The 115,343-nt window shown below is 57.3% G+C and carries 101 protein-coding genes, 2 tRNA genes and 1 pseudogene (1 of these 104 running past the window's edge); 54 read left to right on the plus strand and 50 right to left on the minus strand.

Annotated elements, in window-relative coordinates:
* Positions 1–309 precede the first annotated feature (309 nt).
* On the plus strand, positions 310–1,725 hold the full coding sequence (locus ACODR9_RS14100) for an exonuclease domain-containing protein (RefSeq protein WP_488810033.1): 1,416 nt from the start codon (positions 310–312) through the stop codon (positions 1,723–1,725).
* A gap of 3 nt (positions 1,726–1,728) precedes the next feature.
* Here the strand turns inward: ACODR9_RS14100 and ACODR9_RS14105 are convergent, their stop codons facing one another.
* Genes ACODR9_RS14105 through flhB form a run of 6 tightly spaced genes read right to left on the minus strand, consistent with a single transcriptional unit; the run spans position 1,729 to position 8,908 of the window.
* Complete coding sequence (locus tag ACODR9_RS14105) at positions 1,729–2,478, minus strand: flagellar motor protein (protein WP_159879118.1); 750 nt, start codon at positions 2,476–2,478, stop codon at positions 1,729–1,731.
* Positions 2,479–2,517: 39 nt separating this feature from the next.
* Positions 2,518–3,264, minus strand: coding sequence for an RNA polymerase sigma factor FliA (locus tag ACODR9_RS14110; protein WP_488810034.1), 747 nt, complete (start codon positions 3,262–3,264; stop codon positions 2,518–2,520).
* Positions 3,261–4,142 carry a MinD/ParA family ATP-binding protein gene (locus ACODR9_RS14115; protein ID WP_488810035.1) on the minus strand — a complete coding sequence of 294 codons (882 nt, stop codon included), beginning with the start codon at positions 4,140–4,142 and terminating at the stop codon, positions 3,261–3,263. The genes ACODR9_RS14110 and ACODR9_RS14115 overlap by 4 nt, the downstream gene beginning before the upstream one ends.
* Positions 4,139–5,644, minus strand: coding sequence for a flagellar biosynthesis GTPase FlhF (flhF, locus tag ACODR9_RS14120; RefSeq protein ID WP_488810037.1), 1,506 nt, complete (start codon positions 5,642–5,644; stop codon positions 4,139–4,141). The genes ACODR9_RS14115 and flhF overlap by 4 nt, the downstream gene beginning before the upstream one ends.
* 6 nt (positions 5,645–5,650) lie before the next feature.
* Positions 5,651–7,735 (minus strand): flagellar biosynthesis protein FlhA, encoded by a 2,085-nt coding sequence (gene flhA, locus ACODR9_RS14125; protein ID WP_488810038.1) that lies wholly within the window; start codon positions 7,733–7,735, stop codon positions 5,651–5,653.
* A gap of 6 nt (positions 7,736–7,741) precedes the next feature.
* Entirely contained in the window at positions 7,742–8,908 is a 1,167-nt protein-coding gene (gene flhB / locus ACODR9_RS14130; protein WP_488810040.1) for a flagellar biosynthesis protein FlhB, read from the minus strand.
* Between the two features lie 166 nt (positions 8,909–9,074).
* On the opposite strand from flhB, the gene ACODR9_RS14135 reads away from it, so the two are divergent.
* Positions 9,075–9,869, plus strand: coding sequence for a thymidylate synthase (locus ACODR9_RS14135; protein WP_488810041.1), 795 nt, complete (start codon positions 9,075–9,077; stop codon positions 9,867–9,869).
* A complete protein-coding gene (locus tag ACODR9_RS14140; protein ID WP_488810043.1) occupies positions 9,866–10,360 on the plus strand; it encodes a dihydrofolate reductase in 495 nt (164 codons plus the stop codon). Before ACODR9_RS14135 ends, ACODR9_RS14140 begins: the two co-directional genes overlap by 4 nt.
* A 74-nt stretch (positions 10,361–10,434) precedes the next feature.
* Here ACODR9_RS14140 and ACODR9_RS14145 read toward each other — a convergent pair whose 3' ends face one another.
* The 3 genes from ACODR9_RS14145 to ACODR9_RS14155 all read right to left on the minus strand — a co-directional run bounded on the left by ACODR9_RS14145 (position 10,435) and on the right by ACODR9_RS14155 (position 13,572).
* Entirely contained in the window at positions 10,435–11,106 is a 672-nt protein-coding gene (locus ACODR9_RS14145) for a GntR family transcriptional regulator (protein ID WP_488810044.1), read from the minus strand.
* Between the two features lie 441 nt (positions 11,107–11,547).
* The gene (gene ubiG / locus ACODR9_RS14150; protein ID WP_488810045.1) at positions 11,548–12,249 is read right to left on the minus strand and encodes a bifunctional 2-polyprenyl-6-hydroxyphenol methylase/3-demethylubiquinol 3-O-methyltransferase UbiG; all 702 of its coding nucleotides are present in this window, start codon (positions 12,247–12,249) and stop codon (positions 11,548–11,550) included.
* Positions 12,250–12,252: 3 nt separating this feature from the next.
* Positions 12,253–13,572, minus strand: coding sequence for a TRZ/ATZ family hydrolase (locus ACODR9_RS14155; protein WP_488810046.1), 1,320 nt, complete (start codon positions 13,570–13,572; stop codon positions 12,253–12,255).
* A 275-nt stretch (positions 13,573–13,847) separates the two neighbouring features.
* Here ACODR9_RS14155 and ACODR9_RS14160 point away from each other — a divergent pair, with 275 nt between their 5' ends.
* Positions 13,848–16,634, plus strand: a complete 2,787-nt coding sequence (locus ACODR9_RS14160) for an EAL domain-containing protein (RefSeq protein WP_488810048.1) — start codon at positions 13,848–13,850, stop codon at positions 16,632–16,634.
* Positions 16,635–16,703: 69 nt separating this feature from the next.
* Here ACODR9_RS14160 and ACODR9_RS14165 read toward each other — a convergent pair whose 3' ends face one another.
* The 4 genes from ACODR9_RS14165 to ACODR9_RS14180 form a co-directional block, all read right to left on the minus strand.
* Positions 16,704–17,540, minus strand: a complete 837-nt coding sequence (locus ACODR9_RS14165; RefSeq protein ID WP_488810049.1) for a hypothetical protein — start codon at positions 17,538–17,540, stop codon at positions 16,704–16,706.
* Positions 17,541–17,792: 252 nt separating this feature from the next.
* Positions 17,793–19,301 carry a lysine--tRNA ligase gene (gene lysS / locus ACODR9_RS14170; protein ID WP_488810050.1) on the minus strand — a complete coding sequence of 503 codons (1,509 nt, stop codon included), beginning with the start codon at positions 19,299–19,301 and terminating at the stop codon, positions 17,793–17,795.
* A gap of 122 nt (positions 19,302–19,423) precedes the next feature.
* Positions 19,424–20,531 (minus strand): peptide chain release factor 2 gene (prfB, locus tag ACODR9_RS14175; RefSeq protein WP_488810051.1). Its coding sequence is split into 2 segments (ribosomal slippage): positions 19,424–20,446 and positions 20,448–20,531, totalling 1,107 coding nucleotides; the frame shifts between segments, so codons are not numbered across the junction.
* Positions 20,532–20,642: 111 nt separating this feature from the next.
* Positions 20,643–21,623 carry a malate dehydrogenase gene (locus ACODR9_RS14180; RefSeq protein WP_488810052.1) on the minus strand — a complete coding sequence of 327 codons (981 nt, stop codon included), beginning with the start codon at positions 21,621–21,623 and terminating at the stop codon, positions 20,643–20,645.
* Between the two features lie 205 nt (positions 21,624–21,828).
* On the opposite strand from ACODR9_RS14180, the gene ACODR9_RS14185 reads away from it, so the two are divergent.
* From ACODR9_RS14185 to ACODR9_RS14250, 14 genes are all read left to right on the plus strand, one after another.
* Positions 21,829–22,563 carry a GntR family transcriptional regulator gene (locus ACODR9_RS14185; RefSeq protein WP_488810053.1) on the plus strand — a complete coding sequence of 245 codons (735 nt, stop codon included), beginning with the start codon at positions 21,829–21,831 and terminating at the stop codon, positions 22,561–22,563.
* Between the two features lie 224 nt (positions 22,564–22,787).
* Positions 22,788–23,162, plus strand: a complete 375-nt coding sequence (sdhC, locus tag ACODR9_RS14190; protein ID WP_045845607.1) for a succinate dehydrogenase, cytochrome b556 subunit — start codon at positions 22,788–22,790, stop codon at positions 23,160–23,162.
* On the plus strand, positions 23,156–23,500 hold the full coding sequence (gene sdhD, locus ACODR9_RS14195; protein WP_089085070.1) for a succinate dehydrogenase, hydrophobic membrane anchor protein: 345 nt from the start codon (positions 23,156–23,158) through the stop codon (positions 23,498–23,500). The genes sdhC and sdhD overlap by 7 nt, the downstream gene beginning before the upstream one ends.
* Positions 23,500–25,272, plus strand: a complete 1,773-nt coding sequence (sdhA, locus tag ACODR9_RS14200) for a succinate dehydrogenase flavoprotein subunit (protein ID WP_488810054.1) — start codon at positions 23,500–23,502, stop codon at positions 25,270–25,272. The genes sdhD and sdhA overlap by 1 nt, the downstream gene beginning before the upstream one ends.
* A gap of 13 nt (positions 25,273–25,285) precedes the next feature.
* Positions 25,286–25,996 carry a succinate dehydrogenase iron-sulfur subunit gene (locus ACODR9_RS14205; protein WP_045845610.1) on the plus strand — a complete coding sequence of 237 codons (711 nt, stop codon included), beginning with the start codon at positions 25,286–25,288 and terminating at the stop codon, positions 25,994–25,996.
* Positions 25,993–26,241 (plus strand): FAD assembly factor SdhE, encoded by a 249-nt coding sequence (locus ACODR9_RS14210; protein WP_045845611.1) that lies wholly within the window; start codon positions 25,993–25,995, stop codon positions 26,239–26,241. The genes ACODR9_RS14205 and ACODR9_RS14210 overlap by 4 nt, the downstream gene beginning before the upstream one ends.
* A gap of 60 nt (positions 26,242–26,301) precedes the next feature.
* The gene (gene gltA / locus ACODR9_RS14215) at positions 26,302–27,591 is read left to right on the plus strand and encodes a citrate synthase (protein WP_488810055.1); all 1,290 of its coding nucleotides are present in this window, start codon (positions 26,302–26,304) and stop codon (positions 27,589–27,591) included.
* A 218-nt stretch (positions 27,592–27,809) separates the two neighbouring features.
* A complete protein-coding gene (locus ACODR9_RS14220; RefSeq protein ID WP_488810056.1) occupies positions 27,810–30,638 on the plus strand; it encodes a 2-oxoglutarate dehydrogenase E1 component in 2,829 nt (942 codons plus the stop codon).
* A 67-nt stretch (positions 30,639–30,705) separates the two neighbouring features.
* Complete coding sequence (odhB, locus tag ACODR9_RS14225; protein ID WP_488810057.1) at positions 30,706–31,956, plus strand: 2-oxoglutarate dehydrogenase complex dihydrolipoyllysine-residue succinyltransferase; 1,251 nt, start codon at positions 30,706–30,708, stop codon at positions 31,954–31,956.
* 71 nt (positions 31,957–32,027) lie between these two features.
* Positions 32,028–32,213, plus strand: a complete 186-nt coding sequence (locus ACODR9_RS14230) for a hypothetical protein (protein ID WP_488810058.1) — start codon at positions 32,028–32,030, stop codon at positions 32,211–32,213.
* Between the two features lie 13 nt (positions 32,214–32,226).
* On the plus strand, positions 32,227–33,660 hold the full coding sequence (gene lpdA, locus ACODR9_RS14235) for a dihydrolipoyl dehydrogenase (protein WP_488810059.1): 1,434 nt from the start codon (positions 32,227–32,229) through the stop codon (positions 33,658–33,660).
* Positions 33,661–33,827: 167 nt separating this feature from the next.
* Complete coding sequence (sucC, locus tag ACODR9_RS14240; protein WP_488810060.1) at positions 33,828–34,997, plus strand: ADP-forming succinate--CoA ligase subunit beta; 1,170 nt, start codon at positions 33,828–33,830, stop codon at positions 34,995–34,997.
* 27 nt (positions 34,998–35,024) lie between these two features.
* A complete protein-coding gene (sucD, locus tag ACODR9_RS14245) occupies positions 35,025–35,909 on the plus strand; it encodes a succinate--CoA ligase subunit alpha (protein WP_103524282.1) in 885 nt (294 codons plus the stop codon).
* Positions 35,910–36,079: 170 nt separating this feature from the next.
* Entirely contained in the window at positions 36,080–36,514 is a 435-nt protein-coding gene (locus ACODR9_RS14250) for a hypothetical protein (protein WP_488810061.1), read from the plus strand.
* Here ACODR9_RS14250 and ACODR9_RS14255 read toward each other — a convergent pair.
* Positions 36,508–36,972 (minus strand): LEA/WHy family protein, encoded by a 465-nt coding sequence (locus ACODR9_RS14255; RefSeq protein WP_488810063.1) that lies wholly within the window; start codon positions 36,970–36,972, stop codon positions 36,508–36,510. The two genes, ACODR9_RS14250 and ACODR9_RS14255, sit on opposite strands and share 7 nt — an antisense overlap.
* Positions 36,969–37,859, minus strand: coding sequence for a LysR family transcriptional regulator (locus ACODR9_RS14260; protein WP_488810064.1), 891 nt, complete (start codon positions 37,857–37,859; stop codon positions 36,969–36,971). Before ACODR9_RS14260 ends, ACODR9_RS14255 begins: the two co-directional genes overlap by 4 nt.
* A 105-nt stretch (positions 37,860–37,964) precedes the next feature.
* On the opposite strand from ACODR9_RS14260, the gene ACODR9_RS14265 reads away from it, so the two are divergent.
* Together ACODR9_RS14265 and ACODR9_RS14270 are read left to right on the plus strand one after the other, a co-directional pair.
* On the plus strand, positions 37,965–38,384 hold the full coding sequence (locus tag ACODR9_RS14265) for a CidA/LrgA family protein (RefSeq protein ID WP_488810065.1): 420 nt from the start codon (positions 37,965–37,967) through the stop codon (positions 38,382–38,384).
* Between the two features lies 1 nt (position 38,385).
* A complete protein-coding gene (locus tag ACODR9_RS14270; protein ID WP_488810067.1) occupies positions 38,386–39,069 on the plus strand; it encodes an LrgB family protein in 684 nt (227 codons plus the stop codon).
* A gap of 144 nt (positions 39,070–39,213) precedes the next feature.
* Here ACODR9_RS14270 and ACODR9_RS14275 read toward each other — a convergent pair whose 3' ends face one another.
* Positions 39,214–39,843 (minus strand): putative metalloprotease CJM1_0395 family protein, encoded by a 630-nt coding sequence (locus ACODR9_RS14275; RefSeq protein WP_488810068.1) that lies wholly within the window; start codon positions 39,841–39,843, stop codon positions 39,214–39,216.
* 242 nt (positions 39,844–40,085) lie between these two features.
* Between ACODR9_RS14275 and ACODR9_RS14280 the strand changes: the two genes are divergently transcribed.
* Together ACODR9_RS14280 and ACODR9_RS14285 are read left to right on the plus strand one after the other, a co-directional pair.
* Complete coding sequence (locus ACODR9_RS14280; RefSeq protein WP_488810069.1) at positions 40,086–40,571, plus strand: acyl-CoA thioesterase; 486 nt, start codon at positions 40,086–40,088, stop codon at positions 40,569–40,571.
* Between the two features lie 43 nt (positions 40,572–40,614).
* Positions 40,615–41,292, plus strand: coding sequence for a TIGR01621 family pseudouridine synthase (locus tag ACODR9_RS14285; RefSeq protein ID WP_488810070.1), 678 nt, complete (start codon positions 40,615–40,617; stop codon positions 41,290–41,292).
* Here ACODR9_RS14285 and ACODR9_RS14290 read toward each other — a convergent pair.
* The 5 genes from ACODR9_RS14290 to ACODR9_RS14310 all read right to left on the minus strand — a co-directional run bounded on the left by ACODR9_RS14290 (position 41,289) and on the right by ACODR9_RS14310 (position 46,507).
* Positions 41,289–42,095, minus strand: coding sequence for a ChbG/HpnK family deacetylase (locus ACODR9_RS14290; RefSeq protein WP_488810071.1), 807 nt, complete (start codon positions 42,093–42,095; stop codon positions 41,289–41,291). The genes ACODR9_RS14285 and ACODR9_RS14290 overlap by 4 nt on opposite strands.
* Positions 42,092–42,481: a GtrA family protein gene (locus tag ACODR9_RS14295; RefSeq protein ID WP_488810072.1), complete on the minus strand. Its 390-nt coding sequence runs from the start codon at positions 42,479–42,481 to the stop codon at positions 42,092–42,094. Before ACODR9_RS14295 ends, ACODR9_RS14290 begins: the two co-directional genes overlap by 4 nt.
* The gene (locus tag ACODR9_RS14300; RefSeq protein WP_488810073.1) at positions 42,478–43,488 is read right to left on the minus strand and encodes a glycosyltransferase family 2 protein; all 1,011 of its coding nucleotides are present in this window, start codon (positions 43,486–43,488) and stop codon (positions 42,478–42,480) included. The genes ACODR9_RS14295 and ACODR9_RS14300 overlap by 4 nt, the downstream gene beginning before the upstream one ends.
* A 16-nt stretch (positions 43,489–43,504) precedes the next feature.
* On the minus strand, positions 43,505–44,977 hold the full coding sequence (locus tag ACODR9_RS14305) for an ArnT family glycosyltransferase (protein WP_488810074.1): 1,473 nt from the start codon (positions 44,975–44,977) through the stop codon (positions 43,505–43,507).
* A gap of 153 nt (positions 44,978–45,130) precedes the next feature.
* A complete protein-coding gene (locus tag ACODR9_RS14310) occupies positions 45,131–46,507 on the minus strand; it encodes a peptide MFS transporter (RefSeq protein WP_488810075.1) in 1,377 nt (458 codons plus the stop codon).
* A 790-nt stretch (positions 46,508–47,297) separates the two neighbouring features.
* Between ACODR9_RS14310 and ACODR9_RS14315 the strand changes: the two genes are divergently transcribed.
* Positions 47,298–48,689, plus strand: coding sequence for a tryptophanase (locus ACODR9_RS14315; protein ID WP_488810076.1), 1,392 nt, complete (start codon positions 47,298–47,300; stop codon positions 48,687–48,689).
* A gap of 70 nt (positions 48,690–48,759) precedes the next feature.
* On the opposite strand, the gene ACODR9_RS14320 is transcribed toward ACODR9_RS14315, so the two are convergent.
* The 7 genes from ACODR9_RS14320 to ccoN all read right to left on the minus strand — a co-directional run bounded on the left by ACODR9_RS14320 (position 48,760) and on the right by ccoN (position 54,457).
* Positions 48,760–49,161 (minus strand): YbaY family lipoprotein, encoded by a 402-nt coding sequence (locus ACODR9_RS14320; protein ID WP_488810077.1) that lies wholly within the window; start codon positions 49,159–49,161, stop codon positions 48,760–48,762.
* Positions 49,161–49,688: a FixH family protein gene (locus ACODR9_RS14325; RefSeq protein WP_488810078.1), complete on the minus strand. Its 528-nt coding sequence runs from the start codon at positions 49,686–49,688 to the stop codon at positions 49,161–49,163. Before ACODR9_RS14325 ends, ACODR9_RS14320 begins: the two co-directional genes overlap by 1 nt.
* Positions 49,689–49,691: 3 nt before the next feature.
* Positions 49,692–51,137 carry a cytochrome c oxidase accessory protein CcoG gene (gene ccoG / locus ACODR9_RS14330; protein WP_488810079.1) on the minus strand — a complete coding sequence of 482 codons (1,446 nt, stop codon included), beginning with the start codon at positions 51,135–51,137 and terminating at the stop codon, positions 49,692–49,694.
* A gap of 148 nt (positions 51,138–51,285) precedes the next feature.
* Positions 51,286–52,200 carry a cytochrome-c oxidase, cbb3-type subunit III gene (gene ccoP, locus ACODR9_RS14335; protein WP_488810080.1) on the minus strand — a complete coding sequence of 305 codons (915 nt, stop codon included), beginning with the start codon at positions 52,198–52,200 and terminating at the stop codon, positions 51,286–51,288.
* Entirely contained in the window at positions 52,197–52,391 is a 195-nt protein-coding gene (locus ACODR9_RS14340) for a cbb3-type cytochrome oxidase subunit 3 (protein ID WP_045845631.1), read from the minus strand. Before ACODR9_RS14340 ends, ccoP begins: the two co-directional genes overlap by 4 nt.
* Before the next feature lie 3 nt (positions 52,392–52,394).
* The gene (gene ccoO / locus ACODR9_RS14345) at positions 52,395–53,009 is read right to left on the minus strand and encodes a cytochrome-c oxidase, cbb3-type subunit II (RefSeq protein WP_059285217.1); all 615 of its coding nucleotides are present in this window, start codon (positions 53,007–53,009) and stop codon (positions 52,395–52,397) included.
* A 20-nt stretch (positions 53,010–53,029) separates the two neighbouring features.
* Positions 53,030–54,457, minus strand: a complete 1,428-nt coding sequence (gene ccoN / locus ACODR9_RS14350) for a cytochrome-c oxidase, cbb3-type subunit I (RefSeq protein ID WP_488810082.1) — start codon at positions 54,455–54,457, stop codon at positions 53,030–53,032.
* Positions 54,458–54,914: 457 nt separating this feature from the next.
* Between ccoN and ACODR9_RS14355 the strand changes: the two genes are divergently transcribed.
* The 8 genes from ACODR9_RS14355 to ACODR9_RS14390 all read left to right on the plus strand — a co-directional run bounded on the left by ACODR9_RS14355 (position 54,915) and on the right by ACODR9_RS14390 (position 65,600).
* Positions 54,915–56,705, plus strand: coding sequence for a M61 family metallopeptidase (locus tag ACODR9_RS14355; RefSeq protein WP_488810083.1), 1,791 nt, complete (start codon positions 54,915–54,917; stop codon positions 56,703–56,705).
* A gap of 119 nt (positions 56,706–56,824) precedes the next feature.
* A complete protein-coding gene (gene pepN, locus ACODR9_RS14360) occupies positions 56,825–59,449 on the plus strand; it encodes an aminopeptidase N (RefSeq protein ID WP_488810084.1) in 2,625 nt (874 codons plus the stop codon).
* A gap of 142 nt (positions 59,450–59,591) precedes the next feature.
* Positions 59,592–60,515, plus strand: a complete 924-nt coding sequence (locus tag ACODR9_RS14365) for an alpha/beta hydrolase family protein (RefSeq protein WP_488810085.1) — start codon at positions 59,592–59,594, stop codon at positions 60,513–60,515.
* Positions 60,516–60,579: 64 nt separating this feature from the next.
* A complete protein-coding gene (locus ACODR9_RS14370; RefSeq protein ID WP_488810086.1) occupies positions 60,580–61,227 on the plus strand; it encodes a 2OG-Fe(II) oxygenase in 648 nt (215 codons plus the stop codon).
* 60 nt (positions 61,228–61,287) lie between these two features.
* A complete protein-coding gene (gene aroC / locus ACODR9_RS14375; RefSeq protein WP_488810087.1) occupies positions 61,288–62,388 on the plus strand; it encodes a chorismate synthase in 1,101 nt (366 codons plus the stop codon).
* A gap of 47 nt (positions 62,389–62,435) precedes the next feature.
* The gene (locus ACODR9_RS14380; protein WP_488810088.1) at positions 62,436–63,860 is read left to right on the plus strand and encodes an EAL and HDOD domain-containing protein; all 1,425 of its coding nucleotides are present in this window, start codon (positions 62,436–62,438) and stop codon (positions 63,858–63,860) included.
* Positions 63,861–64,068: 208 nt separating this feature from the next.
* Complete coding sequence (locus tag ACODR9_RS14385; RefSeq protein WP_488810089.1) at positions 64,069–64,374, plus strand: acyl carrier protein; 306 nt, start codon at positions 64,069–64,071, stop codon at positions 64,372–64,374.
* Positions 64,371–65,600 carry a beta-ketoacyl-[acyl-carrier-protein] synthase family protein gene (locus ACODR9_RS14390; RefSeq protein WP_488810090.1) on the plus strand — a complete coding sequence of 410 codons (1,230 nt, stop codon included), beginning with the start codon at positions 64,371–64,373 and terminating at the stop codon, positions 65,598–65,600. The genes ACODR9_RS14385 and ACODR9_RS14390 overlap by 4 nt, the downstream gene beginning before the upstream one ends.
* Positions 65,601–65,655: 55 nt before the next feature.
* Here the strand turns inward: ACODR9_RS14390 and alkB are convergent, their stop codons facing one another.
* The 6 genes and pseudogenes from alkB to ACODR9_RS14420 all read right to left on the minus strand — a co-directional run.
* Positions 65,656–66,300 (minus strand): DNA oxidative demethylase AlkB, encoded by a 645-nt coding sequence (alkB, locus tag ACODR9_RS14395; RefSeq protein WP_488810091.1) that lies wholly within the window; start codon positions 66,298–66,300, stop codon positions 65,656–65,658.
* Between the two features lie 18 nt (positions 66,301–66,318).
* A complete protein-coding gene (gene ada / locus ACODR9_RS14400; RefSeq protein WP_488810092.1) occupies positions 66,319–67,395 on the minus strand; it encodes a bifunctional DNA-binding transcriptional regulator/O6-methylguanine-DNA methyltransferase Ada in 1,077 nt (358 codons plus the stop codon).
* Between the two features lie 169 nt (positions 67,396–67,564).
* The gene (locus tag ACODR9_RS14405) at positions 67,565–68,584 is read right to left on the minus strand and encodes a porin (RefSeq protein ID WP_488810093.1); all 1,020 of its coding nucleotides are present in this window, start codon (positions 68,582–68,584) and stop codon (positions 67,565–67,567) included.
* 1,439 nt (positions 68,585–70,023) lie between these two features.
* Positions 70,024–73,914 (minus strand): nSTAND3 domain-containing NTPase, encoded by a 3,891-nt coding sequence (locus tag ACODR9_RS14410; protein WP_488810094.1) that lies wholly within the window; start codon positions 73,912–73,914, stop codon positions 70,024–70,026.
* Positions 73,915–74,001: 87 nt separating this feature from the next.
* Positions 74,002–74,328 carry a transposase gene (locus ACODR9_RS14415; protein ID WP_488810095.1) on the minus strand — a complete coding sequence of 109 codons (327 nt, stop codon included), beginning with the start codon at positions 74,326–74,328 and terminating at the stop codon, positions 74,002–74,004.
* Between the two features lie 462 nt (positions 74,329–74,790).
* A pseudogene (locus ACODR9_RS14420) lies at positions 74,791–74,931 on the minus strand (IS5/IS1182 family transposase); the annotation flags it as partial.
* 255 nt (positions 74,932–75,186) lie between these two features.
* On the opposite strand from ACODR9_RS14420, the gene ACODR9_RS14425 reads away from it, so the two are divergent.
* The 3 genes from ACODR9_RS14425 (at position 75,187) to ACODR9_RS14435 (ending at position 80,766) form a co-directional block, all read left to right on the plus strand.
* On the plus strand, positions 75,187–75,936 hold the full coding sequence (locus tag ACODR9_RS14425; protein WP_488810096.1) for a phospholipase D-like domain-containing protein: 750 nt from the start codon (positions 75,187–75,189) through the stop codon (positions 75,934–75,936).
* Positions 75,937–77,335: 1,399 nt separating this feature from the next.
* Entirely contained in the window at positions 77,336–77,965 is a 630-nt protein-coding gene (locus tag ACODR9_RS14430) for a hypothetical protein (protein WP_488810097.1), read from the plus strand.
* Between the two features lie 323 nt (positions 77,966–78,288).
* A complete protein-coding gene (locus ACODR9_RS14435) occupies positions 78,289–80,766 on the plus strand; it encodes a type I restriction enzyme HsdR N-terminal domain-containing protein (protein ID WP_137009357.1) in 2,478 nt (825 codons plus the stop codon).
* A gap of 235 nt (positions 80,767–81,001) precedes the next feature.
* On the opposite strand, the gene ACODR9_RS14440 is transcribed toward ACODR9_RS14435, so the two are convergent.
* Complete coding sequence (locus ACODR9_RS14440; protein WP_488810098.1) at positions 81,002–82,753, minus strand: DUF6538 domain-containing protein; 1,752 nt, start codon at positions 82,751–82,753, stop codon at positions 81,002–81,004.
* A gap of 149 nt (positions 82,754–82,902) precedes the next feature.
* Positions 82,903–82,992, minus strand: a tRNA-Ser gene (locus ACODR9_RS14445).
* Between the two features lie 203 nt (positions 82,993–83,195).
* Here ACODR9_RS14445 and ACODR9_RS14450 point away from each other — a divergent pair.
* Positions 83,196–84,347 (plus strand): pyridoxal phosphate-dependent aminotransferase, encoded by a 1,152-nt coding sequence (locus ACODR9_RS14450; RefSeq protein WP_488810099.1) that lies wholly within the window; start codon positions 83,196–83,198, stop codon positions 84,345–84,347.
* 72 nt (positions 84,348–84,419) lie between these two features.
* Here the strand turns inward: ACODR9_RS14450 and ACODR9_RS14455 are convergent, their stop codons facing one another.
* Genes ACODR9_RS14455 through apbC form a run of 4 tightly spaced genes read right to left on the minus strand, consistent with a single transcriptional unit; the run spans position 84,420 to position 87,089 of the window.
* A complete protein-coding gene (locus ACODR9_RS14455) occupies positions 84,420–84,698 on the minus strand; it encodes a barstar family protein (RefSeq protein WP_488810100.1) in 279 nt (92 codons plus the stop codon).
* Positions 84,689–85,141 (minus strand): ribonuclease domain-containing protein, encoded by a 453-nt coding sequence (locus ACODR9_RS14460; RefSeq protein ID WP_488810101.1) that lies wholly within the window; start codon positions 85,139–85,141, stop codon positions 84,689–84,691. The genes ACODR9_RS14455 and ACODR9_RS14460 overlap by 10 nt, the downstream gene beginning before the upstream one ends.
* A 3-nt stretch (positions 85,142–85,144) precedes the next feature.
* The gene (murI, locus tag ACODR9_RS14465) at positions 85,145–85,924 is read right to left on the minus strand and encodes a glutamate racemase (RefSeq protein ID WP_488810102.1); all 780 of its coding nucleotides are present in this window, start codon (positions 85,922–85,924) and stop codon (positions 85,145–85,147) included.
* Between the two features lie 10 nt (positions 85,925–85,934).
* The gene (apbC, locus tag ACODR9_RS14470; protein WP_488810103.1) at positions 85,935–87,089 is read right to left on the minus strand and encodes an iron-sulfur cluster carrier protein ApbC; all 1,155 of its coding nucleotides are present in this window, start codon (positions 87,087–87,089) and stop codon (positions 85,935–85,937) included.
* Positions 87,090–87,386: 297 nt separating this feature from the next.
* On the opposite strand from apbC, the gene ACODR9_RS14475 reads away from it, so the two are divergent.
* The 6 genes from ACODR9_RS14475 (at position 87,387) to ACODR9_RS14500 (ending at position 93,709) form a co-directional block, all read left to right on the plus strand.
* Positions 87,387–88,646 (plus strand): MFS transporter, encoded by a 1,260-nt coding sequence (locus ACODR9_RS14475; RefSeq protein ID WP_488810104.1) that lies wholly within the window; start codon positions 87,387–87,389, stop codon positions 88,644–88,646.
* A gap of 144 nt (positions 88,647–88,790) precedes the next feature.
* Positions 88,791–90,851 (plus strand): methionine--tRNA ligase, encoded by a 2,061-nt coding sequence (metG, locus tag ACODR9_RS14480; RefSeq protein WP_488810106.1) that lies wholly within the window; start codon positions 88,791–88,793, stop codon positions 90,849–90,851.
* Between the two features lie 232 nt (positions 90,852–91,083).
* On the plus strand, positions 91,084–91,269 hold the full coding sequence (locus tag ACODR9_RS14485) for a hypothetical protein (RefSeq protein ID WP_045845657.1): 186 nt from the start codon (positions 91,084–91,086) through the stop codon (positions 91,267–91,269).
* Positions 91,270–91,422: 153 nt separating this feature from the next.
* Positions 91,423–92,043: a VC0807 family protein gene (locus ACODR9_RS14490; RefSeq protein WP_488810108.1), complete on the plus strand. Its 621-nt coding sequence runs from the start codon at positions 91,423–91,425 to the stop codon at positions 92,041–92,043.
* Between the two features lie 399 nt (positions 92,044–92,442).
* Positions 92,443–92,519 (plus strand) — tRNA-Met (locus ACODR9_RS14495).
* A gap of 200 nt (positions 92,520–92,719) precedes the next feature.
* Positions 92,720–93,709, plus strand: coding sequence for a 2-hydroxyacid dehydrogenase (locus tag ACODR9_RS14500; RefSeq protein WP_488810109.1), 990 nt, complete (start codon positions 92,720–92,722; stop codon positions 93,707–93,709).
* A 12-nt stretch (positions 93,710–93,721) separates the two neighbouring features.
* Here ACODR9_RS14500 and yaaA read toward each other — a convergent pair whose 3' ends face one another.
* Positions 93,722–94,495, minus strand: coding sequence for a peroxide stress protein YaaA (gene yaaA, locus ACODR9_RS14505; protein ID WP_488810111.1), 774 nt, complete (start codon positions 94,493–94,495; stop codon positions 93,722–93,724).
* Between the two features lie 51 nt (positions 94,496–94,546).
* Complete coding sequence (locus ACODR9_RS14510; protein ID WP_488810112.1) at positions 94,547–95,386, minus strand: PhzF family phenazine biosynthesis protein; 840 nt, start codon at positions 95,384–95,386, stop codon at positions 94,547–94,549.
* 51 nt (positions 95,387–95,437) lie between these two features.
* On the opposite strand from ACODR9_RS14510, the gene dtd reads away from it, so the two are divergent.
* Positions 95,438–95,890, plus strand: a complete 453-nt coding sequence (gene dtd, locus ACODR9_RS14515) for a D-aminoacyl-tRNA deacylase (RefSeq protein ID WP_488810113.1) — start codon at positions 95,438–95,440, stop codon at positions 95,888–95,890.
* 81 nt (positions 95,891–95,971) lie between these two features.
* On the opposite strand, the gene ACODR9_RS14520 is transcribed toward dtd, so the two are convergent.
* Both ACODR9_RS14520 and gloB read right to left on the minus strand, forming a co-directional pair.
* Positions 95,972–97,972, minus strand: a complete 2,001-nt coding sequence (locus tag ACODR9_RS14520) for a lytic transglycosylase (RefSeq protein WP_488810114.1) — start codon at positions 97,970–97,972, stop codon at positions 95,972–95,974.
* 164 nt (positions 97,973–98,136) lie between these two features.
* Positions 98,137–98,895, minus strand: a complete 759-nt coding sequence (gene gloB, locus ACODR9_RS14525; RefSeq protein ID WP_488810115.1) for a hydroxyacylglutathione hydrolase — start codon at positions 98,893–98,895, stop codon at positions 98,137–98,139.
* A 20-nt stretch (positions 98,896–98,915) separates the two neighbouring features.
* On the opposite strand from gloB, the gene ACODR9_RS14530 reads away from it, so the two are divergent.
* The 12 genes from ACODR9_RS14530 to ACODR9_RS14585 all read left to right on the plus strand — a co-directional run bounded on the left by ACODR9_RS14530 (position 98,916) and on the right by ACODR9_RS14585 (position 109,984).
* Positions 98,916–99,677, plus strand: a complete 762-nt coding sequence (locus ACODR9_RS14530) for a class I SAM-dependent methyltransferase (RefSeq protein WP_488810117.1) — start codon at positions 98,916–98,918, stop codon at positions 99,675–99,677.
* 45 nt (positions 99,678–99,722) lie between these two features.
* Positions 99,723–100,166: a ribonuclease HI gene (gene rnhA / locus ACODR9_RS14535; RefSeq protein ID WP_159878939.1), complete on the plus strand. Its 444-nt coding sequence runs from the start codon at positions 99,723–99,725 to the stop codon at positions 100,164–100,166.
* A 59-nt stretch (positions 100,167–100,225) separates the two neighbouring features.
* Positions 100,226–100,948, plus strand: coding sequence for a DNA polymerase III subunit epsilon (gene dnaQ, locus ACODR9_RS14540; RefSeq protein WP_488810118.1), 723 nt, complete (start codon positions 100,226–100,228; stop codon positions 100,946–100,948).
* Positions 100,945–101,628 carry a 2-C-methyl-D-erythritol 4-phosphate cytidylyltransferase gene (gene ispD / locus ACODR9_RS14545; RefSeq protein WP_488810120.1) on the plus strand — a complete coding sequence of 228 codons (684 nt, stop codon included), beginning with the start codon at positions 100,945–100,947 and terminating at the stop codon, positions 101,626–101,628. The genes dnaQ and ispD overlap by 4 nt, the downstream gene beginning before the upstream one ends.
* 5 nt (positions 101,629–101,633) lie before the next feature.
* Complete coding sequence (gene ispF, locus ACODR9_RS14550; protein WP_488810121.1) at positions 101,634–102,113, plus strand: 2-C-methyl-D-erythritol 2,4-cyclodiphosphate synthase; 480 nt, start codon at positions 101,634–101,636, stop codon at positions 102,111–102,113.
* Between the two features lie 84 nt (positions 102,114–102,197).
* Complete coding sequence (gene rpiA / locus ACODR9_RS14555) at positions 102,198–102,857, plus strand: ribose-5-phosphate isomerase RpiA (protein ID WP_488810123.1); 660 nt, start codon at positions 102,198–102,200, stop codon at positions 102,855–102,857.
* Positions 102,858–102,982: 125 nt separating this feature from the next.
* Positions 102,983–103,687 carry a phosphate signaling complex protein PhoU gene (gene phoU / locus ACODR9_RS14560; RefSeq protein ID WP_488810125.1) on the plus strand — a complete coding sequence of 235 codons (705 nt, stop codon included), beginning with the start codon at positions 102,983–102,985 and terminating at the stop codon, positions 103,685–103,687.
* A 140-nt stretch (positions 103,688–103,827) separates the two neighbouring features.
* Entirely contained in the window at positions 103,828–105,327 is a 1,500-nt protein-coding gene (ppx, locus tag ACODR9_RS14565; protein ID WP_488810126.1) for an exopolyphosphatase, read from the plus strand.
* A 2-nt stretch (positions 105,328–105,329) separates the two neighbouring features.
* Positions 105,330–106,397 (plus strand): magnesium/cobalt transporter CorA, encoded by a 1,068-nt coding sequence (corA, locus tag ACODR9_RS14570; protein WP_488810128.1) that lies wholly within the window; start codon positions 105,330–105,332, stop codon positions 106,395–106,397.
* A 126-nt stretch (positions 106,398–106,523) separates the two neighbouring features.
* The gene (locus ACODR9_RS14575) at positions 106,524–108,872 is read left to right on the plus strand and encodes a heavy metal translocating P-type ATPase (RefSeq protein WP_488810129.1); all 2,349 of its coding nucleotides are present in this window, start codon (positions 106,524–106,526) and stop codon (positions 108,870–108,872) included.
* A 16-nt stretch (positions 108,873–108,888) separates the two neighbouring features.
* A complete protein-coding gene (locus tag ACODR9_RS14580) occupies positions 108,889–109,104 on the plus strand; it encodes a heavy-metal-associated domain-containing protein (RefSeq protein WP_488810130.1) in 216 nt (71 codons plus the stop codon).
* Between the two features lie 118 nt (positions 109,105–109,222).
* A complete protein-coding gene (locus tag ACODR9_RS14585) occupies positions 109,223–109,984 on the plus strand; it encodes a substrate-binding periplasmic protein (protein WP_488810131.1) in 762 nt (253 codons plus the stop codon).
* 11 nt (positions 109,985–109,995) lie between these two features.
* Here ACODR9_RS14585 and ACODR9_RS14590 read toward each other — a convergent pair whose 3' ends face one another.
* The 6 genes from ACODR9_RS14590 to ACODR9_RS14615 form a co-directional block, all read right to left on the minus strand.
* Positions 109,996–110,763: a 3',5'-cyclic-nucleotide phosphodiesterase gene (locus ACODR9_RS14590; protein WP_488810132.1), complete on the minus strand. Its 768-nt coding sequence runs from the start codon at positions 110,761–110,763 to the stop codon at positions 109,996–109,998.
* 205 nt (positions 110,764–110,968) lie between these two features.
* A complete protein-coding gene (locus ACODR9_RS14595) occupies positions 110,969–111,637 on the minus strand; it encodes an amino acid ABC transporter permease (protein ID WP_488810133.1) in 669 nt (222 codons plus the stop codon).
* Positions 111,634–112,371 carry an amino acid ABC transporter permease gene (locus ACODR9_RS14600; RefSeq protein ID WP_488810134.1) on the minus strand — a complete coding sequence of 246 codons (738 nt, stop codon included), beginning with the start codon at positions 112,369–112,371 and terminating at the stop codon, positions 111,634–111,636. The genes ACODR9_RS14595 and ACODR9_RS14600 overlap by 4 nt, the downstream gene beginning before the upstream one ends.
* An 88-nt stretch (positions 112,372–112,459) precedes the next feature.
* The gene (locus tag ACODR9_RS14605) at positions 112,460–113,266 is read right to left on the minus strand and encodes an ABC transporter substrate-binding protein (protein WP_488810135.1); all 807 of its coding nucleotides are present in this window, start codon (positions 113,264–113,266) and stop codon (positions 112,460–112,462) included.
* A 190-nt stretch (positions 113,267–113,456) separates the two neighbouring features.
* Entirely contained in the window at positions 113,457–115,025 is a 1,569-nt protein-coding gene (locus tag ACODR9_RS14610) for a PhnE/PtxC family ABC transporter permease (RefSeq protein ID WP_488810136.1), read from the minus strand.
* Positions 115,019–115,343, minus strand: the 3' end of a protein-coding gene (locus tag ACODR9_RS14615) for a phosphonate ABC transporter ATP-binding protein (protein WP_488810137.1). The gene runs 473 nt beyond the window's last position; only the last 325 of its 798 coding nucleotides appear in the window; its start codon lies beyond the right edge, outside the window; it ends in the stop codon at positions 115,019–115,021. Before ACODR9_RS14615 ends, ACODR9_RS14610 begins: the two co-directional genes overlap by 7 nt.

The raw sequence follows: 115,343 nt of genomic DNA on the forward strand, positions 1-115,343 counted from the left end.
CGCCCGACCCTTTGGTTCGTAGCCAAATACTCTATCCAACTGAGCTACGGGTGCACTGTCTCAAAAAACGTTTCGTCTTTCGAGAGGGCGAACTATACCGATACGTATTTTTGGTGTCAACACTTTTGCACTATTTTTTTCGGTAGTCTGGCTTGTCGGCTGGGGGCTACTGTTGCAGGCGGCACAGTATTAACGGAATGGCTGCATCGGCAAAGCGGGTGGCACGGTGTTAAGATGCAGGCTTACCTGCCAGGCCGCCGCTTGTCTTCTGGGCTGGCCAACCTTTGATGAATTTTCCGACGAGATTGCATGCTGTTTGATATTCCCTGGGCCATAGTCGATCTGGAAACCACCGGCGGCCATATCGGCCGCGATCGCATTACCGAAATCGGCCTGATTCTGTTGGATGGCGAGCAGCAGCAACGTTACCAGACCCTGGTCAACCCTTTGCAGCCTATTCCGCCCTTTATCGAGAACATGACCGGCATCAGCAATGCCATGGTGCAGGATGCCGCACCTTTCAGTGCCATTGCACAAGACTTGCTGCCCATGTTGCAAGGTCGTTTGCTGCTAGCGCATAACGTGCGTTTTGATTATGGCTTTTTGCGCAACGAGTTCCGCCGTGTCGGCCTGCGCCTGCAGAGTGCCACGCTGTGCACGGTAAAGTTGTCGCGTCGTTTGTACCCGCAGCATTTCAAGCACAATCTGGACAGCATCATCCAGCGCCATGGTTTGCAGCTGACTGACCGGCACCGGGCGATGGCGGATGCCGAAGCCCTGCTGCTGTTCTTGCAGTCGGCATGTGCTGAACTGGGGGAGGATGCGGTGAAGGAGGCTATCCGGCAGGTGATGGCGCAGCCCGAACTGCCGCCGGGGGTGGATGCCGTGCTGGTGGATGACCTGCCCGATCTTCCCGGGGTATACACCATCTGGGGCGAGGATGAGCAGGCCCTGTATGTGGGCCGGGCCAGCAATGTGCGTGGCAAAGTGGTTTCGCAACTGGCGCAGGACGGGAAGTATGGCAAAGAGCCGGCCATTCAGCGCCCGGTTGGACGCATCAGCTGCCAGGAAACCATTGGCGAACTGGGCGCTGCGCTGCTTGAGCAGCAACTGCTACGTCAACTGAAGCCTTTTTACAATCATCGCAGCCGCCTGGTGAGTGAAGTTTGTTCCATTCAGCTGGATCACAGCCAGGGCGAGTTTGTGCGCCCGGTCATCGTGCATGCCGATCAGCTGGATTTCAGCCGTACTGCAGACTTGTACGGCTTGTTCCGCAGCCCGAAGGAAGCGCGCAAGGTGCTGGCCGAGATTGCCACTGGCAATGGTTTGTGTCAGTCCGTGCTGGGTGTGGAAGCAGTAACCAGCCGCAAGGGGGCAGCATGCGTGGCGCTAAAGGGTGGACGCTGCCGTGGTGCTTGCGTGGGACGCGAGCCGGCTCCTTCGCACAATATGCGGCTGATGCAGGCGCTGGCCCGTATTCGGGTGAAAGCGTGGGAGTATCCCGGTCCGCTGGCGGTGGTGGAAAGCGATGAGGTGACGGGCGCCGCTGTCGAGCATGTGTTTGACCGCTGGTGCTATCTGGGCTCGCGCAAGGTGGGCGAAGCAGGCTTGCAAGGCAGGCCCAGCTTTGATATCGATACCTACAAATTGCTGGACGCCTACCTGAAGAAGCCGGTAGCAGGCAGCAGCCTGCGTTTGTTGCCGCCTGAAGATCTGTCGAGTTGACGCTTACTCGTGCATGGCCTGGAAGCTGCGCAAGCGGCTTTCGATGATGCGCGGGTTTTCGCCGTTGGCAATCGCCACCAGGCCTTCCACCACCATTTCCTTGAGCGCGATTTCAACCGCCACCAGATGCTTGAGCTTGTTGGCCACCGGCAGAAAAAACAGGTTGGCCGAGCCAACGCCATACACGGTGGCGACAAAGGCCACGGCAATGCCAGCCCCTAGCTTGGAGGGGTCGGACAGGTTTTCCATCACGTGGATCAGGCCCAGCACCGCGCCCAGAATACCCATGGTGGGGGCGTAGCCGCCGGCGGATTCCCATACCCGTGCAGCCTGTTTGCGTGCATGTTCGAACATGCCGATTTCCACTTCCATCACCCCGCGCAGCACATCGGGCTCGGCACCATCCACCACCATTTGCAGGGCTTTTTTGGTGAATGGGTCTTTTTGTTGGGTGACATAGCCTTCCAGTGACAACAGGCCACCACGACGGGCGGTCTGGCTCCAGTTGACGACCTCGCGGATCAGTCTTTCGTTATCCTGTGGCGGCGGCTGGAAAATCCACTTGATCATGCGCATGCCGGCAACAAACTGCTTGGGTGTGCTTTGCAGCATGACAGCGCTCATGGTGCCGCCAATGACAATCATGAAGGCAGTCAGTTGCAGCAGGGAGCCGATATTGCCCCCTTCGATGGCCTGGCCTGCAATGATGGCTGTCAGGCCCATGACAATGGCGATGATGCTGATCTTGTCCACGCTTGATTCCGTTATCGTTATCCGGGCAGGCCGGTGGCTTTACAGCCATTCCTTCATCTTGGCCCTGATACGGGCAATGGCCTGGGTGTGCAGCTGGCAGACGCGGGATTCAGACACCTCCAGCACCGCACCGATTTCCTTCAGGTTCAGTTCCTGCTCGTAGTACAGCGCCATGACTAGCTGGTCACGTTCTGGCAGGGTCTTGATGGCATCCACCAATGCCTGGCGGAAGTCGCCGTCGGCTAGCACCTGCAACGGGTTGGGTGCATTACTGTCCTCGATATTGGCAATGGCATCGTTAAGGGTTTCGCCTTCACCATCCGAGAAGTCTTCAAAATGCACCAGGCTCAGCCCTTTGCAGTCGCCCAGCATGCCCTGGTAATCGTCCAGCTCCACGCCCAGTGCGGCAGCAATTTCCGACTCTAGCGGCGCGCGGCCCAGCAGTTGCTCCAGCTTGTTGATGCTGTCTTCTATCTGGCGGGCCTGCCGCCGTGCCTGGCGTGGCAGCCAGTCTTCACGGCGCAGTTCGTCCAGCATGGCGCCACGGATGCGCTGGCTGGCAAAGGTTTCAAATTGCACACCTTGCAGCGGGTCGAACTGACGGGCGGCATCGATCAGACCGATGATGCCTACCTGTACCAGATCGTCCATTTCCACGGATGCGGGCAGGCGAGCCATCAGCATGCCGGCCAGTTTTTTCACCAGCGGCAGATGCTTCTGTACGTCAATTTCCGGTTGCGAGACTGCACCGGCATAGCCTTTGCGGCGTAGGGACGGCAATGTCATCGTCGTTTTGCTCCATCAGCCTCGGCCCAGTCACGCGAGGTGGCGATCAGCATGTCCATGAAGCCAGTATCGTTGCGTTCGGTTTCCGGGCTGTCCCATTGGGGGAGTACTGCAGCCAGTTGGGCAAAGGCTGCCGCAGCTTCGCTATCGGGAAAGGCATCCATCAGCGGGCGGCGCAGGGCCTGGCTGCGGCGCACGGCATTGTCAGCCGGGACAAAACCGACCCAGCGCAGCGAGACACTGAGAAACTCGCTGGTGACAGCCGCCAGCCGGTTGAACAGATCGCGCGCTTCTTCCAGATGGCGTACCCGGTTAACCAGCACATTGAAGCGCTGACGGCCAAAGCCGCTGGACAGGCGCTTGATGTTGGCATAGGCGGTGGTCATGGAGTCGGCAGCGGGGCTGATCACCAGCACCAGATTGTCTGCCACGCTGGCGGGGACAGGGTCGGTAGAGGTGACCGGGACATCGATCATCAGTACGGTGCTGTCCCGCTCCAGTGCGGCAAATTCGCTGCCCAGGCGCAACCAGAGCTGGGCAGAAAACAGGGCGCGTTCTTCTGGCCGGGCATACAGGTTGATCAACTGAATGCCCTGGCGCGAGATAGTCATCATTTCATCCAGCCCGCCCACACTGACCATCTGGCTTTCCAGCGTGGCGGTGGTGGGGGTGCCTAGCCTGCGTGCCTGTACTTGGCCCAGGCTGCAATCCACCACCAGCGGGCGGTGACCTGCATAGGCCAGGCCCAGCGACAGCTCGGTAACCAGGGTGCTGGCTCCGGCCTTGTCCGAGCCGATGAAGGCAAAGCTGGGTGCCCGGCCTGCTTTGGCTGTCAGCCGGCGCAAACTGGCGGCCTGATCCTGTAGGGCGCTGTTCATTGCCAACTGGCCTGTGCGGAATTCATGATGGACAGCTCGTCTCCCTGCAGGCTGAACGGCGAACCTGGTTGCGGCGCGCGCAGGGCGCGGTCTACCAGGAAGGCGGCATTGGCAGAGTGCAGGTCTTCCGGTACGCGCTGGCCATTGGTGATGTAAAACAGCTTGAGGCGGTTACGGATGATGACATCCATGCTTGGCCCCATGCTGACGGCTTCGTCGATTTTGGACAGGATGCAACCGGCCAGGCCGTTGCCACGGTAATGGCGCACCACGTCTTCCAGCGTGTGGCCGTCGGCATTGGCAGCCAGCAGCAGCAGGCGTTCCACCTGGCGGCCCGCGCCACGGAACATTTCGATCTGGCCGGTGACACGTGCGTCGCGCTGGCTCATGCCAACGGTGTCGATGAATACCAGGTGGCGATTGGACAGGTCGGCCAGCGTCAGTTGCAAATCACCTTCGTTCTGGATAGAGAACACCGGGATGCCCAGAATCTTGCCGTAAATGCGCAATTGGTCCTGTGCGCCAATCCGGTAGCTGTCGGTGGTAATCAGCGCCACATGCTGCGCGCCAAAGCGCATGGTGGCATGCGCGGCCAGCTTGGCCACCGTGGTGGTCTTCCCGACGCCGGTAGGGCCGACCAGCGCATACACGCCGCCCTTGTCCATGATGTCGTGATTGGCATCGGCGCACTTGAGGTTATGCATCAACGCCGAGCGTGCCCATTTGATGGCGATATCGCCTTCATACTGGGCAGGCATTTTTTCAATCAGCTGGCGGATCAGGTTGGCAGAGAAGCCCATGGCCAGCAGGTGCTTGAACAGCTCGATGCGGTTGGGTGTCTTGCCTTCCATGTCCGACCAGGCAAAGCTGGCCAGTTGGCTTTGCAGCAGGCTGCGCAGCAGCTTGATTTCATCACCAATCTGCTTCAGTTCCTGCGCCATGACTTCCGGCTCTTCTTCAGTTGGTGCCGGCTTGCTGCGTGGCGGTGTTGCATGGCCGTTGCTGGCCGGGCCTGCGGCCACGGTCTGCATCTTGACCAGCGACTCCGGCACCATGCTGGCCGGCGCTGGGGCCGGACGTGATGGCGGTGTCTGCGGGCTGACGTTGAAGCTGACCGGCGTAGCATCGGCCAGCGAGGGTTCGATGCGCTGCTGCGGGCGTGCTGGCGGGCTATCTATGCGTTGTGGCGACGGGCTTTCCAGTGGCTCCACCGGCATGGCATAGGTACGGGCAATGGCACGGTTGGTGGCTGCTGCGGGGTTGGCCGGGGCAGGGGGAACCGGACGGCTGACCGCAGGCGCATTGCGGGCCGGGTGCTTGCTGCCGGGTGTGGACAGATTGGTGGCCAGGTTGGCGACATCTGCATCCGCCACGGCCATGATCTCTACACCGCCCCCCATTGTCGGGCGATTGGACAAGATGAGGGCGTCGGCACCCAGTTCCTCGCGGACCTGTCTGAGTGCATCACGTGTGGTTTTTCCGAAGAATTTTTTTACCACCATTTGCTATCAGCCCTTGCTTCCCCCAATTACCGCAATTATACGAATGGATTTATTGTCAGGTACTTCATTATGCGAGATCACACGCAGTTGTGGGAGTGCTCTTCTCAAGAATCGTGCCAGAAGGGGCCTTAAACCCGGCGGCGTCAGCAATACCGGATTGTAACCTTGAATTTCCACCTGCTCGGCCTGTTGTGCTGCACTCGATAGCAGGTTTTCCGCCAGACCGGGTTCCAGGCCGCCGCCAGTTTTGGAATTAACCGCCTGCGACAGTACGTTTTCCAGTGCCGGGTCCAGCGTCATCAGCGGCAGTTCGGTTTCGCCGGGGAACAACTGCTGCACGATGACCCGCGCCAGCGCGGTGCGGACTGCCGAGGTCAGATCGTCCACATCCTGGGTACTGCCGATATGGTCGGCCAGGGTTTCCAGAATGGTGCGGAAGTCGCGGATGTGGATGCCATCGGTCAGCAGCTGCTGCAATACCTTCTGCAAAATGCCGATCGGAACAATCTTGGGTACCAGGTCTTCCACCAGTTTGGGCGATTCCTTGGCCTGATGGTCGATCAGCGCCTGCACTTCCTCGCGGCCCAGTAGTTCTGCCGCGTGGGTTTGCAGCAGGTTGGAAATATGGGTGGCGACCACGGTGCTGGAGTCCACCACGGTATAGCCCATCTGCTGGGCTTCTTCGCGCCGGGCAGCGTCTATCCATACCGCAGGCAGGCCAAAGGCCGGGTCGGTGGTGGGCGTACCCGGCATGGTGCCATTTACCCGTCCGGGGTTGATGGCCAGATATTGGCCGATATACGCCTCGCCCTGACCGATTTCCACACCCTTGAGCAGGATACGGTAGGCATTGGGCTTGATTTCCAGATTGTCGCGAATGTGGACGGCAGGCACCAGAAAGCCCAGCTCCTGAGCAATCTTTTTGCGGATGCCGCGAATACGGCGCAAGAGTTCGCCATCCTGGGTGCGGTCCACCAGCGGAATCAGTCGGTAGCCCACTTCCAGCCCCAGCGCATCCACGTGCTGTACGTCGTTCCAGCTGACTTCGGCCATGGGCTGGTCGGGCGGGGCGGCTGCCTGTGCCTGTTGCTGGCTGGCTTGCACTGCCGCCGCTTTTTCCTTCTTGTCCATGGTCCTGCCCAGAAATCCCAGCAGGCTGGCAATCAGCAGGAAAGAGAGGTGCGGCATGTTGGGAATCAGGCCGATCATGCCGATGACGGCTGAGGTGATGTACAGCACTTGCGGCTTGGCAAACAACTGGCCGAAGAACTGCTCCGACATGTCTTTGTCGGTACCCACGCGCGATACCACGATACCGGCGGCGGTGGAGATGATGAGGGCGGGGATCTGTGCCACCAGGCCATCACCGATGGTAAGCAGGGTATAGGTCTTGGCGGCAGTACCGGCATCCAGGTCGTGCTGCACCACGCCGACGATCAGGCCGCCGACAATGTTGATCACGATGATCATGATGCCGGCCATGGCATCGCCGCGCACGAATTTGGAGGCACCGTCCATGGAGCCGAAGAAGTTGGCTTCCTCGGCAATGGTGGCGCGGCGCTTGCGGGCGTCATCTTCGCCGATCAGGCCGGCGTTGAGGTCGGCGTCGATCGCCATCTGCTTGCCGGGCATGGCATCCAGGGTGAAGCGGGCCGACACTTCGGCAATCCGGCCAGCACCCTTGGTAATCACCACGAAGTTGATGATGGTGATGATGACAAACACCACGATACCGATGGCAACGTTGTCGCCGATCAGGAAGTGGGCAAAGGATTCAATCACTTTGCCGGCGGCATCCGGGCCGCTGTGGCCTTCCAGCAGGATGACCCGGCTGGATGCCACGTTCAGCGACAGCCGCAACAGGGTGGTTACCAGCAGCACAGACGGAAAGGAGGAAAAATCCAGCGGCTTGCGCACATTAATGCCCACCAGCAGCACAATCACCGACACCGCAATATTGAAGGTAAAGAACATGTCCAGCAGCACCGGCGGCAACGGCAATACCATCATCGACAGAATGAGGATGATGAGAATCGGGCCGGCCAGCTTGGTGACGTTGAACTGCTTCAACTGGGTGAGGAAATTATCCATCCGGAATTATGGTCTCGCTTTCGGGGCCGCATCTTGCTGGCGTTTGCTTTCCGGGTCAAGGTCGGCGGGGACTTCCAGCTGGTCCGGGTAGACCGGAGCCAACCCGCCATTGTACTCGTAGGCGCGCAACTGGTAGACATAAGCCAGGATCTGCGCTGCGGCAGTATACAGCCTGGCGGGGATTTCCCGGCCCAATTCGCCATGGAAATACAGCGCACGGGCAAAACTGGGCGAACGCATCACGGTGACCTTGTGTTCCTTGCCGGTGGCAATAATCTTTTCCGCCAGCTTCAGCGTGCCCATGGCCACGATTTCCGGGGCCTGCATGCCTTCTTCGTACTTCAGTGCCACCGCATAGTGGGTCGGGTTGGTGACAATGACATTGGCTTTGGGGATTTCCTGCATCATGCGCTTGCGGGCTGCCTCGCGCTGCAACTGACGGATACGGCCCTTAACCTCGGGCGAGCCTTCCATTTCCTTGTATTCCTGCTTGATCTCTTCCTTGGTCATACGCAACTGCTTGTGGTAGTTCCACAGCTGGAAGGGCACGTCGATCACCACCAGCATCAGCATGCCAGCGGTGACGATGAAAAAGGTGCTGATCAGCATGTCGGTCATTTTGAGGATGCCGGCTTCCAGCGGCATGGACAGCAGGCCGAGGATGTCGGTGCGCTCACTCCAGATGATCCACACGGCCACGCCGCCTATCAGCATGCTTTTGAGAATGGCCTTCAGGCCTTCGGTGGCGGCGTTGAGCGAGAAGATGCGCTTGATGCCGCTGGCCGGGTTCAGCTTGGTCAGCTTGGGTTCCAGCGGGGCCAGGGTGAAGTTCCAGCCGCCAATCAGGATGGGCGTGGCCACGGCCACGATGGCCAGGCCCCCGAAAATGGGCAGCAACTGCCATAGCATGCCGAACATGGCTTCCTTGAAGCGGATGATGGCTGGCTCGGCTTGCTGCACGGTGTGCTGATCGAATATCAGCAACTGTTTCATCATCACCATCAGTGACGTGCCCAGCTTGCCCCCCAGTGCCATCAGCAGGGCAACTCCGGTCATGGTGACGGCGAAGGTGGACAATTCCCGTGAGCGCGGAATATTGCCATCATCCCGCGCGGTTTGCAGCCGTTTGGCTGACGCGGGTTCGGTCCGTTCGAGATCGGAATCTTCTGCCATTGAGCCCCTGTTTTCTGACGTTATATTTTAAAGCGGATGGTAGCGTATGCCGGGGGCGGCAGGCCAGCCTCTTTTGGCTTGTGGTTATTGGCGTTGCCGGTAGGAAGGGCTGTGCTGGGGGACAGGCTAAGGTACAATCTGGCGATTAATCTTGATGGATGGCAGCATGCAACAGTACCTCGATCTGATGCGCCATGTGCTGGAACATGGCCATGACAAGTCCGACCGCACCGGCACCGGCACCCGTTCGGTGTTTGGCTATCAGATGCGCTTTGATCTGCAGCAGGGTTTTCCGCTGATCACCACCAAGAAGTGTCACCTGCGTTCCATCATTCACGAACTGCTGTGGTTTCTGACCGGCGATACCAACATCCGTTATCTGAAGGAGAACGGGGTGTCGATCTGGGATGAATGGGCCGATGAAAACGGTGACCTCGGCCCGGTGTATGGCTATCAGTGGCGTAGCTGGCCGGCCCCCGATGGCCGCCATATCGACCAGATCAGCAATGTGGTGGAGATGATCAAGCGCAATCCCGATTCGCGCCGTTTGATTGTGTCGGCCTGGAACCCGGCGCTGGTGGATGAAATGGCGCTGCCGCCTTGCCACAGCCTGTTCCAGTTTTATGTGGCGGACGGCAAGCTGTCCTGCCAGCTGTATCAGCGCTCGGCGGATATTTTCCTGGGGGTGCCCTTCAATATCGCCTCCTATGCCTTGCTCACCATAATGGTGGCGCAGGTGTGCGGGCTCAAGGCGGGTGATTTCGTGCATACCCTGGGTGATGCGCATTTGTACAGCAACCATCTGGAGCAGACTCGTCTGCAACTAAGCCGAGAACCGCGTCCGCTGCCGCAAATGAAGATCAACCCGGCAGTGACCGACCTGTTTGCCTTCACCTTTGATGACTTCACGCTGGAGGGCTACGACCCGCACCCGCACATCAAGGGAGCGGTAGCCGTATGAGCAAGCCTGTACTAACACTGGTGGCGGCCAAGGCCCGCAACGGGGTGATCGGCATCAACAACACCTTGCCCTGGCATTTGCCGGAAGACCTCAAGCATTTCAAGGCCGTGACCTTGGGCAAGCCGGTGCTGATGGGCCGTAAAACCTATGATTCGATCGGGCGTCCCTTACCCGGACGGCGCAATATCGTTATCACTCGCCAGGCGGATTGGCAGGCTGACGGGGTCGATGTGGCTCACTCGCTGGAGCAGGCGCTGATAATGGCTGCCGGTGTTGACGAGGTCTGTCTGATAGGTGGTGCCGATTTATACCGGCAAGCCATGGCGCTGGCGGACTGCCTGCGCTTGACCGAGATTGACGCTGCTTTTGACGGCGATGCCTATTTTCCTGAGGTGAGTGCTGCTGACTGGCAGGAAGTGACGCGCAGCAGTTTCACCAGCGACAAGGGCCTGGAATATGCTTTTGTCGATTACCAGCGCAAGCCGGGCTGAACAGTTGCCATGCCAAGCAAAAGGCCGCTCGATGAGCGGCCTTTTTTGCATTGTGAGCAGCTTGTGAGCAGGGTTCAGCCAGGGCTACCGGCCAGCGCTTCTGCCGATTGCTGCGCCAGCTTGCTGTAGTCCTGGCCAAATTCCGCCACCATGATGCGCAGGCGGGTGGTGTCGCGCGCGATGATGGTCTTGAGCAGGTCATCCAGGAACTGCTGGGTGCGATCCATCTGCGAACGACCGGCACGCAGGATGGCATACAGGCAGCGCTGGGTGAGTGGCAGCAGGTCTTGCAGGGCGGCACTCATATAGCGGTTGCTGGAAAAGTCGTACAGTGCGCGCAAAAATTCCACGCCGCAGTCAAAGTAGGCTGGCATGTCATCCTTGCGATGGCATTCGTCCAGTGTTGTCATCAGTTCGAAGAACCGGGCCAGATCGTCGTTTTTCCAGTTGCTGGCAAGATTGCTGACCACACGGTCCAGCAACATGAACCACAGCTCAAAGAAGTCACGAACATCCGTGCTGGAAATACTGGATACCATCGCCCCACGGCGCGGATAGATTTCCACCAGATGGCGGCGTTGCAAAATCAGCAGCGCTTCCCGTACCGAGCCACGGCTGACTTCCAGTTCGGCGGCAATGCGCAACTCCTGAATCCGTTCACCCGGTGCCATTTCACCCTGGATGATTTTTTTACCGAGGTATTGGGCGATTTGCTCGGTGAGCGAATCGTTGGCCTTGAACGTCATCAGTGTCTCCATTATCGAATATTATTATTTTCATATATATTGGCGGGTTCGGCAATTGGAATGTGGAATTGTCTGGCAGTCAGTTTGTTGCGCATGATGGGAGTGTAAGGAATTTACTGTTGCATTTTTTGGATGGATCCGGCTTTCTGCAGGGAAATCCCTTGTAATAATTTCTGATTTGGTTTTATCATTCGAACGCTTGTTTGAAAATCACTGACACGAGGAATGGGGCTTTCAAACTCGCACTGAGGCCAGCAGTGCTACGTGTGCGTGGCAGTGTGTGTTCTCACAATCTAGCGGGTTGTTTACCGGTCCTGGACCGGGGGATGATTGGGGGCCTTCGCGGTGGCGAAGGCCTTTTTTTATGTGTGCTGCTGCCGGAAAAAGAAAGCCCCTGGCCGGCATCAAGCGGGGCAGGGGCTGGTTGCAGCGCGCTGTGACTTACAGTACGGCGCGACGTGTGGCCATCAGGTAATTGACCTGGGTGTCATCCCCCAGCGCATAAATGCGGGTGAGCGGGTGATAGCTCATGCCGCTGACGTTGGTGATCTCCAGCCCGGCATTGCGCGCCATGCGTGACAGTTCGGATGGTTTGAGGAAGCGGGCATATTCGTGGGTACCGCGCGGCAGCATGTTCAGCACGTACTCGGCACCGACCACCGCCAGCAGATAGGCCTTGGCATTGCGGTTGAGGGTGGAAAAGAACACCCAGCCGCCCGGCTTTACCAGGCGGGCGCAGCTGCGTACCACGCTTTCCGGGTCCGGCACGTGTTCCAGCATTTCCATGCAGGTCACCACATCAAAACTGCCTGCTGATTCGTCGGCCAGGTCTTCCACCGCTATGCAGCGGTATTCCACGGCCACTCCCGACTCCAGGCTGTGCAGCTGAGCCACTTTCAAGGACTTCTTGGCCAGATCGATGCCAGTTACTTGCGCGCCGCGCAGGGCCATGCTCTCGGCCAGAATCCCGCCTCCACAGCCCACGTCCAGGACTTTGAGATCCTTGATGCCAGCAAAGTCATCGATATAGTCCAGTCGCAGCGGGTTGATTTCATGCAGCGGCTTGAATTCGCTGTCCTTGTCCCACCACTTGTGGGCCAGTTGGCTGAATTTGTCGATTTCCAGATCGTCTACATTGCTCATTGCTTACCTCGCCAGAATACGGTTGCGCCAGTCTTCACCACGCGCCTTGAGAGCTGTTTCGTCCAGGGTGGTCAGTTGACGCTGGGCGAGCAGGGCACGGCCCTTGACCCAGACGTGGCTGACTTGCTCGCGACCGGCCGCATACACCACGTGCGATACCGGATCAAAAGCCGGTGCGGTTTCCAGGGCCGACAGGTCGATGGCGATCAGGTCGGCCTGCTTGCCTACCTTGACCGAGCCCACCTTGTCGGCGATGCCCAATGCCTTGGCACCATTGAGGGTGGCCATGCGGATGGCGGTGGCGGCAGGCACTGCGGTTGGGTCCAGCGTGCCCACCTTGGCCAGCAGGGCGGCCAGACGGGTTTCGGCCAGCATGTCCAGCTTGTTGTTGGAGGCGGCACCATCGGTACCAATCCCCACGTTGACGCCAGCAGCCAGCAAGGCCGGTACCGGGGCAATGCCGGAGGCCAGCTTCATATTGGACGCCGGGTTGTGGGCAATGGAAATGCCATGACGGGCTGCGGCTTCAATTTCTGCGCTGTCCAGATGCACCATATGTGCGGCAATCAGTCGCGGGGTGAGCAAGCCCAGTTTGGCCAAACGGGCCAGCGGGCGTTGCTGGTGTTCGGTCACGCTACCGGCCACTTCGTCCGCCGTTTCGTGGATGTGGCAGTGAATCAGCATGTCCTCGCGTTCGGCCAGTTCCACCACCTTGCGGAAGGTGGTGTCGGATACGGTATAAGGTGCATGCGGAGCCAGGGTGAAGGTAATCAGCTCCTCGCCCAGGAATTCCTTGCGCTCGCTCAGGCCCTTGCTGATGTATTCATCCGCGTTGCCGCCGTAGTTGGTGGGGAACTCCAGAATGGAACAGCCAACAAAGGTACGCATGCCTGATGCCAGGCCGGCACGGGCCATGGCGGCATGGTAGAAGTACATGTCGTTGATGGTGGTGGTGCCGCCGCGAATCATTTCGGCCATGGCTAGGCTGGCACCATCGAACACGAAGTCATCACGCACATGCTTCGCTTCAGCAGGCCAGATGTGGTTGTTCAGCCAGTCCATCAGCGCCTTGTCGTCAGCCAGTCCGCGCAGCAGGGTCATGGCGGAGTGGCCATGCAGGTTGATCAGACCGGGCATCAGTACGTGGTTGCCAAGGTCGATTCTTTCTGCAGCGACCAGGCTAGCGCACTGTGCGCTCGGCAGGATCTGGGCTATCCTGCCATCCTTGATGGCAATGGCATGGTTTTCCAGTACTTCGCCATCCTGCTCCACAGTAATGATCCAGCGGGCTGAAATAAGGGTGTCATATTGCATGTGTGACATCAGGGGCAATTCCGGGTAATTCTGAATGGGGAGGATTGTAGGCTGCTGTTATGGGCATGGCAAATTGGCTTGCCGGCAGTCTCTTTCGTTGTAGAAACTGTCATTTGCATAAAAAAATCGCTTATAACGGAGTAATGTCTGCCTTATCATGCGGACAGTTCTGGCAGCCTGTCTTGCACAATAATCGAAGCACCGAATTTTGATAGCGGATATTCCGCGCCATTAACGCTTTTTGACCACCAATACCGATGGCATCCCAAGAAGAAAAGAACCCAGTGACCTCAAGCCTTTCGCTCCGCGCAGTCTTCCTGATTGCGGTGGTACTCGGCTTGCTCATTCCCGCCTCCATTATCAGTTATCTGAGTATTAATATTCAGCGGGACAATCTGACGGCCCAACTGGAGACCGACGAGAAGCGCCTGCTGGATATCGTGGCGCTGGGCATGCAGGAACCGTTGTGGAACCTGAGTCGCCAAGCAGGCAGCCCGCTGATTTCTTCGGTAATGGAAGATGCGCGCGTGGTTTCCATCCGGGTGACCGATACCCAGTCCAACCAGGTTTTTCTGTCGGCTCTGCGCAGTGAACGTCGCGTGGGCGGCGTATCTTTCGTGCAGAAGCCGGTGATTTACCGGGGTGAAGAAATCGGCCAGGTGACGCTGGAGTTCGACACCGAGCATCTGGCCAATGCCCTGCACAATCAGGTGAAGAACATCCTGCTGATATTGGTAGCCCAGCTGGTGCTCTCCATTTTGCTGATCATGAGCATTCTGCATTCGCGGTTTCTGCGCCCCATGCACAGCCTTACCGAACAGGCTACCCAGCTGGCAGAACTCAAGCTGGAGTCGCCTTTCTACTGGGCAAGGCGCGATGAGATAGGCAAGCTGGGCAAGCATCTGGAGTGGACGCGCTCCGAACTCAAGCGGCTGATTGACGAATTGCGTGCCAAGACCCTGGCGCTGGAGGCAGACATTGCCCGCCGCCGCGAGGTGGAAGATGCGCTGCGCCGTTCGGAAAACAAATACCGTGAATTGTTCTGGTCCAATCTGGACGGCATCGTCATCAGTTCGCTGGACGGCCAGGTAATGGATGCCAACCCGGCCTTCCTCAACCTGATGTGCTACAACCTGGACCAGCTCAAGCAGCAGAATTTCTGGTCACTGGTGGGGCAGGAGAGCGAGGCGCTGGAGCGTTTCAATCTGGACAACAAGGTACTGCGGTTCGGGTATTGCGATGAATTTGAAGCGGTGTACATGAACCGCTTTGGCAATCATGTGCCGGTCAGCGTGAAAACCGTGGCCATGCGTGACGCTTTTGGCCGCATCAACGCGGTATGGCGCATGGTGCGCGACATTTCGGAAAAGCGTGCAGCAGAAGAGCGGGTGCAACTGGCGGCCAAGGTGTTCGAGAACACCGTGGAAGGCATCATGATTACCGACAGCGAGAAGCGCATTCGCAGTGTGAACAAGGCCTTTACCGAAATTACCGGTTACGCCCAGCAAGAAGTGCTGGGACAGAAAACCAGCATTTTGTCATCCGGGCGGCATGATGAGGTGTTCTATGCCGGTATGTGGCAGGCGATCGACAATCAAGGCTCGTGGCAGGGTGAGATCTGGAACCGCCGCAAAAACGGTGAAATTTATCCGGAATGGCTGGCCATCAATGCCGTGCGTAATCCCTTGTCTGAAATCACGCACTATGTAGCCATTTTCAGCGATCTGACCGAACGCAAGGCCGCGGATGAGCGCATCCAGTTCCTGGCGCACTTCGACGTGCTCACCAGCCTGCCCAACCGTGCCCACATGCACGACCGGGTGGAACTGGCCATCCACAATGCCTGCCGCGATAACGAGCAGATGGCCTTGCTGCTGCTGGATCTGGACCGCTTCAAGACCGTTAACGAGTCGCTGGGGCACTCTGCTGGCGATATCCTGCTGCAAGTGGCTGCGGATCGTATCAAGTCCTCACTGGCGGCGGGCGAGACGGTGGCACGTCAGGGTGGAGACGAATTCATCATCCTGCTGCCAGCCATTTCCGACCCGAGTGAAGCCGCGCTGGCTGCCGAGCGTATCCGTGAGTCATTCAATGCGTCGATTGAGCTGCACAATCACACCATTACCATTACCATTACGCCATCCATCGGGATCAGTGTGTACCCGGATGATGGCCGTGACTTTGAAACACTGGTGCGTAATGCCGATGCGGCGATGTACCACGCCAAGTCGTCAGGCCGTAACAGCTACAAGTTCTACACTGCTGATCTGAACGCCCGCGCCCGTGAGATTCTGGCCATCGAAAGCCAGCTGCGCTTTGCGCTGGAACGCAATGAATTCATCCTGCATTACCAGCCGCAGGTCGCCATGGCCGATGGCCGCATTACCGGTGCCGAGGCGCTGATCCGCTGGAATCACCCGTCATTGGGCATTCTGGGGCCGGCGCGCTTTATCGAAGTCGCCGAGGAGCGTGGTTTCATCGTACAGATCGGTAACTGGGTAATCCGTGAAGCTTGCCGTCAGCTGGCTTTGTGGCATAGCCAAGGCCTACCCAAGATGTCATTGGCCATCAACCTGTCGGCCTTGCAGTTCCGCCAGCAGGATCTGGCTGAGGTGTTGGAAAGAGCCCTCAGCAGCCATGGTCTGTCGGCTGACATGCTGGATGTGGAAGTAACCGAAAGCGTGATTATGGAGGACGTTACCAGTACGCTGCAGGCCATCGATACCATCAAGGGCATGGGGCTGCAGCTGTCCATTGATGACTTTGGTACTGGTTATTCCAGTCTGTCCTACCTCAAGCGCTTTAAGGCGGACAAGCTGAAAATCGACCGTTCATTTGTGCGCGACATCCCGAATGATCTGGATGATTCGGCCATTGCCCGTGCCATCATTAATATGGCGAAGAACCTGAACATGCAGGTGGTGGCTGAAGGGGTGGAAACCATTGATCAGTGGCGCTTCCTCAAACAGGAAGGTTGTGACCTGATCCAGGGTTATCTGCTGGCCAAGCCGATGCCGCCTGAGGATTTTGCTGTTTTGCTGGCGAAGGGAACGCTGTTGCCGGGGGAATAGTGCGGGTGTGATCGTGCAGGGGTAACAAGAAAAACCGCAAGGAGAGCGTCCTTGCGGTTTTTTTACAGCTTAGAATGCGTAGCCGATGCCTACGCGATAGATGGAGTTCTTGGTGGTGCTATTGGGCTCGTAATAGCCATAGCCGCTCAGATCACTGATGCCGTAAGAATAACTTTCATGGCTGTAGCTGATCTTGCCATGGAAGCGCTGGCTGAAAGCATAGTCGGCACCAAGGCCATAGCGCTTGAAGGTGGAGTTGCCCAGCGAGGCCTCTGGCAGCGTGTAGTGATTGGTGGAGATTTTTGACTGGAAGGTGCGGCCATAGAACAGATCCGCGTTCAGAACCAGCTTGCTGGCCGGTGCAGCCTGCAATAGCAGACCCAAACCACCATAGTTATGGCTGTAGGTTTCATCCTGGGTGGCAGACAGCCCACGTTCCCAGCGGTGGTGACCCAGTTCAATATATGGGGTCAGCATGGTCTGCTTGGACATGCTGAAGCCCTTGCCATAGCGGGCACTGTAGTTATAGATATGCGCAGTGCTGCTTGATTTGAGCGAACCGTAGCCGGCATTACTGTTGATGTACGAACCCACGTAATCGGTATTGCCGTTGCTGTAATTGAAGTCGAACTGCAGGTAGTCATTACCCAGCGCCCAGTCGGACATGGATGTGGCACTCAGGCCAAAACCGGGGATATTGCCGTTTTCCGTATCCAGTAATCCCGGAGCTGATCCATGGCTGCCACCGGTTTCCGCATAGTCCATTTTGGTGTTTTGCAGATAGAGCGCGTACTGATTATTGGCAGCGAGAATGTCGGCAGAGCCCGCTGAACTTTTGGCGGCAAAGGCCGGGGTGACAAGACAGGCAGCAGAACAAACAGCAAGGGTAGTGTGCAGAATACGCATACGGATCATTCACTTTCGGAGTTGACTTGTTTTTGGGATCGGCATTGTAAAAACCAATGGCATGCACAAGAAAGCAGTGTCTTCCTTAGCCTTATTGTGAATTGACATGCATAACATTGGTTTTTAAACCAATGGCATTTTATGTTGATTGCCATGGTCTATTCAATTGTTGCGATCAGAATATGGGTAAATAAAAAAATGGCCTTGTCGGATAACAAGGCCATTTGCTTTTTCTGCTGGAGATAAGGCTATTTATTCTGGGCGCATCTGCGGGAACAGGATGACGTCGCGGATGGACGGCGCGTCGGTCAGCAGCATCACCAGCCGGTCGATGCCGATACCGCAACCGCCAGTCGGCGGCAGGCCGTATTCCATGGCGCGGATGTAGTCGGCGTCATAGTGCATGGCTTCGTCGTCGCCAGCATCCTTCTGGGCTACCTGGGACATGAAGCGGGCGGCCTGGTCTTCCGGGTCGTTCAACTCGGAGTAACCGTTGGCGTGTTCACGGCCCACGATGAACAGCTCAAAGCGTTCGGTGATGGACGGATCAGCATCGGAACCACGGGCCAGCGGGGACACTTCCACCGGGTAGTCGATGATGAAGGTCGGGTTCCACAGCAGGCCTTCGGCACATTCTTCAAACAGGGCCAGTTGCAGGCTGCCCAGGCCGGGTGCCGGCGGCAGCTTACCACCCAGACGCTTGATCTCGGCGGCTACCCAGGCTGCATCGGCCAGTTGTTCGTCGGTGTACTGCGGGTTGTAGTGCTTGATGGCGCCCACGATGGTGAAGCGGTCGAACGGTTTGCCCAGTTCCACTTCCTTGCCGTTGTAGCTGATGGTGGTGCTGCCACAGACGGTTTCGGCGCAGCGACGGATGATGTTTTCGGTCATCTCCATCATGCGCTGGTAGTCGCTGTAGGCTTCGTAAAACTCGATCATGGTGAACTCGGGGTTGTGGCGTGTGCTCATCCCCTCGTTACGGAAGTTGCGGTTGATTTCGAACACGCGTTCCAGACCACCGACTACCAGACGTTTCAGATACAGTTCCGGCGCAATGCGCAGGTACAGCGGCATGTCCAGCGCGTTGTGATGGGTAACAAACGGCTTGGCGGTGGCACCACCCGGGATGGGGTGCATCATCGGGGTTTCCACTTCCAGATAGCCTTCACCCACCATGACGTCGCGGATCTTCTGCACGATTTGCGAGCGCTTGATGAAGGTGGTGCGGCTTTCTTCGCTCATGATCAGGTCGGCGTAGCGCTGACGGTATTTTTGTTCCTGATCGGTCATGCCGTGGAATTTTTCCGGCAGCGGGCGGATGTTCTTGGACAGCAGGCGTACTTCGCTGGCCTGTACCGTCAGCTCGCCGGTTTTGGTCTTGAACAGCACGCCACGGATGGCGATGATGTCGCCCAGGTCGAAGTGCTTGAACTCGGCGTGTTCGGCTTCGCCGACACCATCATTGGCGATGTAAGCCTGGATGCGACCGCTGCCATCCTGCAGGGTGGCAAAGCTGGCCTTGCCCATGACGCGCTTGAGCATCATGCGGCCGGCAACGGCAACCTCGATCTTCTCGGCTTCCAGCGCTTCCTTGTCTTTACCCGCGTGTTTTTCCTGAAGATCCTTGGCAAAGTGGCTGCGTTTGAAATCGTTGGGGAAAGCGACGCGTTTTTCGCGGATGCTCTTCAGCTTCTGGCGGCGTTCCGCCATGATCTGGTTTTCGTCCTGACTCAGGGATGATGCTTGTTCACGTTCAGACATGATGACTCCGTTGACTACTGCGGTAAGGGCAGGGGGCCATTCCCCCGCCAGGCCTCATCGGCCAACAATTAAGGTTTTACGCTGCTGTAATACAGGCCGGCAGCGCATGCCGGCCCGGACGTTTACACGCCCTGTTTCAGACTGGCTTCAATAAAGCCGTCCAGGTCGCCATCCATGACGCCCTTGATGTTTCCCACTTCGTAGCTGGTGCGCAGGTCCTTGATGCGGGACTGGTCGAACACGTAGGAGCGGATCTGGTGACCCCAACCCACATCGGTCTTGGTGTCTTCCAGCGCCTGCTTGGCTTCGTTGCGCTTTTTCAGTTCCAGCTCGTACAGTTTGGCGCGCAGCATTTGCATGGCTTCGTCGCGGTTACGGTGCTGCGAGCGGTCGTTCTGGCACTGCACCACGGTATTGGTGGGCAAGTGGGTGATACGTACGGCCGAGTCGGTCTTGTTGATGTGCTGACCACCGGCACCGGAGGCGCGGTAGGTATCGATACGCAAATCAGCCGGGTTGATGTCGATCTCGAAGCTGTCGTCCACTTCCGGGTACACGAATACCGAGGAAAACGAGGTGTGGCGACGGGCATTGGAGTCGAACGGCGACACACGCACCAGGCGGTGTATGCCCACTTCGGTACGCAGCAGGCCGTAGGCGTATTCGCCTTCGATCTTCAGCGTGGCGCTGCTGATGCCGGCCACTTCGCCTTCGGATACTTCCAGCACGTCTACCTTGAAGCCCTTGCGCTCGGCATAGCGGGTGTACATGCGCAACAACATGCCGGCCCAGTCCTGCGCCTCGGTGCCACCGGCACCGGCCTGGATGTCCAGGAAGCAGTTGTTCGGGTCCATCGGGTCGTGGAACATGCGGCGGAATTCCATCTTGGCCACTTTGGCCTCGACTTCTTCCATGTCGGACTGCACGGCGAGAATGGTTTCGTCATCCTCTTCGCTCTTGCCCATTTCCAGCAGTTCACGGCCATCGGCAATGCTGGCATTGATGCTGTCCAGCACCAGGACCACGTCTTCCAGTTGCTTGCGTTCGCGGCCCAGTTCCTGGGCGCGCTTGGGGTCGTTCCAGATATCCGGGTCTTCGGTGAGGCGGCTTACTTCTTCCAGACGGTCTTTTTTACCGTCGTAGTCAAAGATACCCCCGAATATCGGCGGCGCGTTCGGCCAGGTTTTCAATCGTGGCCGCGATCTGGTTCAGGACTTCAACTTCAATCATGCTCTTGCTCCAGTTTGCAGTCTGTATTAGTAAATTCAAATATGCTTGGTGGTATTGATCAAACACAAAAAGCGCACCAGTTGGTGCGCTTTTCGCTGATCTGGCTAATGATTAGCCAAACAGATGAGCGACAGCTGCGCGCTCTTCTTCCAGCTCGGCCAGGGTGAAGTTCATGCGTTCGCGGCTGAACTCGTCCACTTCCAAGCCTTGAACGATCTTGTATTCGCCATTTTCGCATACAACCGGGAAGCCGTACATCACGCCTTCCGGAATGCCGTAGGAGCCGTCAGACGGAATACCCATGGTCACCCACTTGCCGTTGCTGCCCAGCACCCAGTCGTGGATGTGGTCGATAGCAGCGTTGGCAGCGGAAGCAGCGGAAGACAGACCACGCGCTTCGATGATGGCAGCGCCACGCTTGCCAACGGTCGGCAGGAATACGTCACGGTTCCAGGCTTCGTCGTTGATCATGGCTTTTACCGATTGGCCATCGATGGTGGCAAAGCGGTAGTCAGCGTACATGGTGGGGGAGTGATTGCCCCAAACAGCCAGGTCCTTGATGGCGGCAACCGGCTTGCCAGTCTTGGCAGCGATCTGCGACAGGGCGCGGTTGTGGTCCAGACGCAACATGGCGGTGAAATTATTCGGGTTCAGGTCCGGAGCGCTCTTCATGGCGATCCAGGCATTGGTGTTGGCCGGGTTGCCTACCACCAGAACGCGGACATTGCGGTCGGCGTGGTCGTTCAGTGCCTTGCCCTGAACGGTGAAGATGGCGCCGTTGGCTTCCAGCAGGTCCTTGCGTTCCATGCCTTTGCTACGCGGACGAGCACCTACCAGCAGGGCGACTTGAGCGTCCTTGAAAGCGACGTTCGGATCGTCGGTGGCAACCATGCCGGCCAGCAGCGGGAAGGCACAGTCTTCCAGTTCCATCATCACGCCCTTAACGGCGGTCTGGGCTTGCGGCAGGTCGAGCAGTTGCAGGATGACCGGCTGGTCTTTGCCCAGCATTTCACCACTGGCGATACGGAACAGCAGGCTGTAGCCGATCTGACCAGCAGCACCGGTAACGGCAACGCGAACGGGAGCTTTCATTGGTGGACTCTCCTTTTAGATATCCGAGACTGTCTCAAACAGCAGATGTTGCTCTGCACTATAAGTGTGGAGCGAGTGTATCACGGAGTGTAGACCATGTGGGGCTGGAATCCCCATCAGAAATTCTGATATGCTGGTTTTGCTCTTGTGTCTTATATAAGACATGTCTTTACGCTTGATTTATTTGATGATACAAAGCCACTACATGATTGCAAATGCTCCGCGCCGCCAGCCCCTTTATGTACAGATCAAGCAGTTTTTACTGCGACGTATCGCGGAAGGCGAGTGGCTGGAACATGATGCGCTACCCAGTGAATGGGATCTGGCTGATGAGATGTCAGTCAGCCAGGGAACAGTGCGTAAGGCGCTGAGCGAATTGGTGGCGGATGGCCTGCTATACCGCCAGCAAGGCAAGGGGACGTTTGTTGCTCCGGTGCTCAGTGACTGGGGTAATGCCTTGTTGCAATCACCTGGCGTGTTTGATGAAGTGCCGGATCGTTTGAGTTGCGAATTTCTTGCCATATCACGCATGAATGCCAGCGACGACATGGCGGTGGCCTTGCAGCTGCGCCGTCATGCACCGATGTTCCGGGTACGTCAGCTGTGGCGTGGGCAGGGCAGGCCGGTGGCATTGGACGAGGCCTATCTGCCGGCAGAGCGCTTTGATGGCATGGAGGCGCGCTGGTTTCGTTCGGCAGCCGGAGTGTATGCCACCTTGCAACAGCGCTTTGGTGTAAGAGTGGTGGAAAGCCGTGAGCAGTACCGTGCAGTTATGTTGCCGCGCGAAGATGCGAGTTTGCTGGGTTTGTCCGGCGCTGCGTTGGAAGAACCGGTATTGAGTGTGCTCAGACTGACCTTTTCGTCAGTTGGGGAACGAGTTGAATGGCGGCAGCGCTACTGCCTGAGTCGTGATCTGGCGCTGCTGCAAAAGGGCTGTTGATGTCGCCTGCTGGCATGGGATTGTCGTTTGTCCGGCAAAAAACGGGCAGCAGGCAGGTGATTTTTGCTAGAATTTCCAGATCATATTGCCCTGCAGCATCGGGCAGCATGATGTTAAGTATTGAGGGGGACCACCCGGTTTCTACAAGGGCGGACCTTTCAGGCGGGCTTCCAGACAGGGGCCCGGAGATAACCACTTGGTTCAAATACATCCAAGGAAGCCATATGCAGAAGCAACGACCGAAGCACCTGGATCTGGCCACGATCAGACTGCCCATCCCGGGCATCGTCTCGATCTTGCACCGGGTCAGTGGTGTGGCGCTCTTCTTTTCCCTCCCGCTGTTGATCTACCTCCTTCATGGTTCGCTCAGTTCAGCAGAGTCCTTTGAAACCTACCGTGCCGTAGTCGCGCACCCGCTGATGAAGATCATCCTCATCGGCTTGCTGTGGGCCTACATGCATCACTTCTGTGCCGGTATCCGTTTCCTGTTCCTGGATATCCATAAGGGTCTGGAACTGCAAACCGCTCGCGCTACCGCCAAGACCGTGGTGGTGGTGAGCCTGGCTCTGACGCTGATTCTGGGAGTAGCTCTATGGTAAACCGCTCTGTCATCGGCGCTCACTACGGTTTGCGCGACTGGGTCATGCAGCGCGTGACGGCCACCATCATGGTGATCTATACCGTAGCACTGGCACTGTTCCTGCTGACCATGCCGTCCAGCTATGCAGGCTGGAAAGACTTCTTCGCGCAAACCTGGGTGCAGGTGCTGACCCAAACCACACTGTTGGCAGTATTCCTGCACGTATGGGTGGGCATTCGCGATGTGTGGATGGACTACATCAAGCCGACCGGCCTGCGCCTGGCGCTGCACTCCTTCACCATCGTGTGGCTGGTGTCCTGTTTCATCTATTCCGTTAAAGTTGTCTGGGGGCTGTAATGGGCGTACCTGTTCGTCATTTTGATGCAGTAATCGTTGGCGCAGGTGGTGCCGGCATGCGTGCCGCCCTGCAACTGTCCGAAGCTGGTCTGAAGACTGCCGTCCTGTCCAAGGTATTCCCCACCCGCTCGCACACTGTTGCCGCGCAAGGTGGTGTGTCCGCCTCGCTGGGTAACTCTGAGGAAGATCACTGGACCTGGCATATGTACGACACCGTAAAGGGTTCGGACTGGCTGGGCGACCAGGACGCCATCGAATTCATGTGCCGCGAGGCACCGAAGGTGGTGACCGAGCTGGAACACTACGGCATGCCGTTTGACCGCAACGCTGATGGCACCATCTACCAGCGTCCGTTCGGCGGCCACATGTCCAACTTCGGTGAAAAGCCGGTGCGCCGCGCCTGTGCTGCCGCCGACCGTACCGGTCATGCCATGCTGCACGCGCTGTATCAGCGCAATGTGCGTGCCAATACCCACTTCTTTGTAGAGTGGATGGCACTGGACCTGATTCGCGATGCTGACGGCAATGTGCAAGGCGTGATCGCCATGGAAATGGAAACCTCGGAAATCGTGGTATTCCAGGCCAAGGCCACCTTGTTCGCTACCGGTGGCGCCGGTCGTATCTATGCTTCTTCCACCAATGCCTTCATCAACACCGGTGATGGCCTGGGCATGGCCGCACGTGCCGGCATCCCGCTGGAAGACATGGAATTCTGGCAATTCCACCCCACTGGCGTTGCTGGTGCCGGTGTACTGATTACCGAAGGTGTCCGTGGCGAAGGCGGCATTCTGCGTAACAGCGCAGGTGAACGCTTCATGGAACGCTATGCGCCGAATGCCAAGGATCTGGCTTCGCGTGACGTGGTGTCCCGTGCCATGGTGACCGAGATCAACGAAGGCCGTGGTTGTGGCCCGAACAAGGATCACGTGCTGCTGGACATCACCCACCTCGACCCCGAAGTGATCATGTCCAAGCTGCCGGGCATCCGTGAAATTTCCATCAAGTTTGCCGGTGTGGACCCGATCAAGGCCCCGATCCCGGTGGTGCCGACCTGCCACTACCAGATGGGCGGTATCCCCACCAACTTCCACGGCGAAGTGGTAGTGGAAGGCAAACCGGTACATGGCTTCTACGCCGCTGGCGAATGCGCTTGTGCTTCGGTACACGGTGCCAACCGCCTGGGTACCAACTCCCTGCTCGACCTGCTGGTATTCGGCAAGAGCTCGGCCAACTCGATGATCGACTTCATCAAGACCCAGCCGCTGGAATTGCCGGAACTGTCGACTGCCGATGTTGAGCGCTCGGTAGCCCGCGTGGAACGTCTGAACAAGCAGACCAACGGCGTGGCTGTCAACGATGCCCGCAGCGCCATGCAGCGCACCATGCAAGCCCACTGCGGTGTGTTCCGCTTCAAGGACATGCTGGCCGAGGGTGTTGAGAAGATCCTGGAAGTGGAAAAAATGGTTCAACAGACCGAAATTTCCGACAAGTCCAGCGTGTTCAACATGGCTCGCATCGAAGCACTGGAGCTGGAAAACCTGATCGAAGTGGCCAAGGCCACCATGATCTCGGCCAATGCCCGTACCGAATCGCGTGGTGCCCACGTGCGTGACGATGCACCGGATACCGCAGAAACCCCGAACGGTCGTGACGATGCCAACTGGCTGAAGCACACCCTGTGGTCGCGCGACGGCAACCGTCTGGACTACAAGCCGGTGAACCTGAAACCGCTGACTGTCGACACCATCGCGCTGAAGACACGTTCCTACTAAGGGCTTGAACAAGATGACTACTGAAACCGTCAAATTCCGCATCTACCGTTACGATCCGGACAAGGATGCCAAGCCCTACATGCAGGACATCAGCGTGGAGCTGGATTCCACCGACCGCAAGTTGCTGGATGCACTGACCAAGCTGAAGGTGAAGGACGACACCATCACCTTCCGTCGTTCCTGCCGCGAGGGCGTGTGTGGCTCTGACGCCATGAACATCAACGGCAAGAATGGCCTGGCCTGTCTGACCGATTTCCGCGACCTGAAGCAGCCGATCGAGCTGCGTCCGCTGCCGGGCCTGCCGGTGGTGCGCGACCTGATCGTGGACATGACCCAGTTCTTCAAGCAATACCACTCGATCAAGCCGTATGTGATCAACGACACGCCGCCGCCGGAACGCGAGCGCCTGCAAAGCCCGGAAGACCGTGAAGAACTCAACGGTCTGTACGAGTGCATTCTGTGCGCCTGCTGTTCCACCAGCTGCCCGTCGTTCTGGTGGAATCCGGACAAGTTTGTTGGCCCGGCCGGCCTGCTCGCCGCTTATCGCTTTATTGCCGATACGCGCGACACCGCCATCAACGAACGTCTGGACAATCTGGAAGATCCGTACCGTCTGTTCCGTTGCCACACCATCATGAACTGTGTCGATGTCTGCCCGAAGGGCCTGAACCCCACCAAGGCAATCGGCAAGATCAAAGACCTGATGGTTAAGCGTGCAGTATGACCGCCTACGATCCGATTGAACTCAAGCGGATCCGTTGGCGGTCCCGCCGGGGCTTGCTGGAGCTGGATCTGGTGCTGGAGCGGTTTTTTGCCCAGCGCTTCGATTCACTCTCCCCGGCGGAGATCGACGCCTACAAGCGTATTCTCGATTTGCCCGACACCGACTTCCTGGATGTGGTGAACGGCAAGGCTGACCTGGACGACCCGGAAGAAGCCGCCATCATCGAGATCCTGCGCTCGGTTTGAGTTGCAGGCTGCAGGACCCAAAACGATTACAACACCACAAAACTGACTGGGAGTATTGCTGTGGAAACTAACCGCAAAGTGACGCTCGCTTACAATGAGGGCAAGGACTCACTGGAAATGCCGGTACTGGCTGGCACTCTGGGTCCGGATGTCGTCGATATCCGTGCCTTCTCCAAGACCGGCATGTTCACCTTTGACCCGGGCTTCCTGGCTACCGCCAGCTGCGAGTCCGCCATCACCTTCATCGACGGTGATCTGGGTCAGCTCTACTACCGCGGCTATCCGATCGAGCAGCTGGCTGAAAAGAGCGATTATCTGGAAGTGTGCTACCTGCTGCTGAACGGCGACATGCCGACCGCAGCCCAGCGCAAAGAATTCGAACGTGGCGTAATGCGTCACAACATGCTGCACGACCAGCTGATGAGCCTGTTCAAGGGCTTCCGTCGTGACGCACACCCGATGGCCGTGATGGTGGGTGTGGTAGGCGCGCTGTCCGCCTTCTACCACGACTCGCTGGACATCACTAATCCGGAACACCGTCGCATCTCGGCCCACCGTCTGGTGGCCAAGCTGCCGACCATCGCTGCACAAGCCTACCGCTACAACAAGGGCCTGCCGTTCTCCTACCCGAAAAACGGCCTGACCTATGCGGAAAACTTCCTGCACATGATGTTCTCCACTCCGTGCGAAGAGTACAAGGTGAACCCGGTTCTGGCGCGCGCGCTGGACCGTATCTTCACCCTGCACGCTGATCACGAGCAGAACGCGTCCACCTCCACCGTGCGTCTGGCTGGCTCCTCCGGTGCCAACCCGTTTGCATGTATCGCCGCTGGTATCGCCTGCCTGTGGGGCCCGTCCCACGGTGGCGCCAACGAAGCCGTGCTGAAAATGCTGGACGAAATCGGCAGCGTGGACAACGTGGCCGACTTCATGCAAGGCGTGAAGGACAAGCGTTACAAACTGATGGGCTTTGGCCACCGCGTGTACAAGAACATGGACCCGCGCGCCGCCATCATGAAGAAGACTTGCGACGAAGTGCTGAACGAACTGGGTCTGCACAACGATCCCAAGTTCAAGCTGGCCATGGCGCTGGAAAAGATCGCCCTGGAAGACCCGTACTTCATCGAGCGCAAGCTGTACCCGAACGTGGACTTCTACTCGGGTATCGTACTGTCCGCCATCGGCATCCCGGTATCGATGTTCACCCCGATCTTTGCCCTGGCCCGTACCGTGGGCTGGATTGCGCACTGGAGCGAGATGATTTCTGATCCGGCGATGAAGATTGGCCGTCCGCGTCAGCTGTACACCGGTGCACCGCGCCGCGACATCGTGGATATCGACAAGCGCTAATCTGCAGTGACAGGTTGGCCGGACACGTTTCGGCCAACTTTTTGCTTTGTCTTACAGAATACAGTCAGCAGTATCACGACAGACGCCGATAGAGCGCTGCGGAAAAGATTGGAGACGGATTTGCCCACAAGCCCTTCTTGCGTCTTTTCCACAACGCTTTCTCCACGCAGCAATGTAGCCAAACGTAGACACGTACGTAGATAACAAAGGGTCGAATAATGATGCAATCCATGTACAGTCATTCCTACCTGTTCGGTGGGAATGCACCGTTCATCGAGGAACTGTACGAACAGTACCTCGCTGATGCGAATTCGGTTCCGGCCGAATGGCGTGAATACTTCGACAAGCTGGCCCAGGCACCGGGCGCAGCCGAGCGCGATGTACCACACATGCCCATCCAGGAATCCTTCATTCAACTGGCCAAGAAACCGGCCAGCGGCCCGCGCAACAGCACTGGCGGTGAATGGGAAACCATGCAGAAGCAGGTGGGCGTGCTGAAGCTGATTTCCGCCTACCGCGTACTGGGTTCCCGTCAGGCCAACCTCGACCCGCTCAAACGCATGGATCAGGAAACCCTGCGCGAACTGGACCCGGTCAAGCATGGCCTGACCGATGCCGACATGGCGGTGCAGTTCAATGTGGGTTCGCTGGTAGCTCCGCAGAAGCTGCCGCTGTCCGACATCCTGTCACGCCTGAAGCAGACCTACTGCGGCAACATCGGCCTGGAGTTCATGCACATTACCAAGTCGGACGAGAAGCATTGGGTACAGAAGCGCTTTGAAGGCGACCTGTCCACCCCGCGCTACGATGCCGCCAAGAAAATGCGCATCCTCAAGCAGATCACAGCGGCCGAGACCCTGGAACGCTATCTGCATACCAAATACGTTGGCCAGAAACGCTTCTCGCTGGAAGGTGGCGAATCCACCATCGCTGCACTGGATCATCTGATTCACAACGCCACTTCGGTGGGCGTGCAAGAACTGATCATCGGCATGGCCCACCGCGGCCGTCTGAACGTACTGGTTAACACCCTGGGCAAGCAGCCGCGTGATCTGTTTGCCGAATTCGAAGGTAAGGCCGCCCAGCAGATGGCCTCCGGCGACGTGAAATACCACATGGGTTTCTCCTCCGACATCCCCACGGCCAATGGCCCGATGCACGTGTCGCTGGCGTTCAACCCGTCCCACCTGGAGATCGTTAACCCGGTGGTGGAAGGTTCGGTACGCGCCCGTCAGGATCGTCGCAAGGACAACGAGCGCAAGTGCGCCGTGCCGGTGCTGATCCACGGTGACTCCGCTTTTGGCGGCCTGGGTGTCAACCAGGGGACGTTCAACCTGTCGCAAACCCGTGGCTATGGTACCGGCGGCACCATCCACATCGTGATCAACAACCAGGTAGGTTTCACCACCTCGGACACGCGCGACATGCGTTCCACCCTGTACTGTACCGACGTGGCCAAGATGGTTGAAGCGCCCATCCTGCACGTCAACGGTGATGATCCGGAAGCCGTCTGCTACGTGATGCAGGCTGCGCTGGACTACCGCATGCAGTTCAACAAGGACGTGGTCATCGACCTGGTCTGCTACCGCAAACTGGGCCACAACGAAGGCGATGATCCCTTCCTGACCCAGCCGATGATGTACAAGAAAATTGCCAAGCATCAGGGCGTGCGCGCCATGTATGCCGAGCGTCTGGTACAGGAAGGCGTGCTGAAGGCGGAAGAAGCCGAAGGCATGATCCAGGCTTATCGCGACGCGCTGGACAAGGGCGAGCACGTGGAACAGACCGCGCTCACCAACTACAAGCGCGAACACGCCCTGGACTGGAGCCAGTATCTGGGTACCCACTGGGCTCACCCCACCGACACCTCGCTGCCGCGCGCCGATATTCAGCGCCTGACCGAGAAGTTCACCACGCTGCCGGAAGGCTTCAAGCTGCACCCGACCGTGCAGAAAGTGCTGGCCGCGCGCAAGGCGATGGCCGCTGGCGAACAGAATGCCGACTGGGGCATGGCCGAGACCCTGGCCTACGCCAGCCTGGTGACCAATGGTTTTGGTGTGCGCCTGTCCGGTGAAGACTCTGGCCGTGGCACCTTCTCCCATCGCCACGCGGTACTGCACGATCAAAACCGCGAACGCTGGGACCAGGGCTCCTACGTACCGCTGCGCAATATGTCGGATAACCAGGCCGAATTCCTGGTGATCGACTCCATCCTGAACGAAGAAGCTGTGCTGGCTTACGAATACGGCTACGCCTGTTCCGCTCCGGATCAGCTGGTGATCTGGGAAGCTCAGTTCGGCGACTTTGCCAACGGCGCCCAGGTAGCGATTGACCAGTTCATTTCCTCCGGCGAAACCAAGTGGGGCCGTCTGTGTGGCCTGACCACCATCCTGCCGCACGGCTACGATGGCCAGGGCCCGGAACACTCCTCCGCCCGTCTGGAACGTTGGCTGCAACTGTGCGCCGAGCACAATATGCAGATCGTGATGCCGTCCGAAGCCAGCCAGATGTTCCACATGCTGCGCCGTCAGGTGCTGCGTCCGTACCGCAAGCCGCTGGTGATCTTCCTGTCCAAGCGTCTGCTGCGCTTCAAGGACTCCATGAGCCCGATCGAAGACTTCACCAATGGCAGTTTCCGCCCGGTGATTGGCGATGCCGTGGTGCAGGACCCGAAGAAAGTGAAGCGCGTCGTGCTGTGTGCCGGTCAGGTGTATTACGACCTGGCCGCCGGCCGCAAGGAAAGAGGCGTGGAAGACGACGTTGCCATCGTGCGTATCGAGCAGTTGTATCCCTTCCCGACCGAGCAGGTAGCCGCTGAACTGGCACGCTTCCCGCAAGCCAAGGAAGTGATGTGGGTGCAGGAAGAGCCGCGTAACCAGGGTGCCTGGTACCAGATCCGCCATCGCCTGGAAGGTCTGCTGACCGGCAAGCAGTTCTTGTCGTTCGCTGGCCGTCCGTCTTCTGCTTCCCCGGCCGTAGGTTACATGAGCAAGCACGTTGCCCAGCTCAAGTCCTTCGTCGAAGAAGCCATGACGATTGCCAAGTAAGTACACGCCATCACAACGATTACACTGACGGGGGCGGCAGGATGGCCGCCCCGCTCTGGAGAAGAACATGATTATTGAAGTCAAAGTCCCCCAACTGCCCGAGTCCGTTTCCGAAGCCACGCTGATGACCTGGCACAAGAAAGCTGGCGACTTCGTCAATCGCGACGAAAACGTCATCGACCTGGAAACCGACAAGGTGGTGCTGGAACTGCCGGCACCGCAAGCTGGCGTGATTATTGAAATCATTGAACAAGACGGCGCTACCGTGGTTTCCGGTCAGCTGATCGCCCGCATCGACACCGCTGCCAAGGCTGGCGATGCCCCGGCTGCTGTTGCCGCTGCACCGGCTGCTGCCACACCGGCTCCGGTACAGGCTGCTGTTGCCGCTGCACCGGGTGGCGCTGCCATGCCGTCCGCTGCCAAGCTGGCTGCCGAAACCGGCGTGAATCTGGCCAATGTGGCTGGTTCCGGCCGTGATGGTCGTGTCCTGAAAGAAGACGTACAGGCTGCTGCCGCTGCACCGTCGCAAGCTGGTCCGGTACTGGCACACGCTGGCAACGCTGGCGTTGCCCTGGCCGCAACCCCGGCTGCAGTGAATGTGGCTGCCGTACTGGGTGATCGCCCGGAACAGAGCGTGCCGATGTCCCGTCTGCGTCAGCGCGTGGCCGAGCGTCTGGTGATGAGCCAGCAGACCAACGCCATCCTCACCACCTTCAACGAAATCAATATGAAGCCGTTGATGGACCTGCGCGCCCGCTACAAGGACCGCTTCGAGAAAGAACACGGTGTGAAGCTGGGCTTCATGGGCTTCTTCGTCAAGGCTGTGGTTGCCGCACTGAAGAAATACCCCATCGTCAATGCCTCGGTTGATGGCAACAACATCATCTATCACGGTTACTTCGACATCGGCGTGGCCGTTGGCAGCCCGCGTGGTCTGGTGGTGCCGGTCATCCGCAATGCCGACCAACTGAGCCTGGCCGAGATCGAAAAGCAGATCGCCGACTTCGGCAAGCGCGCCCAGGAAGGCAAGCTGACCGTGGAAGAGCTGACTGGCGGTACCTACACCATTTCCAATGGCGGTACTTTCGGCTCCATGATGTCCACCCCCATCATCAACCCGCCGCAATCCGCCATTCTGGGCATGCATGCCACCAAGGAGCGCGCCGTGGTTGAGAATGGTCAAGTTGTTGTGCGCCCGATGATGTACCTTGCCCAGTCGTACGACCACCGCATCATCGATGGTCGCGAAGCCGTACTGAGCCTGGTGGCCATCAAGGACGCCATTGAAGATCCGGCCCGCCTGATCCTGGACCTGTAATACCGGGTCTGTAATGTCTGTTGGCCGCAAGCTGTCTTGCGGCCACTTTGAATAATGTGAACGGAGAAATGATGATTTTGCCTGATTGGCTGTATGCGGTAGCTTCCATCCTGGCCGGTGTGGCCATTGCGGTACTGACCTGGAAGAAGCAGCAACGCGGTATTCGCGAAGACCGTTACACCCTGGTGGGCAAACTCATCATTGCCGTGTTCATGATTGCTTTCGGGATATTGCTGTTCAAGGTCGGCAAGTTCTGATCAAGGAAAATCAATGAGCCAACAGTTTGATGTCGTCGTTATCGGCGGCGGCCCCGGCGGTTATGTGGCTGCCATTCGTGCTGCCCAACTGGGTTTCAACACCGCTTGCGTGGATGCCTTCAAAAACCCGGAAGGCAAGCCTTCGCTGGGTGGCACCTGCCTGAACGTGGGTTGCATCCCGTCCAAGGCACTGCTGCAGTCCTCGGAAAACTTCCACGCGGTACAGCACGATTTTGCCAAGCATGGCATCAGCGTGTCCGGTGCCAAGATGGACGTGGCTGCCATGCTGGAACGCAAGACCGGCATCATCAGCAAGAACGCCGCCGGTATCAGCTTCCTGTTCAAGAAGAACAAGGTTGCCAATATTCACGGTCTGGCTGCGCTGAAAGGCCGTCAAGGCGACAAGTGGCTGATCGAAGTTAGCGACAACGGTGCCGTGGTAGACACGCTGGAAGCCAGCAACGTCATCATCGCCACCGGTTCCAGCCCGCGTCAGCTGCCGGGCCTGGCCACCGACAACCATATGGTGCTGGATAACGAAGGCGCCCTGGCGCTGACCGCTGTACCGAAGCGCCTGGGCGTGATCGGTGCTGGTGTGATCGGTCTGGAAATGGGTAGCGTGTGGAAGCGCCTGGGCGCAGAAGTGACCATTCTGGAAGCCGCGCCGACCTTCCTGGCTGCTGCCGACCAGCAGATCGCCAAGGAAGCCTTCAAGACCCTGACCAAGGACACTGGTCTGGATATCAAGCTGGGCGTGAAGATTGGTGAAATCAAGGCCACCAAAAAGCATGTTACCGTTCACTACGAGCTGAACGGCGAAGCCGTGGCCGCCGAGTTTGACAAGCTGATCGTTTCCATCGGTCGCGTACCGAACACTGCCGGCCTGGGTGCCGAGGCCGTTGGCCTGCAGTTGGACGAGCGTGGTTTTGTTGCCGTGGACGACCATTGCCACACCAATCTGCCGGGTATCTGGGCGATTGGCGACGTGGTACGTGGCCCGATGCTGGCACACAAGGCTTCCGAAGAAGGTGTTGCGGTGGCAGAACGCATTGCCGGCCAGAAGCCGCATGTCGACTTCGGCGTGATTCCGTGGGTGATCTACACCTCGCCGGAAATCGCCTGGGTGGGCAAAACCGAAGAACAGCTCAAGGCTGAAGGCATTGAATACAAGAAGGGTACTTCTGGTTTCGCTGCCAACGGTCGCGCGCTGGGCCTGGGTCAGGCGCAAGGTACGGTGAAAATCCTGGCAGATGCCAAGACCGACCGCATCCTCGGCCTGCACATGATCGGCCCGATGGTGTCCGAGCTGGTGACCGAAGGCGTGGTATCGATGGAGTTCAAGGCCGCCAGTGAAGATCTGGCACGCATTGTGCACGCGCATCCGAGTTTGTCGGAAGTGGTACACGAAGCGGCGCTGGCTGCCGACAAGCGCGCATTGCACGGCTAATTGTCGTGGGGCCGTGTACAATTCACACGGCCCGAAAGAGGGTATGGGGCAGGACCTGCCGCGAGAACAGGTTCGCCCCGATACATTAGGGTTGAGGAAGCGACCAAGGAATAGAGACGTTGGCCAGACAGGGCCCCGCCATCATTTCCACCGAAAGGAAACCATAGATGAACCTGCACGAATACCAAGCGAAAGAGCTGCTGGCCAAATACGGCTTGCCGGTACAACAGGGCATTCTGGCCACCACGCCGGAAGAAGCCGCTGCCGCTTATGACAAACTGGGCGGCAAGTTTGCCGTCGTCAAGGCCCAGGTGCATGCCGGTGGCCGTGGCAAGGCCGGTGGTGTCAAAGTGGTGAAAAGCCGCGAAGAAGCCGCTGAAGTTGCCAAGAGCCTGATCGGTATCAATCTGGTGACCTACCAGACCGATGCAGCCGGCCAGCCGGTCAACAGCGTATTGGTATGCGAAGACATGTACCCGGTACAGCGCGAACTGTACCTGGGCGCCGTAGTGGACCGTGGCAGCCAGCGCGTTGTGTTCATGGTATCCACCGAAGGCGGCGTGGAAATCGAAAAAGTAGCCGAAGAAACCCCGGAAAAAATCATCAAGGTCGAAATCAACCCGCTGGTGGGCATGCAGCCGTTCCAGGCGCGTGATGCCGCTTTTGCCCTGGGTCTGTCCGGTTCGCAGATTGCTGCTTTTAGCAAGCTGATGCTGGGTGCTTACCAGGCTTTCGTGGAAAACGATTTCGCCCTGTTCGAAGTAAACCCGCTGGCGCTGCGTGAAAACGGCGAACTGGCCTGCGTTGATGGCAAGATCAACCTGGACTCCAACGCCCTGTACCGTCACCCGGCCCTGCTGGCCCAGCGTGACAAGTCGCAGGAAAACGAACGCGAAGTGAAAGCTTCCGAGTTCGACCTGAACTACGTCGCCCTGGAAGGCAATATCGGCTGCATGGTAAACGGCGCTGGCCTGGCCATGGCCACCATGGACATCATCAAGCTGAAGGGTGGCCAGCCGGCCAACTTCCTGGACGTGGGTGGTGGTGCCACCAAGGACCGCGTGATCGAAGCCTTCAAGCTGATTCTGGCCGATGATTCGGTCAAGGGCGTGCTGATCAACATCTTCGGCGGCATCGTTCGCTGCGACATGATTGCCGAGGCCATCATTGCTGCCGTGAAGGAAGTAAACGTGACCGTGCCGGTGGTTGTGCGCCTGGAAGGCAACAACGCCGAATTGGGCGCCAAGATTCTGGATGATTCCGGCCTGAAGCTGGTGTCCGCCCAGGGCCTGAACGACGCAGCCGAGAAGATCGTTGCTGCCGTTGCTGCGCTTTAATCACCTGCACCGCATAAGGATTTCAAAATGAGCGTATTGGTAAACAAAGACACCAAAGTGCTGGTGCAAGGTTTCACCGGCAAGAATGGTACCTTCCACGCCGAACAGGCGCTGAAGGTTGGCACCAAGGTAGTCGGTGGCGTTACTCCGGGCAAGGGCGGTTCCGAGCATCTGGGCCTGCCGGTGTTCAACACCATGAAGGACGCCGTGCGTCAAACCCAGGCTGATGCCTCGGTGATCTACGTACCGGCAGCTTTTGCCAAGGATTCCATCCTGGAAGCCATCGACAGCGGCGTGAAGCTGATTGTCTGCATCACCGAAGGCGTGCCCACCCTGGACATGCTGTACGTGAAAAAGGCTGTGGACGAAGCCGGCATCCGCCTGATCGGCCCGAACTGCCCGGGTATCATCACCCCGGGTGAGTGCAAGATCGGCATCATGCCGTGGCACATCCACAATCCGGGCCGCATCGGTATCGTGTCCCGTTCCGGCACCCTGACCTACGAAGCCGTGGCACAAACCACCGCGCTGGGTCTGGGTCAGTCCACTTGCATCGGTATCGGCGGCGACCCGATCCCGGGTACCAGCCACATCGACGCCCTGAAGCTGTTCCAGGACGATCCGGATACCGACGCCATCGTAATGATCGGTGAAATCGGTGGTACCGCCGAAGAAGAAGCGGCCGAATTTGCCAAGGCTTACGTGACCAAGCCGGTAGTGGGCTACATCGCCGGTGTGACTGCTCCCAAGGGCAAGCGCATGGGCCACGCCGGTGCCATCATCTCTGGCGGCAAGGGTACTGCCGAAGAGAAGTTCAAGGCTTTCGAGCGTGCAGGCATTGCCTACACCCGCAGCCCGGCCGAAATCGGCAAGACCATGTTCGAACTGCTGAAAAGCAAGGGCATGATCTGAGCGCAAGTCTGACTTGCTGCAATCAAAACGCCACCTTCGGGTGGCGTTTTTTTATGTGCCAGCCAGTGATGGACGTATGGCTGCCAGGCTGATGTCGTTTATGGTAGAACTGCAAGACCGCCTGTCAGTCCGAAGAGGCTGACGACAGCTGAATGAGGAGAGGAAAGACCATGCGTAACTGTCTTTGTCTGCTGGTGTTGTTGACCAGCGCCTGCAGCAGTTTCCCCACCCGCGAAGGGTATGCACAGAAGGTGTATTACTGGCAGGGCAAGGACGCCAATGCCCTGTTGGCACAATGGGGTGCACCCAGCAAGAACATGACCATGCCCAATGGCAATACGCTGTATACCTACAGCAAGTCCTATACCCAGCAGCAACCTTATTTTGACAACCGCCGCTTCGAGCCGGGCAGCCGCTTTACCGTGACGGAAAACGGCCAGAGCAGGGTGATCGAAACTCCGGGACGCTGGGTGTATGACGGCAGCACCGGTGGTGGCGTCATGCACTACAGCTGCACCACCAATTTTGTGGTAAACAGCAAAACCCAACTGATCGAGTCTGTCAGCTTCGATGGCAACGACTGCGTGGCCGTTCCCCGTCAGTAAATTGCTTTCGGCAGCTTCCATTCACCACTGCTGTTGAACGGCAGATTGGCCAGACCTTGCACACCGACCAGCTGGCCTTCCAGTTGATAAGCCAGCTGGCTCTCACCCTGCAATACCTTGCCCAGCTGCTTGAGCCAGCTGACCAGCGTGGTATGCAGTTGTAGCTGGATTTCCGTCTCGCCCAGGGCCGGAACATCGATGGCCTGATTGCTTGCACCGCTAGCCAGTTGTTTACCGGCTACCTTGAGGGTGAAGTTGAGTCCCTCCGCCTTGATGGGCAGCCGGTTCGGGTTCTGTATGCGCAGGGTCAGCATGAAATTCTGCTCCAGCAGCGTGGACGCTGTCGGGCGGATATCCACCAGGCTGACCTGCGGTTTTTGCAGGCCCAGCGTGCTGCAAGCAGTCAGCCACAGGCAAAGCAATAGGGTGCACACTCCTGCCAGTCCATGGTGTTTCATTGCAGTCCTCCCAGTACATCCTGTGTGACGGCGATCCAGGCACGGGCCGCATGCGACAGGTAGCCACCTTGTTGCCAGATCAGCGCCAGATGCCAGATCAGCCAGGGGTTGGAGACCGGAATCACGTCGTATTGCTTACGATCCAGCCGTTCCACCACCGAGCGTGGCAGCAAGGTAATCCCCAGGCGCGCATTGACCAGCTCGACAATGAAATCCCAGTGTGCACTGCGACCGACAATATTCAGCGGCTTGCCCATTTCACGGAAAGCATGGCTGATGCGGCTGGAGAGTGTGAAGTCTTCCGGGTAGAGCACAAAATTCTGATCGGCGATTTCCGGCAGCGTGACGGTGGAACGCCCATGCCAGGGTGAGCCTGCTGGCGCAATCAGGCATAGCGGGTCACGCACCACGGCAAATTGCTGGAAGAAGGTATTGTCCACCGGCAGTACGGCAACGCCGATTTCCAGCTCGCCGCTACGGACGCTATTTTCAATCGCCAGCGCACCGTCTTCTACCATTTTCAATTCAATACCGGGATAGCGCTCGCGAAACGCCCCTACCACCGGGGCGAAGAAAGCCACCCCCACCATGGGCGGCAAGCCGACTACCAGTTCCCCGCGTGTCAGGCCGGCCAGATCGTTCAGCTCGTTCTTCAGCTGATTCATGGCCGACAGCACATCCATGCCACGCTCGAACGCCACCTTACCGGCATCGCTCAGGCGAAAGCTACGACCTTCCCGAATAATCAGCGGTGTACCCAGCTCTTCTTCCAGCTGTTTCACCATTTTGCTGATGGTGGGCTGGGTGACAAACAGGGCATCGGCCGCCTTGGTAAAGCTGTGACGTTTCACCACCTCCACAAAGTAGCGCAAGGCACGTATGTCCATGATCAATTCCATTTAAGAATGAGTCAGATAATTTTAATTCATTTTTTGAATGAAAGGGGCGGGACTATACTCGGTACTCGTTGCTGCTGATGGAGCGAGCGCACCATGAAACACCTGTTCAACCCTGCGGTAAAGCAAAACCTTGCCACCGTATTGCAAGTGTTGATGCTATGTCTGGTGTGGCTGCTAGCCAGTCGCCTGAGCCACGCTTATGTGCCGGAAATTCCGGCCGGTGTGCTGGGAATGTTTCTGGTACTTGCTGCGCTGGCCCTGGGCTGGTTGCCGCTGGCCTGGTGCAAAAGCGGGGCGCGCTGGCTGCTGGCGGAGATGCTGCTGTTCTTCATCCCGGCCACCGTTGCCGTGGTGCAGTACCCGCAACTGATGGGTAGCATCGGTCTGCGCATCGTACTGGTGATTCTACTGTCTACCGTGCTGGTGATGACAGTGACTTCGCTGGTGGTGGATGCCGGCTATAAATTTGAAATCCTGCTGAAGCGTCGCAAGCGACAGCATGGAGTGCTTTGAGATGGAAAACTGGCTGGCTTTTGGCTGTCTGGTATTGACGCTGGCCTTGTACGGGCTGGCAAAGAAGCTGTATCGCCGCACCGGTAGCTGGTGGACCGCACCGTTATTGGCGGTGCCCTTGCTGGTGATTGGCGCGGTGGTGGTGGGGCATATTCCTTACCACACTTATTTTCAGGATACGCATTGGTTGAGCTGGTTGCTTGGCCCGGCAACGGTGGCGTTTGCCATCCCGATTTACGAGCAGCGCCAGATGATCCGCAAGCATGCCTTGTCGCTGAGTTGTGGTGTGCTGGTGGCGATGCCGGTGGCGGTAATGAGTTCGGTATGGCTGGCGCGGGCTTTTGGTTTGTCCGAGCTGTTGCAGAAAAGCCTGGCACCACGGTCGATCAGTACACCGTTTGCCATGGCCACTGCCTCCAGCATTGGCGCGCCGCCGGATTTGACTGCGGTGTTTGTGGTGATTACCGGTGTAGCCGGCATGTTGCTGGGTGAGCTGATGCTGATGCTGTTGCCCTTGCGTTCCCGGTTGGCCAAGGGGGCTTTGCTGGGTGCTGCGGCACATGGCGCCGGCACCGCCAAAGCCAACGAGCTGGGTGCGGAAGAAGGCGTGGTCGCCAGCCTCACCATGATGCTGGGTGGCATTGCCACGGTGTTTGCTGCCCCACTGATTGCCTGGTTCGTCTGAGACGGGCCGAGTTGAAGATTTCTCTGTAGTAAGCCCATGCCATCGGGAGTGGTGTGTGGTGTCTCTCCTCTTGTTGTACTCCCAAAACGAGCGTTGTTCGGGCTGACCCTATCCGGTCAGCCCATTTTTTTTGTCTGGCGGGTGTCAGGCATAGGTATCGATGCTGCTCCCTTTGCTGCTGTCTTGTTTGCCGGTGATGGCGGCGAAGATCGCTTTGGCCGTGGCTATGGCCGGGTTGTTTTGGGCGGCCTGCAACTGCTGCTGTTGCTGCTTGTCGATCTGGCTTTGCGCTTCTTGGGCCATCTGTTCCGCCTCCGCTGCTACGGAACGGTCCTGCCCGGAAGGGTCTACCGGTGCCAATGCCGCTGCAGCCACCTGTTTGGCATTGGCCAGGGTTTCCTGTGGGCTTTGCCCGCTGGCCAGCCGAATGCTGACCTCACCACCGATGGCGTACTGCTTGCCGTCCGGCCCTTCCTGATAGCTGTAGTTGGCGCCACCGCTGACCAGTGCACCGCCGGCTGCCATATGGGCTTGTTCATGCTGGCGTACATCGGCATCACGGGCGCGTAGCTCGTCCAGTTGTTTCTGCTGATCGGGAGTGAGCTGACTGCCTTGGTAAATGGCAGAAGGAGAGGGGGGTGTCACGCCAGCAACGGGGGTGGCTACGGCGGCCATGCGTGCGGCGCTGCAGAGCGGACAGGGGCAACTTGGCCCGTGTTGCAGCCCGCTGCTGATGCTGTATGCACTGCTGGTGCTGATGGAGGCGATACTCATGATGTCACACCATCCTGAACTGTTTCAGTCTAGTGCAAGGTGTTGGGCAATTCATTGAATTTAAGCAGGTTTTCAGAATTTTTCATGATTTGCCTAACTGGCGGCGCGGTGGCTGTCGTGTTGCTGTGCCGCCTGCTGCCAGATTATTGCCGGGTACAACTGCTGATTCCGGCAAGACAGCGGGCGGGCGCTGCGGCAGAATGGCGTCCATCGCCATGATGAACAGTCAAGAAAGCTAGACAATGCAACAGCAGGTAATTCAGGAAAACCAGCGCGAACTGGTGATGTCAGTGTTGATGATGCCGGACATGGCCAACTTTTCCGGTAATGTTCATGGCGGCGTCTTGCTGAAGCTGCTGGATCAAGTGGCCTATGCCTGTGCCAGCCGCTATGCCGGGTGTTATGTGGTAACCCTGTCGGTGGATCAGGTGCTGTTCAAGCAGCCCATCCATGTGGGCGAGCTGGTAACCTTCATGGCCAGCGTCAACCATGTAGGGCGCACCTCGATGGAAATCGGCATCAAGGTGGTGGCCGAAGACATTCAGCAGCGCTCAGTGCGCCATACCAACAGCTGCTATTTCACCATGGTGGCGTTTGAAAACGGCAAGGCCGTGGCTGTGCCGCCGCTGAGCCTGGAGACGGATGAGCAGAAGAAGCGTTTCCGCGATGCAGAGATTCGCAAGAAACTGCGCATGGAAACCCAGCAAAAAACCAGCGATCCCTGCTGAGCGGGTAGAATCGCCGCCTTGCCATGTTTTCCGGTGCCCTGCCATGTTTACCCTGCTGCACAGCGACCCGCGCTTTTATCTGATCAACAAGCACCCCGGTGTGAGTTTCCACCGCGAGGGGGAGGAAGACGGCTTGCTGGATGCGGTGCGCGCGGGTTTGCAGGATGAGGCCCTCTGGCCGGTGCACCGCCTGGATCGCATCACCTCGGGCTTGATCCTGCTGGCCCGTTCCAGTCAGGTGGCCAGCCAGTTTGGCAGCGCCTTTGCCGAACATGCGGTGGAGAAATACTATCTGGCGCTGTCGGATCGCAAACCACAGAAAAAGCAGGGGCTGATCAAGGGGGATATGGAGAAGGGGCGGGGTGGGGCTTGGCGTTTGCTGCCTACGCAGCAGCATCCCGCCATTACCCAGTTCTTCAGCTTTTCGGTACAGCCGGGGCTGCGCATGTTCCTGCTGCGGCCACGCAGCGGCAAGACTCATCAGCTGCGGGTGGCGATGAAGTCGCAATCCGCCCCGATTCTGGGCGATGCCTTGTATGGTGGCAGCGCCGCTGACCGGGGCTATCTGCATGCCTATGCCTTACGCTTCACGCTGGATGATGAGGCTTTTTGCTTTCTCTGCCCGCCGGACCAGGGCACGCATTTCCTCAGCCCGGCACTGCAGGACTGTCTGCAGCGCGAAGCCAGCGCGCCATGGGACTTGGCCTGGCCAAAAATCTAATGCCGGAACCTTCCCAGTTCTACCCCGGCCTGCTCGCAGGCATCGGCAAATTCCTGACTACCCAGATGGCAGTATTCCACCGCGCGCGCGGCGGCAATCGGGTCGCTGGCATCATCCGCCGGCAGGCCCGGATGACACATCATCAGCCCGCCATCGGGGCAGCTATTCAGCCATTGCTGCATCAGTCCGGCAAAACCAGCCTCCGGCTGTAATGCATACAGCCCGGCAAACCACTGATTGCAGTGCAGGCCGTTTTGCTCGGCGGCAGCGGCAAAGCCACGGCATGCCTGTGTCAGGACCACCGCCTTTAACTGGCTGTCGCCGGGATGGCCCAGTCGGTCTGGCGCGCGCAGATAAGGCTTGCTGCGCTCAGTCCAGCGCAGGGCGATGGCATCGAACAGCGCGTCACGGATAACCGGCAGCGCATGCACATGTTGATGGCCGTCGATAAAGTCAGGTAGGCGGCCCAGCTGCTGGCTGAACTGGTCGATCTGGCGCAGCAAGCTGTCGCGCAAGGCAGCACGTGGCAACAGGTGCAGCTGACTGCGCAGCAACCAGTAAGGCAGCGGCTTGCACGGCGTATTCTGCTCGCCGAAATCGTGGGTCAGATTGAAATGCAGGCCGATATCCGCCTGCGGCTGCATCTCGCGCAGCGGTGCTGCCAGTGCGGGCCAGTGCGGCGACTGTGTCATCACGCTGGTGGCCGACAGGCGGCCACGCTGCAGTAGGTTCAAGATGCCCTGGCTGATGGCGGGCGATTGGGCATAGTCATCGGCGCACAGGGTCAGGCGGCGTGGCGTCATGCAGCCTGCTCCTTGTCGGCAAAAGCCCACAGCTTGCTGAAAACAAAAGTGAATACGGCCACACTGGCCAGCACGATCAGCAGCGCCAGGCGGTAATCCAGCGTAGTGAAATGCAGCAGGACAAAGTACATGGCTTCATTCAGCGCAAAGCTCAGGCAGGACACCATGAAAAAGCGTGGCAATGCCTGACGGTGCGGCACATGCGCAGCATCGAAGGTTTTGTGCCGGTGGCCCCAGTAACTGACCTGGAATGCCAGCAGGAACGCCAGGATATTGGCCAGCAAGGGCGGCAGGCCGAAGGGAACCAGAATCACGGCCACCAGCAAAAAATGCACCAGCATGGCACTGACGCCGATGATGCCGAACCATAACAGCTCTCGGTTCATTGCTGGTCCTGCTCGCTGCGGCTGATGCGGCTGATCAGATAAATCGGACGTTGTTTCACTTCGCTGAAGATCCGGCCAATGTATTCACCCAGAATGCCGATGGACAGCAGCTGCACCCCTCCCAGAAAGGAAATGGCAACTGCCAGTGTTGGCCAGCCGGGCTGATCGTTGCCGAACAGCAAGGTATGCAGTAGCTCCCACGACGCATACAGAATGGAAGCCAGCGAGATGGCACTGCCAATCAGCGTCCACATGCGCAGCGGTACATTGGAAAATGCGGTCAGGCCGGTTAGTCCCAGATTGAGCAGACTAAAGAAGTTGAAGCTGCTTTTGCCGGCACGGCGTTCTTCGGTGTGGGTTTCCACTGGCAGTTGGGTAAAGCCCACCCAGTTGTACAGGCCCTTCATGAAGCGGTTGCGTTCTGGCATCTGGCGCAGCGCATCCAGCACGCAGCGGTCCATCACGCGAAAATCCTGGGTGTTTTCCGGAATCTTGTGGCGTGCACCACTATTGAGCAGGGTATAGAACACGCGGGTGAACAGGCGCTTGCCCAGGGTTTCGCTATCACGGCTGGAACGCACGCTGTACACCATGTCGTAGCCAGCACGCCAGTGGCGCAGGAATTCCGGCACCATGGCAGGCGGATGCTGAAAGTCGCTGTCGATCAGCACGGCAACATCGCCGTGGGCGTGGTCGATACCGGCAGTCAGTGCCAGCTCTTTGCCGAAGTTGCGCGACAGCTGGATGAGCGTGACCGGCAGTAGGCCGATCTGGCTCATGACCTGTGCGACGGTGTCGTCGCGGCTGCCATCGTCCACCACGATCAGCTCGTGGCGAAAACCCGCCTCGCTCAGTAAGCCATGCAGGGTCTGCAGCATGGGGACGATGTTTTCGCTCTCGTTGTAAGCCGGCAGAACGCAGCTGACCAGCGGGTCAGCCGGGCGCTCGGCGGCGCGTTGCTGCAGCAGGAAGGGTGGCACGAAGGCGCTGGTTGGCGTAGTGGTCATCGGCGTCTCCTGATGTTTATGGTGTCACGTTGCCGGCTGGTTCGCGCAGCAGTAGCATCTGGTCCTTCATCACTTCGAACCGGGCAATCGGCAGGAAGCGCTGCTTGATGTCGGCGGGCAGGCTGGGCAGGTCGCGTTGCTCGGTAACAATGAAATGACTGTTGCCACTGGCCAGTAATTGCTGCAGTTCCTGCGGCTTTTGCGTAGTTTTGACCTTGCCTTCACTGTAGAACTCGGCAGAGAACTCGCGGCGGCTGTCCCAGAAGATCAGCGTGCTGCCCGGAGCCGGGTGTTGCTGCTGCCAGGCGGCAATAACCGGCTGCTGGGTACGGAAATAGCGCTGTCCCTGTGTCCACTGCAGGCCAACGGCCAGCAACAACAGCAGGCCGGAGGTCATGGCCAGCCAGGGCAGGCTGCTGCCTTGCTGCGGCTGGCGGCAGCTGTGCCACAGCGTGGCAAACAGCAGGGCGCAACCCGGCAGCATGGGCAGCGGATAAGGGAAGATGATGTTGCCGGAAATGGTAAAGAACAGCAGCGTCATCAGGCTCCACAGCAAAACATACAAGCGCCAGCCATCGGTGTCGGCACTGCGCTTTGCCATCTGCTTGCCATGACGCCCCAGCCAGACCAGCATGGCCAGCGACCAGGGGAAGATGGCTCCCAGCCAGTACAGCCAGATCATGCCGCGCGGGGTGGCATGGGCGTAGCCGTATTTGTCACCCTTCCAGCCTGGGTCCAGAAAGCGGCTGACATGCTCGCCCATGATGAAGTAATTGAGGAAGCCCGGCGTGCGGTATTCCGCCAGCAGATACCAGGGCAGGGCAATGGCCAGCATCAGCAGGCTGCCACTGATCCATGGCAGGCGCTGCCACAGGGCTTTCCAGTCATTGCGCAGCAGCACCCAGAAGAAAATCGGCATGCCTACCAGTACGATGGCCAGCGGTCCCTTGGCCAGCAGGCCAAGGCCCAGGCCAACAAAGAATAGATAGCCCCAGCGCTTGCCGCGTCCCTGCATGGCATGCCAAAACGCCAGTTGAGACAAGGCAACGCAGAACATTAGCGACGGGTCGGTCATCACGGTGCCAGCGGCGGCGAAAAACAGCAGGCTGCCAGCCAGCAGTAGCGTAGTGGCCAGTGCGGCTTCCCGGCCCAGGCGCTGGCGGGCGGCATCGGCCACCAGCCACAAAACCACCATGGAAAGCAATAAGGCGGGCAGGCGTGCTGCCAGCGGATTGACGCCGAACAGGCCCATGCTGGCGGCGGAAGTCCAGGTGGACAGCGGCGGCTTGGCCCAGAACGGGATGCCGTAGTCGTGCCACAAGGTCACCCAGTTGCCGGTTTCCAGCATCTTGCGGGCAATTTCCGCATAGCGTGCTTCAGTCGTGTCGGTCAGCGGAATGGCCCACATCGCCAGCAGGCGAATCAGCAGCAGGGCAGCCAGAACATAAATGGCAAGGCGTTGCCATTGTGAGTTGGAGGACGGTTTCATGAAGTCCAGTCAGCACGCCATCAGCGGCCGGGCAAAGTCGAAAAAAACCTGCACAGCTTACCATGCCAGCTTTGTTTTAGTCTTAAGCACCACTGTTTACACATGCAAAACGCCGCCCGTGGGCGGCGTGTCGGCATGGTAGGGCATGCAGCACTATTGCAGGCCGTGCATCATTTTTTTTAGTTTGCTGGACAGCAGGAACAGAATCAGTGAACCAAGGCCTGCCATGGCAACAAAAACCATGAAAAAGTCATGCAGATTGCTGATGGTATAACCCAGCAGCTGCGGGGCTGCCTTGGCCGGGTCCGGATACAGCTCGGACAGCGTGCCGGCCAACTTGTTGGCGGCGGCATTGGACAGGAACCATATCCCCATCATCAGGCTGGTAAAACGTGCCGGCGACAGCTTGACCACCAGCGACAGGCCGATGGGCGACAAGCACAACTCACCGAAGGTATGCAGCATGTACAGGCTGACCAGCCAGATCATGCTGACCTTGACGCCAGGCTCCAGGCCATCCACCCCGAAAGCGATCACCAGATAGCCGATGGCCAGGAACAGCAGGCCAAATGCCATCTTGGCCGGAGAGGTCGGCTCACGACCCTGCTTGCCAAGTGTCGTCCACAACATGGCAAACAAGGGGGCAAAAATGACTACCGAGATCGGATTAATGGATTGGAAATAGGATGCCGGCACGGTAAAGCCCAGCAGGTTGCGGTTGGTTTGTTCTTCCGCAAAGAAGGTCAGTGATGCCCCGGCCTGTTCAAAAGCCGACCAGAAGAAGATCACAAAGGCCGAAACAATCAGAATCACCGCCAGCCGCTCTTTTTCCATACGGGTCAGCGGTGCATGCACCACCTTCTCGCCACTGGCGTGATGGCGTTGTGGCGCCATACCGATGGGCTTGCCTTCCGGGGTGACCAGGTATTTGTTCTTGAACAGGCTGAAAACCAGCAGGCTGAACAGCATGCCGCAGCCAGCCGCCAGGAAGCCCCACTTGAAGTCATCGGGATTGCCAGTGTCGCCCAATGTGCCGCAAATCAGCGGTGCAATCAGGGAGCCGGCATTGATGCCCATGTAGAAAATGGTAAAGGCCGAATCCACCCGTTTGTCATCCTTGGCATACAACTGGCCAACCATGGAGGAAATATTGGGTTTGAACAGGCCATTGCCGGCAATCAGCAGGCCCAGGCCAGCATAAAGCAAGGTGGATGCCATGGGGACATTGCTGGTATGCAGGCTGCCGGAGAAGAACAACAGAAACTGGCCAGCTGCCATCAGGACACCACCGGCCAGGATGGAGTGGCGATTACCCCAGTAGCGGTCGGCAATGTAGCCGCCAATCAGCGGCGTGAAATATACCAGGCCGGTGTAGCTGCCGTAGATGTCTGCCGCGTGGGCTTTGTCGAACAGCAGGGCCTTGATCATGAACAGGACAAAGATGGCGCGCATGCCGTAGTAGCTGAAGCGCTCCCACATCTCCGTGACAAAGAGCAGATACAGCCCTTTGGGATGGGATCGGGTGGTCATAACGATTTCCTTGTGCAGCAGGGGAAGCCATTTTTCAGATGGCCTGTTGTAGTGTTTTATTGCCAGTATTTTCCAGCAGGCGGCGATAGTAGCGGCTAAAGGCGTTGTTGTGGAACTTTTTTTGCCTGTTATTACCATTCACTCGAAGTATAAGTATTTTTTAATATTCCATGTTTGATATTGGGCAAGTATTTCAATGGAAAGGGAATTTTTTTGCTGTTGCCATGTACTGAGGCGCTGCCTTACCCCTGAAGAGGAGAGGAAGGTGCGAAGCAGGACGGGATTGCAATTATTGGCATCCTCAAGCTTTCAGGCCATTTGCAGGCTAACTGCTGCACTGCCCATCGTGTGCTGGCAGTTGGGATGGTGGCGATGGCGACTGCGGCGGGTGGCTTGCCATGTCTGCGTGGCATCATGGATACAGTGCCGAGGCTGTCGGAAGGGATGATTGACAATCTGCTTGCGATGAGAAAAGGCAACAGGTAATCTGGCCGCGCCATCCGGCATTGTTTTTACTAAGGTGTTTCACATGAACACGTTGGCATGCTTGACCCGGACGGCTGCCAACCATGGTAGCCTGCCCAAAAACTGGTTCACCCTCGATATCGTGCTGGCCTACGACTTTCCCCGTCGCTGATCTCCCCACGTAGCTTGCTTGTTGCAGCTGCGATCTGTTGCATTCATTTTTTCATTTGCATCAACTGTTCTGGCCTTGTTGCGTCCGGATTCCACTATTCCGGAGCCGCTTAGGTGCGCCTTTTTCCGGGCCAGGGCAAAGGGAGTATTACGCATGGCACGACGCATTCCTGAACCATTTCGTATCAAGATGGTTGAACCCATCAAGCAAACCACGCCGGAATACCGCCGCCAGGCCTTGGCCGAAGCAGGCTGGAATCCGTTCCTGCTGCGTGGCGAGGATGTTTATATTGACCTGCTGACCGACAGTGGCACCGGTGCCATGTCGGATCGGCAGTGGGCTGGCCTGATGATGGGTGATGAAGCCTATGCCGGCAGCCGCAACTTTTTTCATCTGGCAGATACCGTCAAAGAACTGCTGGGCTATCAGCACACCATCCCCACCCATCAGGGACGTGGCGCGGAGCAGATTCTGTTTCCGGAACTAGTGAAACGCTGCAGTGGCGAGCAGCCCGTATTCATTTCCAACTACCACTTTGATACCACCAAGGCGCATGTCGAAATCGCCGGTGCCCGCGCCATTAATGTGCTGACGCCAAAGGCACTGGATACCGAGACCGCTTATGACTGGAAAGGTGATTTCGATTTGGCCCGGCTGGCCGATGTGATTGCCAGCGAAGGCGCTCAGAATGTTGCAGGTCTGATCATTACCGTAACGTGCAACAGTGCAGGTGGACAGCCGGTTTCCATGCCCAATATACGTGCAGCCAGCGCATTGGCGCGCCAGCATGGTATTCCGGTGATTATCGATGCGGCCCGTTTTGCCGAGAATGCCTGGTTTATCCAGCAGCGTGATCCGGACTATGCTGGCCACAGCATTGCCGCCATCGTGATGGAAATGTTCAGCCATGGCGACATGCTGACCATGTCGGCCAAGAAGGACGGCCTGGTGAATATCGGTGGGCTGTGCTGCTTTAAGGATGATGTCGATCTCTTCCGTGCGGTGCAGGTGCGCTGTGTGCCGATGGAAGGATTTGTTACCTATGGCGGCCTGGCCGGGCGCGATATGGAGGCCCTGGCCATTGGGCTGAAGGAAGGCCTGGATGCCGCTTATCTTGGCTATCGCATCGGCCAGGTGGAGTATCTGGGTGAGCGCTTACGGGCCGCTGGTGTGCCCATTCAGTATCCGACCGGTGGCCATGCGGTATTTGTTGATGCCAAGCGCCTGCTGCCACATATCCCTGCCGAGCAGTTCCCTGCGCATGCACTGGCTTGCGAATTGTATCTGGAAGGGGGTGTGCGTGGGGTGGAGATTGGTTCCCTGTTGCTGGGGCGCAATCCGCAGACCGGGGAGCAGGAGCCTTCTGCTCTGGAGTTACTACGGCTGACCATTCCGCGTCGGGTCTATACCAATGACCATATGGACTACATTGCTGACTGCCTGATCGAGGTCAAGCAGCGGGCTGCCAGCATTGGCGGTCTGTGTTTTGATTATGAGCCGCCGATTTTGCGTCACTTCACTGCACGGTTGAAGCCGCTGCGCTGAGTCTGGCGCATGGTATGAAACAAAAATGGCTGCCAATGGCAGCCATTTTTCTGTCTCATCAGGCGGAAGGCTACTTGATCTGTTCGACTTGCAGCTGCGGATGTTCGCTGGAGAAGGCGTTGATGTGGCCAACATTTTGCAGGCGCAATTCCCCATCAACATATACCTGGGCTTGCAGGCTGTAACTGCCACCGGTCTGGATGGCATGCTTGTCGTAGCACAAGGAGAAGTCCAGCGGAAATTTCTTGGGCTTTTCCAGTGTCTGCTCGGCCAGCAGGCGGGCCGGTGCATCCGCCGGTGTGCTGTCGTCCACCAGCCGGATACGCACCAGCGTAGTGGCTAGCGGTAGTGACAGCGGCTCTTTCAGACCAAGCTTGCCATTGAGGTATTGCGGCTGGTAGCGCTGACTGGCACAGCCTGCCAGCAGGGTGAGCAGGCAGGCCACAACAGCCGGACGGAGCAGGGCGCGCATCACTCCACGGCCTCCAGCTTGGGCTGGCCCAGCATCACCACCGGGCCTTGTTCCGGCTTCCATTCGGCTTGTACCCGCCATTGGTTGCCTTTGTCCTCCAGCTGCACATACCAGTGATTAGCCTTGACCAGCTCCTTGTTGAAGCTGCCGCTGTACTGGTTGGCGGCCAGCTTGTGCAGCTCGGCATTGACGTCATAGTCATCCTGCGCCGGGTGGATCAGCTTCAGCGTCAGGGTGTCCGGCAATGCCTGCTTGCTGGTGGTATTGACCGTGATGCTGCGGCCATCGCTACTGAGCATGACCTGCGCGGTAATGCCCAGGGCTGCGGCCGCCGTGTTACGGCGTAGCTCCATATTGATGGCTTTGCCTTTGTTGTAGTAATCGTCGGTTACCAGGCCGTCATCTGTCTTGATGGCGGTGGTGATGAAGCAAGAACCGACAATAACGGCGGCGAGCGGAAAGCTGATCAAAAACCATACCCAGGGCTCTTTATACCAGGGGCGTGATGCGGGGCTGCTCAGTTGCATGACTTACTCTCCGATGAAGCTGGATTTTTCTTCCACGTGTAGAACCGGGCTGCTTACCGTTTCTACCTTGAAGTGGATCTCGTGGCTGCCCTTGGTGGCAACTTGTGGATCAGCCTGCAGGCGCACGCCAAAGCTTTCGGTTTCTGTCGCCTTTACTTTGATGTGCTTGCTGTCGCTAACCAGTTTCAGGTCAGGCAGGCCGTCTGCCGAGATTTTAAACTCCTGATCGCGTTCTGTCGTGTTGATGATTTTGATGGTGTAGGCATTTTCCAGCAAGCCGGCATCGGTTTCTTTCACCAAGGAGGCGCGGTCACGCAAAATATCCACCTTGAAGGGCTTGCGCATGGCCAGGGAGCCCAGTGCAGCACCCAGTACAATCAGCAGTACAACGGTGTACATGATGACGCGCGGACGGCGCAGATGCTTGACGATGTCTTTTTCCGGGTACTTGCCTTCCAGCGCGTTTTCCGTGGTGTAGCGGATCAGGCCACGCGGGTAGCCTACTTTGTCCATTACCTCATCGCAGGCGTCGATACAGGCGGCGCAGCCGATGCATTCGTATTGCAGACCGTTGCGGATGTCGATGCCTACCGGGCATACCTGTACGCAAATACCGCAGTTGACGCAGGAACCCAGGCCTTGCTGCTTGAAGTCCACGCCTTTTTTGCGTGCACCGCGCGGTTCGCCACGGGCTTCGTCATAGGAGATGATCAGGGTATCCGCATCAAACATCACGCTCTGGAAGCGGGCATACGGGCACATGTACTTGCACACCTGCTCGCGCATGAAACCGGCCAGCAGATAGGTAAAACCGGCGTAGAAGAAGATCCAGAAGCTTTCCCATGGACCGTAATCAAAGGTGGGCATGGCCTTGACCAGATCACGGATTGGGGTGAAGTAACCTACCAGCGAAAAACCGGTCCACAGACAGAACAGAATCATCAGGCTGTGCGAGGTCAGTTTCAGCCTGGCCTTGCGCAAGCTCATTGGTTCTTTGTCCAGCTTGATGCGCTTGTTGCGGTCACCTTCCACCCACTGTTCGATCAACAGCATGATTTCGGTGTAGACCGTCTGGGGACAGGAGTAGCCGCACCATAGTCGGCCGGCAATGGTGGTCCAGACAAACAGCCCGAATGCACAACTCATCAGCAGGGCGGCCAGGTAGACAAAGTCTTGCGGCCAGATAGTCAGACTGAAAATGTAGAATTTACGGTTGACCATGTCAAAGAAGACAGCTTGCCTTCCATTCCAGGTCAGCCAGGGCAGGCCAAGGAAAACCAGCTGAGTACCCAGTACAAAAAGAATACGCCAGTTGTTGAAGATACCCTTGACGCTGCGTGGGTAAATCTTTTTCTGGGCCTCATACAGGGACACGGTCTCCGGACCGGGTTTGGGGGAGGGCGGGGTGTGTTCTACTTTGACCGGGATATCTTTTAACGAATCAGACATGGGTGTTTTCCTGAAGAGGATTTCGCAAAGTTCACATGAGGGATGGACTTTGCGCAAGCATCTTGCAAGTCATTATATTATATGAATAAATATAGTGTTTGATGTAAAGCATACTGCCCGCTTGCGCGGGCAGTATGTTGGCTAAGGCTTACTGCGCCTTGGCGTTATTGGACAATCCCCATACATAGGCAGACAGCAAGTGAACCTTGGCCTCGCCCAGGAAGTCCTTCCAGGCCGGCATCTGGTTGTTGCGACCATTGGTGATGGTCTCGATGATGGTCTTCTCAGTACCGCCATACAGCCAGATGCTGTCAGTCAGGTTCGGTGCACCCAGTTGCTGGTTACCCTTGCCATCCGGACCGTGGCAGGCTGCGCAGATGGTGGTAAAGGTTTCCTTGCCGCGTGTAGCGCGTTCGGCATCATGCTTCTTGCCGGACAGCGACATCACGTAGTTGGCAACGTCCTTGACCTTCTCTTCACCCAGGGCAGAGCCCCAGGCCGGCATTTGACCATGACGACCATTCAGGATGGTGGTTTCGATGGTTTTCGGATCGCCACCCCACAGCCAGTCGTTGTCAGTCAGGTTCGGGAAACCCTTGGCACCGCGCGCATCAGAACCATGGCACTGTACGCAGTAGGTCTGGAACAGGCGTTTGCCCATTTCCTGTGCCTTCGGATCGGCAGCCACTGCTTTCAGGTCCTGTTTCAGATAGTTGTCGTACAGCGGCTGGTACTTGGCTTCCGCTTGGGCACGTTCTTCTTTGTACTGACCTACCGAAGTCCAGCCACGGATGCCTTGCCACTTGCCAAGGCCAGGGTAGAGCACCAGATAGCAGGCACCGAAGATCAGCGTGATGTAGAACATCAGCATCCACCAGCGCGGCAGCGGGTGGTTGTACTCTTCAAGGTCGCCATCCCATACATGGCCCATGGTTTCTACCTGCTCACCCTTCTTGACCGTAGTCTTGGATTGGGTGAACAACAGCAGGGTCAGGCCAACAAAACCTGCAACCACGATGGCCGTGATCCAGATGCCCCAGAAATCGCTTACGAAATCACTCATTGTTTTGCTCCGTTAGAAGCCGACTCATGGTTATCGGCCTCCTGCACCTTGTCGTCGTCGAGAAAGGGCACATTGGCCGCTTCATCGTACCGGTTCTTCGAGCGCCTGCTGTAGGCAATGAACAGCACCAGAATGAAAAAGGTGAAGCACATTACGGTGAAGGCAGAGCGCCCAATCGTTACCCAGTCCATGACTTAGCGAACGTTCTTCAGTGCGAGACCCAAGCCCTGCAAATATGCAATCAGGGCATCCATTTCCGACTTGCCTTCGACCTGAGCCTTGGCTTCAGCGATATCCTTGTCGGTATACGGAACACCTACAGAGCGCAGGGCTTCCATTTTCTTCGGCATGATTTCGGCATCGGCCAGGTTCTTCGACAGCCACGGGAAGGCCGGCATGTTGGATTCAGGTACCACGTCACGCGGGTTGGTCAGGTGAACACGGTGCCATTCGTCGGAATAGCGGCCGCCTACACGAGCCAAGTCCGGACCGGTACGCTTGGAGCCCCACTGGAAGGGGTGGTCATAGACCGACTCACCCGCAACGGAGTAGTGACCATAGCGCTCGGTTTCGGCGCGGAAGGGACGGATCATCTGGGAGTGGCAGTTGTAGCAGCCTTCACGGATGTAGATATCGCGACCTGCCAGTTGCAGCGCGGTATAGGGCTTAACGCCTGCAACCGGCTGGGTCGTGGACTTCTGGAATGCCAGCGGCAGAATTTCCACCAAACCGGCAAAGCTGATCACGATCAGGGTGAACACGATGAGGTAACCAACGTGTTCTTCAATCAGTTTCTGGATCTTTTCCATGTTCTTCTACCTTTATCCGCTTAAGCGTGAGCCGATGCGTTGACAGCCGGAATCTTGGCGTCAACAGCCTTACCGCTGGCAACGGTGCGGAAGGTGTTGTAAGCCATCAGCAGCATACCGGTCAGGTACAGCGTACCGCCCAGGAAACGCACAAAGTGGTAGGGGTAGGTTGCTTTCACGGCTTCAACAAAGGCATAAGTCAGGGTGCCGTCAGCATTCAGGGCACGCCACATCAGGCCTTGGGTCACACCGGAGATCCACAGTGCGGCGATGTACAGTACAACGCCCACGGTAGCCAGCCAGAAGTGAGCCTCGATCAGCTTGGTGCTGTGCATGGATTCACGACCGAACAGGCGCGGCAGCAGGTAGTACATGGAACCGATGGTGATGAAGCCAACCCAGCCCAGCGCACCGGAATGCACGTGACCGATGGTCCAGTCAGTGTAGTGCGACAGCGCATTCACGGACTTGATGGACATCATCGGGCCTTCAAAGGTGGACATACCGTAGAAGGACAGGGAAACCACCAGGAACTTCAGTACCGGGTCGGTGCGCAGTTTGTGCCATGCACCGGACAGGGTCATGATGCCGTTGATCATGCCGCCCCAGCTCGGAGCCAGCAGCACCAGGGAGAACACCATACCGATGGACTGGGTCCAGTCAGGCAGCGCGGTGTAGTGCAGGTGGTGAGGACCAGCCCACATATAGGTAAAGATCAGGGCCCAGAAGTGAACCACCGACAGGCGATAGGAATAAACCGGACGACCAGCCTGCTTCGGAACGAAGTAGTACATCATGCCCAGGAAGGCGGCGGTCAGGAAGAAACCCACGGCGTTGTGGCCATACCACCATTGCACCATGGCATCCACGGCACCGGCGTACACGGAATAGGACTTGGTCAGGGAGACCGGTACGAAGGCACTGTTGACGATGTGCAGCAGGGCAACCGCCAGGATGAAAGCACCGTAGAACCAGTTGGCTACGTAAATGTGCTTAACCTTGCGGATGGCGATGGTGCCGAAGAACACGATGGCATACACCACCCAGGTCACGGCGATCATCAGCTTGATCGGCCATTCCAGTTCGGCGTATTCCTTGCCGAAGGTGTAACCCAGCGGCAGGGTGATGGCAGCAAGGACAATAATCAGCTGCCAGGCCCAGAAGGTGAAGGCTGCCAGTTTGTCCGAGATGAGTCGTACGTTACAGGTGCGCTGCACGACGTAGTAGGAAGTTGCAAACAGGCCGCAACCGCCAAAGGCGAAAATCACGGCGTTGGTGTGCAGCGGGCGCAGACGGCCAAAGTGGAACCAGGGCCCAAAATTGAGCTCCGGCCACACCAATTGGGCCGCAATGATGACGCCCACCAGCATGCCTACAATGCCCCATACTACGGTCATGATGGCAAACTGGCGCACCACCTTATAGTTATAAGTGGATTGCGTTTCCATTTAGGGTTTTCTCCAAGGTTGCTAACTTAGAACGTGACAAACCATGGCGACTTGATTTCCTGTCAACTGCCCCAAATGTTAGGTGACAGGAGAGCCGCAGGGGAGTCTGAAACATTTCAGACTAGCAAAGTGCTTGACCCGTGCTGACAACATTCAGCCAAAACCCCTGGCAAAGCGCTGTTGTGCACACACTTTTTCCCCATTTATTCAGCAAGGCATTCTAAAGCAAATACCCATGACGGGCCAGTTGATTAGTATGCTTGCGGGATTTTTTACGTCCACCATTTTCTTGATTTCAAGCGAGCTGGCAGCAAGTGTTTAGCCTGATGCCGCTTAGTGGGGATTATATTGTCATGACTGTCCAAGCCCTTGACTTAGGTCAAATCGTCATCGGCCACCCCCGTGCTGCGGCCCCGATGCTAGAATCTGCTGTTTTCGCCCCATATTCAGGCAGATCATGACTGTGCCCGTACATTACTCCATTCGTCCGTGCTCTCCGGCAACGCATTGTTTTGAAATTACGCTCAAGGTGGCCAAACCTGACCGAAAAGGACAGGTATTTACCTTGCCTGCCTGGATTCCCGGCAGCTACCTGATCAGGGAGTTCTCGCGCCATATCGTCAGTATCCAGGCCAGTTGTGGCGGCAAGGATGTGCAAATACGCAAGCTGGACAAGCATACCTGGCAGGTCGAGCCCGTCAGTGGAAGCCTCACGCTGGTGTATCAGGTCTATGCGTATGACCTGTCCGTGCGCGGAGCCTACTTGGACGAAATGCGTGGTTTTTTCAATGCCAGCAGTGTGTTTCTTGCGGTAGCCGGGCATGAGTCCAGTGCCTGCGAGGTGGAGATTTGCCCACCCAAGGGCAAGATGTTTGCTGATTGGAAAGTGGCAACTGCCTTGCCTGCACGGGAGGTGAAGAAAAGCGGCTTTGGGTCTTACCGTGCCGCCAGCTATGACGAGCTATTGGATCATCCGGTTGAACTGGGTGAATTTGAGACGGTCAGTTTCAAGGCTTGCGGCGTGCCGCATCAATTTGTGGTGGCAGGACGGTTTCGTGGCGATTTGAAGCGCCTGGCACGGGATACGAAGAAGATCTGTGAATACCAGATCAAGCTGTTCGGCACACCGGCTCCATTCGAGCGTTATGTCTTCATGCTGTATGTGGGCAAGGATATTTATGGTGGGCTGGAACACCGGGCATCCACCGCACTGGTGGCTAACCGGGATGATCTGCCACAAGCGGGTGAGGAGAGCATTGGTGACGGTTACCTGAAGTTGCTGGGCCTGATCAGCCATGAGTACTTCCACAGCTGGAATGTGAAGCGGATCAAGCCGGCTGCTTTCAGTCCATACGATTTGTCGCGCGAGGGCTACACCCGCTTGTTGTGGGCTTTCGAGGGGATTACCTCTTATTACGACGATCTTACCCTGCTGCGTTGTGGTTTGATCGACACGCCGCGCTACCTGGGATTGCTGGCCCAAACCATCAGCGGTGTGCAGCGTGGGGCCGGTCGCCTCAAGCAGACACTGGAAGAATCCAGCTTTGATGCCTGGACCAAATACTATCGGCAGGATGAAAACAGCCCCAACAGTATTGTCAGCTATTACACCAAGGGTTCTTTGGCCGCACTGGCACTGGATTTGACCCTGCGCGACCGTAGTGCCGGCAAGACCTCTCTGGATGAGGTGATGCGAGCGCTGTGGCAGAAATGGCTGACCGATGGGCAAGGACTGGCCGAAGATGAATGGGAAGCCATTGCACAACAGGTGACGGGCCTGTCGCTACAGGACTTCTTTGACAAGGCGTTGCGTTCTACCGAAGAGCTGCCCCTGCCGGCCTTGTTGGCCACGCAAGGGGTAGACATGTGCTGGGACTACGCGGATCATGCCGCCGATGCTGGCGGCATCGGCATGCCGGTTGCCGGTCGCAAGCCACGTGCCAGCCTGGGAGTCAAGACTGCTCCGGACCCGCTGGGTTTGCGGCTGGTCAATGTGCTGGACGATGGTGCTGCCCAACAGGCTGGTTTGGCTGGTGGTGATGTACTAGTGGCTGTCGATGGCCTGAAAGCAGCTGATCTGGACAAGATGCTGGCCCGTTATCGTGTGGGTGAAAAACTTACCCTGCATCTGTTCCGGCGCGATGAACTGCTGGTGCGCGACGTCGTCCTGCAAGCACAGCCTGCAGCCACGTGCCGTCTGCAATTGCAAGCCGATGGCGGGCGCTGGTTACAGGCCGGGCAAGCTTGAGTTGCGGGCAGGCAGCAGCAAGGATTATGTATCTTTAGCGAACCGGGGCGGTGATCCCGCACGGTTCATTAGCAAGACCGGTACCAACCGGCAATGACCCGAAAATTAGAGAGACGAAAATGGCGCAGCAGCCTCAAGTGAACTATCTGAAAGACTATACCGTTCCCCCCTATCTGGTGGATCGGGTGGATTTGAAGTTCGAAATAGAGGAGGCGCAGACGCGGGTGCATTCGCGTCTGGTCGTCAAGCGTAATGAAAAGTCTGCTGCACTAGGCAATTTGTGGCTGGATGGGTCGGCTAAGCTGCTGAGCCTGACCCTGGATGGCGAGCGCCTCTCTCCCGATAGTTACCAATTGAATGAAGAAGGCTTGTTGATACCCGGAGTGCCGGACAGCTTCATTCTGGAAGTGGAAACCAGTCTGGATCCGGCCGCCAATACCAGCCTGATGGGCCTGTATGCCTCCAATGGCAATCTGTTTACCCAGTGCGAGCCGGAAGGCTTCCGCAAGATTACCTTTTACATGGATAGGCCGGATGTGATGGCCAAGTTCACCACCACCATTGTGGCCGACAAGCAGAAGTACCCGGTACTGCTGTCCAATGGCAACAAGGTGGGCGAGGGTGTGCTGGACCGGAAACGCCATTGGGTGAAGTGGGTTGATCCGTATCGCAAGCCTGCCTACCTGTTTGCCCTGGTGGCAGGCAAGCTGGTGGCCGCGCGCGACAAATTCACCACCCAGCGTGGACGTGAGGTGACGCTGGAAATCTGGACCGAGCCGGCAGATCAGGACAAAGTTGCCTTCGGCATGGGGGCGGTAAAGCGTGCGATGAAGTGGGATGAAGAGCGCTTTGGCCTGGAATACGATCTGGACATCTACATGATCGTGGCGGTCAGCGACTTCAATATGGGGGCCATGGAAAACAAAGGCCTCAACATCTTCAATACGTCTGCGGTGCTGGCGCGCAAGGATACCCGTACCGACGCTGAGTTCCAGCGCGTAGAGGCCATCATCGCGCACGAGTACTTCCATAACTGGACCGGTAACCGCGTAACCTGCCGCGACTGGTTCCAGCTCTCGCTCAAAGAAGGCCTTACTGTATTCCGTGATCAGGAATTCAGTTCTGATCTGGGCAGCCGGGCCGTCAAGCGCATTGACGATGTTAAAAGCCTGCGTGCACTGCAGTTTCCGGAAGATGCCGGCCCTACCGCGCACCCGATTCGCCCTGACTCCTACATCGAGATGAATAATTTCTACACCATGACGGTGTATGAAAAGGGGGCCGAAGTGGTACGCATGTATCACACCCTGCTGGGCGAGCAAGGCTTCCGTAAAGGCATGGACCTTTACTTCAAGCGACATGATGGTCAGGCAGTTACCTGCGATGATTTCCGCGCTGCCATGGCGGATGCCAATGGTGTGGATCTGGAGCAATTTGCCTTGTGGTATAGCCAGGCAGGCACGCCGCTGTTGCAGATCAGTAGCCAATACGATGCTGTGGCACAGCGGTATGCGCTCACGGTCAAGCAATCCTGCCGCGCCGTGGCTGGCCTGCCGGCACCGCAAGCCCTGCACATACCGCTGGCACTGGGTCTGGTGGGGGCGGATGGGCAGGATTTGCCTCTGCAACTGGAGGGCGAAGACCACGCCCAGACCGGTACGCGTGTACTGGACATCAAGCAGGCTGAACAAACCTTTGTATTCCTCAATGTGGCTGAAGAGCCGGTACCTTCCCTGCTGCGTGGTTTCTCGGCACCGGTGAAGCTGGAATACGACTGGCGCGACGAGCAGTTGGCTTTTTTGATGGCAAACGACAGTGACAGCTTCTGCCGCTGGGAAGCTGGCCAGACCTTGGCCGAGCGACTGATCCGCCAGTTGCTTGATGCCGTTGAGGCCGGGCGGCCTCTGGTGTTGCCGGAAACCTTTGTGGCGGCCTTCCGCGCAGTATTGAAAGACCATGCCGCCGATCCGGCCCTGCGGGCGCTGATGCTGGGCTTGCCGTCCGAGGCCGAGATACTGGAAATGGTCGATGTGGCCGATCCGGCCATCATCCATCAGGTACGCGATTTTGTACTGGATGAGCTAGCCGAAACATTGCGCGGCGAATGGCATGAGGCGTACCACCTCAATCAGACGCGCGAGTACAAGCCGGAAGATGCAGGCAAGCGTGACCTGAAAAACCGCGCTCTGCAAATGCTTACCCGTCTGAGTGTGGCTTGGCCGGCAGAAGCTGCGCGCAAGCAGGCGCTGGAAGCCGACAATATGTCGGATCAGATGGGTGCCATGCTGGCCTTGCGCGATCATGACAGCGAAGAGCGAGATGAGTGCTATACCGACTTTGCTGCCCGCTGGCAGCGTGATGCCCTGGTCATGGACAAGTTCTTCATGCTCCTGGCCTCCAGCCAGCTGGAAGGTACGCTTGACCATGTGCGTGCCGCGATGGAACACCCGGCTTTCAGCCTGAAGAACCCAAACAAGGCACGTGCCCTGATTGGCACCTTTAGCAACAATATGGCGCATTTCCATGCGGCCGATGGCCGGGGTTACCGCTTCCTGGCGGATCAGGTGCTGGCGCTGGATGCCATCAATCCGCAGGTAGCCAGCCGTATTGTCCGGGCCTTCAACCGCTGGAAGAAGCTGGAGCCGCAGCGTCAGGGCCTGATGCAGGCAGAGCTGCAGCGCTTGCTGGCCAGCCCGCTGTCCAAGGACGTCTACGAAATCGTGTATAAAAACCTCCATGCCTGAGCATTGAGGCGGGTGAGATAAGACGGGTTGCTGAGGCAGCCCGTTTTTTTTATTTATTGCCTGATTAGCTGGTCATTGATCTGCCCTATACTTGCCTTGATCATACGACTGTTTGAATAATTCTCTGGCAGAGGCAAGCGATATGACAGCAACAAACCAGCAGGATTGGCAGCTGCCACTGGATGATGGCGAAACCTTGTATATACGGCGCATCTGGCAGGATGCAGCTGGCCCACCAGTACTACTGATCCATGGCGTGATGGCCAATGGTCGAATTTTCTATACCGACAGCGGCAAGGGCTTGGCACATTTTCTGGCCGCCGCCGGCTACGACGTGTTTGTGGCCGATCTGCGCGGCCGAGGGCGTAGCAGTCCCAAAATCAGCGCAGCCAGCCGACATGGGCAGACTGAAATCATCTGCCGAGATTTACCTGCACTGCATGCAGCTATCCGTGGCCTGAAAGGGGAGGTTGCCGTGCACTGGATAGCCCATTCCTGGGGGGGCGTGCATATGAGTAGCTGCCTGTTGCGCCATCCCCGGCTGGCCTCGCAAGTGGCTTCGCTGGTTTATTTCGGCAGCAAGCGCAGCATAGGCGTGCGCAACTGGCGAAAATTTTTGGAGGTAGATCTGGTGTGGAATGTACTGGCGCACTGGATCATCCGCGCGACCGGTTATCTACCCGCCAGGCGCATTGGTCTGGGTGCGGATGATGAAACGGAAAAAAGCCATCGCCAAAGCAAATGCTGGGCCAAGCTACGTCCCTGGGTAGACAGTGATGACGGCTTTGACTATGGCGCTGCGGCACGACATGTGTCACTCCCGCCTGCCCTGTATTTTGCTGCGCGCAAGGACCCTTGCCGTGGACATGCCGAGGATGTGCGGCGCTTTCGCGATGAAAGCGGCCCCCACTTGTCGCGTTTGCGCTTGCTGGGACGCGCTGTTGGGCATTGGCATGATTATGACCATGTCTCCCTGCTTACCCATCCGGATGCGCCTGCCGATCATTTTCCGCTGGTGTTGGAGTGGTTGGCAGGAAGGCACGACAAGGTGATAGAGAATTACTGACGAATATCATTCCACCGGAAAAGTCGCTGTGGTAGAACAGCGGCCTCTAGTGGAGAATGCGCCAATGAATCAAGCAACCGACATCGCACCAGCCCGGCTGGATGCCATCATCGAACAACTGGCCGAACATGGCTGGGTGGTGGATCACTCCCTGTTCAGTGCTGAAGCCATCCGTCAGCTGCAGCAGTATTGTCTCGGACAGTGGAACGATGGCCGCTTTCACGAGGCTGCCGTCGGGCGTGCCGATCAGCAAGGTCGACGCAGCGAAATCCGTTCCGATTCGGTACTGTGGCTGGAGCCAGCGGACACCGAAGCCGCTGTTGCACATTATTTTTCCACGCTCGATCAGGTGCGACAGGCCGTGAACCAGGCCTTTTATCTGGGGCTGGAAGATTTGGAATCCCATTTTGCCGTCTACCCACCGGGCAGTTTTTATAAAAAGCACCTGGATCGCTTCCGCGATGATGACGCGCGTGCGCTGACTGCAGTCCTGTATCTGAATGAGGACTGGCCGGATGAAGCTGGTGGTCAGATGCGGCTGTATCTGGATGCAGACTGCACGCAGTCGGTGGATGTGGCTCCACGTGCGGGGACGCTGGTGTTGTTCCTGTCTGATCGCTTTTGGCATGAAGTATTGCCGGCCACACAGCAGCGTCTGTCGGTCACCGGCTGGTTCCGTCGGCGTCAGGCCGGTTTCGCTTGGTCATCGTAGGATGGTTTCGCCGTGCTAGAATCAGGCCAAACCAGATGAAATGACAAGGGACGAATCAAGATGTCAGGCAACACCATGGGGCTGCTGTTTACCGTAACTTCCTTTGGCGAAAGCCACGGACCGGCCATCGGCTGCGTGGTGGATGGCTGCCCGCCCGGACTGGCCATTACCGCAGAGGAAATCCAGCAGGAGCTGGATCGCCGCAAGCCCGGCACCAGCCGGCATGTCACCCAGCGACGCGAGCCTGATGCGGTGGAGATTCTGTCTGGCGTTTACGAAGGCAAGACCACCGGTACGCCGATTGCCTTGCTGATCCGTAATACCGATCAGCGTTCCAAGGATTACGGCAATATCGTTGAAACCTTCCGTCCCGGCCATGCCGATTACACCTACTGGCACAAGTACGGTGTACGCGATCCTCGCGGTGGTGGTCGTTCCAGCGCACGCGAGACTGCAGTACGCGTGGCCGCCGGTGCCATTGCCAAGAAATGGCTGCAGCAGCGCTACGGTGTGGTGATTCGTGGCCACATGACCCAGATTGGCGAAGTAGAAATTCCGTTCAAAAGCTGGGATGTGGTGAATACCAATCCCTTCTTTGCCGCCGATGACAGCGTGGTACCGCAACTGGAGGACTATATGGACTCCATCCGCAAGAGCCTGGATTCGGTTGGTGCGCGCTTGCGCGTTGTTGCAGAAAATGTACCGGTGGGTTGGGGTGAGCCGGTATTTGACCGCCTCGATGCAGACATTGCCTATGCCATGATGAATATCAATGCGGTAAAAGGCGTGGAGATTGGCGCCGGTTTTGCTGCGGTAACCCAGCGTGGCAGCGAACATGGTGACGAACTTACGCCAGCAGGCTTTGCCAGCAATCATGCTGGTGGCATTCTGGGGGGGATTTCCACTGGGCAGGACATCGAAGTTTCGATGGCTATTAAACCCACCTCGTCCATTGCCCAGCCGCGCCGTTCCATCGACAAGCAGGGTAACCCTGTTGTCATGGAAACGCATGGTCGTCATGATCCCTGCGTCGGCATTCGCGCCACCCCCATTGCCGAAGCCATGCTGGCACTGGTATTGATGGATCATGCCCTACGCTATCGTGCCCAGTGCGGTGATGTGGTAGTGGATACTCCGCAAATTCCGGGGCGAATCAGCTAGACTGGATTGAGGCTATATGACAGCCGGGCATCAAGAGAGAGCAAATCATGTTTAAAAATCTGATTGGCGGTTTGGCCGGTCGTCTGAAAAAGAGCGAAGAGAGTCCGGCTGACGAGATCGCCGCGATCGAAAAAGAACTGGAAGCCTCGCCGGTCAAACATAGTGCCGAGCCAGAGCCGATTGACCAGTTGCCGCCAACGCTGGGCTTTGTCGCCCACCAGCCCGTGATGGATCGCCAACACCGCGTGGTGGCCTATGAGTTCTTTGTCAAGTCTGGCGCGGCCATGAAAGGGGGGAAGCAACAGGATTTCGACCGCCTGATGCTGACCACTTTGCAGAACATGGAAGTCTTCCGTCTGCTGGCTTACCGCCGTGCACTGGTACATATCTCCATCAGCTCGCTGGCCGAGCCGCTGCTGTTGCAGATGCCGGCCAAGAGCGTGATCTTTGTGCTTGAGCCCGACCTGAACCAGCCAACCAGCGAGGAAATCATGCCCTTGCTGGACGATCTGCGCAGCAAGGGTTTGCGTTTTGCATTGGAACCGGCGGCTTTCGATGGTCAGGTTCTGGCAGAGCGCTTGCAGCCAGAGCTGTTCAACCGCATGGACTTCATGCTGCTGGACTTTGCCGCGCCGTCCACCCGTGTATTGGCACCGATTCTGGACCAGTTACCGCGTCGCTATCCCAATGCACGTTGGATGGCACGTAATGTTGGTACCGCTGAAGATCTGGATATCTGCTTGCGTGCGCCGGGCAGCAACCGTTTTGCATTATTCCATGGCCCTTTCATTGCGACGGTGCGCAGTCTGGAAAGTGGCAAGGTAGACAGCAACCAGACCCGGGTATTGCAGATCATGCGCATGCTGCGCGCCAATGCGGAGCCGCGCGAACTGGAAGCCCAGTTCAAGCTGGATTCAGTGTTGTTGTTCAAGCTGCTACGGTTTATCAATTCCCCGGTTAACGGCTTGTCGCGCAAAGTGCAGACCATTGAAGAAACCCTGCTGCTGCTTGGGCGGGAAACCCTGTTCAAATGGCTGTCCATGCTATTGTTCACCGCCAAGAAGGAAGACGGAACGGCACTGGCCTTGCTGGAGAGGTCGCTGATCCGCGCCCGATTCCTGGAGCGTCTGGGTGCTTATCGTGGCAACAAGCTGGAAGCCGAGCATCTGTTTCTGACCGGGATGTTCTCTTTGCTGGATGTCCTGCTAAACCAGCCCTTCCCGGATGTGCTGGACCCGCTGGAGTTACCGCCGACCGTACGTGATGCGGTTGTCGAAAACAAGGGCATGTTCAGTCCTTACCTGGCATTGGCACTGGCTTGTGAGCATGGGGATGACCAGCGCATCAATGCCTTGTGCAAGGTACTGAATTTTGAGGTGGAGCACACCTGCCGCTATTACATCGACTCGGTAGTATGGGCGCAGGAAGTACTGCGCGAGAGCGATGTGCACAACGATGTAGAAGCGGTCTGAGCTCAAATCCATGGGCCAATAAAAGCCAGCACGGGATGCTGGCTTTTTGCATGATCGCGTAAAATGATGTAATGGCATTATAGTGGCGGGCTGGTTATGCCATCTATTTAGCTTTTCCCGGTGGTGGCCAAGCTAGCTGTTGCCTGTCAACAACTGGCATAAAACACGACAATAAAGACCATAAATTTTCATGAGGTAGCGGCATACAATGGCACCACATGATAAATACAACTCCATGCGCAATCCCGATGCCGGACTGTGCGGGCAAGGCATTGTGATGAACACTCTTGAGCAGATCCAGCAGTTGATTGTTGAAAAATTTGGTGTAAAAGCCGAAGAAGTCCAAGCAGAACGTGCATTGAGCGAGTATGGCCTGGATTCCCTGGGCCAGATTGAGCTGCTGTTCGCTATTGAAGAACACTTTGATGTCTCCATTCCCGAAGAAGAAGCCCATGTGGCCAATCTGCAGGAACTGGCCAACCTGGTTGATCGCCACAAGGCAGTCAAGCAATGAAGACGGCTGTTGCCATTACCGGTATCGGTCTGATTTCGCCGCTTGGCAACCGGCTTGATGATGTATTCGGCAAGCTGATGGAAGGCGTGTCCGGAATCCGGAGAGTAGAGAGCGATGTAACCGGCTGCAAGCCCGCCGTTATGGGGGTTGTGGATTTTGATCCGGCCAGCTGGTTTACCCGTATGCAGATGTCCGGGGTGGACCGTGTCAGCCAGATGGCTGTCGCTGCCGCTACCCAGGCATTGGAGGATGCTGCGCTTGCCTTGCCGGATGACCGTGAGCAGGTTGGCGTTTATGTCGGTTGTGCCATGGGGGGCGGTACGGCCCTGGACAAAGGTTTCCAGAATTTTTACCAGACTGGCACCCGGGTGTCGCCGCTTTCGGTGATCGCCAGCATGGCCAATGCGCCGGCCGGGCACATCAGCATGCGTTTTGGCATTACTGGCCCGTCGGTGAATTACTCTGTAGCTTGCGCGTCTTCCGCTATTGCCTTGGGTGAAGCCATGCGGGCGATTCGCAGCGGAGAAATCAGCCAGGCGATTGCTGGCGGAGCGGAAGCCATGCTGCTGCCTGGCATCATTAATGCTTGGCAATCAATGCAGGTACTGGCCAGTCCCGAAGGAGAGCATCCCGAGCAGGCGTGCCGGCCCTATGACAAAACGCGTAATGGACTGGTGTTGGCCGAAGGTGCTGCCTTTCTGATTCTGGAACGTTTGGATGATGCGCTGGCACGTGGAGCCCGCATTTATGCCACGCTGGATGGCTATGCATGTCGTAGTGATGCCGCGCATATCACCAAGCCAGATGTCGCTGGCCAGGTGCGCACCATGCGTGCCGCCATGGCCGACGCAGGTCTTGCTGCGGAGCAGATTGCCTATTGCAACAGCCATGGCACGGCCACCCAGGTTGGGGACGTGGTTGAGTGTGAGGCACTGCAGACTATCTGGGGGGAAGGAACACCCGGCTTGCAGGTGAGTGCAACCAAGTCCATGCATGGTCATCTGCTGGGTGCCACCGGCGGGCTGGAGACGGCCATCACGGCATTGGCATTGCATCGCCGACAGATTCCGCCTACCGCACACTGTCAGCAGCTGGATGAAAACTGTCGTGTGCAGCATGTATTCGGCAAGGGAGTGGCAGCGCCACAGTTGCAGGCTGCCATCAGCAATTCATTTGCCTTTGGTGGCAGCAACGCCAGCCTGGTATTGCAAGCCTACCCGCGCTGACCGTCCGCTACTTGAGCAAAAGCCCGCCTAAGCGGGCTTTTTTGTTGTTGGCCGGTTAGGCCCGGCGGAAGGTCAGGCTGATGCGACGGCTGCCCAGCAAGGGGTGAATCCCTGCGGCCAGCGGCATGATGCCATGAAAGCACAGGCGTGCCGGGCCACCAAATACCAACACGTCCCCATGAATCAGCGGGATTTTCTGGTATGCATTATTACGTTGCATGCCGCCCAGCATGAAGCGCGCAGGCAGCCCTAGTGACAGGATAGCAATGGGTTGTGAGAAATCACGTTCGTCCCGATCCTGATGCAAGGACATCCGGCAGCCCGGCACATAGCAGTTTATCAGGCAGGCATTGCTGTCAAACCCGTTGAAGCCGGCAGTGGCAGCCCATTGACGCGCCAGCACGGCAAGCCGAGGAGGCATGGCTGGCCATGCCAGACCACTGTCAGGGTCGCTTGGGGAGTAGCGATAACCACCGTATCCGCTGACCCAACCCAGTGCACCGCAGTTACTCATTGAGACCGACATTGTCCGGCCACCTGGCGTTTGCATCTGGCGTAATGGGGCTTGTTGCAAAACGGCCTGCACGTCCTGCCATATCAGCTTTTCGTCTTCCAGGGCATGGCCTGGCAGCAGGGTAATGCCGGGAGAAAGCTGCTGCACCGGACGCTGCCAGCTTTCTGGAAACAGCTCATCCTGCATGCTTGAAAATCCTCATTATCAATGGTCTTCCTCGCGCTTCAGCAAAGCCTGCTTGCGGGCCAGACCCCAGCGATAGCCGGATAGCTCACCATTCTGGCGAATGACACGATGGCAGGGAATGGCTACCGCAAGTGTGTTGGCGGCACAGGCGCGGGCCACCGCCCGGACTGCACTTGGCTGACCTATCTTGGCGGCCAGCTCGGCATAACTCATTGTCTGGCCAGGGGGGATGGCGCGCAGTGCTTGCCAGACGCGCTGCTGAAAGGCGGTGCCGCGAATGTCCAATGGCAGTTCCAGCCCCTGCCGTGGGTTGTCTATCAGGGCGATGACCGACGCCATCTGTTGTTCGAATGCTTGTTCATCACCTTGCAAGTCTGCCTTGGGAAATTGATCCTGCAATTGCTGCAGCAGGAGTGCCGGGTCATCCCCAAGCAAAATGGCACAAATGCCAAGCTGGCTCTGGGCAACCAAAATGGCTCCCAGGCTGCACTGGGCAATGGCAAAGTGAATGGCAGCCTGGCTGCCACCTGCACGGAAGTTGCGTGGGGTCATGCCCAGCCGCTGAGTGGATTCAGCATAGAAACTGCTGCTGGATTGATAGCCAGCATCATAAATGGCATCGGTAATACTGTTTGCTGTTGTCAGCTTCTGCTGCAACTTCTGATGGCGAATTGCCATGGCGTAGGCGTGAGGTGTCAGGCCGGTGGTTTTCTTGAACAGGCGGTGAAAGTGATAAGGGCTCATGCCCGCCTCACTGGCCAGTGCCTGCAGGGTGGGAGCGCGATCCAGCATGGAAATATGCTGGCAGGCCTGGGCAATCAGATCGGCCTGCCGTTGCCGGGGAGATGCTTGATCCGGCGTGCAGCGCAGGCAGGGGCGAAAACCTGCCGCTTGGGCCGCCTGGCCATCGGCAAAGAAAATGACATTTTCTGGTTTGGGCTGGCGCGACGGGCAGCTGGCCCGACAATAAATGCCGGTTGTGCGGACAGCATAGACAAACTGCCCATCTGCGGCTGCACTGCGTTGCAATATGAGTTGCCAGCGTGGGTCCTGTGCGATGGAAGAGCCTATTGACTGCGTGCTGGATGGTGGCATGGTGAGCAGCTTTCCTTGGGGGTAACTGACTATGACAGTAAATACCAATACAAACACCCTGTGGATTGCGCTCAAATTCTAGCAGTGGATAAACATGGCTGTCGGCATAAAAAAGGCCTGCATGATGCAGGCCTGAAGGAATTAACTGACTTGATGGGATGCTGGCGGATCAGAAGCTCTTGGACAGGCCGATGAGCTCGCCGTTACGGGCGCTGCCGCCTGCTTGCGGCTTGTCATGCGACAGCTCGATGTAAGCTATGGTGTGCTTGCTCAGATTGTAGTGCAGCAGCAGGTTGACGTACTTTTCCGTGCCTTGTGCCAGCGCGGGTGAATTGTCCTTGCGAACCCCGGTTTGCAAGCCCAGCTGGGTATTGCCGATGGTGTAGTAGGCATACAGCGAGGTCGCGTTCACTACGCTGTCATCCGCCAGTGTGTTGCGCTGGTATTCCACAGCCAGTTCCAGTGCATCAATCGGCTTGTAGTTGGCAGTCAGGTGCAATTGGCGGTTGCTGCCCAGCTGGCTGGTGTTATTAGCATTGCTGTTGGTGGTGTTGCTGGAAGCGCCATAGTTGGCGGAAACCGTCCAGTTGCTGCCACTGAAACCTGCCAGTACCGAGTAGCGGTTGGTGCCGCTATTGCTGGTGGTTTTGTTTTCATCAGTGGAGAACTGCACGCCACCGTAGAAGCCACCCAGATTGCCTGGCAGGTCGTAACGGACCATATTGTTGCCGGTTACGCCGCCATACCAGCCCAAGTGGTTATCCGGGCCAGCCCATACGCTGTAATCAAACTTGCCGTCTTCTACGTTGCCTGTACCCTTGCCGGCGCGAATCATACCGAAGCTACCTTTCAGGCCGACAAAGCTGTCATCGCTGGCAAAGGTATTGGCCTGCTTGCCCATTTCATCGTAACCGCTGCCGGTTGGGGAAAAGCGGTTATTTACCTGGAAAATAGCGCTCAAACCATTGCCCAGGTTTTCTTCACCATTGAAATTGATCTGGCCACGACCTGCCACATTGGTGGTGGATGCAGCTGCCGGATTGGTGGTGTAGCCCCAGGCGCTATTTGCGGCTGCACTGTATTGCAGCACACCGGCACGGACGAAGCCGGAAATGGTGACACCATCATCTGCATGGGCGTAACCGGCGCAGGCAGCCATCACGGCCAGCGCAATGTATTTGTTTTGCATCTTGTCTTCTCCAAATTGTCTCGTTTGTTGTTTTGCTACTTCAATGTTGGTTTGTGTTCGGTATTTGCTCCGGACTTAGCCACCTAAAAAGCAGGGACATTGTTAATTTCTGTGTTATTCATGGTCAAACGCATTTTATGTAGTGTGTACGCTACATACTTGCATTGATGTATGTAGTAATTTAACTACATAAATTAGAGGTGGAATATGGCGGACAATAAGCAATTGTTACTAGGAAATATCAGAAATTTAAAAGCAAAAGCACTTATTTATTAATGTTGGGATGTTGCAACAAAGTGGCATTTTCTGCTGCATTTCCACTTATTTTTGAACAAATGCTGCATGTGCACATAAATGTATGAAAATTATCCATCACTATTTTTGAAAGAAATGGGCAGTTGGTCGATGGCTTTGTTTAAAGTAAGGGCGGCAGATGGCTATCTGGCAAGACGGTAGGCGCAGCCTTGCCTGGGTCAGAGAAGGGATGCCCCTGCGTGGTTATGCTGCGGGTTGAACCCTGTAGGTTGTTGGTGCTGCGCATAAAACTGTGCAGGGAGAGTTTGCTGGGAGTCTGCGCAATAAAATTGCGCAACAAGGCAGCGCGGTGTCCGTCAGGGTGAGCAGCTTGCGCATTAGGGGTGGGGCTAGGTGATGTGGCGGCGGGACAGGCAGCCTGATGAGACTGGGAACGGGTGTGTGGCTGCATTGGTATTGTGCATACCAACGGTGGCTGGCTGGAAAAGCCAGAAACAAAAAGCCCCAAGTCTTTTAACAAGAACTTGGGGTATTTTGGGTTTCTGGCGGAGAGGGAGGGATTCCGTATTTTATCGCATAACCCCCTGTTTTCCTGGCACTTTTCAGTACTTTTACACACGTAGACGATAGCTGTTGTGTAGAACTGATTTTGCGATTGTAGTTGATGTATTCACATAATGTAAGGCGATTTTGAGGGCTTTGTATCTGAGCGGGGAAGGGCGGTGCGCGAAGGTTAGTTGACCGGTTATCGGCCAAAGCAGTCACCCACTGCAGCAACCGAGGAAGACCGCTTAAGGCTGATTGCAGCCGGTCATTTGTTCAAGAGTCAACGACTGCTGTGATAGAAACCGGACTCTGCGTTCATTCCAGACCTACCGCAGACATCTGCGCCACCATGTTGCCGCAACTGGGTGTGTCACTCGATCTGATTGGTCGATGCCAGAACCTCGTGATGGCCGGCAATCGCGTTCGCCGGGATTACCGGCATCATGACTACGCGGTCGAAAAGCGTGAGGCCTGGGCCAGGCTGTGGGAACGGATCGAGTGCCTGCTTGACGACAGCGCTTGCAGCGGTGCTGTCGCTGGCCGGAGTAACCCAGCTCCCGTTCCATACAGCGAGCTTGCGAAGGTCCGCCACACACAGGGCCGGTATTGATGCTAGTGGCGGGAGCTTCAGGGTCGACTCAGGAGCGCCCCTCCCAGTTCATCGGAGTCTGCCTTCGCCTTGCTGGACGATCCCGGGACAGCTCGATAGCACGCGAGCGAAGCTCCTGCACCTTCTTCTTGAAGGCGTCATCGGAGAACTTGCCCAGGTCCATGAACCTGAGGACGAAGTCATACGACTCCCAGTGCTTCGGGGGATATCTGTCAATCATGGCTTCGATCAGCATCAGCATTTGGGATTTTATCTGCAGGCCTGCGGTGGCTGACGCTTCGTCTTCCGGCTCCTCCAGCTCAGCGAATTTGTCTCCGTCTTGAACGGCGTTCAGCACCCGCAGAAGGGTCACAGCCACCTTCCGCAGTGCACCGTCGCTTTCGAAATGCGACAGGAACTCGTCGCGATGCGCCTCAGGAATCCAGCTTTTGTGCTCGTCCAAGGAATCCAGGGCGTTGGGTGCGAGGGCCGCCATCCGGGCAAGCCAATCTGACTTCACGTCTTGGCTCACGGGAAGTCCGAAGAGCACGGTCCAGACGTCCGCCATGAACTCGCCGGACGTGTGCTGTTTGCGCTCGAGCAACAGGCCGGCCAGGCGCTCTGCATGGGCGACGCCCAGCGCATGTGCCACTTCCGCCAGCTCCTCTTCCTCGCCCATGAATGACAGCCATTCCCATGCCACCTCGAACATGCTGTGATCTGGCATGCGTACGATTCTGCGAAGCACTGAGTTCCAAGCTGTGTTTCTAGATCCGTGGGCACCAACGTAGTAGATGACGGGATGGTGGCCAGTGAAGACATGCACACACGCTTCGAGAATCGAGACCGGCAGCCTAGAGATGATTTCTTCAGGTGCCGAAGCCAATGTGAGTCCAGCTGGAAGCAACGCGTTCTGGATTTCCGATGGAACGTTACGACGTGTCAACGCAGCTGCTTGCAGCCACATGACATCAAGGTCTGCTGTCGTCAAATGCTGGAGCAGGCGCGCGCGTTCAACATCTTTCAGGTTATCCCAAGCATCAACTAGGTCCGTGACCACGCGGATCCGACTTGCTGTGCCAGGAACTGCAAGCAGGCGTTCGATCCGTACCCCCCTCTCGCTGGTCTCTCTCGACACACCCGAGATGAGGATGTTCGTGACGCCGAGCATGTAGTCGCTCGGGACTCCAGAAAACACGTACTGGTGGACCAACTCTATCCAATGGTCAATGATTTCCATAAGGCTCTGATGAGAGATGTTCCCTATGGCGTCATTCATCACGTCGTACAGCCGCTCGTCCCTGAATGAGGCCCCTAGCGGCAGCTGGCGGAGAACCAGTGGCATCAAGGCTTCAAACACTGGCCAGGGGGTTTCACTGCCTCCGTACTCTTTGCGAGTAATCGCCACCAGGCTGTCGATAAGAACAGCTGCCGAGATCGGGGAATCAGCCATCACCTGCAGACCTCTGATGAGTGCGGTGCGGCGGACCTCACTGCAGACTGGCCACGCTTTCAGCACGCCTTTGTATGCGGCCTTGGTGACGGCAGGGTGCTGCTCATTGAAGATGCGCTGCAACAGCAGGTAGTCTCCGTCTCGAGGGGAACCGAGCCAGAGGCTAGCAACAGGCGCACGGACCATGGAGATGTCAAAGCTTAGAAGTCGAGATGCCATCTGGAGCGTCAGCCGCCCGGGTGACTCCTGAAGGAACATCACAGCTCTTGCCGCATCGTGTACAGAAAGGGTTTCCGGCCGTTCACTGTCCAAGAGGGTCAACGCACCCTCGACCTCTGCCAGAGGAACAGATGCTGGGAACGGGTCGATTTCTAGGGAGTCCCCGAACGTGGCCGATGGGATGCGTGGCTGACCATCCTCTGTCCACTCTACGTATGAAAGCTTCATGAAGGTCACGCTGTGTACCCAGTCAGGCACCTTTGCCTGATCTTCGACGGACAGTGTTTGCAACCTGCGCGCGAGAAACTCGAAACACAAGTCACGTACCGCTGGAAAGATCGAATGCAGTCCTCGAACCGCCAGGTCAACGACGCCTTGCCGACCGTCCTCTGTGTTCAGATTACGGTACACCCAGCCGAGATTGGTGGCCGCCGCACGGGATGCATCAGCATCGAGCGTGAACAGCGCCCGCTCCAAAGCGGACAACGCCGACTCCATTGACCGGGTGGTTGCAGCATCCACAAGCGACTCGGCACTGGCCCGGTAGAACGGGTGGCTGAAGGTATAGCGCCTGGATGCCCGGCTCACCATCCTTCGAAGCTCAAGGCGATCCAAGTAATCGAGCTGCTGGGCAGACAAAGCCGGGAGTGGTACGTAGCTTGGCTGCGGCGCCGGCGGCGTGGTCGAAGCTCGGCTAGGCCATGAGGACATGATTCCCTTAACGTTGGACTCACCGGGGCAGTCGCTTCGCTTGTCGTCCAGCACGAATGCCAGCTCCAGCTCAGCGCTTCGCAGGGAAGGTGTCGATGCAATCGCGAGCGCGCTCATCAGAGGTGCTAGTTGCTCCTCGCGCAGCGCGTCGCCCAGAGATCTCGAGTCCTGACGCGCGTGGCTGATAACGTCGGCGAGCTGAGCGTCCGCACCGATACGATCGTGGTTGGCCGCAAGGTAGACGAGGCAGCCAGGTTCCAAGTCAAGTCGCCCGGCCTCGATGGCCTCTGCAACCAACGTTCCCAGAGCCGGCGGGACGGAATAGTCGGCGGTCAGTTCACTCCAGAGGTCGCCCAGGAAACCGTTGGTACCAATGCTCATCTCCACCCAGGACAAGTTGCCCGTACGGATGGCGGAGACTGACTGACATCGAGAGATTTGCAGGAGGCGGTCCTGCGCTTGAGAGACGATGAGCCGCCTGCCGTTGGCAAGTTTGGGGATCAGGGCGCCCAGTAGCATCAGCTCGCGTGCCGCGTTGTCCGCCGCATGCGCGCCTCCAAGTGGGTCGTCGACGAGAGCGGCCCGGTTGCCTGTGACAGGCTCGGTCAGATAGCGTTCTGCTTCTGAAATGTCGGTACAGATTCGAACTCTGTAGCCCTGGTTTTGTAGCGAGTACGCCAGGTTGCGAGCGCAGAAAGTCTTTCCCACGCGAGGGGAGCCAGTGAGGAGGAGCGCAGAGTCGAGCGACAGGCGGTCCAGCAAGGCCTGCTCCTCCCCTCTGGGAACGTAGGATACCGCCACCAGCGGGTCTACCGCCGAGCCCCAGGAGATGACCTTGTCCACCTGTGGCAGTACGTTCACGCCGGTCTTTTTCTCACTCAAGACGATGTCTGTGATACGTCTTGTCGCCTCCTCAACCCGATCTGGAACCACGCGGTGAACAGTTTCAAGGGTGTCTCGAATGCGTCTTAGAACCGTGGGCTCGTCAACCAGCTCAGCGATGAGGACCCTCTGAAGTGCTGCCTTCAGTGAAGCAGCAGGTGTGACCGCAAGCAGTGCCCCGATGTTCGCTCGACGTCGTTTGACCAAGTTCGAGTCAGTTGATGACGTGCCGGTCTCGTATTTGTGCAAGCCCTCCCGCATCCCGTGCTCCACGGCGTTTGTCACTACCCCCTTTGGAACTTGCGTTGTGTGGACTGACAGGGGCACCGCATGGGGGGCGACGGCATCGTTGCAACGGCCGCTGGCAACAAACAATACGGATCTGCTGGAATCGCTCGAAATCCGCTCTAGCAACGATCCGCTGTCACCGTAGGCCGGATAGTGTGCAAGCCAGTCCGCCAATACATCATGCGTGATGGGGGCGGTTGCGCCCTTCACCTGCACTTCCACCGTTCTTGCAACGCCGCTTTCTGTGGTTTGCAGAAGTGCATCTTCGCCGTCCTTGGGCTCGATCTGTAGCGAGGCCCCCGGATTTCCGGACGCAAGCACAGCTAGAAGTACGCATACGTGGTCCTGAAAGCGGTACTTTTGTTGACCGATAATCTCAATTGACATACATCTTCGTCGAAACGAAGCCTCCCTCTTTGCTATCTAGTTAGATGATTTGAGTGTCCATCGGAATGCGCCGCTATGGCCACCGGCTCACCCGAGGACGTTGCGAGTCCAGAGAGCGAATTCGGCGGTAGCGCTGCTCGGCCAAGTGATGGACATCGTTATCGCGCCGCGGCGCAGTTCGACATGCAAGTCCGCACCCGCCGACTTCGATTTGGTGGGCGGCCCCGGCGATGGAGCCATCGTCAGAGGCAACGCGATGAACTCGCCTGTCTTCGTGGTCGCCTTGGCGTCACCGCCTCGGGCCAGCTTGCGCCTGCGATGAACGACGTTGGCATTAATACCGTTTGCCATGGCGATCTTGGCGACCGACGCGCCGAACTCGGCGCACTGCGCCACCACCAGCACCTTCGTCATCGTGCTGTACCGCCGCGTGTCCGCCTTCTCGCTTGTCATCGTGTCCGGCTGAAACCAGATGCACACGATCCTTACCGCCGCGCGGCCCGTAATCAAGATGACTGGGCTGGACGCATACGGAGAACGGCCGCACTCTCAGATTTGACGCGCAGGGGTTCGATGCCCAATGGTTATCGCGGCTTACACTGAAGTCAAGACAGAACAACTGGCGATCTGCCCTGGGCGTGGCTAGCCAATGGCAGAGAAATGTGGTGGAGCTGCCGTTGAGCAAGTCGGGCCGAACGGCGGGAGACGCAGCCAAGCGGTCGTTCATGGAATATAACTTCACTGTCTGCTCAGGCCGAACTGCCGCCAGCCTGGCTGATGGACTGACGGACTGACAGTTGGATGGCGTAAGCAGCCATCCGAGGACCCTTTGATAGTGAGACAGAACTGGATGGCAGCATCGGAGAACGTTGGTTATCGTCCCCGTTTACCGGTGGCTGGCGCCTGCCAGTCCATGTCTTTGTCGAGCCAGAAGAGTAACTGCCCTCGTTGCTTGAGGGCCTGGTTGTATGCTTGCCAGTTGATGGTTTGGTACTTGTGAGGGAGGGGCTTGCTCATGCGGGAATTCTACCGGACGGGCGCAAGCCCTGATTTGTGCAACAAAGCCCTCGATTGGTATAATGTGTTTATTATATTAGGTGGAAATTTTCACTAGGTAACTTGTTCAGACCTTTTTTAATGGATTTGGCAGGCTCCGTATAGAGATTAGTGATTTTTTTAAATGAGTGGCCTTGTTATTTTTTTGTTTGTGAATTTTTATTGGTTTAATTAAATTAATAATTTTAAATTAAAAATTACTGCAATGGAGAAGTGATGAAATTTCTAATCGGAAATGTTGGGGCGACAGCATGGAGCATCTGGGATGGACTATTCGACGAAAGGGTTGGTACCCATGCATTGTTAATGATGGGTTATGCAACGCCAGGTGATTTTACGAATGAGGAACTACTTAATCCAGTCGTGCGTTGGATGTCATATAAGCCTGGTCGTTCTCTCTCATTATTTTTTGGTGTCGATGCTGGATGGAATAGCAATTGTCTGAATGAGCGAATGAAGAACATATTGGAAGTCATTGCATTAATACTTGGGCAACTTCCAGAAGAGAGTCGTCGAGACGTGAATATTTACTTGGTGCCCAATCTCCATGCGAAAACTTACGCAATTTATGACGACGATCCACTTGAATCAAATAATAATTGTCTCAAGCTCATGATGGGTAGTAGTAACTTATCTTATACCGCCTTCACGAAAAATTATGAATTTGATGTTTATCTAAAGCGCCAGACAGATCAGAATGCTATTGATGATGCTGCTTTTGCTCTTAAGGAGATGATCATTGGATTTTTAGGATTAAATTCATCTCGGCCACCTGATATAGAGATTTCTGAATTGATATTGGAAGAGAACATGTTCGGAAAAATTTGGGGTTTTGACGAGGATTTTTACGAGCAAATTTTAGACCGTATGTTAGATGTTGAGGACGATATTGCCGTAACTAAAAGTCGAGAAAAATTTGAAGAATACCAAAAAGCTTCGGACGATGCTCTAAAAGAGCAGGATTAGTTTATTAGGATATATTCCTTGCTAAACGTTCGAATAAGCTACTCCAACGTAGCTCTGCAGGAAAGGTTAATTGAAAAAACGCTTATATGCTAAAGGCGTATTTGTGCGATTTTCGCTATCTTTCATTGGTGTTGTGGAGCTTACAAAGCATTTAAGTTCGTTTTCCATAAGGCCGACAGCGTTACCATTAATGGAATCCGGTTCCCGCGCGCAGACAAGGAAGACCGGGCATCGAGCATGATGCCCGGTCTTGAGAGAGAACAATTTCCTCACCAACATTACCTTATCCCGCTCACTGATCCGCCAAGACCAGCTATCGTGCTTCCCGCCGCCAAGCGGAGAACACGGCACATCACTGCAATGGGCCGCCAAGCCCTTCCCCCGTAGGGGCACACACATTTTCCACCGCTGGCAGTTTTCGAGTACCGGTTGCCCGGTTCACGCCTCCCTTGACTGATTAGGTCTCGAGATTTGCTCAAACGCTACTCTCCGCCGCTCCCTCTCTTGTACCGTCCCGGGTGCCACCCCGGTCAAATGGCCGTCAGAGATTCCCACGTTAGCTGATTGTGTCGAAACCACGATTTAGGAATACGTCATTTCAAAGTGAAGGCATCGCATACGCTTACCCAGTTACCCGGTTTCTGTCGCGCGATGTTCCATAGCCGCAACTTACCCGCCATCACTCGTCATCAATGAATCACCCCATACAGGGCGTACCCAAGGTTTCTTACTGCGATAAAGAGGACTCTCACCTCTATTTACGTGCTTAAGCTATCCAGCGACCCACCCATTACGGTGGTGCCATGTACCCAGGACAGAAGGTGATGCCCCCCTGTGTATTTTTACCCCGGTACACCTACGCCATTTCTGACGCATCAGCAGCCTACACGCACAGTCTTCGTCACGCCGTTCATTTCCAAACGTGCCAAAGCCCGGATTTTCACCGGTTCACAATCAGCAGGGTTGGTCTGCGTTACCGCAGCTCCCGTTTCCGTGTCGCCCAACCTCTAAAGTGGATTGGGTCGAGCATGGCATGTCTGCCATAGGCGCCCATTTCAGCCGCACCAGCCAGCGTTACCCGGCATGCAGCTAAGGCGGTGTACGAAAAGTTGGCAGCTTTTCGCGTGTCTTTCGACATGTGTGTGTTTGCAGTTTGGCGTCCTGCGCTGTGCCTCCTCACCAGGGTAAAGCGGCAAAACGCAGGACACCGTGCATGCGAGCCGGCCAGATCTTCACCTGGCTGCCTGCCCTGAAACACAACGTTCCTGATGGTGTATAGCGAAATGCTCTGAAAATCTTGGAACATCATTACGTGCAAGTCGTAGCTACCGAATCACATTGCACAGATATACGTTTTCTTCGCTATACAGCGCATCACCAACCGAATGAGAAAACCTGTATGTCTGCTTCAACCCCCATCGCACGCAACAAAACCGCAGCCCTGGTCCGCATCCTGGATAGCGTCCCCAAAGGCTATTACCGCTACACGCACGGCACGGTTGCCGCGAGCAAAGCAAAAGCCCTGGCGCAGAAATTTCATGCGCTATACGGAATTGGCTGCACACCAGCCCAACGGCTGACCCGAAAAAGCAAAGGGCTGGCGAATGTGGTGCTGGTCATGTACTGGCCGGTGGATGCCGAAAAAGTGGAGTGGCTGCTGCTGGCTACGGATGGGGAAGGACTCGAGCAGGAAACCTTGCAGGATGTCGGAGGTAAGCCGCGCTTGAAATGGCTTGGGTATGAACTGGTACGCCAACCCAGCCGAGGCCGGGCTGCGTGGACATGGCGACGGTCAAAACAGGAAATGGAAGAACTGCATGCCTTGATTGCCATGCAGGCGAACCGGAAAAACACAGCCGCGTTAACGGAAACGCTGGAACGCATCGCCAGGCAGCCTGGTTTCCATGGCGTACGAACCCAGTCATGGGCGCTATGCCAAGCTGCACTACAGCGTGGATACGATGGCCCACTGCCGCACCTGTTTTTTGTGCAAAAGATAAGTCATGGAGAGCGGCTGGCGTTGGGATAACTTACAGGTGTCTGCCTGCTCTCTCGAGGTATCTACAGATACGCAGAAGATAAACCAAAAAGCTGCTGTAAGCTTTGGCTCAGTGTTATCACCAGCGGCAGGTAGTGTTGTTTGTGATGTAGTTGATGCCGAGGTAACTTTCGGGGTAGATACAACAGTGAACTTGATCTACTGCAAAGCAAGAGATGTATCCTTGAATCATCTCTTATATGCATTTAGGATCGCATGTATGGTAGTGAGAAAATTTTTCGATAAGTACTAATTTTATTCATTGAGCTTGAACAAAAATTATGTTCAGGCCTGATTATTTTGGGATCAATTCAATGATTGATTACGAAACGGCATCTAGAAATTTAGTTAAAATTACTAGTGACTATAATGAGTTGGGTGTCAAAAATGAGGCTGAAACACGTTTTCACTTTATTGATTCATTTCTCACGCAGTGTTTAGGTTGGGATAAGTCGGATATTGATCTTGAAAGATATTTGAGTGGGGAGCGTAGCGATTATGAATTGGGTTGCCCTATTGCTATTATTTTAGAAGCAAAGCGAGATGCTGTTGTTTTTGACATCCCAGTAAGAAAACGGGGTGAAATGATTGTTCCTATCCGCCAATTAATGGATCTTGGCCAGGAGGCGAAAGCTGCTATTGAGCAGGTTCAAGGTTATTGTGCACGCCGTGGAGTAAGGTATGCTGCTATTTGTAATGGTCCTCAATTAATTTCTTTTGTAGCAACTCGGACGGATGGAAAGCCTCCCTTGGAAGGACGTGCTTTTGTAATAGATGGATTTTCACAAATGCGTAGTGAATTCTCCACTATTTTTAATTTATTGTCTCCATTGGCTACAGCATCTAATAAATTGCTTTCATATTTAGATGCAAATGGAATTGCAGGCATTCCTGAGAAAATTTCAACAAGACTTCCTAATCATCCTTCCTTCAGATATCAAAATGAATCGCAAAGTAGCTTGCGTATGATTGCCGAGCTTTTGCTGGAGGATGTTGCCCGTACAGATGATCTCGAACAGCGCTTTTATCGCGAATGCTATTGTGATAGTGGGCCATTGGCTCAAGATGCATTGGTGAGCAAGAATCTATTAAAAACTAGATACGCCGCATTATTTCATCCTAGTGAAGAAGCGCCTGTTGTTGTTCCTGTTAAGTCAAAAGATAAAAGTGCTTCATCAGAGATATTGGCAGAAAGCCTGTCCAGAAGGCCAATTATCTTATTGGGTGATGTCGGCGTTGGTAAAACTTCATTTATAAAAAATCTGATGCTCGTTGAGGCGGAAGAAGAGTTTAAAAAGTCAATCTATATTTATTTGGACTTGGGAGTTAATGCATTTTTGCATGGTGGATTAGAGAGTTATGTCAGAAGTGAAGTTGAGCGACAATTGTATGAAAAGTATGAAATTGATATAAATTCAGAGAAGTTTATATACTCGGTTTATGGTAATGATATCAAGAGGTTTAGAACTGGTCTGTATGGGAGATTGGCGGAGTCAAATCCAGCCTTGTATGAAGAGAAGTTGCTTGACTATCTTAGTGGAAAGTTGGAAAGCAGCGAGGAACATTTGGGACTGGTTGTTAAACATATTCAAAAGTCAACTAGCAAGCAGATTATTGTTATCTTTGATAATGTTGACCAAAGAGAGCTGGAGATTCAACAGCGAGCATTTATAGTTTCACAAGGAGTTGCAGAGCATTGGGGAGCTATTGTCTTCTTGTCTGTAAGGCCGAATACTTTTCACCAATCTAAGCGGGCAGGCGCACTTTCTGCATATCCGAATAAAGTTTTTTACATCATGCCACCCAGGCCTGAAATGGTCTTGGAAAAAAGATTGATTTTTGCACTTAATGTGGCAGAGGGTAGGTTGCCAATTGAGTCTATTTCAAGTGTCAGCCTTAATCTAGAAGGAGTTTCTACTTTTCTTAAAGCACTGCTCTATGCTTTAAGAAAAAATCCGGCTGTTGCAGAGTTTTTATCTAATATAACTGGTGGTAATGTAAGATCAATGATTGATTTTGTTACAAAATTCACGGGTAGTCCAAATGTGGATAGTGACAAGATTATTGAACTATTTGGTTCCTCTGGGGATTATTTAATACCAGTTCATGAATTCTCTAAGGCAGCCTTGCTTGGTGATTATTCGCATTATGATTCTCACTCATCTTGGGCGATGAATATTTTTGATGTTAGATTTCCTGATGCAAGAGAGCACTTTTTGTGCTCATTAATTTTAGCATATTTGAATTATGATTCATCTCATCGAAATAGAGAAGGTTTTGTAACTGTTAAAAGAATACAGCAGGAAATGCAATCTCACGGATTTTCAATTGAGCAGACTGAAAATGCATTGATAAGAATGACTAATAAAAAATTGATTGAAACAACTCAGCGTATAACTTTCGAAGAAAATGCAGGTGTCGAACATATAGAAGATTTCACAGATGCATTTCGTGTAACAACTATTGGGGCGTATCATCTAATTCGTTGGTCTGGTACTTTTGCATATCTTGATGCGATGGTTTTTGATACGCCAATTTTTGATGCTGAAGTGGCTAAAAGATGTGGGCTTAATATCGAATCGTTTGATATTAAGCATAGATTTTTGCGGACAACAAATTTTAGAGATTACTTGTCTCACATGTGGGATGCGTCAGCTATTTTTGTACCATATTTTAATTGGAAATCTCTCGCGGATGCAGGCGAGCCAACTTTTGACAGCGTCCAAAGTTTCATTAGTGGAAATAGGACTAACTTCGCTTCGGGGAAAGGGAAGTCGTCAAGACGTCGGTAATTCTTTATTGGTTATAATTTACGTTTATCGTATGTTTATTCGGTGGCGCGTGATTGTTATCAATACTTCTGTGAGCTTCTTGATGAATAGTTATGGTACATGTTATTGATATTTAGTCTGAACAATAAAATCATGTATTAGTTGCACAGAGAAGGAGTATGAGTGTCAGGATTTTGCGATAGAGCTGGGAAGACTTCTAAACCGGAGTACTTCCCATTTTTTTGTGACGTAGCTCTTATTGCTTATCCGCCCGAATGAACGCCACCTCCGGGAAAGTGATGCGCGACAGGATTTCCAGTTTCTTGTCGACCGGCAGTTCACCGCGGTATTTCTTCACCACCGCCGAGGCTTCCTGATTCACCTGGCCGTTCTGAATGGTCTCGATGCTGGTGATATTGCTGGCATGACCGGTGATGGTTTCGGCACTGACCACGCCCAGCACCATGGCTCGGTGCAGGAAGGTGGAGCGGAAGGCATGCATGCCGACGATACGCGCATTCGGCGTTTCGTCGCGCAGCCCGATTTCCTGCAGGAATTCGGTGAACCATTTCATTGCCTTGGGCGAAGCACGGCCAGCGGCAGTTGGGAAGGCCTGGAACAGCAAGGTGTCGCCACGTTTCTTGGCTGCTGCTACATAGTCGAGGAAGCCCAGTTCAATCAGTTTGGGATGGATGGGCAGCTTGCGCTTGGAGCCACCAGTCTTCACCGATTTGTCGATGCGGGCGTCACCTTCGGACTCATCGGTGATGTCCATATACCAAGTGCCAGTCTGCGCATCCTGCGTGATATCGACTTGCGGGTTCAGTTGGCACAATTCATTGACCCGCGCCCCGGTGAACAGGCCCAGATGAGGGAGCCAGTATTTGTGCGCCATGGCTGGCCGACGGGCGAAACGTGCCATTTCCGGCCCTTCGAACAGGCGCTTGAGTTCTGTCGATTCAAAGGCCCGTTGCCCGCCTTCGGGGTCTCGGCGCGAGCCGAGGTATTGCACCCCTTCGGTGGTCAGCGTCATCGGCCAGCCGTGGTCCTGCCACTTGCGGCGGCAGTATTTGATGAACGGCGTCATCACGGCGAGGTAGGTGCCATCGAAGGTCCCCTTGCTCATCTCGCCGCGTTGCTGCTTGGCTAGTTCCAGTGGGCGCAGTTTTTCCTGACGGCAGATATCTTTCCAGCGCGGTGGCAGGGTTTGCACAGCCTCGAAGTAGGCCTCCAGGTCGGTTTGCTTGAGCAGGCCGATGGGTTTGTCGCCGATGATATCCACCAGCAGCGGCATGACCGCCGTCACCTTGCGCAGCATCGCCACCTTGTCCAGCTTCTGGTAGTAGGCCAGATAACTTTGGGTGACCTCCGACAGCATCGGGGTTTCCAGCCGTTGCGCCATCACCGGTGTCGGCACTTCCTTGCCGTCATAGCGGCTGAGCAGCTTTTCGTTGGTGCGGATGGCCATGCGGCCATAGGCCAGTGCCAGCCGGCGCATTTCGGGTTCAGTGGCCTTGAGCTGGTAGCGATACAGCCGCAGGAATTGCTCCAGCGGGCCACGCAAAAGCTCGTAGTCACCAATCGCCACTGCGCCCTTGAGGATGCGATTGGCCTCGGTGTAGCCACTCTGGTATTCCTCGATTTCTTCCGGGGTGTAGTGGCCGTTTTCGCGGCGTGCTTCGTCTCCAGCAAGGCTGGCAACCTCGGCGTGTAGACAGATAGCGTCAATGGCTTCAGGCGTGAGTGCGTCGATGTGGGTGATGGCAGCGAGTTGCGTACGCGCGTAACGCTCCGCCTGCCGCTGGCGCTTTTCCTCCCACTCGGAGGTCAGACGGGCTTCTTCGGCGCGATGGCGCTCGACGGCTGTGCGGTAGTCTTTGGTGCGTAGCGAAAACGTGATTTCTTTTTTGCCTGGATAGCAAACAAGAACGTCAGTCGGGATGCGACGACGAAGATAGTAGGTGCCGGATTGGGGGTGGCGCTGCAGGCCGGTGGGTAACATTGGCATCGTTCATTGAGTTCCGATCCAGAGTATAGGAAGCCAAGAAAAAAACTGAACTCATTACCGCCAATGTGTAGGAGTGTTGTGTAGAACTCAGGGCCTGAAAAGTCTTGTGTGGCCTGAATTTACTGAAAAATCAACACTTTAGATGGGTCTGGCGGAGAGGGAGGGATTCGAACCCTCGGTAGGCTCGCACCTACGCCTGATTTCGAGTCAGGTACATTCGACCACTCTGCCACCTCTCCGACTCAGAGAGGCGCAGTATATGGGGGGGCGGGTGTCCTGTCAATAGCCAGTTGGTTTGCGGCTGGAATTTTCTTGCCACGGCTGCCTGTGGCGGTGGTGGGGACGCCATTGCAGGCGGGTGGTCGTGTGGCTGTGCGGCTTGCTAAACTATTGCTTTGGCTGGCTGTTGGCGGTCAGTGCCGTATTGGAACCGAGGATTGTGGTGAAACTATCAACAAGAATGGATGGCGTGGCACCGTTTCAGGTGATGGCCATTCTGGAGCGGGCGCGAGCCTTGCAGGCCGAGGGCCGGGATGTGATTCATCTGGAAGTGGGCGAGCCGGATTTCGCCACGCCAAAGGCCATTGTCGAGGCCGGTCGCCAGGCCTTGGCGGATGGGCATACTTTCTACACTGCCGCACAAGGGCTGCCGCAATTGCGTGCAGCCATTGCCGACTTTTATCAGCAACGCTATGGCGTGACGGTGGATGCACGTCGCATCATCGTGACACCGGGAGCGTCCGGCGCCTTGCAGATTGCCCTGTCGCTATTGGTCAATCAGGATGATCAGGTGTTGATGGCCGACCCTACTTACCCGTGCAACCGGCATTTTGTCAGCCTGTTGGGTGGTGAGCCGGTTTGCCTGCCGGTGGGGCCGGAGACGCGCTATCAGTTGTTGGCCGATGGTGTGGATGCTGCCTGGGCCGAGCGTACGGTGGCGGCCATGGTGGCCAGCCCGGCCAATCCGACCGGCACTTTGTTGACCGCAGCAGAGCTGGCGGCGCTAAGCGCCAGTTGCAAACGGCAGGGTGGCAGCCTGATTGTGGACGAGATTTACCACGGGCTGACCTATGGCTGTGATGCGGCAACCGCGCTGGCGGTGGACCCGGATGTGTTCGTGATCAACAGCTTTTCCAAGTATTTCCAGATGACCGGCTGGCGCTTGGGCTGGCTGGTGGTGCCGGATGACTATGTAGAACCGGCCTTGCGGTTGGCGCAGAACCTGTTTTTGTGTCCACCGGCCATGGCGCAATATGCTGCGTTGGCTGCATTCCAGCCAACGGTGATTGCCGAGCTGGAACAACGCCGTGCCGAGTTTGGCCGCCGCCGTGATTTTCTGCTGCAGGCGCTGCCGCAATTGGGCTGGAAACTGCCGGTGCAGCCTGAGGGGGCGTTTTATCTGTATGCCGATGTCAGCGCAGTGACGGAGGACAGTTTTGCCTACTGCGCCCGCTTGCTGGAGGAAGTGAACGTGGCGATTACACCCGGGGCGGACTTTGGCCAGTTTGGTGCGGCCAGCCATGTGCGCGTGGCCTACACCACCGGTATCGAGCGGCTGGCTGAGGCGGTGGCGCGGATTGCCAGCCTGGCCTGATGTGGCTGATGAAGTGTGCTGAAGATAAAGGCTGCCGGAAGGGCAGCCTTTTTTACTGGCAGGGCAGGGTGTTCAGTGGTGAATGTCCAGGGTGACGTCGCCACGCTCTTCGGCTACCGATTGCAGGATTTCCAGCAGTGTGGCGTAGACATCGGCCCCCAGTTTGCTGCGCGCCAGTTCGGTATCGCGCCAGACAATTTCAAACGGGCCGCTGACATCGCCGCTCAGGCTGTCGTACAAGGCATCCAGATTGCGGCCGAAGTGGGCTGGCAGATGCAGCTGTCGGCTGATTTCATCGTAAAACTGTTCGAGCGACGTGATGTGTTGCAACTGGCAAAGGGTTACTGGCATGCCGGCACCTCGATAAAACGCTGGTAATGATCGACGGAAACAAAGCGCTGTCCTGCCCGGGAGAATACCAGGCGATTGGCACCGCGCTTGCCACCTTTATAGTTCAAATCCGCTTCCTGCCATTGCCCCTTGGGCAGCTGCTTCTCGTAATTGCCAAAGCGGTCGCCACCAATGGACTTGCCTTGCAGGGCGGGCACGCTCCACAAGCTGCGGCCCGGTTGCCAGCCGGCTGCCTGTGCCTGGCGTTTGGGAATGAATTGATCCGGCAGTCGGCCGGTTTGTTTCAGCGCTTGCAACACATTGACAAGTTCTGCCGTATCCAGCCGGTTACCGGTTTGCTGGTTGACGCTGCCAGCTACATCGCTGCACCGGGGCAGAGCCCAGGCAGCAGGTGCGCACAGGGTCGTGACTAACAGGCCTTGCATGATGCGACGTAGCAGCATGATTTACTCCAGAGTCAGGGATTCGACAGCATACGCGTGACCGATCAGCAATGGCAGCATGCGCGCCATGGGCAGTGTGTCCGGCGCGGTGGTGATGAAACGGTAGCAGTGGTCGCCCACACTATCGCTGCCGTGTTGTTGCAGTAGTGAATCTACACGTCGGGCAATGGCCTCGGCCGGGTCGTACAGGGCGATGCGTTCGCCAGTCAGCTCGCGGATCAGGGGAGACAGGAAGGGGTAGTGGGTGCAACCCAAGGCAATGTGGTCGATGTTCTGCGTCAATAGTGGCTGCACCACATCGGCAACAACTTGACGGGTGAGCGGGCTATCCAGTTCGCCCGCCTCAACCTGTTCAACCCAGCCATGTCCGGGGCGGCGCAAGACTTCCACTCCGTTGGCGTGGGTGTCCAGCAGGGTCTGAACCCGCTCGCTGGCCAGCGTGGCCTGAGTGGCCAGCACAGCAATGCGTCCGGTACGGCTGGCGGCGGCGGCGGGCTTGATGGCAGGCTCCACGCCCACGATGGGAATGGGCAGTTCACGCCGCAAGGCACTGATGGCCACGGTGGTGGCGGTATTGCAGGCCACCACCAGGATGGTGGCGCCCTGGCTCATCAGGTAATGGCCGATGGCCAGGCTGCGGTCGATGATCTGTTGCCGACTGCGCGGACCATAGGGGCAGTAGGCCTGGTCGGCCAGATAGGTAATCGGCCAGTCGGGCAGGGCCGCGCGCACCGCGCGCCAGATGGATAGCCCGCCCAGGCCTGAGTCGTGCATAGCGATCATGCGGCAGCAATCAGTTGTTCTGAATGACGATCTTGGGGAATTTGCCGGAGAAGTCCTGGGCCTTTTCGCCCACCTTCACCGCCAGTTTGCGGGCAATACCCTTGTACAGGGCGGCCACGCTACCATCCGGGTCGGCGGCGACAGTGGGCTTGCCTTCATCCACGGCCAGACGAATTCCCATGTCCAGTGGCAGCGAGCCCAGCACTTCCACGCCAAAGTCGGCAGCCATGCGGGCGGCTCCGCCTTCGCCGAAGATGTGCTCGGCATGGCCGCAATTGCTGCAAATATGGATGGCCATGTTTTCCACCATGCCCAAAATAGGTACGCCTACTTTCTGGAACATGGTGACGCCCTTACGGGCATCCAGCAGGGCAATGTCTTGCGGGGTGGTGACAATCAGCGCACCCGTTACCGGCACTTTTTGCGACAGCGTCAGCTGGATGTCACCAGTGCCCGGCGGCATGTCGATCACCAGATAGTCCAGATTGTCCCAGCGGGTGTCATTCAGCAGTTGTTGCAGTGCCTGGCTCACCATCGGGCCGCGCCACACCATGGCCTGGTCGGCATCGACCAGATAGCCGATGGACATGGTCTGGATACCGTAATTGACGATGGGTTGCAGGCTTTTGCCATCCGGTGTTTCCGGGCGCTGGCCTTGCAGGCCCAGCATCAGCGGCTGTGACGGGCCGTAGATGTCGGCATCCAGAATACCAACGCGTGCACCTTCGGCCTGCAAGGCCAGTGCCAGGTTGACGGCGGTGGTGGATTTGCCCACACCGCCCTTGCCGGATGCCACGGCAATCACGTTTTTCACGCCCGGCAGCAGGGGCACGCCGCGCTGGGCGGCATGGCTGGTGATCTGGCTGCGCACGGTAATCTGCAGTGCGCGCCCGTCTGCAATGGCTTGCAGCGCGGTTTCGAACTGCTGGCGTACCAGGTCAAATTGGCTGGCGGCAGGGTAGGCCAGTACCACCTCCAGTGCCAGTTGGTCGGCACTGATCTTGATGTTCTTTACCGCCTTGGCAGCAGCATAAGATTTACCGGTATTGGCGTCGATCAGGCCAGCAATGGCCTCCATTACTTGGGCGTCGGTCAGGGACATGGTATCGGCTGCGCTATCTGCGTCCGGCTTGTTGCCGAACAGCTTGGTCAGTTTGGAGAGCATGGGGGCGATGGGCGTGGGTGAATACCCGACAATTTTACTATGTTTTGGGACAGGTGCGTTGTCCCATCCGGAAGAAGGCATGTTACTCCCGCCAGCCCTTGCTGGCTATGGGCTTGGCCACAGGGGCGGCGGTGCTGGTGAATATGGCTTCATCTTGAAATAATTTGCTGCAAGCTCTTGATCAGTGTAGAATTTCCGGCTTTTTTTCGTGCTGGCGCGGCTGTTTTCTGCCGCAAGCCTGGGCTCGGCCCTGTCAGGCCGTGGCTGCGCTCTTTGTTGTCAAGAAAGGTTGTTGTCTTGCAGTCCAAACATATTTCCCTCAGTCCGGCGAATCTGCTGTTTCCGCTGGCGCTGGTCTTGTTCGAGTTTGCCGTTTATATCGCCAATGACATGGTTCAGCCTGCCATGCTGCAGGTGACCCGCGAGTTTCTGGTGGGTAGTAGCTGGGTGCCCACCTCCATGACGGCCTTTTTGGTGGGCGGTGCTGCTCTGCCATGGCTGACTGGCCCCTTGTCCGATCGCATTGGCCGTCGCCCGGTACTGTTATTCGGCGTGGCCTTTTTCATGCTGTCCTGCCTTGCCACTTATCTGGTCCACTCCATTGAGGGCTTCATTGCCCTGCGTGTGGTGCAGGGCATGGGGCTGTGCTTCATCAATGCGGTGGGCTACGCCGCCGTGCAAGAGGCGTTTGAAGAAACCGCAGCGGTCAAGGTAACGGCGCTGATGGCCAATGTGGCGCTCATCGCCCCGCTGGTCGGTCCTCTGGCCGGGGCTGCACTGGTGGAAATCGCCCCCTGGCGCAGTTGCTTCCTGGTGATTGCAACCATGGCTGGCATCGCGCTGCTGGGCCTGATCTGGAAAATGCCGGAAACCATCATGCCGGGACAAACCGAACAGCCGCTGTCGCGCATGGGGGGGGATTACCTGCGCCTGCTCAAGCAGCCGCGCTTTGTATCGTCTGCCCTGTGCATTCCGCTGCTGGCCCTGCCCCTGATGGGCTGGATTGCACTGTCGCCAGTGCTGCTGGTGCGTGATCTGGGCATGAGCACTCTGCAATATGGCCTGATGCAGCTGCCGGTATTCGGTGGCCTGATCGGTGGCAATTTTGCGCTGGTATTACTGGCGGAGCGTTGGCCGCTGGGCCGTTCTGTTTTTGTCGGCATGGGGCCGATTGTGGGCGGGCTGCTGCTAATGCTGGGCGGTGTGCTGTTTGCCGCCGAGCCGGTGTGGCTGATGGTGGCCGGCATGAGCCTGATGAGCTTTGGTGAAGGCCTGAGCTTTGGCGTGCTATACCGCTTTGCCCTGATGTCTTCGCCAGAAGCCAAGGGCACGGTATCTGCCGCCATGAGCATGCTATCGATGGCGGGCTATGCGTTGGGTATCGAGCTGTTCCGTCTGGCTTATATGGCGGGTGGAATTGCCGGCTTTGCGAGCTGTGCGGTATTGACTGCCGTACTGTTTGTGCTGCTGGCGCGGCGTACCGTGCCGCAGGCCATGGCCGAGCGCGCTGCGCCAGCCGATTACCTGCCGCTGGAGCTGCAGGGCCAGAACAGCTAAATCACTGCATTTTGGTCGCGAATCACCCGGTCTGATGGCTTTTGTCGGCAATCAGCCGGGTTTTTGCCGAACACTGCCGTGACCCGTGATGCGATCCGGCACTATAATCGACGGCTTGAAATCGCCTACCTTCAGGAACACCCAATGAGCAAACGCAAGATTCTGGTGACCAGTGCACTGCCTTACGCCAACGCGGGGCTGCATCTGGGCCATATGCTGGAGCAGATCCAGACCGACGTCTGGGTGCGTTTCCAGAAAATGCGCGGGCACGAATGCTATTACGTGTGCGCGGACGATACCCACGGCGCCCCCATCATGCTGGCTGCCGAAAAGCAGGGCATCACCCCCACCCAACTGGTGGATGCGGTACGCGAACTGCACCTGGCCGACTCCCAGGGTTTCCTGATTGGTCACGACAACTACTACAGCACCAACAGCCCGGAAAACAAGGCATTTGCCGAGCAGGTATACAAAGCCCTGCGCGCCGATGACAAGATTTCCAGCCGCACCATCGAGCAGTTGTTCGACCCGGAAAAGCAGATGTTCCTGCCGGACCGCTTCGTCAAGGGCGAATGCCCCAAGTGTGCCGCCAAGGACCAGTACGGCGACAACTGTGAAGTGTGCGGTGCCACCTATAACCCGACCGAACTGAAGAACCCGTACTCGGCGGTATCCGGTGCCAAGCCGGTACTGAAAACCTCCGAGCACTATTTCTTCCGCCTGGGAGAGTGTGCCGACTTCCTCAAGGGCTGGACCAGCGGCAGCAGCGTGCGTGCCGATGGCGTGACCCAGCCGCACTTGCAGCCCGAATCGCTCAACAAGATGAACGAGTGGATTGAAGGCGGCCTGCAAGACTGGGACATCAGCCGCGACGCCCCGTATTTCGGTTTTGAAATTCCGGATGCGCCGGGCAAGTACTTCTATGTGTGGCTGGACGCGCCGATTGGCTATATGGCCAGCTTCAAGAACCTGTGCGACAGCAAGGGCATCGATTTTGACGCCTGGTTCAAGCCCGGCACCGATGCCGAGATGTACCACTTCATCGGCAAGGACATCCTGTATTTCCATGCGCTGTTCTGGCCGGCTATGTTGAATTACTCCGGCCTGCGCGCGCCCACCGGCGTGTTTGCCCATGGCTTCCTCACCGTGGACGGACAGAAGATGTCCAAGTCGCGCGGCACTTTCATTCAGGCCAAGAGCTATCTGGATTGCGGCCTGAACCCGGAATGGATGCGCTACTACATGGCGGCCAAACTCAATGGCCGCATTGAAGACATCGACCTCAACCTCAATGACTTCGTTGCCCGTGTGAATTCCGACCTGGTGGGCAAATACGTCAACATCGCCAGCCGCTCCGCCGGTTTCATCAGCAAGCGCTTTGGCGGCAAGCTGGCCGACAGCGTGGCCGACACCGCCATCCTGCACAAGCTGCAAGCGGCTGCGCCGGAACTGGCTGCCGCGTTTGAAGCGCGCGAATACGCCAAGGCACTGCGCGACGTGATGGCGCTGGCCGACGAGGTGAATGCCTATGTCGATGCCAACAAGCCGTGGGAACTGGCCAAGCAGGAAGGGCAGGACGCACGTCTGCAAGAAGTCTGCACCGTGCTGATCAACGCCTTCCGCCTGCTTACCATCTACCTGAAGCCGGTCCTGCCCAAGCTGGCCGAAGGCGTGGAAGCCTTCCTCGGCGTGGCGCCGCTGGCCTGGTCCGATGCCGACAGCCTGCTGTTGGGCAATACCATCAACACCTATCAGCACCTGATGCAGCGCATCGACCCGGCGCTGATCGACAAACTGATCGAAGCAAACAAACAGAATATGCAAGCCACCAGCAACACTCCGGCTGCAGCCGCTTACGAGCCGCTGGCCGACACCATCAAGATTGACGACTTTGCCAAGGTGGACCTGCGCATCGGCAAGGTACTGGCCTGCAACTTTGTCGAAGGTTCGGACAAGCTGCTGCAATTCACTGTTGATCTGGGCTTTGAACAGCGCAACATCTTCTCCGGCATCCGCTCTGCCTATCAGGAACCGGAAAAGCTGGTGGGCCGCAATGTGGTGGTGGTGGCCAATCTGGCCGAGCGCAAGATGCGCTTTGGCGTATCGCAAGGCATGATCGTCTGCGCCTCCGGTGCCGACGACAATTCCGGCCTGTTCCTGCTGGATGTGGATCAGGGCGCAGCGCCAGGCATGCGTATCGGTTAGGTTTTATCCCTTGAGTAAAGCCAAAGCCCTGTCGATCGCGTATCGGCAGGGCTTTGTTTTTTGTAGCATTCTTGCCGGAAATCCGTCACGAATGTGTCATTTGTCGCTGTTACAGTGCTTCATCAGCGCAGTACGGAACTTTATTGTTGGCTAATTTGTCAATAACGTGTTAAACCTTTAGATCAAACTAAAAATTTTGTCGCAATGATAAAAAAAATAAGGAAATATAAAAATGCAAATCTCTCAATTGAAACCGGGTTACACCGTACTTGAGCATAAAGACAGTGGCGACATCGTCCACTACACCGTCGTCAGCATCCGCCAGGTTGGCAAGATGTTCGAAGTTACTTTTCAATCTGTGCTGGGTCTTGCCAGTGCTTTTTATCCGGCCAACGGTTTTATCCACGCCGCCGCATAATTGCAGTACTTGTTGACCGCGCAAGCCGGTCAGCACACAGATAACACAACCCCGCCGCTGGCGGGGTTTTGTATTTCTGCCCGGACGCTGGCCTTGCTTGTACGCCGCGACGGCTTCTGTCTTATCATCCACTTTTGTCCGACTAGGCTGTCTATGTCCCGTTTGCGCCAACTGCTACCCGAGCTCGTCGCCAATTTCCTGCTGCCCTGGCTGTGTTATCGCTGGGCGGTGCCGCAGTGGGGGGAAACCGCAGGGCTGATCGCTTCATCGCTGCCCCCTTTGTTGTGGAGCGGTATCGAATTGCTGCGTTTTCGCCGTATCGATGCGCTCAGCCTGCTGGTACTCGCAGGCATTCTGCTATCGCTGTTAGCCATGTTGCTGGGGGGCAGCCCGCGTGTTTTGCTGATGCGTGAATCCTTGCTGTCCGGGCTGTTTGGCGTGGCTTTCCTGTTGTCCTTGTTGTCTGGCAAGCCGCTGGTGTTCTATCTGGCTCGTGCCACCGTGGCACGCGAGTCGGATACAGGCAGACAACGTTTTGAGCAACGCTGGCAGGAGGCAGGCTTTCGTCGTGGTATTCGCTTGCTGACGCTGTGGTGGGGAATGGGTCTTACCTTGGAAACAATACTGCGTGCAGTCATGGTCTATACCATGCCAGTTGAGCGTTTTTTGTTGCTGTCGCCATTTGTCAGCTATGGGCTGATGTCCCTGATGCTGTTACTGACCTGGCGCGGACGACAGCTGTTGCGTCCTCACACCACGGCAATGGTGGGGTAAGCACAAAAAAAGAGGCCGCCCGGGGAGGCGGCCTTGAATTTCCGTGATGAACACTTAGGAGAATACGCGCTGCACGTCACCGGGGTGGGTACAGTACGATTCAAACTGCACTGGCTACCTGTCTGCTGCACGTTCGCCTCTCGGGGAAGACAACGGGATGTGTGGCAGGCTGCCAGCCACTCATGGGGCAGAAGTGACTGGCGGTAACACAGTACCTACTTTAGGCCAGTGATATTGAGGAGATGTGTCAGTTGCCTGGGCAAATGTTAATAAGTTTTACAAATGAACCGGTTGTCATATTAAAAAAATTTTAAGAAAGTGTTGACAGTCTAGCGGGCCGATTGTAATATGCACTCCTCTTCTGAAGAAACACAGTAGAAGACAGCGACAGAACACTGACGCGGGATGGAGCAGTCTGGTAGCTCGTCGGGCTCATAACCCGAAGGTCGTAGGTTCGAATCCTGCTCCCGCAACCAATAATGATGACGACAAAAATCGCATCATACAGAAAACCCCGATAGAACTTGGTTCTACGGGGTTTTCTGTTTTTATTTCGCCGTCTTGCCCTGCTTGACCCCTGTATCAACACGGCATGGCGTATGGCCACGCACTCGCGGGCCGGATGCTTGCCGACAGCTTATACTGCAAGACACCCCACATCCCGCAGAGAGTCGCCATGCGCATTGCTGTTTTCGATACCAAGAATTACGACCGCTTGAGCCTGGAAGGTGCCAATCAGCAGTTTGGTCATCAACTGAGCTATTTTGAGCCGCGACTCAACCGTGACACGCTGGAGCTGGTGCACGATGTGGAGGCCGTCTGTCCCTTTGTCAATGACCGGCTGGACGCCGAGGTGATTGCCAGCCTGGCGGCGCGTGGTGTCCGCCTGATTACCCTGCGCTGTGCCGGTTTCAATGGCGTAGATCTGGCTGCCTGTCGCCAGCACGGTATTGTCGTGACCCGCGTGCCAGCCTACTCACCCCATGCGGTGGCTGAACACGCGTTTGCCTTGCTGCTGGCCGTGGTGCGACGCATCCACAAATCCTATGTGCGGGTGCGTGAAATGGACTTTTCCCTGGATGGCCTGGTCGGTTTCGATCTGTATCGCAAGACCATCGGCGTGGTTGGCACCGGGCGTATTGGCCAGGCTACCATTTCCATTGCCAAAGGCTTTGGCATGCGCGTGCTGGCGTTTGACGTATTTCCACAGGCCGGGCTGGATGAAAAGCTGGGTTTTGAATATGTCCCACTACCGCGTTTGTTGGCCGAGTGTGATGTGGTCAGCCTGCATTTGCCACTGACGGCGGAAACCCAGCACATGATCAATGCCACATCATTGACTGGCATGAAGGCCGGTGCGGTGCTGATCAATACCAGCCGTGGGGGCTTGATTGAAACGGGCGCCCTGATTGCGGCCCTGAAGGATGGGCGGCTGGCTGGTGTCGGGCTGGATGTATATGAGATGGAAGAGGGCGTGTTCTTTGAGAACCACTCCGAGATTGGCTTGCAGGATGACCAGCTGGCTCGCCTGCTTACCTTTCCCAATGTACTGGTAACCGCGCATCAGGGCTTTCTGACGCGCGAGGCGCTGGACAATATCGCTGAAACCACGCTGGCCAATGCGGCTGCTTTCGAACAAGGCCGGCTGCTGGACAACAAGGTGTAGCTAGCGGGTTGCTCAGTCGTGCCGACGCCGGAAGACCCAGCGCTGGCCGTCTGATTCACTGCTGTCAAAGTGGTAGCCTCCCAGCTGGAAATCCTGTAGCGCTTCCGGCGTGTCCACACCGTGCAGTGCTGCCCAGCGCGCCATCAGACCACGTGCCTGCTTGGCATAAAAGCTGATGATTTTGTATTGGCCGTTCTTGTAGTCCTGAAACACCGGGGTGATCAGTCGGCCATGCAGCTTGGCCGGTTTGACCGCTTTGAAGTATTCGTCCGATGCCAGATTGACCAGCACCGGATTGTCCGTGGTATCCAGCAGCGCATTCAGTGCATTGGTGATGTGCTCTCCCCAGAAGGCATACAGGTTGGCACCATGCGGATTGGCCAAGCGGGTACCCATCTCCAGCCGATAAGGCTGCATCAGATCCAGCGGTCGCAGCAGGCCGTACAGGCCGGACAGAATGCGCAAATGTTGTTGCAGGTAGTCCAGTTGGCCATCGTTCAGGCTGGCGGCATTCAGGCCCTCGTAGACATCGCCCATGAATGCCAGCACCGCCTGTTTGGCGTTATCCGGAGTAAATACAGGGCTCCAGTCGTGGTAGCGTCCCACATTCAGCGTGGCCAGCGTATCGCTGATGCCCATCAGGCGCGAGATGTCGGACGGGCTCTTTTCACGCAATACGGTGATCAGTTGCTGGCTCTGCGCTAGAAAGTCAGGTTGGGTGTGGCGCGTGGTGTGTGGGGGGGTATCGTAGTCCAGCGTCTTAGCCGGAGAAAGTACCATCAACATGGGGCAAATCCTTGCTGCGAAGTAGGGGGTGATTGTAGCGGAGATGGCAGCTTAGTGTGCCGCCTCCATGAGTCTGGCGCGGCCGGATATGAGAATCGAGCTGCCTTTTTCAGCCGGGATTGTGGCCTGCAAGAAAGAACGCTGGCCCATATCCTCTCCCTGTATTACCTCGATATGGCCGCCATGCTCCCAGCCAATATCGCGCAGATAGCCGGCAAGAGCGGCCGTGGCTGCACCGGTAGCCGGGTCTTCATAGACGCCACCGGCAGCAAAGGCATTGCGGCTGTGAAAGCGTTGCCGGCCTTCTGCCCACAGCAGCAGGATGGTGGTGAGACCGGCGCGGCGCATCAGATCGCGGCCTGCTGCCAGTGAATAGCGCATGGCGGATAGGGTGGCGCGTTCTTGTACGGCGAGTAGCAGGTGGTCCGCTCCAGCATGAATCAGGGCTGGGGGCAGCTTGGGGCAGAGCTGGTTGGTGTTTAGTCCGAACAAGTCGAGTGCTTCTTGCAGTAAGTCTGTCGGTGCAGCAGTACTGTGCGTGGGGGGCGATTGCAGGGCGGCACTGAGCTGTCCTGCCTGGTATTGGCCACTGACGCTAATATTGGCCTGATTCAGTTGCAGGGGGAAATCCCCATTGCCGAATTGCATGGCCAACGCGGCTCCTAGAGCAATGGTGGCGTGGCCACAAAACGGAACTTCTGCTTCTGGTGAAAAATAGCGCACCCGCCAACCCTGGCCCTGTGGCATGGCAAATACGGTTTCCGAGAAGCCCAGCCTGGCGGCAATGCTTTGCATCTCCTTCTCACTTGGCAGGCTAGGCTGAATCACGACACCAGCCGGGTTGCCGCCACTGCTACCATCGGAAAATGCCGCAATCTTCAAAATATTCATTACAGGCTCCTACCAGGTAAAATGGCATGTCGGATTTTAGGAGATGTGGGCATGCGGGTGCTTGTTCAACGGGTGAGTGAGGCGAAGGTGAGTGTGGCTGGTGAAACATGTGGGCAGATTGCTGCTGGCTTGTTGCTGCTGGTGGGGGTGGAGGAGGTGGATACGCCCCAGGATATCGACTGGCTGGTACGCAAGATCAGCCAGTTGCGTATTTTCAATGACGATGCCGGGGTGATGAACCGCTCTGTGCTGGATTGTGGCGGGGATGTGCTGGCCGTCAGTCAGTTCACCTTGTTTGCCTCTACCCGCAAGGGCAATCGACCTTCGTATAGCCGTGCGGCACGGGGGGATATCTCCCGGCCCCTGTTTGAGCAGTTTGTTGCCAGCATGGAGCTGGCGCTGGGCAGAGCGGTGCCAACCGGGCTGTTTGGTGCCGATATGCAGGTGAGCCTGGTGAATGACGGCCCGGTGACCATTCTGCTGGATAGCCGGGAGCCAGAATAAGCAGCTGGCAAAAAGCGAAGCCGATTGCTGGATAAGAAAAAACCCGCCGAGGCGGGTTTTTTCTATGCAAGGGCTGAGGAATTACAGACCTTGGGTTTCGATGCGTACGCGCTGGCCTGGCTGCAGGCGGGTCAACTGATTGGCATCGTTCCAACGCTGGATGTCAGCATGGTTAACACCAAAGCGGCGGGCGATGCTGTAGACGGTATCGCCACGCTGCACCACGTATTCCGCTGGTACGGCACCGGTGGCGGCTGTTGGGCTGCTGCTAACCTTGACCAGTGCCTCATCCTGAGCGGATGGGGCCGGCACGGCCTCCGCCAGCATGGTGTTGCTGGCCAGCGGATTGGGTTTGACGCGGATGATCTGGCCCAGCTTTACCGTGCTGTCGTTCAGATTGTTGTAGGACTTGAGATCAGCCACGCTCACGTTATAACGACGCGAGATATTGAACAGGGTATCGCCATTGACCACCGTGTGCTGGGTTGCTGCCGGATTGATGCTGGCAAGGCGGGCTTCCAGCGGCTTGGGCGGTGGGGTGGTGCTGGAGGGCAGGCTGGGTGCTTCGGCCTTGGCCAGTACCACCGGCTTGCTGATTGCTTTGTCAGACGAGGCTGCTTCGCTCTCGGCCAGGATGGTCTGCGGCGTGCTGAGCGTAGCGGCTGCCGGGCTGATGCTGGCCGTGCTGGCAGCCACAGCAGTTGTCGTTGTGGCGAGTGCTATGGCTTGCTCTGTTGGGGGCGGTGTTATTGCCGCGCTGGTTGCGGCTGCTACTCGAATTGTTGCGATCAGCGGCTGGCTATTGACTGGCGCTGCTGTAGCCACTACCGGTGCTGCCGGAGCCTTGAGCTGTGCCGTCACCCTTGCTGCAGCCTGCGGTTTGGTGCTGGCAATCAGGCTGTCACTGGCGGCGAGGTTACTGTCTGTGCCATCAAGTGGCGTGGCACCATCGCTCTTGCCGCGCAGGGCTACCAGCACCGGTCGGCCTGCCGTCAGGTTGCGCGAGCCCAGTTTGTTGACGTTCTGCAGTTCTGCGGTACTCATGCCATAGCGTTCGGCCACGCTGGCGATGTTTTCATCTGCCGACGGGGTGTACACCTGCCAGCTCAGCAGCGGCTTGTCCCAGTGGGACAGGTTGTAGTCGAACTTGTCGGCCTTGGCCAGCGGAATCAGCATCTGGCGGCCCGGCTTGTGGGCATAGACCGGCAGATTGAAAGCCGGGTTGAGTTCCTTGAATTCGGCAACGGACATGCCGGCCATCTTGGCGGCCACGTCAATATCCATGTGGCGGCCCGTTGAGACGGCAATGAAGTAAGGCTTGTTGGGGAATTTATCCAGCCGGATCCCATACTTTTCCGGCTGGCTGAGGATGTTGCGAACGGCAATCAGCTTGGGGGCGTAATTGCGGGTTTCGTTCGGCATCTTGATGTTTTCGTAGGTCGGCTCCAGGCCTGCGGCCTGAGCGCGGGCAATGGCGCGTGCCAGATTGCCTTCACCCCAGTTGTACGCGGCCAGGGCCAGATTCCAGTCGCCAAACTGGGCGTACAGATTCTGCAGATAGTCCAGCGCGGCGCGGGTGGCTTCCATGATGTCGCGACGGCCGTCATACCACCAGGTTTGTTCCAAGCCGTAATGGCGACCGGTGGCGGGCATGAACTGCCACAGGCCGGCCGCACCTACCGGTGAATTGGCGGTAGGAACAAATGCGCTTTCCACAATGGGCAGGAAGGCGATTTCAGTTGGCATGCCGCGACGTTCCACTTCATTCATGATGTGGAACAGGTATTTATGGCTGCGATCAAGAATGCGTTTGAAGTATTCGGGCTTGCTGCTGTACAGGCGTTCTTGCTTGCGGACGATGTCGGCATTGACTTCGGGCAGCTGGAATCCTTCGCGTGCACGTTCCCAGACATTATCGCCGTTACGCAGCAAGCTGGAGTTCAGCAGCATCATGTCCAGGCCTGCAGCCTGGGCTTCATCTACCCCTACTGACTGGCGAAAAGCGCCGGAATCGGCATGCGCCAGCGACGACAAGGAAAATGCAAATGACAACGAAAGTGCCAATGGGGTGATTCTTTTCATTTGGCCAGCCCGGATTTCTGATCTGGGCCGATGCTAAACACCACCCCATGGTGTGTCAATGAAAAAAGACAAATCATTTCATGAGCTTTGCGTGAATACGTCGTTCCAGATAATTGATTGTGCCAATCTGCCTTTTGGCAAGAATGATCTACCCGTAATGCATGTCAGCGAAAATTGTTTTTCCATTCGCGCAACACGGCAAACACCTCCACGCGCGCGGACAAGTGTTGTCCGGCATGGCGGCTGGCAGCGTTCTGCACGCTGGTAATGCTGCTGCGCATGAAAGGATTGGTGGTTTTCTCCAGTCCCAGCTCCGTTGGCAGGGTGGGCAAGCCCATGGCGATCTGCTTCTGGTCCAGCAATTGTCTGAGCTGGATTTCGTCATTGTCTGGCTCAACGGCAAGGGCGAATTTGAGATTGGACAAGGTATATTCGTGTGCCGGATAAAAACGGGTGGTATCCGGCAGCGCTGCCAGCTTATCCAGTGAGGCCAGCATCTGGGCCGGGCTGCCTTCAAACAGCCTGCCACAGCCCGCACCAAACAGAGTATCGCCGCAAAACAGCTGGCCATGCCCGTAGTAGCCCAGATGATCCAGGGTATGACCAGGCAGGGCCAGCACATCAAATACATAGTTGTGCCAGTGCACGCAGGCCCCTTCCTTGACCGGCTGATTGACGCCGGCAATGCCTGGCGGTCCATAAACCTGCGCTTGTGGCCAGCGTTGCAACAGTTCGGCCAGGCCACCGCAATGATCAGCATGATGGTGGGTGATGAGGATGGTTTGCAGGGCCAGTCCACGTTGATCCAGAAACGCAATCAGCGCTGCCGCCTCGCCAGGGTCAACTGCAAGTGCACCGGTGCCCTGTTGCAAAACCCAGATATAATTGTCGGCAAATGCCCGAACGGGGGTAACGGTAAACATGGTCGGATCGGACTCCTTCAATGATGCAAGCGTTTTCCACGTGGCTGACCACGACCGAACTGGGACATTACCTGCTGCAGTGTGAGCAGGCATTTTTCGATCGGGCGGTCGCCGATATTTTCGGTTTTCATGCTGTACAGATGGGCCTGCCCGAGGTGGGCTTCCTGGCTGCTAACCGCATTCCCTGGCAGTGCCAGGCAGCAGAAGGCGGCAAGGCACAAATCATCTGCCATCCGGCACAAATGCCGTTTGAATCACGCAGTCTGGATTTGCTGGTCATGCCTCATCTGCTGGATTTTACCACCGAGCCGCATCAGGTTCTGCGTGAGGTGGAACGCGTGCTGGTGCCGGAAGGCCGTTTACTGATGACCGGCTTCAATCCGGTATCGCTATGGGGAGTGCGACGCTTGATCCAGGGCCGGGCGGATACCCCGTGGCGCGGTAATTTCTTTCCCTTGATCCGTATTCGCGACTGGCTGAAATTGCTGGATCTGGAACCGGTAGCCGGCTGCTTCATGGCCTATGCACCGCCGCTGTCGCAGCAGGGGTGGCTGGAGCGTTTTGGCTTTCTGGAACGTGCCGGCGACAAATGGTGGCCGCTGGCGGCTGGTGTATATGGCATCGAAGCGGTTAAACGCCAACGCGGCATGCGCCTGATCACCCCCAACTGGAAAATGGCCAAGGCTTCCAAGGGACTGGTGGTGGCAGGAGGGAATGAGCGCCACCCCAGCCACAGACAGACGCCGTCCAGCCACCGTCAGGTGCCAGGTCGGCAAGATTGAATCAGCCCGGCCCGTGCAGGGCCGGGACAACAGAACTTGAGAAACATGACAACAGAAGATTGTGTCGAGATTTATACCGATGGTGCCTGCAAGGGCAATCCCGGTCCTGGCGGCTGGGGTGCATTGCTGCGCTTCAAGGGTAAGGAAAAAGAGCTGTTTGGCGGCGAGCGCGGTACCACCAATAACCGCATGGAGCTCTTGGCGGTGATTCGTGGCCTGGCGGCGCTGAACCGGCCATGCCATGTGGTGGTCTACACCGACTCGCAATATGTACAGAAGGGTATTTCCGAGTGGATTCACGGCTGGAAAGCCCGTGGTTGGAAGACCGCAGCCAAGGAGCCGGTAAAAAATGCCGACCTGTGGCAGATGCTGGATGCCGAGCGCAACCGCCATACCCATGTGGACTGGCGCTGGGTAAAGGGCCATGCCGGCCACGAATTCAACGAGCGGGCCGACCAATTGGCCAACCGAGGCGTTGAAACCCTGTAAAAGTTTTGCCTCTTTATTGATTGTGGCCGGTACATGCCGGCCTGCCAGAAAGCAGCAGCATGAGACAGATTATTCTCGATACCGAAACCACCGGCCTCGATCCGGATCAGGGCCATCGCATCATCGAATTTGCCGGTCTGGAAATGATCAACCGCAAGCTCACCGGCAAGCATCTGCATCTTTACATTCACCCCGAGCGTGATATCGACCCGGATGCCGAGCGGGTACACGGCATCTCGCTGGCATCGCTGGAAGGCAAACCACGCTTTGCCCAGGTGGCGGAGCAGATGGCCGACTTCATGCGCGATGCCGAACTGATCATTCACAACGCGCCATTTGACGTTAAATTCCTCAATGCCGAGTTCGACCGGCTGGGCTTGCCCAAGATCAAGCAACTGGTTGGCCAGGTAACCGACACCCTGGCCATGGCGCGTGACCAGTTTCCCGGCAAGCGCAACAGCCTGGATGCCTTGTGTGACCGCTTTGACATTGACCGCTCTAACCGTACCCTGCACGGCGCGCTGATTGACTGCGAACTGCTGTCCGAAGTGTATTTGTGGATGACCCGTGGCCAGGAAAGCCTGGTCATGGATATTGATGTCGATGCAGGCAGCACGCAGGGCGGCGACATCCAGTTTGAACGCAAGCCACTGCTGGTCAGGCGTGCCAGCGAAGAAGAGCAGGCCGCGCATCAGGGCTATCTGGGTGAGCTGGACAAGGCGGTGAAGGGCAGCTGTCTGTGGCGTACGCTGGAAACCCAGCCAGCAGGGGATGCAACATGAGTCGCTATCTGGCCCTGGTGCCGGCGGCGGGCTCCGGCAGCCGCTTTGGCGGCCCCAGCCCCAAGCAGTACCTGCAACTGAATGGTCGCCCCTTGATGTGGCACACCTTGCAGGCACTCAGCCAAGTGGAAGCCATCAGCGAAGTGGTGCTGGTGCTGTCGCCGAGTGATGAGTGGTTTGATGATTTTGACTGGAATCTGCCCAAACTGCGCGTGCATCGGGTGGGCGGCAGCAGCCGGGCCGAAAGCGTGCGCAACGGGCTGGAAGTCATGGCTGCCCGTGCCGAAGATTGGGTGCTGGTGCACGATGCCGCGCGCTGCTGCCTGTCGGTCGCGGCGGTAGAACGCCTGATTGCAACGTTGGCCGATGACCCTGTGGGCGGCCTGCTGGCCTTGCCCGTGCCAGATACGGTGAAGCGAGCCGATGCCGAAGGGCGCATCAGCACCACCGTGCCGCGTCAGGGGCTGTGGCTGGCGCAGACACCTCAGATGTTCCGTGCCGGCCTGCTAGGCCAGGCCTTGGCCCGCAGCATGACGGAAGAGGTGACGGATGAGGCCGCAGCCATCGAGCAGTATGGTCACAAGCCACGGCTGGTGGAAGGCGATGCGCAGAACTTCAAGGTCACCTTCCCGCGCGACCTGGCGCTGGCCCGGGCGATTCTGGCTTCACGAAAGGAATGAACTCCATGTTCCGAGTTGGACAAGGTTACGATGTGCACCAGCTGGTGGAAGGCCGCCCGCTGATTCTGGGGGGCGTGACCATTCCGCACAGCCATGGCCTGTTGGGTCATTCCGATGCCGATGCCCTGCTGCATGCCATCACTGATGCGGTACTTGGCGCGGCGGCGCTGGGAGATATCGGTCGGCATTTTCCCGATACTGACGCAAGCTTCGAGGGGGCGGACAGCCGCGTTCTGTTGCGTGAGGCCGTCTCTCGCGTTCGGGCTGCCGGCTGGCAGGTGGTCAATGTGGATGCTACGCTGATTGCACAGCGTCCCAAACTGGCACCGTATATTTCTGCGATGTGTGCCTGCATTGCCGCCGATCTGGGGATTACGCAAAGTGCGGTCAATGTGAAGGGCAAGACCAATGAAAAACTGGGTTATCTGGGCCGCTGTGAAGCGATTGAGGCGCAGGCTATCTGTCTGCTGATGCCCTTGTCCTGATACCGTTTCGCCCGACAGATGCCAGCTGATGTGGGATAATCGGCAGCTGGATATGCAATCGAACTTACTGCTGGAGGTATCAACATGCTGACCCAAGACCAACTCAAGCTGGCTGTCGCCAAACAGGCGCTGGAATTCGTGCCGGACGACTGCATCATCGGTGTGGGCACTGGCAGCACGGTCAATCTCTTTATTGAAGAGCTGGCCGCCATCAAGGGCCGCATCAAGGGCGCCGTATCCAGTTCGGAAGCCTCCACCGCGCGTCTGAAAGCCCACCATATTCCGGTGTTCGAGCTGAACGAAGTGGAAAAACTGGAGGTGTATATCGATGGTGCCGATGAAATCAACCATCACCTGCACATGATCAAGGGCGGTGGCGCCGCGCTGACGCGCGAGAAAATTGTGGCCAGCGTGGCCGAGCAGTTTGTCTGCATTGCCGATGAGAGCAAGTATGTGCTGAAGCTGGGTGCATTCCCGCTGCCGATCGAGGTGATCCCGATGGCGCGCAGTTCGGTAGCTCGCCAGCTGGTGGCGCTGGGTGGTCATCCAGAGCTGCGTCAGGGCGTGGTCACCGACAATGGCAACGTCATCCTGGATGTGCATGGCCTCACCATCAATACGCCGGTGGAGCTGGAAGAAACCATCAACCACATTGCCGGTGTTGTCACCTGTGGCCTGTTTGCCCGCCGCCGTGCCGACATCCTGGTGCTGGGGCGCCAGAACGGCGTGGAAGTCATCCGCTAAGCCGTTTTCCCGTTGCAACCGGGCCTGTCACGACAGGCCCGTCTTGATTAAATGTCATCAGCCTGTCATCTGGCCGGCTTATCATTCCCCTTTACCTGAATTCCGGATTCGTTCAAGAGGCAGACATGGCAGAACACATCTCCAAGCAGTTCGACATGGAACTGGAAACCATCCGCACCCGCGTACTGCAAATGGGTGGCCTGGTCGAACAACAGATCCTGTCTGCTATCGATGCCCTCATGTCCGGTGACATCGCCAAGTTCGACAAGGTGATTACCGAAGACGCATTGGTCAACTCCATGGAAGTGACCATTGATGACGAGTGCCAGCACATTATCGCCCGCCGCCAGCCGGCTGCCAGCGACCTGCGCATCATCATTACCGTGATCAAGACCATTACTGATCTGGAACGCATCGGTGATGAAGCGCAAAAGATCGCCCGCATGGGTAAAACCATCTACCAGTCCGAGCGTTACCAGATGCCGCGCTTCCGCGAAATCCGCAAGATGGCGGAAGTGGCGCTGGCCATGCTGCGCCGTGCGCTGGACGCATTTGCCCGGCTGGATGCCACCGCAGCGCTGGAACTGGCAGAAGAAGACATGCGGCTGGATGACGACTTTGCCGCCGAACTGCGTCAGCTGATTACCTTCATGATGGAAGACCCGCGCACCATCAGCATGTCCATCGACACCCTGTTCATTTCCAAGGCCATCGAACGCATTGGCGACCATGCCAAGAACATCTCGGAATACGTGGTGTATCTGGTCAAGGGCAAGGATATCCGCCATACCTCGCTGGAAACCATCAAGCGGGAAACACTGGGCGGCTGATCAAGCGCAATGACGCAATGACATAAATGGCGGTAACATCTCGGGTGTTACTGCCATTTTTTATCGAACAATCCGTGGCGGAGCAGCGCCCTGACCCAGCCGTCCGCCCTGACTCCGCAGCAAACCATATTGGAAAAGGCTTGCCTTTGACCACCACCCTGCCTACCCCGGATGTCCTGGCCACTGTTGACCTGGGATCCAATACCTTCCGCCTGCAAGTCTCCCGCGTTGTCGAAGACCAGCTGTATCCGCTGGATGCAATGAAAGAAACCGTCCGCCTGGGTGCCGGCCTGACTGCCGACAAATATCTGGACGAGCTTACCCAGGAAAAAGCCCTGGCTTGCATGGCGCGCTTTGGTGAGCGTCTACGTGGCTTCAGCCCGTCCCAGGTTCGGATTGTTGGCACCAATACCCTGCGGGTGGCAAAAAACTCGGCCGAATTCATTCAGCGGGCTGAGGCCTTGCTGGGGTTTCCCATCGAAATCATTGCCGGGCGCGAGGAAGCACGGCTGGTGTATATCGGTGCAGCGCATTCGCTGCCAGCCACCAAGGAAAGACGCTTGGTGGTGGATATCGGCGGCGGCTCCACCGAGTTTGTCATCGGCAGCCAGTTCAAGGCCCATGTAACGGAAAGCCTGCCGCTTGGCTGTGTCAGTTTCAGCCTGCGCTACTTTGCCGATGGCAAGCTCAGCCGCAGTAATTTTGCCGATGCCACGCTGGCCGCCCGCAATGAAATCCAGCGCATTTCCAGTGAGTACCGCCCGGAAGAATGGCAACTGGCGGTTGGCACTTCCGGCACGGCACGGTCCCTGCGCGATATTCTGGAAATCAACGACTGGTCGGCATCGGATATCACCCTGGATGGCATGCTGCAATTACGGGCCGAGCTGATCAAACGTGAAAACCTGAAAAATGTCAGCCTCAATGGTCTGAAGGCGGACCGGCTACCGGTGTTGCCGGGTGGCCTGGCCATCATGATCGCCATCTTTGAAGAGCTGGGCGTCAGCAAAATGACGGTGGCCGAAGGTGCGCTGCGTGATGGCGTGCTGTACGACCTGCTGGGCCGCCAGCGGGAAAAGGATATGCGCGAAAGCACGGTGCAATTGTTCAAGCGTCGCTACCATGTGGACGTGCAACAGAGCGAGCGGGTGCAGTTGCTGGCCGAACGCCTGTATCGCATGGTGGCGGGTGAAGATATCGATCAGGACATGCTCAAGCGCCTGGTGTGGACGGCACGCCTGCATGAGATTGGCCTGACCATTGCCCATACCGCTTATCACAAGCACTCAGCCTATATTCTGCAGAACGCAGACATGCCGGGTTTCTCCAAGCGTGAACAGGCCATGCTGGCCACCATCGTGCTGGGCCATCGTGGTGATATGGGCAAGATGCAGCAAGTGGTGCACGACCCGGTGCTATGGCAGGCGGTTGTGGCATTGCGGTTGGCTGTGCTGTTTTATCGCAGCCGCCATGCGATTCCGCTATCTGACTTACTGGATCTCAAGCCGGCAGCCAAGGGTTTTGTACTCACCGTGAGCAAGAATTGGCTGAATGACAATCCATTGACTGCCAGCGCCTTCCGCCAGGAAGTGCTGCAGTGGAAGAATGTCGGTTTCGAGCTCGATATCAACCAGATCTGACCATGCGCCATGCCAAGGTAAAGCAGAGGGTGCCCACGCTGGGCGAACCACCCGGCACCCTGCTGCCCGTCGGTGAAGCCAAAGTGGAGGCCAGCAGTATCACCCTGCTGGAGTTCGGTCCGCAGGCCTTGTGTGAAACCAGCTTCGACTCCGTCGTGGAAGGCTTGGCCTATCGTCCCAGCCAGCCGGTACTGTGGCTCAATGTCTATGGCCTGCACGACGCCGCCGTCATGCAGGCCATCGGCGAGCGTTTCGGACTGCACCCACTGGTGCAGGAAGACATTCTCAACAACCGGCAACGACCCAAGCTGGAAGACTACGGCGACTATCTGTTCATTGCCACGCGGGTGTTCGACTTTCCTCCCAATGGCGGACGTCTGCGTTACAACCAGATGTATCTGGTGATCGGCAGCGGTTTTGTGCTGTCATTTCAGGAAAAACCAACCGGGGTGTTCGAACCCGTGCGTGAGCGTCTGCGCAGCGGGCGTGGCGCATTGCGCAGCAAGGGGGCTGATTACCTGGCCTATGGCCTGATTGACGCCATCATCGATGACTACTTCGGTGTGCTCAGCCAGTTTACTGAGCATGTGGAGCGCACCGACCAGCTGCTGTTGCACGGACGCGAGCAAGGCGTCTTGCACAAGGTACAGCGGCTTAAGCACGACTGCCTGAAACTGCGGCGCTCGATTCTGCCGCTGCGTGAAATCCTGCTCACCCTGATGCGCGGCGAGTACCGGCTGATTCAACCCGATACCCAGGTTTATCTGCGTGATGCTTACGATCACACCATGCATGTCATCGAATCACTGGAAATGTCGCGTGAAATGGTGGCGGATATGCTGGACCTTTACCTTTCTACCCAGTCACACCGGCTTAATCTGCAGATGCGGGTACTGACCGTATTCAGCATGATCTTCATGCCGCTCACGCTGATCGCCGGCATTTACGGCATGAACTTTGAAAACATGCCGGAACTACACTGGCACTATGGCTATTTTGCGGTGCTGGGACTGATGGCCGCGATTGCTGCTGGATTGATCTGGCTGTTTTCCCGCCGTAACTGGATCTGATTTTACCGGCTTACCGAGCAACCGCAGAGGCGCAGGCCCTGCGGTTTTTTTGCGCGTGCAGAATGGCAAACATCGCTGTTTTAATATACCCCTTGGGGGTATATACTTGCAGGCAAGGAGTCCATCATGACCGAAACCGTTATCACGTTGCCCATTGCCGGCATGCACTGTGCGGCCTGTGCTGCCAGGCTGGAAAAGGTATTGGGTAAGCTCGATGGTGTCAGTGCCAGCGTCAGCTTTGCCAGCGAGCAGGCCCAGATTCACTATCAGCCTGGGCACAGCAGCCTGCAGCAAGTGCAGGATGCTATCGTCAAGGCTGGTTTCAGCGTGCCACAGCAACAGTTGCAGCTGGATATCAGTGGCATGACGTGTGCTGCATGTGCAGTACGGCTGGAGAAGGTGCTTAACAAGCTGCCGGGGGTGAATGCGCAGGTTAACTTTGCCACCAGCAATGCCCAGCTGCAGTTTGCCGCCGGCATGCTGCCCATTAGCGATGCGCTGGTTGCCGTGCGCAAGGCAGGTTTTGACGCCACGCCCCATCAGGCGGCGGGAGGAGAAGACCTGCAACAACAGCACGCACGCCAGTATCGCCGGGAGTTGGTCTGGTTTGTCCTGTCGCTATTGCTGACCATGCCTTTCCTGCTGGAGATGCTGGCCATGCTGTTTGGCTGGCATCAACTGATGCTGCCACGCGGCCTGCAGCTGGCGCTGGCAACCCCGGTGCAGTTCATCATCGGCTGGCGCTTTTATCGTGGAGCATGGCATGCGCTGCGCAGTGGCGGTGCCAATATGGATGTGCTGGTGGCGCTGGGAACCAGCATGGCCTGGCTGCTTTCCACTGTGGTTACCCTGTCGGACTGGCAGCAACAGCATGTGTATTTTGAAGCCAGTGCAGCCGTCATTACGCTGGTGTTGCTGGGCAAGCTGCTGGAGGCGCGGGCACGCGGCAAGACCTCAGGTGCCATTGCCAGCCTGATACGGCTGGCACCACGCCAAGCCCGTATCGAGCGTGATGGCCAGTTGCAGGATGTTGCCGTCGAGCAATTACAGGTGGGCGATGTGGTGGTGGTACGCCATGGCGAAAGCCTGCCGGTGGATGGCGTGGTGGTGGAAGGACAAGCAGCGATCGACGAGAGCATGCTGACTGGTGAAAGCCTGCCGGTCAGCAAAACCATCGGCGACAAGGTGTATGCCGCCACGCGCAATCAGCAGGGCATGCTCAAAGTGCGTGCCAGCAGCGTGGGCAGCCAGACGCAACTGGCCGAAATCATTCGGCTGGTGGGGCTGGCACAGGGTTCAAAAGCCCCCATCCAGCGGCTGGCCGACCAGATTGCCGGTGTGTTTGTGCCGGTGGTGGCTGTAATCGCCTTGCTTACCCTTTTGCTTAATGGCTGGTGGCTGGGCGACTGGAGCCTGGCCTTGATCCGCGCCGTGGCCGTGCTGGTGATTGCCTGCCCGTGTGCGCTGGGCCTGGCCACGCCTACCGCCATCATGATGGGCGTAGGCAAGGGGGCCGGACGCGGCGTACTGTTCCGCAATGCGGCTGCGCTGGAAACTGCCGGGCGCATCAATACACTGGTCGTGGATAAAACCGGCACGCTGACCGAGGGCAAGCCGGTGGTCACTGCCATCTGGGCAGTCGATGGTGACGAGAATCGCGTATTGCAACTGGCGGCCAGCGTGGAAAGTGGTTCCGAGCACCCGCTGGCACGCGCCATTCTGCAGCAGGCAGCACAGCGTGACCTTGCCTTGCTACCCTTGCAAACTTTTCAGGCCGAAGTCGGGCAGGGCGTTACTGCCAGTATCGATGGATACGGCAGCCTGCGCGTGGGGCGGCCTGACTGGGCCTGCGATTCTGCCTTGCCGGCAGGGTGGCCATTGCCAGGACAAAGCATGATTGCACTGGCTGACGATACCCGGCTGCTGGGCCTGTTGGCGATTGCCGATACCTTGCGGCCCGGTGCGGTGGGGGCGGTAAAAACCTTGCAGCAGATGGGGGTGCAAGTCATCATGCTGACCGGCGACAACCCCTCCACGGCGGCAGCCATTGCCAGCGAAGCCGGCATTACCGATTATCGGGCCGGGCTGCGGCCGCAGGACAAGGCCGAGGCTGTCGTGCAGTTGCAGGCGGCTGGCCGCAAGGTGGCGATGCTGGGTGATGGTGTTAACGATGCGCCAGCATTGGCGGCAGCAGATGTCAGCTTTGCCATGGGGGCTGGTTCGGATGTGGCGATTGAAACGGCAGACATCACCCTGATGCAGGGCGATGTTCTACATGTGGCCGATGCCATCCGCCTGTCACGTGCCACGCTGGGGAAAATCCGGCAAAACTTGTTTTTTGCCTTTATCTATAACGTGCTGGGTATTCCACTGGCAGCGCTGGGCATGCTTAATCCGGTGCTGGCTGGTGCTGCCATGGCGATGAGTTCGGTGTCGGTGGTCAGCAACTCATTGTTGTTGCGCCGCTGGAAATAAACGCAAAGGAAGCATCATGAGTGAACTGAAACTGAAAATTGAAGGCATGACCTGCGGTGGCTGCGCCAACAGTATTACCAAGGTGCTCTCCACCATGGCGGGTGTCAGCAGTGCCGAAGTCAGCCTGCAAGATAAAGCCGCCAGCATTGTTTACGATGCGGCAACCGTGTCCCCGGAGGAGCTGGCGGCGGCGGTGGAAGATGCTGGTTTTGATGTGGTGGGTGCGGACTGACAGAATGCGTATCCGCATTTGGTAGAAACACTTATACTCACCTCATTACAGATGCCGGTTCTCTGACCGGCATCTTCATTTACACAGCAACGGTGTCAAGCCGCGACATGAAGCGATGATGGGGATCTGGATTCGGAGACTGGCCGCAGGCTGCGGGCTGGCGATGACGTGTCATGCCGTACCGGCAGCTGCACTGCCCGTACTGGCAGAGGAAAACCTGCCTTTTTCCTACCAGCGCGATGGCAGCATGCTGGGCTACTGCACCGAGACTGTCCGCGCGGCACTGGAGGCTGCACACCTGCCGTACCAGATGGATATCCAGCCCTGGGCGCGCATCTATACCACCACACTGGCCAAGCCGGGCACCCTGATGTTTCCCATCGCCAGGACGGCGGAGCGGGAAGACAAGTTCAAGTGGATAGGCCCCTTGGTAGCCAACCGCATTGCACTGTTCCGCAAGAAGGGCCGTAGCGACGTGGTGGTGCATAGCCTCGATGACGCCCGGCACTACCGCATTGGTGTGGTCAATATGGACTTTCGCGAGGAATACCTGCGGCGCAAGGGTTTCAGTGAGGTTGGCGGCAAGTCTTTGATCGTGGTGAGTTCCAGTGATTTACTGCTGCCGATGTTGCAAGCAGGCCGTATCGACCTGGTGCCGCTGGGGCTGGCAAAGTGCGCTCCGCATGGGCTTGATTGCAGCAGCATCGAACCGGTGTATGTGCTGAGCGAGCTGGAATCTGCGCTCTATATGGTATTCAACCGCAATACCAGCGATGCCCTGGTACAGAAAGTGCGCGAGGGTTTTGAGCAAACCCGGCGTAACGGCAGTCTGGCACGTATCATGGCACCACTAAACCACATTTACGGTCGTGGTGAGTGAGGCCGACAGTTTTATAGCTCAATGCTGATGCCTTGTTCCAGCGGATGCACGTGCAGCAGCGAAGGCAGCTCCTTGCGTACTTGCTCCAGTATCTGCGTACGTTGCCTGTTGTCGGTATGGGTGATCCAGACATGCACATTGGGCGGCAGGATTTCCAGCAGGGGAATCAGCAGAGCCGGCGACATGTGTCCATCCACCATGGCCTTGGCGGAATTTTCATTCAGATAGCTTAGCTCGCAGATGACATCGGTCAGCGATGGCACATGGCTGATCCAGTGCCAGAACGCCAGGCAGGGGCCGGAATCTCCGGTAAAGGCCAGCGCCCGCCACGGGCCCTCCAGCAGCCAGCCGACTGCCGGCACGCTGTGCTCTGCCGGCAAGGCGGTGGCAATGCCGTCCGGCAAAGACACCGCATCTCCCACTTCGATGGCATGCAGTCGCAGCCAGGGGACATTGCCCGGTGCCGCCTTGGTGTAGTCCGGCCATTGCTGGCTGTTGAACATCTGTTGTTTTAACGCATCGATGGTTTCCTGCTGGGTATACACATCCACCCCGCGTCCGCCATGGCTGATATGGGTATCGGCCAGTAGTGGCAGGCCACTGCAGTGATCCAGATGGCTATGCGTAAGCAAGACCGTTTCGATTTGCAATAGGGCTTGCGTGTCGAGATCGACAATACCGCTGCCACAATCGAGCAGGCAGTTATCGTCCACCAGAAAACTGGTGGTACGCAGTGCCTGGCCGTAGCCGGATGATGATCCCAGAACCTTGACGTGCATGTGTCTCCCCTTGCAAAGGTGCAGCATGAAACCTTTTGCAGTGTAGCCGATGGCGTGGCATCACGCCGCTGCCGCAACCGTGGCGTAGGCAAGTCGGGAAGATGTGGCGGGTTCCCGTTTTACGTCGCCGCTATGTTTGTGCCGATTGTATGACCGGGTTTGAGGGGGAAATGTTCGGCAGCGGGTAAAACCATGCAAATCAGGGCTAAGCAGCTGCCAGCCGGCGTCCGGTCCATTCCAGCGTGGCACACAGTAGCAGATAGGCAAGGGCGACAATGCCGAATACCTGCAAGGGGTAAACCTGCTCGCGGTTGTTGATCTGGGTGGCAACAAAAGTGAACTCTGCCACACCCACCACATAGGCCAGCGAGCTATCCTTGAGCAGAGTAATCCACTGGTTGATGAAGGACGGCAGCATCTGGCGTAAAGCAGGCGGCAGGATGATGTAGCGCAGCGTCTGCCAGCGGCTCATGCCCAGCGCAGCACCCGCCAGCCATTGGCCTTTACCGATCGCTTCAATGCCAGCCCGAACCGACTGGCTCAGATAGGCCGCGTTGATCAGTGCCAGTGCGGCAATCACCGTCAGCACGCCGGGGATGTCGATGCCGAACAGAATGGGCAGCAGAAAGTAGCACCAGAAAATCAGCATCAGTACCGGGATGGCACGCAGCACGTGCACCAGCACGGTCAGGCCACGCCGCAGCCGCCGTCCACCCATGACAAGTGCGATGCCGCCTGCCAGTCCGCCCAGCGTGGCCAGCAAGCCGGCAACCAGGCTGATACCTACGGTAAGCAGCAGTCCGCCCGGCTGGCCCTGTGCCAGATTACCCCACAACAGATAATCCAGATTGTCCCGCAGCAAGGTCAGCATCATGGCGCGTGTCCCCCGGATGTGCGCAGCGTACCGAACAACTGCGTGGCGATCACCAGTATCAGGTAGAGCACTGTGGCCACGGCAAAGGCCTGGAAGGCCAGCAGGGTTTCGCTTTCCACCTGGCGCGAGGTATAGGACAGCTCGGCCACGCCAATAGCCATGGTCAGCGAGGTGTTCTTGATCACCGCAGTGTACTGGCCCAGCAAGGGCTGGCGGATCACCTGCAAGGCTTGCGGCAGCACGATATGGCGGAAGATCTGCCATTCGCGCATGCCCAAGGCCCGTGCCGCCAGCCTTTGCCCGGTGGCCACCGTATTTAGCCCGGCCGCCAGTTCGGCGCAGATGAAGCTGGCCGAATACAGCGACAGCGCCAGCCAGGCTGCCAGCCATTCGAACGATGGCCACGCCAGGCTGAACCCAAATGGCAGCATCCATTGATGGGGTGTGTTAAGCCATTGCATGAGGGCATCCGGCAGCAGGCCGCCAGCGCCGAAATACCACAGCAAGACCTGCACCAGCAGCGGCGTGTTGCGGTGCAGGCTGCAAAACAGGCTGGCCGGCCATTGCAGCCAGTGTTGCTGGCTATCCTGTGCGGCACACAGCAGGATGCCCAGCAGGGTGGCCGACAGGCACACGCACAGGGCCAGTCCTGCGGTCATCACTGCGCCATGCAGCAGCCAGCCCAGATAATGCGGGGCCAGCCAGCCTTGTCCCAGCCAGGAGGGCGGAGTCATCGGTCTGTTCTTTCGGTAAGGGGAATAAAAATGCATAAAACCGGCCTGTGCAGCAGAGGCGCAGGCCGGTTGGCTGATCTGCTAAAAATCAGGCAGCGTCGCCGATCTTGAAATCACGCGGCAGTGGTGCCTTGGTGCTGGGGCCAAACCAGCGGTCGTAGATCTTGCGTGCCTGGCCGGATTTTTCCAGTTCCACCAAGGTGTCATTCACCACCTTGGTCAGGCGCGCCTCACCCTTGGGCAGGCCGATGGCCTGGTATTCGCGGGTGAGGGTAAACGGGGCCAGCTCGTACTTGGCCTTGTCCGGGGCATTGGCCAGCAGGGCGGCCAGTTTGGAACCATCTTGCGAGATGGCCTGCACATTGCCATTGCGCAGCGCAGTAAAGGCCAGCGGGGTGTCATCGTAGGCAACCACGGTGGTTTTGCTGTATTTCTCGCGCAGGTAGATTTCCTGGGTGGTGCCCTTGTCCACACCCACGCGCAGGCCAGCCAGTTGTTCCGGCTTGCTCAGGCTGCCCTTGCGGGCAATGAACTGCTGACCGGAAGCAAAGTAGGGCAGGCTGAAGTCCACCTGCTTTTTGCGCTCGTCGGTAACGGTGAAGTTGGCCGCTACCAAGTCGGCCTTGCCAGCCACCAGCAGCGGAATGCGGTTGGCCGGATTGGTGGGCACCAGTTCCAGTTTTACTTTTAGTTTGCTGGCAATGGCTTGGGCCACTTCCACATCCAGCCCGCTGATCTGGTGGGTCTTGCCATCAAGAAAGCCGAAGGGTGGATTGCTGTCGAAAGCGGCCACGCGCAGTACGCCAGCTTTCTTGATATCGTCCAGGCGGTCGGCCAGAGCATGGCCGGCGGTGCCCAGCAGGGTGAGCGCCAGTAGCAGGGAAGGGGTTTTCATGGCTAAGCCTCTTGTGGAGTGAGATGACAATCACAGTCAGCACCGGTAAGTGCTGCTGTAAATGACACCATGCTAGGCCCGGCTTATCAGTAGGTAAAACGATTAAAAATGCATTTTTTATCAGAATATGGAATAAGAAACGGCAGCACAGTGGCTGCCGTCATGTGCGGGGCTGGCGCACGGCGACACCTCAAGCCATGTGTTGCCGCCAGAGTCGGCTGAGTTGTTCCACCGCCCATGACAGCAACAGCATGGCGATGATCAGACTGGCTGCCCGGTGCTGCTGGAATAAGGACAAAGCCAGATAAAGCTGCTGCCCCAGCCCACCGGCCCCGACAATGCCAAGTACAGTGGCAATACGGATATTGTTCTCCCAGCGATACAGGGTATAAGCCACCCACTGGCTGAATACGGTGGGCAGCTGGCCGTAGGCAAAGGCCAGCAAGCGGCTGGCCCCGGCTTGGCGCAGGGCGAGTTCTGGTGCGTGATCGGCATTTTCCAGCGTCTCGGCAAACAAGCGTCCCAGTACCCCGGCGGTGTGCAAGGCCAGCGCCACGACGCCAGCTGCCGGACCAAGTCCCACCGCCAGCACCGCGATGGACGCCCATAGCAGATCCGGCACCCCGCGCAGCAGATTGAGCAGCAGGCGGCTAGCCCATTTGGCCGCGCTGCCAAACCGCCCGGCGGCTGGCATGGCCAGTGCGCTTGCGGCGACAAAGGCCAGTACCGTGCCCAGCGCCGACATGGCCAGTGTTTCCAGCGTGCCATGGGCCAGCTCGGCCAGCATGTCACCATCCGGCGGGAAAAAGTCATGCATGAAACGCGGGATGGCGGATAGATCGAAGCCACTGTCGCGCCAGCCCGGTAGCAGCCACAGCAGGCTGGCCAGCACCGCCATTACACCGCCGCCCAGCAGATACATACCACCACGCTGGCGTTCCAGCGCATGGCGTGACAGCAGGCTGATGCCTTCGCTCAGGCTTACCAGCAACAGGAAAACCAGCAGCAAGGTGCTGACCTCGCCGCCATTGAGCATTTTCAGGCTGGTGTCCAGCAATTGGCCTACGCCACCGGCACCGACAAAACCCATTACGGCGGATGCCCGAATGGCGCATTCCCAGCGGTAGACGCTATAGCTCAGCAACTCGGGCAGCGCTTGCGGCCACAGGCCATACAGCAGACATTGCCAGCGGCTGGCACCTTGCAAGTGCAAGGCGGCAGCCAGCTCGCGTTGCTGGGATTCCAGAATCTCGGCATACACCTTGCCCAGCATGCCGCCATAGGCCAGGCCGATGGCCAGCACTGCAGGCAGGCTGCCCAGGCCAGCGGCACGGACAAATAGCAGCGCCCAGACGATTTCCGGAATGCCGCGCAGGATCACCATCAAACCGCGCAGCAGTGACGCCAGCCAGCAGGCCAGGCGAGCAGGGCGTTCGGCACCCAGTACGTGGCGATCCAGCGCGCGGCTGGTGGCAAAGGCCAATGGCGCACCCAGCAGCATGGCCAGCGCAATGCCTGCGGTGGCACTGGCCAGCGTGGTAATGGTTTCGTGTGCGACATCGCGCAGGAAACCACCCTGCAAGGACATGGGGAAGAAACCGGCGACAAAACCGGCCATGGTGTGCCAGCTGTCGGGGTTGGCCAGCGTGGCCGGATTAAACTGGGTCAAGCTGAAGCTGGGGGCCAGTAGCAGCAGGCACAGCAGCAGGGTGAGCAGGCGCGGCCAGCGAGCCGGATCGCGCGGATGAGTACTCAGCATCGCAAGCCCTGGCTGACTGCGGCTGGCGCGGCAGGCGTGGCGGGTTCGGCCAGCCTTTCGCCAGCATACAGCGCGCTGACTACGCCGGGATGGACCTGCTCGCGCGGCAGATCGAACATGATCTGGCCATCACGCACGCCGATGATGCGCGGAAAGTAGGCTAGGGCCAGTTCCACCGAATGCAGGCTGACCAGCAGGCTGGCCTGGCGGGCACTGGCTTCAGCCACCAGCAGCCGGATGGTGTCCTCCGCCAGCTTGGGGTCGAGCGCGGCCACCGGTTCATCAGCCAGCAGCAAATCGGCCTGCTGGTAAAGCACG

This window comes from Aquitalea sp. FG25, assembly GCF_057809375.1.

Bases quoted from the DNA above. Each gene is read 5' to 3' on its own strand.
- ccoO (WP_059285217.1), bottom strand. From the start codon at position 53,009: ATGGAAAAGATCCAGAAACTGATTGAAGAACACGTTGGTTACCTCATC.
- ACODR9_RS14315 (WP_488810076.1), top strand. From the start codon at position 47,298: ATGGCACGACGCATTCCTGAACCATTTCGTATCAAGATGGTTGAACCC.
- ACODR9_RS14250 (WP_488810061.1), top strand. From the start codon at position 36,080: ATGCGTAACTGTCTTTGTCTGCTGGTGTTGTTGACCAGCGCCTGCAGC.
- ACODR9_RS14425 (WP_488810096.1), top strand. From the start codon at position 75,187: ATGAAATTTCTAATCGGAAATGTTGGGGCGACAGCATGGAGCATCTGG.
- ACODR9_RS14595 (WP_488810133.1), bottom strand. From the start codon at position 111,637: ATGATGCTGACCTTGCTGCGGGACAATCTGGATTATCTGTTGTGGGGT.
- sdhC (WP_045845607.1), top strand. From the start codon at position 22,788: ATGCAGAAGCAACGACCGAAGCACCTGGATCTGGCCACGATCAGACTG.
- ACODR9_RS14165 (WP_488810049.1), bottom strand. From the start codon at position 17,540: ATGCGTATTCTGCACACTACCCTTGCTGTTTGTTCTGCTGCCTGTCTT.
- apbC (WP_488810103.1), bottom strand. From the start codon at position 87,089: ATGCTCTCCAAACTGACCAAGCTGTTCGGCAACAAGCCGGACGCAGAT.
- aroC (WP_488810087.1), top strand. From the start codon at position 61,288: ATGTCAGGCAACACCATGGGGCTGCTGTTTACCGTAACTTCCTTTGGC.
- ACODR9_RS14140 (WP_488810043.1), top strand. From the start codon at position 9,866: ATGAGCAAGCCTGTACTAACACTGGTGGCGGCCAAGGCCCGCAACGGG.
- sucD (WP_103524282.1), top strand. From the start codon at position 35,025: ATGAGCGTATTGGTAAACAAAGACACCAAAGTGCTGGTGCAAGGTTTC.
- ACODR9_RS14405 (WP_488810093.1), bottom strand. From the start codon at position 68,584: ATGCAAAACAAATACATTGCGCTGGCCGTGATGGCTGCCTGCGCCGGT.
- ACODR9_RS14585 (WP_488810131.1), top strand. From the start codon at position 109,223: ATGGGGATCTGGATTCGGAGACTGGCCGCAGGCTGCGGGCTGGCGATG.
- alkB (WP_488810091.1), bottom strand. From the start codon at position 66,300: ATGCAGGATGAGCTGTTTCCAGAAAGCTGGCAGCGTCCGGTGCAGCAG.
- ACODR9_RS14320 (WP_488810077.1), bottom strand. From the start codon at position 49,161: ATGCGCGCCCTGCTCCGTCCGGCTGTTGTGGCCTGCCTGCTCACCCTG.
- ACODR9_RS14440 (WP_488810098.1), bottom strand. From the start codon at position 82,753: ATGCCAATGTTACCCACCGGCCTGCAGCGCCACCCCCAATCCGGCACC.
- ACODR9_RS14390 (WP_488810090.1), top strand. From the start codon at position 64,371: ATGAAGACGGCTGTTGCCATTACCGGTATCGGTCTGATTTCGCCGCTT.
- lysS (WP_488810050.1), bottom strand. From the start codon at position 19,301: ATGTCTGAACGTGAACAAGCATCATCCCTGAGTCAGGACGAAAACCAG.
- ccoN (WP_488810082.1), bottom strand. From the start codon at position 54,457: ATGGAAACGCAATCCACTTATAACTATAAGGTGGTGCGCCAGTTTGCC.
- sucC (WP_488810060.1), top strand. From the start codon at position 33,828: ATGAACCTGCACGAATACCAAGCGAAAGAGCTGCTGGCCAAATACGGC.
- ACODR9_RS14155 (WP_488810046.1), bottom strand. From the start codon at position 13,572: ATGTCACACATGCAATATGACACCCTTATTTCAGCCCGCTGGATCATT.
- sdhD (WP_089085070.1), top strand. From the start codon at position 23,156: ATGGTAAACCGCTCTGTCATCGGCGCTCACTACGGTTTGCGCGACTGG.
- ACODR9_RS14285 (WP_488810070.1), top strand. From the start codon at position 40,615: ATGTTTACCCTGCTGCACAGCGACCCGCGCTTTTATCTGATCAACAAG.
- ccoP (WP_488810080.1), bottom strand. From the start codon at position 52,200: ATGAGTGATTTCGTAAGCGATTTCTGGGGCATCTGGATCACGGCCATC.
- ACODR9_RS14380 (WP_488810088.1), top strand. From the start codon at position 62,436: ATGTTTAAAAATCTGATTGGCGGTTTGGCCGGTCGTCTGAAAAAGAGC.
- pepN (WP_488810084.1), top strand. From the start codon at position 56,825: ATGGCGCAGCAGCCTCAAGTGAACTATCTGAAAGACTATACCGTTCCC.
- ACODR9_RS14265 (WP_488810065.1), top strand. From the start codon at position 37,965: ATGAAACACCTGTTCAACCCTGCGGTAAAGCAAAACCTTGCCACCGTA.
- ada (WP_488810092.1), bottom strand. From the start codon at position 67,395: ATGCCACCATCCAGCACGCAGTCAATAGGCTCTTCCATCGCACAGGAC.
- ACODR9_RS14230 (WP_488810058.1), top strand. From the start codon at position 32,028: ATGATTTTGCCTGATTGGCTGTATGCGGTAGCTTCCATCCTGGCCGGT.
- ACODR9_RS14290 (WP_488810071.1), bottom strand. From the start codon at position 42,095: ATGACGCCACGCCGCCTGACCCTGTGCGCCGATGACTATGCCCAATCG.
- ACODR9_RS14485 (WP_045845657.1), top strand. From the start codon at position 91,084: ATGCAAATCTCTCAATTGAAACCGGGTTACACCGTACTTGAGCATAAA.
- flhF (WP_488810037.1), bottom strand. From the start codon at position 5,644: ATGGTGGTAAAAAAATTCTTCGGAAAAACCACACGTGATGCACTCAGA.
- sdhA (WP_488810054.1), top strand. From the start codon at position 23,500: ATGGGCGTACCTGTTCGTCATTTTGATGCAGTAATCGTTGGCGCAGGT.
- odhB (WP_488810057.1), top strand. From the start codon at position 30,706: ATGATTATTGAAGTCAAAGTCCCCCAACTGCCCGAGTCCGTTTCCGAA.
- ACODR9_RS14185 (WP_488810053.1), top strand. From the start codon at position 21,829: ATGATTGCAAATGCTCCGCGCCGCCAGCCCCTTTATGTACAGATCAAG.
- ACODR9_RS14100 (WP_488810033.1), top strand. From the start codon at position 310: ATGCTGTTTGATATTCCCTGGGCCATAGTCGATCTGGAAACCACCGGC.
- ACODR9_RS14590 (WP_488810132.1), bottom strand. From the start codon at position 110,763: ATGCACGTCAAGGTTCTGGGATCATCATCCGGCTACGGCCAGGCACTG.
- ACODR9_RS14530 (WP_488810117.1), top strand. From the start codon at position 98,916: ATGATGCAAGCGTTTTCCACGTGGCTGACCACGACCGAACTGGGACAT.
- ACODR9_RS14205 (WP_045845610.1), top strand. From the start codon at position 25,286: ATGACTACTGAAACCGTCAAATTCCGCATCTACCGTTACGATCCGGAC.
- ACODR9_RS14355 (WP_488810083.1), top strand. From the start codon at position 54,915: ATGACTGTGCCCGTACATTACTCCATTCGTCCGTGCTCTCCGGCAACG.
- rnhA (WP_159878939.1), top strand. From the start codon at position 99,723: ATGACAACAGAAGATTGTGTCGAGATTTATACCGATGGTGCCTGCAAG.
- ACODR9_RS14295 (WP_488810072.1), bottom strand. From the start codon at position 42,481: ATGAACCGAGAGCTGTTATGGTTCGGCATCATCGGCGTCAGTGCCATG.
- ACODR9_RS14575 (WP_488810129.1), top strand. From the start codon at position 106,524: ATGACCGAAACCGTTATCACGTTGCCCATTGCCGGCATGCACTGTGCG.
- ACODR9_RS14270 (WP_488810067.1), top strand. From the start codon at position 38,386: ATGGAAAACTGGCTGGCTTTTGGCTGTCTGGTATTGACGCTGGCCTTG.
- ACODR9_RS14435 (WP_137009357.1), top strand. From the start codon at position 78,289: ATGATTGATTACGAAACGGCATCTAGAAATTTAGTTAAAATTACTAGT.
- ACODR9_RS14430 (WP_488810097.1), top strand. From the start codon at position 77,336: ATGTCTGCTTCAACCCCCATCGCACGCAACAAAACCGCAGCCCTGGTC.
- flhB (WP_488810040.1), bottom strand. From the start codon at position 8,908: ATGGCAGAAGATTCCGATCTCGAACGGACCGAACCCGCGTCAGCCAAA.
- ACODR9_RS14300 (WP_488810073.1), bottom strand. From the start codon at position 43,488: ATGACCACTACGCCAACCAGCGCCTTCGTGCCACCCTTCCTGCTGCAG.
- metG (WP_488810106.1), top strand. From the start codon at position 88,791: ATGAGCAAACGCAAGATTCTGGTGACCAGTGCACTGCCTTACGCCAAC.
- ACODR9_RS14115 (WP_488810035.1), bottom strand. From the start codon at position 4,142: ATGAACAGCGCCCTACAGGATCAGGCCGCCAGTTTGCGCCGGCTGACA.
- dnaQ (WP_488810118.1), top strand. From the start codon at position 100,226: ATGAGACAGATTATTCTCGATACCGAAACCACCGGCCTCGATCCGGAT.
- gloB (WP_488810115.1), bottom strand. From the start codon at position 98,895: ATGTTTACCGTTACCCCCGTTCGGGCATTTGCCGACAATTATATCTGG.
- phoU (WP_488810125.1), top strand. From the start codon at position 102,983: ATGGCAGAACACATCTCCAAGCAGTTCGACATGGAACTGGAAACCATC.
- ACODR9_RS14275 (WP_488810068.1), bottom strand. From the start codon at position 39,843: ATGAGTATCGCCTCCATCAGCACCAGCAGTGCATACAGCATCAGCAGC.
- ACODR9_RS14460 (WP_488810101.1), bottom strand. From the start codon at position 85,141: ATGCTGCTACGTCGCATCATGCAAGGCCTGTTAGTCACGACCCTGTGC.
- ispF (WP_488810121.1), top strand. From the start codon at position 101,634: ATGTTCCGAGTTGGACAAGGTTACGATGTGCACCAGCTGGTGGAAGGC.
- ACODR9_RS14305 (WP_488810074.1), bottom strand. From the start codon at position 44,977: ATGAAACCGTCCTCCAACTCACAATGGCAACGCCTTGCCATTTATGTT.
- ACODR9_RS14605 (WP_488810135.1), bottom strand. From the start codon at position 113,266: ATGAAAACCCCTTCCCTGCTACTGGCGCTCACCCTGCTGGGCACCGCC.
- ACODR9_RS14490 (WP_488810108.1), top strand. From the start codon at position 91,423: ATGTCCCGTTTGCGCCAACTGCTACCCGAGCTCGTCGCCAATTTCCTG.
- ACODR9_RS14135 (WP_488810041.1), top strand. From the start codon at position 9,075: ATGCAACAGTACCTCGATCTGATGCGCCATGTGCTGGAACATGGCCAT.
- lpdA (WP_488810059.1), top strand. From the start codon at position 32,227: ATGAGCCAACAGTTTGATGTCGTCGTTATCGGCGGCGGCCCCGGCGGT.
- ACODR9_RS14365 (WP_488810085.1), top strand. From the start codon at position 59,592: ATGACAGCAACAAACCAGCAGGATTGGCAGCTGCCACTGGATGATGGC.
- ACODR9_RS14340 (WP_045845631.1), bottom strand. From the start codon at position 52,391: ATGGACTGGGTAACGATTGGGCGCTCTGCCTTCACCGTAATGTGCTTC.
- rpiA (WP_488810123.1), top strand. From the start codon at position 102,198: ATGCTGACCCAAGACCAACTCAAGCTGGCTGTCGCCAAACAGGCGCTG.
- dtd (WP_488810113.1), top strand. From the start codon at position 95,438: ATGCGGGTGCTTGTTCAACGGGTGAGTGAGGCGAAGGTGAGTGTGGCT.
- ACODR9_RS14325 (WP_488810078.1), bottom strand. From the start codon at position 49,688: ATGCAACTGAGCAGCCCCGCATCACGCCCCTGGTATAAAGAGCCCTGG.
- ACODR9_RS14280 (WP_488810069.1), top strand. From the start codon at position 40,086: ATGCAACAGCAGGTAATTCAGGAAAACCAGCGCGAACTGGTGATGTCA.
- ACODR9_RS14580 (WP_488810130.1), top strand. From the start codon at position 108,889: ATGAGTGAACTGAAACTGAAAATTGAAGGCATGACCTGCGGTGGCTGC.
- ACODR9_RS14260 (WP_488810064.1), bottom strand. From the start codon at position 37,859: ATGGACATACGTGCCTTGCGCTACTTTGTGGAGGTGGTGAAACGTCAC.
- ACODR9_RS14520 (WP_488810114.1), bottom strand. From the start codon at position 97,972: ATGAAAAGAATCACCCCATTGGCACTTTCGTTGTCATTTGCATTTTCC.
- yaaA (WP_488810111.1), bottom strand. From the start codon at position 94,495: ATGTTGATGGTACTTTCTCCGGCTAAGACGCTGGACTACGATACCCCC.
- ACODR9_RS14600 (WP_488810134.1), bottom strand. From the start codon at position 112,371: ATGACTCCGCCCTCCTGGCTGGGACAAGGCTGGCTGGCCCCGCATTAT.
- ACODR9_RS14500 (WP_488810109.1), top strand. From the start codon at position 92,720: ATGCGCATTGCTGTTTTCGATACCAAGAATTACGACCGCTTGAGCCTG.
- ACODR9_RS14455 (WP_488810100.1), bottom strand. From the start codon at position 84,698: ATGCCAGTAACCCTTTGCCAGTTGCAACACATCACGTCGCTCGAACAG.
- ispD (WP_488810120.1), top strand. From the start codon at position 100,945: ATGAGTCGCTATCTGGCCCTGGTGCCGGCGGCGGGCTCCGGCAGCCGC.
- corA (WP_488810128.1), top strand. From the start codon at position 105,330: ATGCGCCATGCCAAGGTAAAGCAGAGGGTGCCCACGCTGGGCGAACCA.
- ACODR9_RS14610 (WP_488810136.1), bottom strand. From the start codon at position 115,025: ATGCTGAGTACTCATCCGCGCGATCCGGCTCGCTGGCCGCGCCTGCTC.
- ACODR9_RS14370 (WP_488810086.1), top strand. From the start codon at position 60,580: ATGAATCAAGCAACCGACATCGCACCAGCCCGGCTGGATGCCATCATC.
- ACODR9_RS14415 (WP_488810095.1), bottom strand. From the start codon at position 74,328: ATGACGAAGGTGCTGGTGGTGGCGCAGTGCGCCGAGTTCGGCGCGTCG.
- ACODR9_RS14145 (WP_488810044.1), bottom strand. From the start codon at position 11,106: ATGACGTTCAAGGCCAACGATTCGCTCACCGAGCAAATCGCCCAATAC.
- murI (WP_488810102.1), bottom strand. From the start codon at position 85,924: ATGATCGCTATGCACGACTCAGGCCTGGGCGGGCTATCCATCTGGCGC.
- ccoG (WP_488810079.1), bottom strand. From the start codon at position 51,137: ATGTCTGATTCGTTAAAAGATATCCCGGTCAAAGTAGAACACACCCCG.
- ACODR9_RS14210 (WP_045845611.1), top strand. From the start codon at position 25,993: ATGACCGCCTACGATCCGATTGAACTCAAGCGGATCCGTTGGCGGTCC.
- ACODR9_RS14220 (WP_488810056.1), top strand. From the start codon at position 27,810: ATGATGCAATCCATGTACAGTCATTCCTACCTGTTCGGTGGGAATGCA.
- ACODR9_RS14310 (WP_488810075.1), bottom strand. From the start codon at position 46,507: ATGACCACCCGATCCCATCCCAAAGGGCTGTATCTGCTCTTTGTCACG.
- ACODR9_RS14410 (WP_488810094.1), bottom strand. From the start codon at position 73,914: ATGTCAATTGAGATTATCGGTCAACAAAAGTACCGCTTTCAGGACCAC.
- ACODR9_RS14180 (WP_488810052.1), bottom strand. From the start codon at position 21,623: ATGAAAGCTCCCGTTCGCGTTGCCGTTACCGGTGCTGCTGGTCAGATC.
- ACODR9_RS14110 (WP_488810034.1), bottom strand. From the start codon at position 3,264: ATGACATTGCCGTCCCTACGCCGCAAAGGCTATGCCGGTGCAGTCTCG.
- flhA (WP_488810038.1), bottom strand. From the start codon at position 7,735: ATGGATAATTTCCTCACCCAGTTGAAGCAGTTCAACGTCACCAAGCTG.
- ACODR9_RS14255 (WP_488810063.1), bottom strand. From the start codon at position 36,972: ATGAAACACCATGGACTGGCAGGAGTGTGCACCCTATTGCTTTGCCTG.
- ubiG (WP_488810045.1), bottom strand. From the start codon at position 12,249: ATGAGCAATGTAGACGATCTGGAAATCGACAAATTCAGCCAACTGGCC.
- ACODR9_RS14385 (WP_488810089.1), top strand. From the start codon at position 64,069: ATGGCACCACATGATAAATACAACTCCATGCGCAATCCCGATGCCGGA.
- ACODR9_RS14510 (WP_488810112.1), bottom strand. From the start codon at position 95,386: ATGAATATTTTGAAGATTGCGGCATTTTCCGATGGTAGCAGTGGCGGC.